At 56.0% G+C, this 115,343-nt stretch carries 100 protein-coding genes, 1 tRNA gene and 1 pseudogene (1 of these 102 running past the window's edge); 62 read left to right on the top strand and 40 right to left on the bottom strand.

The genetic code is table 11. The features are described from left to right. A protein-coding gene (gene tkt / locus ALB80_RS07730) for a transketolase (protein WP_050603664.1) crosses the window boundary here: on the bottom strand, window positions 1–435 show its 5' end (the start). The gene continues 1,590 nt to the left of window position 1, outside the view; 435 of the gene's 2,025 nt are visible here — the first part of the coding sequence; it begins with the start codon at window positions 433–435; its stop codon lies beyond the left edge, outside the window. A 236-nt stretch (window positions 436–671) separates the two neighbouring features. Here tkt and ALB80_RS07725 point away from each other — a divergent pair, with 236 nt between their 5' ends. The 3 genes from ALB80_RS07725 to ALB80_RS07715 are packed head-to-tail and all read left to right on the top strand — an operon-like array spanning window position 672 to window position 2,265. Further along, window positions 672–1,526: a hypothetical protein gene (locus tag ALB80_RS07725; RefSeq protein ID WP_050603477.1), complete on the top strand. Its 855-nt coding sequence runs from the start codon at window positions 672–674 to the stop codon at window positions 1,524–1,526. After that, window positions 1,526–1,918, top strand: a complete 393-nt coding sequence (locus ALB80_RS07720; RefSeq protein WP_050603476.1) for a cell division protein ZapA — start codon at window positions 1,526–1,528, stop codon at window positions 1,916–1,918. Before ALB80_RS07725 ends, ALB80_RS07720 begins: the two co-directional genes overlap by 1 nt. A 5-nt stretch (window positions 1,919–1,923) precedes the next feature. Then, window positions 1,924–2,265 carry an MliC family protein gene (locus ALB80_RS07715; RefSeq protein ID WP_050603475.1) on the top strand — a complete coding sequence of 114 codons (342 nt, stop codon included), beginning with the start codon at window positions 1,924–1,926 and terminating at the stop codon, window positions 2,263–2,265. Window positions 2,266–2,271: 6 nt separating this feature from the next. On the opposite strand, the gene grxD is transcribed toward ALB80_RS07715, so the two are convergent. The 6 genes from grxD to ALB80_RS07680 all read right to left on the bottom strand — a co-directional run bounded on the left by grxD (window position 2,272) and on the right by ALB80_RS07680 (window position 9,287). Further along, window positions 2,272–2,634, bottom strand: a complete 363-nt coding sequence (gene grxD / locus ALB80_RS07710) for a Grx4 family monothiol glutaredoxin (RefSeq protein WP_050603474.1) — start codon at window positions 2,632–2,634, stop codon at window positions 2,272–2,274. Next, complete coding sequence (locus tag ALB80_RS07705; RefSeq protein WP_050603473.1) at window positions 2,621–2,914, bottom strand: hypothetical protein; 294 nt, start codon at window positions 2,912–2,914, stop codon at window positions 2,621–2,623. The genes grxD and ALB80_RS07705 overlap by 14 nt, the downstream gene beginning before the upstream one ends. Before the next feature lie 235 nt (window positions 2,915–3,149). After that, window positions 3,150–3,386, bottom strand: a complete 237-nt coding sequence (locus ALB80_RS07695) for a BolA/IbaG family iron-sulfur metabolism protein (RefSeq protein ID WP_050603471.1) — start codon at window positions 3,384–3,386, stop codon at window positions 3,150–3,152. Between the two features lie 135 nt (window positions 3,387–3,521). Continuing rightward, on the bottom strand, window positions 3,522–5,681 hold the full coding sequence (gene purL / locus ALB80_RS07690) for a phosphoribosylformylglycinamidine synthase subunit PurL (protein ID WP_050603470.1): 2,160 nt from the start codon (window positions 5,679–5,681) through the stop codon (window positions 3,522–3,524). A 180-nt stretch (window positions 5,682–5,861) separates the two neighbouring features. Further along, window positions 5,862–8,108: a mechanosensitive ion channel family protein gene (locus tag ALB80_RS07685; protein WP_050603663.1), complete on the bottom strand. Its 2,247-nt coding sequence runs from the start codon at window positions 8,106–8,108 to the stop codon at window positions 5,862–5,864. A 270-nt stretch (window positions 8,109–8,378) separates the two neighbouring features. Then, window positions 8,379–9,287: a LysR family transcriptional regulator gene (locus ALB80_RS07680; protein WP_050603469.1), complete on the bottom strand. Its 909-nt coding sequence runs from the start codon at window positions 9,285–9,287 to the stop codon at window positions 8,379–8,381. 169 nt (window positions 9,288–9,456) lie between these two features. Here ALB80_RS07680 and ALB80_RS07675 point away from each other — a divergent pair, with 169 nt between their 5' ends. From ALB80_RS07675 to ALB80_RS07630, 10 genes are all read left to right on the top strand, one after another. After that, window positions 9,457–12,876 (top strand): indolepyruvate ferredoxin oxidoreductase family protein, encoded by a 3,420-nt coding sequence (locus ALB80_RS07675; RefSeq protein ID WP_050603468.1) that lies wholly within the window; start codon window positions 9,457–9,459, stop codon window positions 12,874–12,876. Between the two features lie 78 nt (window positions 12,877–12,954). After that, entirely contained in the window at window positions 12,955–13,833 is an 879-nt protein-coding gene (locus ALB80_RS07670) for a lysophospholipid acyltransferase family protein (protein WP_050603467.1), read from the top strand. Window positions 13,834–13,841: 8 nt separating this feature from the next. Then, window positions 13,842–14,651, top strand: a complete 810-nt coding sequence (locus ALB80_RS07665; RefSeq protein WP_050603466.1) for a glutamate racemase — start codon at window positions 13,842–13,844, stop codon at window positions 14,649–14,651. Between the two features lie 94 nt (window positions 14,652–14,745). Beyond that, a complete protein-coding gene (argC, locus tag ALB80_RS07660; protein WP_050603465.1) occupies window positions 14,746–15,774 on the top strand; it encodes an N-acetyl-gamma-glutamyl-phosphate reductase in 1,029 nt (342 codons plus the stop codon). A gap of 7 nt (window positions 15,775–15,781) precedes the next feature. Continuing rightward, on the top strand, window positions 15,782–16,228 hold the full coding sequence (gene ccmE / locus ALB80_RS07655) for a cytochrome c maturation protein CcmE (protein ID WP_050603464.1): 447 nt from the start codon (window positions 15,782–15,784) through the stop codon (window positions 16,226–16,228). Between the two features lie 150 nt (window positions 16,229–16,378). Then, on the top strand, window positions 16,379–16,990 hold the full coding sequence (locus tag ALB80_RS07650) for a holin-associated N-acetylmuramidase (protein WP_050603463.1): 612 nt from the start codon (window positions 16,379–16,381) through the stop codon (window positions 16,988–16,990). Beyond that, window positions 16,981–17,559, top strand: a complete 579-nt coding sequence (locus ALB80_RS07645) for a holin family protein (RefSeq protein WP_050603462.1) — start codon at window positions 16,981–16,983, stop codon at window positions 17,557–17,559. The genes ALB80_RS07650 and ALB80_RS07645 overlap by 10 nt, the downstream gene beginning before the upstream one ends. A gap of 75 nt (window positions 17,560–17,634) precedes the next feature. Next, window positions 17,635–19,599 (top strand): heme lyase CcmF/NrfE family subunit, encoded by a 1,965-nt coding sequence (locus ALB80_RS07640; RefSeq protein ID WP_050603461.1) that lies wholly within the window; start codon window positions 17,635–17,637, stop codon window positions 19,597–19,599. After that, window positions 19,596–20,051, top strand: coding sequence for a cytochrome c-type biogenesis protein (locus ALB80_RS07635; protein ID WP_050603460.1), 456 nt, complete (start codon window positions 19,596–19,598; stop codon window positions 20,049–20,051). Before ALB80_RS07640 ends, ALB80_RS07635 begins: the two co-directional genes overlap by 4 nt. A gap of 75 nt (window positions 20,052–20,126) precedes the next feature. After that, window positions 20,127–20,903: an enoyl-CoA hydratase-related protein gene (locus ALB80_RS07630; RefSeq protein ID WP_050603459.1), complete on the top strand. Its 777-nt coding sequence runs from the start codon at window positions 20,127–20,129 to the stop codon at window positions 20,901–20,903. Window positions 20,904–20,914: 11 nt separating this feature from the next. On the opposite strand, the gene bmt is transcribed toward ALB80_RS07630, so the two are convergent. Beyond that, window positions 20,915–21,928 (bottom strand): betaine--homocysteine S-methyltransferase, encoded by a 1,014-nt coding sequence (gene bmt, locus ALB80_RS07625; protein WP_050603458.1) that lies wholly within the window; start codon window positions 21,926–21,928, stop codon window positions 20,915–20,917. Between the two features lie 121 nt (window positions 21,929–22,049). After that, a complete protein-coding gene (locus tag ALB80_RS07620) occupies window positions 22,050–22,367 on the bottom strand; it encodes a DUF1476 domain-containing protein (RefSeq protein ID WP_050603457.1) in 318 nt (105 codons plus the stop codon). A gap of 188 nt (window positions 22,368–22,555) precedes the next feature. Between ALB80_RS07620 and purC the strand changes: the two genes are divergently transcribed. The 8 genes from purC (at window position 22,556) to ALB80_RS07575 (ending at window position 32,785) form a co-directional block, all read left to right on the top strand. Next, on the top strand, window positions 22,556–23,311 hold the full coding sequence (gene purC / locus ALB80_RS07615; protein ID WP_050603456.1) for a phosphoribosylaminoimidazolesuccinocarboxamide synthase: 756 nt from the start codon (window positions 22,556–22,558) through the stop codon (window positions 23,309–23,311). Window positions 23,312–23,453: 142 nt separating this feature from the next. After that, the gene (locus ALB80_RS07610) at window positions 23,454–24,119 is read left to right on the top strand and encodes a MarC family protein (RefSeq protein WP_172677871.1); all 666 of its coding nucleotides are present in this window, start codon (window positions 23,454–23,456) and stop codon (window positions 24,117–24,119) included. 113 nt (window positions 24,120–24,232) lie between these two features. Continuing rightward, a complete protein-coding gene (gene purS, locus ALB80_RS07605) occupies window positions 24,233–24,463 on the top strand; it encodes a phosphoribosylformylglycinamidine synthase subunit PurS (protein ID WP_050603662.1) in 231 nt (76 codons plus the stop codon). A 3-nt stretch (window positions 24,464–24,466) separates the two neighbouring features. Continuing rightward, window positions 24,467–25,510, top strand: coding sequence for a zinc-dependent alcohol dehydrogenase family protein (locus ALB80_RS07600; RefSeq protein WP_050603454.1), 1,044 nt, complete (start codon window positions 24,467–24,469; stop codon window positions 25,508–25,510). An 11-nt stretch (window positions 25,511–25,521) separates the two neighbouring features. Further along, window positions 25,522–26,190 (top strand): phosphoribosylformylglycinamidine synthase subunit PurQ, encoded by a 669-nt coding sequence (purQ, locus tag ALB80_RS07595; protein ID WP_050603453.1) that lies wholly within the window; start codon window positions 25,522–25,524, stop codon window positions 26,188–26,190. Between the two features lie 69 nt (window positions 26,191–26,259). Next, window positions 26,260–28,005 (top strand): ATP-binding protein, encoded by a 1,746-nt coding sequence (locus tag ALB80_RS07590; RefSeq protein WP_050603661.1) that lies wholly within the window; start codon window positions 26,260–26,262, stop codon window positions 28,003–28,005. 12 nt (window positions 28,006–28,017) lie between these two features. Then, entirely contained in the window at window positions 28,018–29,352 is a 1,335-nt protein-coding gene (locus tag ALB80_RS07585; protein WP_050603452.1) for a sigma-54 dependent transcriptional regulator, read from the top strand. A gap of 505 nt (window positions 29,353–29,857) precedes the next feature. Next, window positions 29,858–32,785, top strand: coding sequence for a ribonuclease E/G (locus ALB80_RS07575; protein ID WP_050603450.1), 2,928 nt, complete (start codon window positions 29,858–29,860; stop codon window positions 32,783–32,785). Between the two features lie 48 nt (window positions 32,786–32,833). Here ALB80_RS07575 and ALB80_RS07570 read toward each other — a convergent pair whose 3' ends face one another. Next, on the bottom strand, window positions 32,834–33,067 hold the full coding sequence (locus ALB80_RS07570; protein ID WP_050603449.1) for a sulfurtransferase TusA family protein: 234 nt from the start codon (window positions 33,065–33,067) through the stop codon (window positions 32,834–32,836). Between the two features lie 106 nt (window positions 33,068–33,173). Between ALB80_RS07570 and ALB80_RS07565 the strand changes: the two genes are divergently transcribed. From ALB80_RS07565 to ALB80_RS07550, 4 genes are all read left to right on the top strand, one after another. Further along, entirely contained in the window at window positions 33,174–33,926 is a 753-nt protein-coding gene (locus ALB80_RS07565; RefSeq protein WP_050603448.1) for a cytochrome c biogenesis CcdA family protein, read from the top strand. 62 nt (window positions 33,927–33,988) lie between these two features. Continuing rightward, window positions 33,989–35,203 carry a hypothetical protein gene (locus ALB80_RS07560; protein ID WP_050603447.1) on the top strand — a complete coding sequence of 405 codons (1,215 nt, stop codon included), beginning with the start codon at window positions 33,989–33,991 and terminating at the stop codon, window positions 35,201–35,203. Continuing rightward, a complete protein-coding gene (locus ALB80_RS07555; protein WP_050603446.1) occupies window positions 35,200–36,549 on the top strand; it encodes a cytochrome P450 in 1,350 nt (449 codons plus the stop codon). Before ALB80_RS07560 ends, ALB80_RS07555 begins: the two co-directional genes overlap by 4 nt. Window positions 36,550–36,622: 73 nt before the next feature. Continuing rightward, complete coding sequence (locus tag ALB80_RS07550; RefSeq protein WP_050603660.1) at window positions 36,623–37,504, top strand: fructose bisphosphate aldolase; 882 nt, start codon at window positions 36,623–36,625, stop codon at window positions 37,502–37,504. Between the two features lie 175 nt (window positions 37,505–37,679). Here ALB80_RS07550 and ALB80_RS07545 read toward each other — a convergent pair whose 3' ends face one another. After that, on the bottom strand, window positions 37,680–38,039 hold the full coding sequence (locus ALB80_RS07545) for a hypothetical protein (protein WP_157054163.1): 360 nt from the start codon (window positions 38,037–38,039) through the stop codon (window positions 37,680–37,682). 382 nt (window positions 38,040–38,421) lie between these two features. Here ALB80_RS07545 and ALB80_RS07540 point away from each other — a divergent pair, with 382 nt between their 5' ends. The 3 genes from ALB80_RS07540 to ALB80_RS07530 all read left to right on the top strand — a co-directional run bounded on the left by ALB80_RS07540 (window position 38,422) and on the right by ALB80_RS07530 (window position 42,526). Beyond that, on the top strand, window positions 38,422–39,390 hold the full coding sequence (locus tag ALB80_RS07540) for a TAXI family TRAP transporter solute-binding subunit (RefSeq protein WP_050603444.1): 969 nt from the start codon (window positions 38,422–38,424) through the stop codon (window positions 39,388–39,390). Between the two features lie 98 nt (window positions 39,391–39,488). Further along, window positions 39,489–42,098 (top strand): TRAP transporter permease, encoded by a 2,610-nt coding sequence (locus ALB80_RS07535; protein ID WP_050603443.1) that lies wholly within the window; start codon window positions 39,489–39,491, stop codon window positions 42,096–42,098. Continuing rightward, window positions 42,095–42,526: a universal stress protein gene (locus ALB80_RS07530; protein WP_050603442.1), complete on the top strand. Its 432-nt coding sequence runs from the start codon at window positions 42,095–42,097 to the stop codon at window positions 42,524–42,526. Before ALB80_RS07535 ends, ALB80_RS07530 begins: the two co-directional genes overlap by 4 nt. Here ALB80_RS07530 and ALB80_RS22475 read toward each other — a convergent pair whose 3' ends face one another. The 4 genes from ALB80_RS22475 to ALB80_RS07505 form a co-directional block, all read right to left on the bottom strand. Beyond that, window positions 42,527–42,748 carry a TIM barrel protein gene (locus ALB80_RS22475; RefSeq protein WP_216597667.1) on the bottom strand — a complete coding sequence of 74 codons (222 nt, stop codon included), beginning with the start codon at window positions 42,746–42,748 and terminating at the stop codon, window positions 42,527–42,529. It abuts the gene before it with no gap. A 222-nt stretch (window positions 42,749–42,970) separates the two neighbouring features. Next, window positions 42,971–44,011, bottom strand: a complete 1,041-nt coding sequence (locus tag ALB80_RS07515) for a lipocalin-like domain-containing protein (protein ID WP_050603439.1) — start codon at window positions 44,009–44,011, stop codon at window positions 42,971–42,973. Then, window positions 44,001–46,415 (bottom strand): ABC transporter permease, encoded by a 2,415-nt coding sequence (locus tag ALB80_RS07510; protein ID WP_050603438.1) that lies wholly within the window; start codon window positions 46,413–46,415, stop codon window positions 44,001–44,003. Before ALB80_RS07510 ends, ALB80_RS07515 begins: the two co-directional genes overlap by 11 nt. Next, complete coding sequence (locus ALB80_RS07505; protein WP_050603437.1) at window positions 46,412–47,059, bottom strand: ABC transporter ATP-binding protein; 648 nt, start codon at window positions 47,057–47,059, stop codon at window positions 46,412–46,414. The genes ALB80_RS07510 and ALB80_RS07505 overlap by 4 nt, the downstream gene beginning before the upstream one ends. 172 nt (window positions 47,060–47,231) lie before the next feature. On the opposite strand from ALB80_RS07505, the gene ALB80_RS07500 reads away from it, so the two are divergent. Then, entirely contained in the window at window positions 47,232–47,666 is a 435-nt protein-coding gene (locus ALB80_RS07500; protein WP_050603436.1) for an ion channel, read from the top strand. Here ALB80_RS07500 and cls read toward each other — a convergent pair. The 3 genes from cls to ALB80_RS07485 form a co-directional block, all read right to left on the bottom strand. Beyond that, window positions 47,663–49,075 (bottom strand): cardiolipin synthase, encoded by a 1,413-nt coding sequence (cls, locus tag ALB80_RS07495; RefSeq protein ID WP_050603435.1) that lies wholly within the window; start codon window positions 49,073–49,075, stop codon window positions 47,663–47,665. The genes ALB80_RS07500 and cls overlap by 4 nt on opposite strands. A 24-nt stretch (window positions 49,076–49,099) precedes the next feature. Then, on the bottom strand, window positions 49,100–50,089 hold the full coding sequence (locus ALB80_RS07490; RefSeq protein WP_050603434.1) for an HAD family phosphatase: 990 nt from the start codon (window positions 50,087–50,089) through the stop codon (window positions 49,100–49,102). 99 nt (window positions 50,090–50,188) lie between these two features. Then, on the bottom strand, window positions 50,189–51,790 hold the full coding sequence (locus ALB80_RS07485; protein WP_050603433.1) for an arylsulfatase: 1,602 nt from the start codon (window positions 51,788–51,790) through the stop codon (window positions 50,189–50,191). Between the two features lie 209 nt (window positions 51,791–51,999). On the opposite strand from ALB80_RS07485, the gene ALB80_RS07480 reads away from it, so the two are divergent. Next, entirely contained in the window at window positions 52,000–52,668 is a 669-nt protein-coding gene (locus tag ALB80_RS07480) for a Crp/Fnr family transcriptional regulator (RefSeq protein ID WP_050603432.1), read from the top strand. Between the two features lie 13 nt (window positions 52,669–52,681). Here the strand turns inward: ALB80_RS07480 and ALB80_RS07475 are convergent, their stop codons facing one another. Together ALB80_RS07475 and ALB80_RS07470 are read right to left on the bottom strand one after the other, a co-directional pair. After that, window positions 52,682–53,791: an acetoin utilization protein AcuC gene (locus ALB80_RS07475; RefSeq protein ID WP_050603431.1), complete on the bottom strand. Its 1,110-nt coding sequence runs from the start codon at window positions 53,789–53,791 to the stop codon at window positions 52,682–52,684. A 3-nt stretch (window positions 53,792–53,794) separates the two neighbouring features. Next, window positions 53,795–54,880, bottom strand: a complete 1,086-nt coding sequence (locus ALB80_RS07470) for an AI-2E family transporter (protein ID WP_050603430.1) — start codon at window positions 54,878–54,880, stop codon at window positions 53,795–53,797. 169 nt (window positions 54,881–55,049) lie between these two features. Here ALB80_RS07470 and ALB80_RS07465 point away from each other — a divergent pair, with 169 nt between their 5' ends. From ALB80_RS07465 to ALB80_RS07455, 3 genes are all read left to right on the top strand, one after another. Beyond that, window positions 55,050–55,916, top strand: a complete 867-nt coding sequence (locus ALB80_RS07465; protein ID WP_050603429.1) for a YihY/virulence factor BrkB family protein — start codon at window positions 55,050–55,052, stop codon at window positions 55,914–55,916. Further along, window positions 55,913–57,808, top strand: coding sequence for a cytochrome c3 family protein (locus tag ALB80_RS07460; protein ID WP_050603428.1), 1,896 nt, complete (start codon window positions 55,913–55,915; stop codon window positions 57,806–57,808). Before ALB80_RS07465 ends, ALB80_RS07460 begins: the two co-directional genes overlap by 4 nt. 86 nt (window positions 57,809–57,894) lie before the next feature. Next, the gene (locus ALB80_RS07455; RefSeq protein WP_050603427.1) at window positions 57,895–58,086 is read left to right on the top strand and encodes a hypothetical protein; all 192 of its coding nucleotides are present in this window, start codon (window positions 57,895–57,897) and stop codon (window positions 58,084–58,086) included. Here ALB80_RS07455 and ALB80_RS07450 read toward each other — a convergent pair. After that, window positions 58,083–58,805: an RlmE family RNA methyltransferase gene (locus ALB80_RS07450; protein WP_050603426.1), complete on the bottom strand. Its 723-nt coding sequence runs from the start codon at window positions 58,803–58,805 to the stop codon at window positions 58,083–58,085. The genes ALB80_RS07455 and ALB80_RS07450 overlap by 4 nt on opposite strands. Next, window positions 58,805–59,917, bottom strand: coding sequence for a Ppx/GppA phosphatase family protein (locus ALB80_RS07445; protein ID WP_050603425.1), 1,113 nt, complete (start codon window positions 59,915–59,917; stop codon window positions 58,805–58,807). Before ALB80_RS07445 ends, ALB80_RS07450 begins: the two co-directional genes overlap by 1 nt. A gap of 180 nt (window positions 59,918–60,097) precedes the next feature. Between ALB80_RS07445 and ALB80_RS07440 the strand changes: the two genes are divergently transcribed. From ALB80_RS07440 to ALB80_RS07415, 6 genes are all read left to right on the top strand, one after another. After that, window positions 60,098–61,984, top strand: a complete 1,887-nt coding sequence (locus ALB80_RS07440; protein ID WP_050603424.1) for a PhoX family phosphatase — start codon at window positions 60,098–60,100, stop codon at window positions 61,982–61,984. A gap of 247 nt (window positions 61,985–62,231) precedes the next feature. Next, a complete protein-coding gene (locus tag ALB80_RS07435; RefSeq protein WP_050603423.1) occupies window positions 62,232–62,528 on the top strand; it encodes a virulence factor in 297 nt (98 codons plus the stop codon). A 25-nt stretch (window positions 62,529–62,553) separates the two neighbouring features. Next, window positions 62,554–63,480 carry a methylenetetrahydrofolate reductase gene (locus ALB80_RS07430; RefSeq protein WP_050603422.1) on the top strand — a complete coding sequence of 309 codons (927 nt, stop codon included), beginning with the start codon at window positions 62,554–62,556 and terminating at the stop codon, window positions 63,478–63,480. A gap of 9 nt (window positions 63,481–63,489) precedes the next feature. Next, a complete protein-coding gene (locus tag ALB80_RS07425) occupies window positions 63,490–64,542 on the top strand; it encodes a methyltetrahydrofolate cobalamin methyltransferase (RefSeq protein ID WP_050603421.1) in 1,053 nt (350 codons plus the stop codon). Window positions 64,543–64,671: 129 nt separating this feature from the next. Then, window positions 64,672–65,499: a polyphosphate kinase 2 family protein gene (locus ALB80_RS07420; RefSeq protein ID WP_050603659.1), complete on the top strand. Its 828-nt coding sequence runs from the start codon at window positions 64,672–64,674 to the stop codon at window positions 65,497–65,499. Between the two features lie 70 nt (window positions 65,500–65,569). Further along, a tRNA-Gly gene (locus tag ALB80_RS07415) sits at window positions 65,570–65,643 on the top strand. A 228-nt stretch (window positions 65,644–65,871) separates the two neighbouring features. Here the strand turns inward: ALB80_RS07415 and ALB80_RS07410 are convergent. Next, the gene (locus ALB80_RS07410) at window positions 65,872–66,183 is read right to left on the bottom strand and encodes a helix-turn-helix domain-containing protein (protein WP_172677870.1); all 312 of its coding nucleotides are present in this window, start codon (window positions 66,181–66,183) and stop codon (window positions 65,872–65,874) included. Between the two features lie 579 nt (window positions 66,184–66,762). Here ALB80_RS07410 and ALB80_RS07405 point away from each other — a divergent pair. Next, window positions 66,763–67,617: pseudogene (locus ALB80_RS07405) on the top strand (terminase small subunit). Between the two features lie 392 nt (window positions 67,618–68,009). On the opposite strand, the gene ALB80_RS07400 reads toward ALB80_RS07405, so the two are convergent. Continuing rightward, the gene (locus ALB80_RS07400) at window positions 68,010–69,635 is read right to left on the bottom strand and encodes a hypothetical protein (protein WP_172677869.1); all 1,626 of its coding nucleotides are present in this window, start codon (window positions 69,633–69,635) and stop codon (window positions 68,010–68,012) included. Window positions 69,636–69,968: 333 nt separating this feature from the next. Here ALB80_RS07400 and ALB80_RS22885 point away from each other — a divergent pair, with 333 nt between their 5' ends. Beyond that, a complete protein-coding gene (locus ALB80_RS22885; RefSeq protein ID WP_172677868.1) occupies window positions 69,969–70,091 on the top strand; it encodes a helix-turn-helix domain-containing protein in 123 nt (40 codons plus the stop codon). A gap of 152 nt (window positions 70,092–70,243) precedes the next feature. Here ALB80_RS22885 and ALB80_RS07395 read toward each other — a convergent pair whose 3' ends face one another. The 4 genes from ALB80_RS07395 to ALB80_RS07380 form a co-directional block, all read right to left on the bottom strand. Next, the gene (locus ALB80_RS07395) at window positions 70,244–70,798 is read right to left on the bottom strand and encodes a hypothetical protein (RefSeq protein WP_157054161.1); all 555 of its coding nucleotides are present in this window, start codon (window positions 70,796–70,798) and stop codon (window positions 70,244–70,246) included. Between the two features lie 68 nt (window positions 70,799–70,866). After that, complete coding sequence (locus ALB80_RS07390; RefSeq protein WP_253276840.1) at window positions 70,867–71,577, bottom strand: AraC family transcriptional regulator; 711 nt, start codon at window positions 71,575–71,577, stop codon at window positions 70,867–70,869. 1,115 nt (window positions 71,578–72,692) lie between these two features. Beyond that, the gene (locus ALB80_RS07385) at window positions 72,693–73,790 is read right to left on the bottom strand and encodes a Gfo/Idh/MocA family protein (protein ID WP_050603415.1); all 1,098 of its coding nucleotides are present in this window, start codon (window positions 73,788–73,790) and stop codon (window positions 72,693–72,695) included. 12 nt (window positions 73,791–73,802) lie between these two features. Further along, complete coding sequence (locus tag ALB80_RS07380) at window positions 73,803–74,513, bottom strand: GntR family transcriptional regulator (RefSeq protein WP_050603414.1); 711 nt, start codon at window positions 74,511–74,513, stop codon at window positions 73,803–73,805. A gap of 105 nt (window positions 74,514–74,618) precedes the next feature. Here ALB80_RS07380 and ALB80_RS07375 point away from each other — a divergent pair, with 105 nt between their 5' ends. From ALB80_RS07375 to dctP, 6 genes are read left to right on the top strand one after another with little or no spacing between them, the layout of a single operon-like run. Next, the gene (locus ALB80_RS07375; RefSeq protein ID WP_050603413.1) at window positions 74,619–75,773 is read left to right on the top strand and encodes an LLM class flavin-dependent oxidoreductase; all 1,155 of its coding nucleotides are present in this window, start codon (window positions 74,619–74,621) and stop codon (window positions 75,771–75,773) included. Continuing rightward, on the top strand, window positions 75,773–76,663 hold the full coding sequence (locus ALB80_RS07370) for an aldo/keto reductase family oxidoreductase (RefSeq protein ID WP_050603412.1): 891 nt from the start codon (window positions 75,773–75,775) through the stop codon (window positions 76,661–76,663). Before ALB80_RS07375 ends, ALB80_RS07370 begins: the two co-directional genes overlap by 1 nt. After that, complete coding sequence (locus ALB80_RS07365) at window positions 76,660–77,178, top strand: flavin reductase family protein (RefSeq protein WP_083445227.1); 519 nt, start codon at window positions 76,660–76,662, stop codon at window positions 77,176–77,178. Before ALB80_RS07370 ends, ALB80_RS07365 begins: the two co-directional genes overlap by 4 nt. A gap of 53 nt (window positions 77,179–77,231) precedes the next feature. Then, window positions 77,232–77,819, top strand: a complete 588-nt coding sequence (locus ALB80_RS07360; RefSeq protein ID WP_050603411.1) for a TRAP transporter small permease — start codon at window positions 77,232–77,234, stop codon at window positions 77,817–77,819. Continuing rightward, entirely contained in the window at window positions 77,820–79,109 is a 1,290-nt protein-coding gene (locus tag ALB80_RS07355) for a TRAP transporter large permease (protein ID WP_050603410.1), read from the top strand. Window positions 79,110–79,133: 24 nt separating this feature from the next. Then, window positions 79,134–80,195, top strand: coding sequence for a TRAP transporter substrate-binding protein DctP (gene dctP / locus ALB80_RS07350; RefSeq protein WP_050603409.1), 1,062 nt, complete (start codon window positions 79,134–79,136; stop codon window positions 80,193–80,195). A 30-nt stretch (window positions 80,196–80,225) separates the two neighbouring features. On the opposite strand, the gene ALB80_RS07345 is transcribed toward dctP, so the two are convergent. Then, window positions 80,226–80,696, bottom strand: a complete 471-nt coding sequence (locus tag ALB80_RS07345; protein ID WP_050603408.1) for a tetratricopeptide repeat protein — start codon at window positions 80,694–80,696, stop codon at window positions 80,226–80,228. 15 nt (window positions 80,697–80,711) lie between these two features. Here ALB80_RS07345 and ALB80_RS07340 point away from each other — a divergent pair, with 15 nt between their 5' ends. Next, the gene (locus ALB80_RS07340) at window positions 80,712–81,983 is read left to right on the top strand and encodes a cytochrome-c peroxidase (protein WP_253276833.1); all 1,272 of its coding nucleotides are present in this window, start codon (window positions 80,712–80,714) and stop codon (window positions 81,981–81,983) included. 596 nt (window positions 81,984–82,579) lie between these two features. Here the strand turns inward: ALB80_RS07340 and ALB80_RS07330 are convergent. The 4 genes from ALB80_RS07330 to ALB80_RS07315 form a co-directional block, all read right to left on the bottom strand. Continuing rightward, window positions 82,580–83,413 carry a cytochrome c gene (locus ALB80_RS07330; RefSeq protein ID WP_050603406.1) on the bottom strand — a complete coding sequence of 278 codons (834 nt, stop codon included), beginning with the start codon at window positions 83,411–83,413 and terminating at the stop codon, window positions 82,580–82,582. A gap of 258 nt (window positions 83,414–83,671) precedes the next feature. Next, entirely contained in the window at window positions 83,672–84,502 is an 831-nt protein-coding gene (locus tag ALB80_RS07325; RefSeq protein WP_050603405.1) for a glutathione S-transferase family protein, read from the bottom strand. 167 nt (window positions 84,503–84,669) lie between these two features. Then, window positions 84,670–86,433 carry an adenylate/guanylate cyclase domain-containing protein gene (locus ALB80_RS07320; protein ID WP_050603404.1) on the bottom strand — a complete coding sequence of 588 codons (1,764 nt, stop codon included), beginning with the start codon at window positions 86,431–86,433 and terminating at the stop codon, window positions 84,670–84,672. Between the two features lie 276 nt (window positions 86,434–86,709). Continuing rightward, complete coding sequence (locus ALB80_RS07315) at window positions 86,710–87,489, bottom strand: 2OG-Fe(II) oxygenase (RefSeq protein ID WP_050603403.1); 780 nt, start codon at window positions 87,487–87,489, stop codon at window positions 86,710–86,712. A 107-nt stretch (window positions 87,490–87,596) separates the two neighbouring features. On the opposite strand from ALB80_RS07315, the gene ALB80_RS07310 reads away from it, so the two are divergent. Next, window positions 87,597–88,511, top strand: a complete 915-nt coding sequence (locus ALB80_RS07310; RefSeq protein WP_050603402.1) for a LysR family transcriptional regulator — start codon at window positions 87,597–87,599, stop codon at window positions 88,509–88,511. Between the two features lie 371 nt (window positions 88,512–88,882). Continuing rightward, complete coding sequence (locus ALB80_RS07305) at window positions 88,883–91,408, top strand: cation:proton antiporter (RefSeq protein WP_050603401.1); 2,526 nt, start codon at window positions 88,883–88,885, stop codon at window positions 91,406–91,408. Window positions 91,409–91,608: 200 nt separating this feature from the next. Here ALB80_RS07305 and ALB80_RS07300 read toward each other — a convergent pair whose 3' ends face one another. Next, window positions 91,609–93,531, bottom strand: coding sequence for a DUF3604 domain-containing protein (locus ALB80_RS07300; protein ID WP_050603400.1), 1,923 nt, complete (start codon window positions 93,529–93,531; stop codon window positions 91,609–91,611). Between the two features lie 181 nt (window positions 93,532–93,712). Then, complete coding sequence (locus ALB80_RS07295; protein ID WP_050603399.1) at window positions 93,713–95,035, bottom strand: tetratricopeptide repeat protein; 1,323 nt, start codon at window positions 95,033–95,035, stop codon at window positions 93,713–93,715. A 184-nt stretch (window positions 95,036–95,219) separates the two neighbouring features. Here ALB80_RS07295 and ALB80_RS07290 point away from each other — a divergent pair, with 184 nt between their 5' ends. From ALB80_RS07290 to ALB80_RS07280, 3 genes are all read left to right on the top strand, one after another. Further along, window positions 95,220–95,435 carry a hypothetical protein gene (locus ALB80_RS07290; RefSeq protein WP_157054158.1) on the top strand — a complete coding sequence of 72 codons (216 nt, stop codon included), beginning with the start codon at window positions 95,220–95,222 and terminating at the stop codon, window positions 95,433–95,435. Window positions 95,436–95,538: 103 nt separating this feature from the next. Continuing rightward, the gene (locus ALB80_RS07285; protein WP_050603397.1) at window positions 95,539–97,233 is read left to right on the top strand and encodes a sulfatase-like hydrolase/transferase; all 1,695 of its coding nucleotides are present in this window, start codon (window positions 95,539–95,541) and stop codon (window positions 97,231–97,233) included. 80 nt (window positions 97,234–97,313) lie between these two features. After that, complete coding sequence (locus ALB80_RS07280) at window positions 97,314–98,129, top strand: hypothetical protein (RefSeq protein WP_050603396.1); 816 nt, start codon at window positions 97,314–97,316, stop codon at window positions 98,127–98,129. Window positions 98,130–98,342: 213 nt separating this feature from the next. Here ALB80_RS07280 and ALB80_RS22145 read toward each other — a convergent pair whose 3' ends face one another. The 4 genes from ALB80_RS22145 to ALB80_RS07260 all read right to left on the bottom strand — a co-directional run bounded on the left by ALB80_RS22145 (window position 98,343) and on the right by ALB80_RS07260 (window position 102,455). After that, window positions 98,343–98,765, bottom strand: coding sequence for an HlyU family transcriptional regulator (locus ALB80_RS22145; protein WP_157054157.1), 423 nt, complete (start codon window positions 98,763–98,765; stop codon window positions 98,343–98,345). A gap of 205 nt (window positions 98,766–98,970) precedes the next feature. Continuing rightward, the gene (locus ALB80_RS07270; protein WP_253276839.1) at window positions 98,971–100,239 is read right to left on the bottom strand and encodes an O-antigen ligase domain-containing protein; all 1,269 of its coding nucleotides are present in this window, start codon (window positions 100,237–100,239) and stop codon (window positions 98,971–98,973) included. Between the two features lie 5 nt (window positions 100,240–100,244). Next, a complete protein-coding gene (locus ALB80_RS07265) occupies window positions 100,245–101,726 on the bottom strand; it encodes a hypothetical protein (protein ID WP_050603656.1) in 1,482 nt (493 codons plus the stop codon). A gap of 114 nt (window positions 101,727–101,840) precedes the next feature. Then, window positions 101,841–102,455, bottom strand: coding sequence for a response regulator transcription factor (locus ALB80_RS07260; protein WP_050603394.1), 615 nt, complete (start codon window positions 102,453–102,455; stop codon window positions 101,841–101,843). A gap of 252 nt (window positions 102,456–102,707) precedes the next feature. Here ALB80_RS07260 and ALB80_RS07255 point away from each other — a divergent pair, with 252 nt between their 5' ends. The 4 genes from ALB80_RS07255 to ALB80_RS07240 all read left to right on the top strand — a co-directional run bounded on the left by ALB80_RS07255 (window position 102,708) and on the right by ALB80_RS07240 (window position 108,174). Continuing rightward, window positions 102,708–104,081, top strand: coding sequence for a WecB/TagA/CpsF family glycosyltransferase (locus tag ALB80_RS07255; protein ID WP_050603393.1), 1,374 nt, complete (start codon window positions 102,708–102,710; stop codon window positions 104,079–104,081). Window positions 104,082–104,101: 20 nt separating this feature from the next. Beyond that, complete coding sequence (locus ALB80_RS07250) at window positions 104,102–104,983, top strand: UTP--glucose-1-phosphate uridylyltransferase (RefSeq protein ID WP_050603392.1); 882 nt, start codon at window positions 104,102–104,104, stop codon at window positions 104,981–104,983. Window positions 104,984–105,084: 101 nt separating this feature from the next. Further along, window positions 105,085–105,591, top strand: coding sequence for a molybdopterin-dependent oxidoreductase (locus ALB80_RS07245; protein ID WP_050603391.1), 507 nt, complete (start codon window positions 105,085–105,087; stop codon window positions 105,589–105,591). 111 nt (window positions 105,592–105,702) lie between these two features. Then, window positions 105,703–108,174, top strand: coding sequence for a PAS domain-containing hybrid sensor histidine kinase/response regulator (locus tag ALB80_RS07240; RefSeq protein WP_050603390.1), 2,472 nt, complete (start codon window positions 105,703–105,705; stop codon window positions 108,172–108,174). Window position 108,175: 1 nt separating this feature from the next. Here ALB80_RS07240 and ALB80_RS07235 read toward each other — a convergent pair whose 3' ends face one another. Beyond that, entirely contained in the window at window positions 108,176–109,405 is a 1,230-nt protein-coding gene (locus ALB80_RS07235) for a polysaccharide biosynthesis/export family protein (RefSeq protein ID WP_050603389.1), read from the bottom strand. Between the two features lie 195 nt (window positions 109,406–109,600). On the opposite strand from ALB80_RS07235, the gene ALB80_RS07230 reads away from it, so the two are divergent. The 5 genes from ALB80_RS07230 (at window position 109,601) to ALB80_RS07205 (ending at window position 115,187) form a co-directional block, all read left to right on the top strand. Beyond that, window positions 109,601–110,839, top strand: a complete 1,239-nt coding sequence (locus ALB80_RS07230) for an oligosaccharide flippase family protein (RefSeq protein WP_050603388.1) — start codon at window positions 109,601–109,603, stop codon at window positions 110,837–110,839. After that, entirely contained in the window at window positions 110,836–111,750 is a 915-nt protein-coding gene (locus ALB80_RS07225) for a glycosyltransferase family 2 protein (RefSeq protein WP_050603387.1), read from the top strand. Before ALB80_RS07230 ends, ALB80_RS07225 begins: the two co-directional genes overlap by 4 nt. Before the next feature lie 20 nt (window positions 111,751–111,770). Then, window positions 111,771–112,757, top strand: coding sequence for a glycosyltransferase family 2 protein (locus ALB80_RS07220; RefSeq protein WP_050603386.1), 987 nt, complete (start codon window positions 111,771–111,773; stop codon window positions 112,755–112,757). 13 nt (window positions 112,758–112,770) lie between these two features. After that, window positions 112,771–113,682: a glycosyltransferase family 4 protein gene (locus tag ALB80_RS07215; RefSeq protein ID WP_050603385.1), complete on the top strand. Its 912-nt coding sequence runs from the start codon at window positions 112,771–112,773 to the stop codon at window positions 113,680–113,682. Window positions 113,683–114,194: 512 nt separating this feature from the next. Beyond that, entirely contained in the window at window positions 114,195–115,187 is a 993-nt protein-coding gene (locus ALB80_RS07205) for a DMT family transporter (protein ID WP_253276832.1), read from the top strand. The last annotated feature ends 156 nt before the right edge of the window (window positions 115,188–115,343 follow it).

Genomic DNA, 115,343 nt, shown 5'->3' with positions numbered 1-115,343 from the left:
CGCGCGTTGGACTTCCTCGGCCATGGCAAAGCCCACAGCGTTCGAGATACCTTGGCCCAGCGGGCCGGTGGTGGTTTCAACACCGTTGATCAGGAAGTTTTCCGGGTGGCCCGCAGTTTTTGCGCCCAACTGACGGAAATTCTTGATCTCGTTCAGGGTCACGTCAGCGTGGCCGGTGAGATACAGCAGCGAATAGACCAACATCGAGCCGTGACCAGCGGACAGGATGAAGCGATCGCGATCGGGCCAGCTTGGGTTTGAGGCGTCGAATTTCAGGTGTTTTTCGAACAGCACGGTCGCGACATCGGCCATGCCCATCGGCATACCGGAATGGCCGGAATTTGCCGCCGCGACGGCATCAAGGGTCAGGGTGCGGATGGCCGCAGCTTTGTCCCAGTGTTCGGGGTTGGCTTTGCGCAGCGCAGTCAGGTCCACGGGCGTTGTTCCTTTGGGTTTGAAGCAGATTGCGGGCTCAATACCATCCAACACCCAAAGTGCAAGTAGAACTGGGGTGAATCGGGCCGCAATGCATGAAGAGCGGGGCTCAAGTGGTTGAAAGCAAACAGTGGGTATTTTCTGTCGCATTCCGTTAGACTGTCTGCAGGCGGGATTCGGTTTTGATTCGGATCGCATCGAAACAGAATGAACCTTGATAAAGAGGTGACAGGGGCATGAGCCAGATAGAAGAGTTACAGCACCGTATTATTTCCGCGATGGACCGCATTGGCGTGGGAGTCGAGGCATTGGGTGCTGCACCCGGGGACACCGGGCCGGATGAGGGGCTTCAGACTGCGCTTGAGGATGAACGCGTCGCCAACGCACAGCTTCAGGAACGGCTGAAATCCCTGAAACAGCAGCACGAACAGCAGATGGATGGCTTGCGTGCTGATCTTGAAGAGTTGCGAGCGGCTCCGTCTGACACCGAAGAAACTGACGCGCTACGCACCGAGCTAGAGGAAGCCCGTGTCAAGATCGCTTCGGTGGAAGCTGCACGTGCCGAACTGGCCGAAGCCAAGGCGGCGTTGGACAACAGCACCGAGCTTGAAACTTTGAAGGCCGAAAACGAACGGATGCGGGCGGACTTTGACGCGCTTGAAGATCCCGAACCGTTAAGGGCCGAACTGGAACAATTGCGCGGGATGCTGGATCAGGCGAAGGCCGTAGAAGCAGAAAACAACCGGCTCAAGGCCGAGTTGGAAGACACCGTGCGGGTCGACGACCTGAGCGCCGAGCTGGAGATGCTGCGGGCCGAACGCGCCAGCCATGGCGCTGCGATGTCGCGTCTGGATGACGATCTGCAACGTATGCGCAAGGCAAACGAACAGTTGCGCAATGCGGTTGACGAATTACGGGCGGCGGCAACTGACGGGGTGACAGATGCGGAACTTCTGAACCGGGCCACAGTCGCCGAGCTTGAGGCCACACGGGCCGCGCAAGCCTCGGACGCGGCCGAAGCGCAGGCCGTTCTTGCGCGCCTTGAGCCGCTGCTGTCGCAAGCGAAACTTGTAGAAGGTGAGGTGGAGTAATGCCCGAAGTGACCATTAATATCGGCGGTCGCGGCTTTGACGTCTCGTGTCAGGACGGTGAGGAGCCTTTTCTGCATTCCGCAGCCAAAATGCTGGACGATGAAGCCCAGGTGTTGTCCGATCAGATCGGTCGGATGCCTGAATCCCGTATGCTTTTGATGGCCGGCCTCATGCTAGCCGACAGGACGGCGGCAACGGAAGACAAAGTGAAATCGCTGGAGGCGAAGCTGGCCGAGGTTGAGGCGACACTACAGAGCCTTCGGAACGCTCCGGCACCGGAACCTGAACGGGTCGAAGTGGCGGTGGTGCCGCCCTCTGTCACAGATACATTGGCGGAACTGGCGGCGCGGGCAGAAGCCCTGGCCGCAGTTGTCGAAGAAAAGAAGGCATAACAACGATGGTGCGAAAGATCTTGTTTGCGGCCGCGCTGGCATTGCCTGCATCGTCCGCCTTGGCAGAGATCGACATATTGTCGGTCACGTTCACCTGTGAAAACGGAGTTCCATTGCCTGTGAGCTATTTCAATGCAACCGATGGCTCAGGCGCGGCGGCGACAATGGTGGACAACACTCTGGTCGCCATGCGCCAGGTGGAAAGCGGATCAGGTATCCGCTATCAATCCACCGGCGGTGAGGGAACGTATATCCTGCGTTCAAAAGGCTGGAACGCGTCGATCAGCTACTCGGCGGCAGGTGCCGCCAATGAGCAGGTGATCTATCAGAACTGTTCCAGCCGATAGGTTGGCTTAGGCGTTTGCTTCACGGATTTTGTCGGCTGCGTCTTTGTTGTAGCCGACACCGTTCTCGTCAAACAGAGTGTCCAGTTCACCCGACAGAGTCATCTCGGTGATGATGTCGCAACCACCGACGAACTCTCCTTTGACATAAAGCTGCGGCACGGTTGGCCAGTCAGAATAATCCTTGATGCCCTGACGGATGTCTTCGTCAGCGAGAACGTTCACATCGGCATATTCAACGCCCATGTAGTTCAGCACGCCGGCCACGCGCGACGAGAACCCGCACTGTGGCATCTCTTTGGTGCCTTTCATGTACAGTACCACGTCGTTGGCTTTGACGGTTTCGTCGATCTGAGTTTTAACGTCGCTCATCTTGCTTTTCCTCTTCACCCGCATTCGGGGCGGTCGTTTCGTTCCTTGATGGGTCGGGCACCCATCCTTCTTCTTCTTCCAGCCGCCGGTGCTCAGCCTGCGCCAAGGCCAGCGGATCAAGTCCATAGCGTTCGATACCGCCGACTTTGCTGAGTTTGTCTGGGTCGGGACGCATGTCGGCGAGTTTACGACTTCTGTTGCGCTTCACATAGGCTTCGATCAGAGCGGCGGCAACTATCAATGTTGCTATTCCGCCTACCCAGATGAGCCAGTTGTTCATGTCTTCAGAGCCATTGCTTTGGCGTATTCTTGTGGGTCTCGCGTGACCCTCGAAACGGTTACATGGCCGCCTCCGCCACCAAGCACAGTTCCATGATCTATTAACTGATCGCCCTGACCGGGTTTCACACCGCGTATTTTGTCAGTGTGTTTTGGATTTATAGCGGACTTAATTATGGCGAAGCAGCCAATCAGGGTTATCAACCCGCGAGTGCCATATATCCAGAAAGATGCGTTCATTCAGGCACTTTTGTCGTTAACGCCAGTGCGTGCAACTCTCCATCCGGGCCATCCATCTTGCCCTTTAACGCTGCATAAACCGCGCGTTGCTGTTGCACCCGGTTTTTGCCGCGAAAGCTCTCGTCCACCACCATGGCAGACATATGAACACCGTCCTGACCGCCGACCTGAATCTCAGCATCAGGAAAGGCTTCGCGCAGCAGGTGTTCGATTTCGTGGGTGCTCATCGGCATGTATGTAACTCCAGAAGGTCTTTCCCAAGATGTAGAGCGCATGAACCGGGCGCGCAAGAGCACGAGCACATTCAAAAACAACGAAACCCGCGTCGGAACAAGACGCGGGTTTCGATTGGCTTTTGTGTCGCGTTGTTAGGCGACGGCCTCGGCAAAGCTGCTGCGGAAAACCGCCGTCAGTTCATCCAGCGAAGCTTCCGAGCCGCCGATTTTCACCGCATCACCGGTGAAGCGACCAACCGAAAACAGCGGCACACCGGTCTGACCGGCGGCAATCATAAGTGCCTCTGCCTGATCAAAGTTGCAGGCGACCAGATAACGCGCCTGATCTTCGCCAAACAGGAATTCGGTCGGCGCGTCGTCGAGATGAACGCCAACACCAGCCGCTTCGGCCAATTCAAAGGCGGCCAATGCAAGACCACCATCGCCAAGGTCGGTGCAGGCTTTGATCATCTCGCGATTGGCGCGAATGAAGTCGCCGTTACGCTGTTCCGCGCTCAGATCGACATGCGGCGCATCACCGTCTTCGCGGTTGAACACCTCGGCCAGTAGGGCGGATTGACCTAGATGGCCCTTGGTTTCGCCGATGACCAGAGCCACGTGGCCCTCGCGGACTTCATTTCCGATAATCTCGTCCGCATGGTTCAGCAGGCCGACCGCGCCGATGGTCGGCGTGGGCAGTATCGCCTGACCATCCGTTTCATTATAAAGTGAGACGTTGCCCGATACGATGGGCATATCCAACGCGCCGACCGCCGCGCCAATGCCTTGAACGGCACCAACGAACTGGCCCATGATTTCAGGCTTTTCGGGGTTGCCGAAATTCAGGTTGTCGGTGGTGGCCAGCGGCTTGGCCCCAACAGCGGTCAGGTTGCGATAGGCTTCGGCCACGGCTTGTTTGCCACCTTCGACCGGGTTAGCGCGCACATAGCGTGGTGTCACGTCTGACGTGAAAGCCAGCACCTTGTCGGTGCCGTGGACGCGCACCATGCCAGCGCCCAGACCGGGCGTGCGGGCGCTGTCGGCCATCACCATGGTATCATACTGCTCGTACACCCACTGCTTGCCTGCGTAGTTGGGAGAAGAGAGCAGGGCGCGCAGCCCGTCGATCGGGTCGATTTGCGGCACTTCGGACAGCTCTTCCGCCGCGGGTGTCGGTTCCCACGGGCGGTCATATTCCGGCGCGGTGGAGGAGAGCTTGGACAGGACGAGGTCCGCTTTCACCTCTCCATTATGCATGATCAGAAAGCGGTCGTCGGCAATCGTCTCTCCAACGATGGCAAAGTCCAGATCCCATTTTTCAAAAACAGCGCGGGCCTCGGTTTCAAGTTCGGGCTTGAGGACCATCAGCATCCGTTCCTGAGATTCCGATAGCATCATCTCATAAGCTGTCATGTTTTCTTCGCGCTGAGGCACGTTTTCCAGATCGAGGCGTACGCCCAGACCACCCTTGTCGCCCATTTCCACGGCAGAACAGGTCAGGCCCGCCGCGCCCATGTCCTGGATCGAGATCACGGCGCCGGTCTGCATAAGCTCCAGCGTTGCTTCCATCAGGCGTTTTTCGGTGAAGGGGTCGCCAACCTGAACGGTTGGGCGCTTTTCTTCGATGGTGTCGTCGAATTCGGCAGACGCCATGGTTGCGCCGCCCACGCCGTCACGGCCGGTTTTGGCGCCCAGATAGACCACGGGCATCCCGACGCCGGACGCTGCCGAATAGAAAATCTTGTCACTGTCAGCCAGACCCGCTGCAAAAGCATTCACCAGGCAGTTGCCGTTATAGGCCGGATGGAACCGGACTTCGCCGCCAACGCACGGCACGCCAAAGCAGTTGCCGTAACCGCCGATGCCTTCGACCACACCGTTCACCAGCTGGCGGGTTTTGTGGTGACCGGGTTCACCGAAAGACAGCGCGTTCATGGACGCGATTGGGCGTGCGCCCATGGTGAAAACATCGCGAAGGATGCCGCCTACGCCGGTCGCCGCACCCTGATAAGGTTCGATGTAAGACGGGTGGTTGTGGCTTTCCATTTTGAAAACAACCGCTTGCCCGTCGCCAATGTCAACAACGCCTGCGTTTTCGCCGGGGCCACAAATCACCTGAGGGCCGGATGTTGGCAGAGTGCGCAGCCATTTCTTGGACGATTTGTACGAGCAATGCTCGTTCCACATGGCCGAGAAGATGCCCAGTTCAGTGAAGGTCGGTTCACGCCCGATGATCTCGAGGATCATGTCGTATTCCGCGGGCTTGAGCCCATGTGCAGCAATCAGATCGGGTGTGATGGCGGGCTCTTGCATCTTCTGTCCTGTGTCCAAGTGGGCCGAGATTGCGCGCGTTGTAGGGCAAGGGCGCGCCCGTGGAAAGGGTCAAGACGGCGCAGGTTGCTTCTTTCAAAGAAAAACGGAACCGGCATCACTGCCGGTTCCGAAGGAATGCACCGCAGTACTGGCGCAAATTGAAGGCGTAAACCGCGTAGGTTACGCTGACCCCTGATCTTTGTTGAGTTGAGCTGCGGCTGCGGCACCTACAGCGGCCTTCTGTTCCGGGCTCAGGTTTTCGGCTTCTTCCTGCCCCGGCATCGCAACACGCACCTCACGGCGGGCAAAGTCGATGCCGTTTTCCTTGAAGGCTGCCTTGACCCGGTTGAAGATTTCCTTGCGCAGTGTGAATTGCTTTCCGGGCTTGGCCATGAACTTGCCGCGGATGATCATGCCGACATCGTCGAAGTCGAACACGCCCTGCGATTTGAAGGGTTGCAGAAAGCCATCCTTGTGGGTCTCGTCGGCCATCATCTCGGCACCGATCTTCTTGAAGATCTTCTTGACCTTGTTAGGGTCGGTATCAAACGGCACGGTGAATTTCAGCTTCATGATAACCCAGTCACGGCTGAAGTTTGTCAGCTTCTGAATCTCACCATACGGGATCGTATGCACAGCACCTCGATGGTGACGCAGCTGCATCGAGCGAACCGAGATCTTCTCGACCGTTCCCATCGTGCCGCCGACGTCGACATATTCTCCAACGCGGAAGGCATCGTCGATCAGGAAGAATACCCCGCCCACGATATCAGCGACCAGCTTCTGCGCGCCAAAGCCGATAGCCAGACCCAGAACACCGGCACCGGCCAGCAGCGGCGTGATGTTGATGCCTAATGCACCCAGTGCCAGCAGGCCAAAAATCACGGCAATTGTGATCTGGGCCGTTATCCGCATCAGGGGCAAAACAGTCGCCAGACGAGACCCACCGGCACCGCCGCCTTCACCGCCTGCTTCTTCGTCCAGCTCCTCGGCCGCAGTTTGTTCCCTTGCCAATCGACGGTTGATCCACAACGAGACGACCTCGTTCAAGATATAGCCAACGGCGATGATCAGCAGGAATTCGATGACAGCACCGCCAACTTCGGCACTGACACCAGCCGAAGCAACGTTACGCAGATCAAGTTGCCAGGTGCGCGCGATCATGAACACCACGATCAGTCCCGCGATAACGCGGCCAATCCGAATGTAACTGCGTTTCGCAGAACGGTAGGCGCGTTCAGCCAGAGGGCCTTCGCCAGACATAGGGGGCTGCAAATGGCGCACCAATCCACGGATCAGTGTGTCGAGCGCGGGGGCTATCAACAACCAGAACATGGTTGTGAAATGCGCGCCGCTGGTTAGCAACCTCAATGTCGATGGATCGCGCTGTGCAACCAGAAACTCGACCAGAAGCCAGATTGCCACCGAAACGCCGATGGCAAAATAGGGGTAATAGTGCGCGACTTCCTTGTCGAACTTCGTATGATCCGGGTCCGTACCCAGCATCATCTGAGACAGTCCTTCGCGGGCGGTCCATGCGATAACCGCGATGTAGATGTGGATTGCTGCGTTCAGCCAGAAGCCAATACGGGTATCATCACCCGTGACACCATTGAGCGCGTTGAAGCGAACGACAAACAGCGTGAAGCCGATCAGTATCAACAGGCCGATGAGGTTGCGGTACAGGTATTTCGCCCAATGGTCGTCAATGTTGACCAGCCGGAGTTGCGGTTTCTCCGGTGCCAAAACAAAGCGTGACGCTGCTGCTCCCAAGCGCGGAATCCATATCAGGTAGAAGACAAACGGAGCGGCATAGGTGATTTGTTCAGGCGTCAGTAAACCACGGCCAACTGCCCTTATGACAACATAGAAAACGATCAACCCGGCGATTTCGCGGCAAAACCGGCGGAATAGATAACTGACTGCGCCCCAAAGGTCGCCCTCATCCGAGACTTCCGTCGCTTCATGCCAACGACGGGTCAGGAATATGAACAGCTTTTCAGCTATGAAACCCACAATCAGCACCGAGAGGATAAGCCCGAACAGTGTAAACACGCCGGTCGTTCCGAACGTGTCACTAAAGTTGCTGAACGCGGTAATCTGCGCTGTGACGATGTTGGGAAGCGTGGTCAGAACATGTGTCCAGGACGAGACCATCTCGGTCCAGATCTCGCTTATTTCGGTCAGCGGGTCTTCCACGTCCGCTTTTTCAGCCGCATGTTCTTCTGCAACTGCATCCAGCCGTTCCAAAAGAATCGCGCGCACCTGGTCATCGGACATGCGCGCAACCAGATCGTCGACCTGTTCGGGTGTCAGGTCTTCTGGAATGGTCACTGTAGACGTTGTGCCGGTGTCTTGCGCATATAGCGGTACCGCTAAAAATAAAGCGGAGACAATCGCCAACAAGAGGCGGAGTGGTTGGAGCATGGATTTTCCCTCGAACACGAAATTGTTTCGTTTTTTTGGGATCATATGCTTATGCGTGTATTTTTCCCAGAACTTTCGCTGACTTAATGCGGAGCCTTGGGCAAAAAAAAGGCCGAGCAATAAGCTCGGCCGTAGTCCAACAGGGAGGTATGAAGATGATGAGCGTTTCGGCATCATCGCCTTCGATTGCTGATTTAGGGGGCAGTTTGTGTACGTTCAAGGAATTTAACGCTGCTAAGACCTCATGCCCGATATGCTATGGGTGCATAGCTAAAGTTTTCCCATTTTTTTCAATTGTTTACGTTGGGCAATGATCTCGTCCTGAACGAAGTCACGGAAGGCGCCAACGCGTTTTGAATGTCGCAGCTCTTCGGGATAAGCCAAATAGACCGGGACGTCTGCGGTTTCGATGTCTGAAAGTATGGGTACGAGGTGCGGAAAGTCTTGTGTGACGTAATCCGGCAAAACCCCAATGCCCAAATTGTGCAGGACGCCTTGGAGCACACCAAAATAGTTGTTCACTGTCAGCAGTGACCCGGGATTGTAGGTCATCAAATGACGTACCATGGCCGCACTGGCGCCAACCTGTGGTGCGGCGGGGGTTTGGCAGATCAGGCGGTGGTCCTTAATCTCGTCCAAAGATTGCAGCATTCCGCCATGCGTTTCGATGTAATCCTGTGTCGCATAAAGCATCATATGAACAGTCATCAGGCGTTTGCGCACCAGATCCGCTTGGCTGGGTTCTTTCATCCGAATGGCGACATCGGCTTCGCGCATCGGAAGGTCCAGAACACGCTCTTCCAGCATCAGGTCGATGTTCAGATCGGGGTATTGCTCGTACAGTTTAGGCAGGCGCGGGGCCAGCCAAAGCGTGCCGAAGCCAAATGTCGTCGTAACCCGCAGGACGCCAAAGACCTCTTCTTCGCTGTCGCGAATGCGCGCGGCTGCGGCGTCCAGTCTTTTTGACATGGCGGATGTGGCGTCGAACAGCAGTTCACCCTGTTCGGTGAGAATCAGCCCCCGCGCATGACGGTGAAAAAGGGTGGCATCCAGCGATTCTTCCAACGCTCGGATCTGTCGGCTCACGGCGGATTGAGACAAGTTGAGCTTGTCCCCGGCGTGTGTGAGGCTGCCTGCATCGGCCACTGCGTGAAATATTCTAAGCTTGTCCCAATCCATCGCCGCAACTTTCGTTATCCATTTGAACGCCTATATGAAAGGGGTGACAAGTTCTACATTCAAAGGGTGAAATCGTTACTTATCAGTGGATAAATCCTATACAGGTCAGAAATTATGACCTAAAATGAATTGAGATGAAGCACACTGATCTGACGAGGGGAGACGTCTGATGAGTCAGGCACAGATAACGCTAAACGACCGGTTCGATCTTGAGAAAAACCCCGTTCTTTTGAACGGAACTCAGGCGCTGGTCCGGTTAATGCTGATGCAAAAGGCCAGAGATCGACAGGCGGGCCTGAACACAGCAGGCCTTGTTACCGGGTATCGGGGATCACCCCTTGGGGCTGTTGACCAGCAGATGATGCGGGCCCAAAAGCCACTTACCGAAAACGATGTCACGTTTCAGTTCGGGTTGAACGAAGATCTGGCTGCCACTGCGCTTTGGGGCAGTCAGCAGGCTGGATTGCGCAGGGATGGCAAGTTCGACGGGGTTTTCGGGCTTTGGTACGGAAAAGGTCCAGGGGTTGACCGGTCCGGCGACGTCTTGCGCCACGCAAACATGGCGGGTACGGCCCAGCATGGTGGCGTTCTTATGGCAATGGGCGATGACCATACTGGCGAAAGCTCGACCGTTCTGCATCAATCCGAATGGTCGCTGGTCGACATGTATATGCCTATCGTCAGCCCCGCTGGCGTTCAGGAAATCCTGGATTACGGCATTTATGGCTTCGCGCTCAGCCGTTTTGCCGGCGTCTGGGTCGGTTTGAAGACGATGAAAGACACGATCGAGGTCACTTCGGTCGTGGATGGCAGCCCGGACCGGATGCGCGTTGTTGTGCCTGAATTTGATATGCCGGAAGGCGGATTGAACATTCGTTTGGGCGATACACCACATCTGCAAGAAACGCGCGTCATCGACTACAAACGGTTCGCGGCTGAGACGTTTTCACATGCCAATAAGCTCGACAAACGGATGTGGGGCAAATCCGGTGCCAAGATCGGCTTTGTCGCAGCAGGCAAGAACTGGCTGGATCTGATACATGGTCTGTCCCTTCTGAACATCGATGAATCCGAGGCCGAAAGGCTGGGGATCACCACATACAAGGTAGGGCAGACTTTCCCCTTGGATATGGCGGGGTTCCACGATTGGGCTGAAGGGCTGGACCTGATCGTGATCGTCGAGGAAAAGCGCAAGTTGATCGAGGTTCAGGTTAAGGAGGCAATCTTTGACGACCGGCGCGGCCGTCGGGTCTATGGTTGGTACAAGGGTGGGGCCGGGACTTTGCACAGGGAAGAACTGTTCCCGACGCGCGGCGCGCTGGATCCGATCATGATCGCCGAAAAGCTCGGCGAGATCCTGATTGAAGAGGGGCGCGAAACCGATGGTATTCGGGCCGGGCTGGCATCGTTGTCCGAGGCACGCAGGGCTGACAACGCACAGGAAATCGCAACGCGACTTCCGTATTTCTGCTCGGGCTGTCCGCACAACAGCTCAACCAAGGTGCCCGACGGCAGCCGCGCCTATGCCGGTATCGGCTGTCACTACATGGTTCAGTGGATGGATCGCGAGACGACCGGATTCACGCAAATGGGTGGGGAAGGCGCGAACTGGATCGGCGAGGCACCGTTTTCGACAACCAAGCACGTGTTCCAGAACCTTGGCGATGGCACGTACAACCATTCGGGCGTTCAGGCGATCCGGGCGGCGTTGTCCGCAGGTACCAACATCACCTTCAAGATCCTGTTCAACGACGCTGTCGCCATGACCGGCGGGCAGGACAATGAAGGTGACCTGACTGCCGAACGGATCGTTGCCGAGGTCAAGGCAATGGGTGTCCGAGAGGTGGCTCTGGTTTATGACGAAAAGGAAGACGTCAACTTTAAGGCTTTGCCCGCCAGCGTTCAGACATTCGAGCGAGCCGACCTAATGCAGGTGCAGGAGAAGTTTCGCGAGATCGAGGGTGTTTCGGTCATCGTTTATGTTCAAACCTGCGCCGCCGAAAAGCGCCGCCGCCGCAAGCGCGGTACATTCCCCGATCCCGACAAGCGGGTGTTCATCAACACCGATGTATGCGAAGGCTGTGGCGATTGCGGTGTGCAGTCCAACTGTGTGTCGATCGTGCCGAAACAAACCGAGCTGGGCCGTAAGCGGGCCATCGATCAGTCAAGCTGCAACAAGGATTTTTCGTGCCTGAACGGCTTTTGCCCTTCTTTTGTAACCCTTGAGGGCGCGAAAATCCGTAAAGAGGCGACGACCGAAATCGACCTGCCTGATCTGCCAATGCCCGATCTGCCCGAGATCCGTGGAACCCATAACGTCGTGATTACGGGTGTAGGTGGTACGGGTGTTGTAACCCTGGGTGCAATCCTTGCGCAGGCCGCCCAGATTGACGGCAAAGGCGCGGGTATGATGGAAATGGCGGGCTTGGCGCAAAAGGGTGGCGCAGTCCACATTCATTGCCGTCTGGCCAACAGCCCCGATGATATCAGTGCCATCCGTGTCGCGACTGGCGAAGCCCATGCGCTGATCGGCGGTGATTTGGTGGTTTCAGCCGGAGCCAAGACCTTGGGTTTGACGCGCAGCGGACGTACCGGCGCCGTCGTGAACAGCCATGAAACGGTCACCGGTGATTTCACGCGTGATACCGAATTCCGCATTCCTGCCGATCAGTTGGAACTGGCGTTGCAGGCGCGAATGAAAGAAGGCGTCTCTTTGTTCGATGCCACCGATCTGGCGCGCGCTGTGATGGGGGATTCGATCTATTCCAACATGATGATCTTTGGCGCGACGTGGCAGCGCGGGTTGTTGCCCGTCAGCTATCAGGCGATCTTTGATGCCATCGAGTTGAACGGAACCGCTGTCGAACGAAACAAGCGTGCGTTTGATATCGGTCGTTGGGCGATACTGCATCCAGAAGAAGTACAGTCCATTCTGTCCCCAGCCGTGGCAGAGATGCCCAAAACGCTGGACCAGATTATCGATTTCCGTGCTCAGCATCTGACTGAATACCAAAGCGCCCGGCTGGCTAAGCGCTATCGCAAACTGGTGGACAGTGTAGAGGATGCCGAGGTACGTGAAGCGGTAGCAAAGGGCTATCACAAGTTGTTGTCCTACAAGGATGAATACGAAGTTGCGCGCCTTCTGCTGACCAGTCGGGAAAAGGCGGCTGCCGAGTTTGATGGCAACTTCAAGATGACCTTCCACCTTGCCCCGCCGGTTTTCGGAGGATCGGCCAGTAATGGCAGGCCCCAAAAGCGCGCGTTCGGCGAATCCGTCTTGGGCCCGTTGAAACTGCTGACAAAATTGAAGGCGCTTCGTGGCACCCCGCTGGACATCTTCGGGTATTCATCTGAACGCAGGATGGAGCGTGCTTTGATCCGGCAGTATGAAAAGGACATGCGCGACGTGTTGCCCATGGTGTCGCAGGACACACGTGACGCGATTTCGGCCTTGGCCCGTTTGCCACTGGACATCCGCGGATTTGGCCCTGTTTTGCAGGAAAACGAAGCCAAAGCTGCGAAAAGGCGCGAAGAATTGCTGGCGACTATCCGTAGCGGCGGACCTGAAATGCAGGCCGCAGCAGAGTAAATCGTCACAAGGGTGTCACGATAGCTAGGCAAAATTGTTACTTACACCTATTTTGCAGGCAGAAAACCGGAGACCCAAATGCCTTCTCGCCGTCATGTCGTTCGTGACATCTCGTATGCTCATTCCGCCGAAACCAAAAGCGGGCGGATGGTCATCAAGTTGATGGAGAATACCACAGGCCGCATGCGCCTGATCAAACGCGCGGATGGGTACGAAAGAGAAGTCGCCAATGGGCGAGACTTTTGGACCGTTATGGTCGAACGCTATGGACTGACGCTGGATGTGGTGGGAGGATCGCTGGCGAACATCCCGAAAGACGGTCCCTTGATCCTGATTGCCAACCATCCCTACGGGATTCTGGATGGCATGATGATGGGTCACATGCTGTCGCAGACCCGGGGCGATTTCCGCATTCTGGCGCATCGGGTGTTCCGCAAGGCTGAGGAGTTGAACCGGATCATCTTGCCCATTTCGTTTGATGAGACGAAAGAGGCGATGAAACTGAACCTTGAGACGCGCAAAACCGCGTTGAACTACCTCGACAACGGTGGTTCGATCGGGATTTTTCCGGGGGGAACAGTCAGCACCGCTGTCAAGCCGTTTTCGCATCCAATGGACCCGGGCTGGCGCGGCTTTACCGCCCGGATGGTGGCCAAATCAAATGCCACGGTCGTGCCGGTTTTCTTCGACGGGCACACTTCGCGCCTGTTCCAGATCGCAAGCCATCTGCACAATACGTTGCGTATGGGCCTGCTGATTAAAGAGTTCAAGAAACGGGTGGATACGCCTGTCAAAGTGGTGATCGGCGAGCCGATCGGCCGCGACATTCTGGACCCTTTGGGCAAGGATACGCGCAAGATGATGGATTTCTTGCGCAAAGCCACGTATGAGCTGTCTCCGACACCGCTGAAGTCTTATGACTACGGCTATGAATTTGAGGAACGGCATCGCGCCTGAAGGGGCAAATGGCAGTAGGCATCTTTGATTCCGGTTTGGGCGGTCTGACCGTCCTCAACGCCGCGCAGCAACGGCTGCCCGACGTGGATTTCCTGTATTATGCGGACAGTACAAATGCACCTTACGGTGTGCGCGATGCCGAGGATATCTATCAGCTGACCCGCAATGCGGTGCACGATCTTTGGGGCCGGGGCTGCAATCTGGTGATTCTGGCCTGCAATACAGCCAGCGCTGCCGCGTTACGGCGGATGCAGGAAGAAGGCGTGCCCGAGGGCAAGCGGGTGCTGGGCGTCTTTGTTCCCTTGATCGAAGCACTGACTGAGCGGCAGTGGGGCGATAATTCGCCGCCGCGCGAAGTGGCCGTCAAGCATGTGGCCTTGTTTGCGACACCTGCCACCGTGTCCAGCCGGGCGTTTCAGCGGGAACTGGCATTCCGGGCAATCGGCGTGGATGTCGAGGCTCAGGCCTGTGGCGGTGTGGTCGATGCCATTGAAGATGGTGACATGATCCTGGCCGAGGCGCTGGTGCGCAGCCATGTGGATGCTTTGAAACGCAAAATGCCAGAACCCCAGGCGGCTATTCTGGGCTGCACGCATTACCCGTTGATGGCAGAGGCCTTTCAGGCGGCGTTGGGACCGGATGTTCAGGTTTTCAGCCAGGGCGATCTGGTTGCTGAAAGCCTTGCTGATTATCTACAGCGTCATCCGAACATGCAGGGCGAAGGCGCGGGTGGGCACCTGACCACGGGCAAGCCGGGTTTTGTCAGCGATCGGGCAACGCAGTTCCTCCGACGAAAGATTTCGTTCGAGGCGGCCTGATTTAGGTCAAGGACGCACCCCTTCCGATTTTCTAATTCAAAGACCGTCACATCGGCGGTCGTGATATGTGACACACGTAAAGAAGAGGTCTGACATGACCCATAATATCGCAATTCTGGGCGCTTCCGGCTATACCGGCGCGGAACTGGTGCGGCTGATCGCCGAGCACCCGAATATGGACATCGTTGCTTTGGCTGCCGAGCGGAAGGCCGGCATGAGCATGGCACAGGTCTTCCCGCATCTGCGCCACATGAACTTGCCGGATCTGTGCAAGATTTCCGAGATCGACTTTTCCAATGTTGATTTGTGTTTCTGTGCTTTGCCGCACAAGACCAGTCAGGAAGTCATTCGGGCGCTGCCAAAAGATCTGAAAATTATCGACCTGTCAGCGGATTTCCGGCTGCAGGACGCGGATGAATACGAGAAGTGGTATGGAAACCCACATAGCGCGCTGGAGCAGCAGGACGAAGCCGTCTATGGCCTGACTGAATTTTATCGTGATGAGATCCGCTCGGCGCGCCTTGTGGCGGGGACTGGATGTAACGCAGCAACCGGGCAATATGTTCTGCGGCCGTTGATCTCGGCGGGGGTCATCGATCTGGACGATATTATTCTGGACTTGAAATGCGCAGTGTCCGGGGCCGGGCGGTCGCTCAAGGAAAATCTGCTGCACGCTGAACTGAGTGAAGGATACAACGCCTACGCGGTCGGCGGCACGCACCGGCATCTGGGAGAGTTCGATCAGGAGTTTTCGAAGCTGGCTGGTCGGACAGTACATGTGCAATTCACACCGCATCTGATCCCTGCGAACCGCGGTATTTTGGCGACCACCTATGTGAAAGGCGACCCGCAGAGCGTCTATGAAACACTGGCAAAAGCCTATGTGGACGAGCCTTTCATACAGATGCTGCCGATGGGTGAAGCGCCTTCGACACATCATGTGCGGGGGTCGAACTTCTGCCATATCGGCGTCGTCGCAGACCGGATCGAGCGGCGCGTGATTGTGGTTGCTGCGCTGGATAACCTGACAAAAGGTAGCAGTGGCCAAGCCTTGCAGAACGCCAACCTGATGTTAGGTGAAGATGAAACCCGGGGTCTGATGATGGCCCCACTTTTCCCGTGAGGACGGTATGAAAACGCTCAAGAAACGTCGTCGAGTACAAGTCATTCTGGTAGCGGCCGTTGCCTTGGTGGCATCGACGGCTTTGATTGGGTGGGCCTTGCAGGATGGCATCAACTTCTTCCGCTCGCCCAGTGAAGTGATTGCAGAGCCGCCGAAACCGACCGAGGTGTTCCGCATTGGTGGGCTGGTTGAAGAAGGCTCGATCATTCGCGGCCAGGGTGAAACTGTGCATTTTGTGGTCACGGATGGGGGCGAGAGTGTTCCGGTATCATTCACGGGTGTTCTGCCAGATTTGTTTACCGAGAACCAAGGTATGGTTGGCACTGGAAGTTACGTGAACGGCGTGTTTGAAGCCACGGAAATCCTTGCAAAACATGACGAGACGTACATGCCGAAAGAGGTCGTCGACGCACTCAAGGAGCAAGGCGTTTACCAAGAAGCAGAGGGAAGCTGAACGCAGCTGCGCTGCGTGCCTCTGGCAGAGGTATTTTTGAGCATAAGAAGTGGGGCGTTGCGCGTGTAAGGCGGGCAGCGCCCTTTGTTTTTTGCTAACTTTAATGAATTTGCAGGACCGTTTCCCCGATCGGTGAATTAGGGGGACGTCATGCAGTCGGTTCAACAGATCGCAGAAGAAATCGTGGCGCGGGAGGGCGGGTTCGTGGATGATCCGGATGATCCCGGTGGCTCTACAAAACATGGCGTGACCATTCACACCCTGCGACGCCTGGGGTTGGACCTCAACGGTGATGGCGTGGTCGATGTAAGCGATGTAAGGGATTTATCCCGGCGGCAAGCAGTCGATATTTTTTTGCGTCACTACTATGAGAAACCGGGGATTGCGCGCCTGCCCGATGTCCTGCAGGCGTCGGTCTTTGACATGCACGTCAATGCCGGGACGCAGGCGGTCAAAATTTTGCAGCGGCTTTTGAATGATATGGGGTTCGATGTGGTGGCAGACAGTGTGATCGGCCCGAAGACGGCAGCGGCCTGCGCAAGCGCTGCGCAACCGGATCCGACCTCTTTGCGAGATGCCTATGGGGTTGCGCGGCGAAACTATTACTTCCGCCTTGCAGATCGGCGGCCTGCCTCCAGAAAATACGCGCGTTCCCGGTCTGGCGGCAAAGGCGGCTGGATCAAACGCGCCGAAGAATTTCTGTCAGAGCGGTACCATCTGACGGACGCAGAGTTTCAAAGAAGGGTTGCGGCATGGGATTGATCTCGGGTGTTTTGGCGCTGTTGTTTGGGAATGGGCGGAATGCGGTGCAGGAAACCGTCGAGCTTTATCGTGAAAATACGGAGGCGCGGGCGCGACGAAGCACTGAGCTGCAAACCCAGGCCATGTCGCAATTTGGCGGGGAATTTCAAATCCCTCAAAAGGGGGCGTTCGATCGCTTCATGGATGGTGTGAATCGATTGCCCCGCCCGGCTTTGGCGTTGGGAACGCTCGGGCTGTTCATTGCGGCCATGGTAGACCCGCTGTGGTTTGCCGCAAGGATGCAAGGCATCGCTTTGGTTCCTGAGCCTTTATGGTGGTTGTTGGGTGTGGTCGTATCCTTCTATTTTGGCGCGCGACATCAGATGAAAATGCAGGAATTTCAGCGTGATATCGGCGCGACGATGCTGCGCTTGCCGACGGTGCTGAACAACATCGAACAAGTGCGCGCGATGCGAGGTGACAGCCCGGGTGGTGCGGATCCGGGTCCGGATGCTGCTTTGCTTCTGGATGTCAAACACCCGGATGCCAACCTGGCGCTTGAGGATTGGCGCAAGCGTCGCGGGACCTGACCCGCGACACTATGTGCCCTCTGATCGGGCGAAAGTTATTGGCCCCCGGTTTAGCCTCGGAGTATATTCCGGGGTATGATTACAGAACTCGGCCACTTCGCCCTTATCCTCGCCTTCTTTGTCGCCATTGTACAAAGTGTAGTGCCCCTGATCGGGGCTTCGAAACGCTGGGCCGGATGGATGGCGTTTGCGGAACCTTCGGCCATCGTTCAGTTCCTGCTGACGGCTTTTTCCTTCGGTGCTTTGATCTGGGCTTTCGTCGTATCCGACTTTTCCCTGAGGATCGTGGTTGAGAACAGCCATTCTGCCAAGCCGATGATCTACAAAATCAGTGGAACATGGGGCAACCACGAAGGATCCATGTTGCTTTGGGTGTTGATCGTCACTTTGTTTGGCGCATTGGCTGCGTTCTTTGGGGGCGGGTTGCCGCCGTCGCTCAAGGCGCGTGTGCTGGCAGTGCAGTCGGCAATTGCTGTCGCGTTCTTCGCCTTCATTTTGTTCACCTCGAACCCGTTCGACCGGCTTGCAATTGCACCGTTTGACGGGCGCGATCTGAACCCGTTGCTGCAAGACCCCGGGTTGGCCTTTCATCCGCCATTTCTGTATCTCGGTTACGTGGGGCTGAGCATGGCATTCAGCTTTGCCATCGCGGCCCTGATCGAAGGGCGCGTTGATGCGGCCTGGGGGCGCTGGGTGCGCCCCTGGACATTGGCGGCCTGGATCTTTCTGACCATAGGTATCGCGCTGGGGTCGTGGTGGGCCTATTACGAATTGGGTTGGGGGGGATTCTGGTTCTGGGATCCGGTCGAGAATGCCTCGTTCATGCCCTGGCTTCTGGCGGCAGCCCTTTTGCACTCTGCCATTGTTGTGGAAAAGCGCGAGGCGCTAAAAAGCTGGACCATTCTACTGGCGATCATCGCATTCGGATTTTCACTGATCGGCACGTTCATTGTGCGATCTGGCCTTCTGACGTCGGTTCATGCCTTTGCAACCGATCCTGAACGGGGCGTGTTTATTCTGCTGATCTTGGTGTTCTTTATCGGTGGCGCGCTGACCCTGTTTGCCGCGCGTGCGCAAACGATGGAGGCAAAGGGCGTCTTTGGCATGGTCAGCCGGGAAAGCGCTTTGATTGTAAACAACGTCCTGCTAGCGGTCAGCTGTTTCGTCGTGTTCGTTGGAACCATGTGGCCGATGGTGGCCGAGATGATGTTCGACCGAAAGCTCTCGGTCGGGGCTCCGTTTTTCAATGCAGCGTTCTCTCCGTTCATGGTGCTGCTTGGGCTGGTTCTGCCGATTGGGGCGATGTTACCCTGGAAGCGGGGAAGGATTGGCAAGACCGCGTGGTCGTTGCGCTATGCCTTTGGGCTTGCGTTGGCGATTGCCCTGCTGGTCTGGGCGATGCAAACCGGGCGCAGCGCGCTGGGTCCGGTGGGTCTTTTCCTTGGGGCCTGGATCACCTTTGGGGCGGCTATCGATTTGTGGAACCGCACGGGCCGCAATGGTAGTCTGAAACGCCTTTTCCGCCTGCCGGGTGCGGATTGGGGGAAGGCGGTTGCCCATACGGGTCTGGGTGTCACCATTTTCGCCGTCGCTGGCCTGACTGCGTGGGAGGACGAGGATATCCGCGTGGCGCAACCCAACCAACCGTTCGAAGTGGGGCAGTTCACGCTGACGCTGAAAGACGTGCGACAGGTCGAGGGGCCGAACTATTTCTCGACCACGGCAGATGTTCTGGTTGAAAGGAATGGGCGCCTGATGGGTACATTGCACCCTGAAAAACGCGACTATCCGGTGGCGCGTATGCCCACGACTGAAGCTGCGATAGACTATCGTTTCCTGGGTGACCTTTACGTCGTGATCGGTGATCAGCAGGCAGATGGGGGGTGGGTCATGCGCACCTATATCAAGCCGCTCGCAAACTGGATCTGGGGCGGCTGCATTCTGATGTCGCTTGGGGGTATCCTAAGCCTGTGTGACAGGCGGTTCCGTGTCGCCGCAGGGGCCAGAAAAACCCCGGTTGGTGGAGTGCCGGCAGAATGAAACGTCTTGTACTGATCCTGATGCTGCTGGCGTCGCCCGTGTTTTCGGTGCAGCCGGATGAGGTGCTGGATGATCCGGTGCTCGAACAAAGGGCCCGCGATCTCAGCACCGGGTTGCGTTGCCTTGTTTGCCGGAACGAGAGCATCGACGAAAGCAACGCTGATCTGGCGCGAGATTTGCGTCTATTGCTGCGTGAGCGTCTGGTGGCCGGTGACAGCGATGAAGAGGCGATTGCCTTTATCGTGGATCGTTATGGCGAATATGTTCTTCTGAAGCCGACCACCAGCGGTTCGAACCTGTTTCTTTGGCTCGCCGGGCCGATCATGTTGTTGATTGCGGCGGGCGTTGGCCTCAATTTCCTACGCAATCGCTCGAAAGCCCATGCATCGGTTGCGGACACTTCGCTGAGTGAGGATGAAAAAGAACGTCTGCGCCGAATTCTTGAAGACTGACGTATGGTTCTGCTTTTCCCATCTCGCTTGGGCCAGTAAGTGTGCAGAAAAGCGAGGCGCGACGGGAGGGTTTTCATGAAGTACGAAACGGTTGTTCTGGACATTACGGGCGGTCTGGCGGTTCTGACATTGAACAGACCAGACAAGATGAACGCTCTGACAACTCAGATGCGCGCTGAAATCACCCATGCAATGAAAGATGCGGCAACCAGAGCCCGGTGCATCGTGATCACCGGTGCTGGTCCTGCCTTTTGTTCCGGTCAGGATCTGGGCGATGCATCGTCAACCGGCAAGATTGATCTGGAGCGGTCGCTGCGGGACGAATATGAACCGATGCTGGAGATGATCCACAGCTGTCCGGTGCCGACCATTGCTGCCGTAAATGGACCTGCGGCCGGGGCAGGGGCCAACCTTGCCCTTTGCGCGGACGTGGTGATTGCAGCTGAAAGTGCCTACTTCCTGCAAGCCTTTGCGCGGATCGGGTTGTTGCCCGATGCCGGAGGAACCTGGTTCATGCCGCGTCAGATGGGGCTGGCCAAGGCGATGGGGGCCGCTCTGTTTGCCGATAAGATCACCGCGCGGCAAGCGGATGAATGGGGCATGATCTGGGAAGCCGTACCCGATAAAGACTTCGCTGCACATTGGCGTAAACGGGCGGAATATCTGGCCAATGGTCCTACGGCAGCTTATGGCGCGATCAAGCAGGCCATTCGTGGAACATACGAAAACACCCTGCCACAACAGCTAGCAAAAGAGGCGCATCTGCAAGGCGAATGTGGTCGTTCGCGCGATTTCGCCGAAGGTGTGGTGGCTTTCATGGAAAAACGCCCCCCGAAATTCGAAGGGCGCTGATTAAGGCTGTTTTAGGCGCGGCGACGGCGGCGCGTGCGGCGCTCGGGTGTTGCATCGTCGCCTGTTCCGTCAGAGGCCGACGTGAACGGCCCCAACGCATCGGTGATCTGGTCTAGGGTCGGACGTTCACCACGCGACGTGGTATCCAGCGCTTCGCGCATACTGCGCAGGTGATCGGGCATGGTACCGCAGCACCCGCCAATGATCGTGGCACCAGCATCGCGTGCCATTACCGCATATTGGCCCATCAACGCGGGTGTGCCGTCATAATGGATGTGACCATCCACATATTTCGGAATGCCCGCATTGCCCTTTGAAATCAAAGGGCGCTCAGTTCCCTGCGCGGCAAAGCCCAGAACAGTGCGCAGAATATCCGACGCGCCGGTTCCGCAGTTTGCGCCAAAGGCGATGGGCGGGTTGGCCAGTGTTTCAACCAGTTGCGCCAGATCGGCCGAGGTCACGCCCATCATCGTGCGCCCAGCGGTGTCAAAGCTCATCGTGCCACACCAGGGCATGTCAACCAGGGCAAAGGCTTCGGCTGCTGCGCGGAATTCTTCGGGTGCGCTTATGGTCTCAACCCAGAGAACATCCACACCACCTTCTTTCAGTGCGGCAGCTTGTTCGTGGAACATTTCCACGGCCTCGGAATGTGACAGGCTTCCCACAGGTTTCATGATCTCGCCGGTCGGGCCAACGGATCCAGCGACCACAACGGGGCGCCCGGCCTTGTCGGCGACTTCGCGTCCCAGTTCTGCACCGATGCGGTTCAGTTCGCCCACACGGTTTTGGGCGTCATGCAGCTTGAGCCGCGCCGACGTGCCGCCAAACGTGTTGGTCAGGAACAGGTCGCTGCCCGCATCTACCGAACCTTGATACAGGGCTTTGATCTTTTCGGGTGCGTCAACGTTCCAAAGTTCGGGGGCGTCACCGGATTGCAGGCCCATGTTAAACAGGTTGGTCCCGGTCGCACCATCCGCCAGAATTGCGTCATTGGTGTCCATAAGTTTGCTCAGAGCATTTGTCATTGGGTCAATCCAGGCAAAGGTGCAAGTCGCCGTTAAAAATAGAGACGCCCCATCTCACATGACCGGGGCGTCAAATCAAATTCATAAAACTCATGAAGATCATGAGTCGTCTAAGAGTGCTTTAGTCGGATTCACTCATGACCTGAGCTTTGGCTTCAGGCAGAATCTCAGCCATCTTGGCGCGAATTTCTTCGGCCGATGACAGATTACCCAGATCACCGGCGACCTTGCGTATAACGTCTTCGTGTCCGGCTTCTTCGAAATCAGCGACTACAACGGTTTTGGCGTATTCTTCGGCTTCTTGACCTGATTTGCCCAGCTTTTCTGCGGCCCACAAGCCCAGCAGTTTGTTGCAGCGGGCCTGCGCCTTGAACTGCATTTCTTCATCATGGGCAAATTTGGCTTCAAATGCGTTTTCGCGTTCGTCGAACGTGGTCATTGGGTGAGGACCTCTTGGGTTACATCTTCTTTCCTGATGATATGACCATACGATGTCCGGTGCGCAAGGTATTTGCGCTGCGTCAAACCCTCTCGGGCACATGAACTTGCGGGAAAAGGGGGCTTGCACTATGAGGACGCCTAACGAGGGGGGACTCAATCCCTCTGCTCTGATCGGAAAGGTCGCTTATGGCGCGTCGCAAGAAAATCTACGAAGGCAAAGCCAAGATTTTGTATGAAGGCCCAGAACCGGGCACCATCGTGCAGTATTTCAAGGATGACGCCACCGCGTTTAACGCGGAAAAGAAGGATGTGATTGACGGCAAGGGCGTGCTGAATAATCGCCTTTCCGAGTTCTTCATGACCGGCCTGACCCAGATTGGCATCCCGAACCACTTCATCCGCCGCTTGAACATGCGTGAGCAACTTGTTCGCAACTGTGAAATCGTGCCTCTGGAAGTGATCGTGCGCAACTATGCCGCCGGATCGATGTCGAAACGTCTGGGTATTGCCGAAGGTACCCAACTGCCACGTCCGATTGTCGAGTATTGCTACAAAGACGACTCTCTGGGTGATCCGCTTGTCACGGAAGAGCACATCGCTGCTTTTGGCTGGGCCAGCCAGCAGGACATGGAAGATATTCTCAGCCTGGCGCTGCGTGTGAACGATTTCATGAGCGGTGTCATGCTGGCGGTGGGTATCCGACTGGTAGACTTCAAGATTGAGATCGGACGCGTGTACGAAGGTGATTATCAGCGCCTGATCGTTGCTGATGAAATCAGTCCCGACAGCTGCCGTTTGTGGGATATCGAAACTGGTCAGAAGCTGGACAAAGACGTGTTCCGTCGTGATCTTGGCAGCCTGACCGATGCGTATTCCGAAGTCGCGCGGCGACTGGGTGTTCTGCCCGGTAACAACGTGACCAAACCGACTTTAATCAACTGATCAAGTTTGCCTCTGAGTTTAAAAAAGGCGCCGCTCATTCAGTAGCGGCGTTTTTTCGTTCTTGTTGAATTTGACAGCTACTCGTTTCCTGAGCATGTTTGCCTCGTGCAGCCGTGAAGGGCGCGATAAGGATGGTTTTCGAATGGCTGAACTGTTTGATCAGACGATCTTTCTGAAGTTTCTGGCAGCCGTGCTTGCGATCTTCAATCCGCTATACAACATCCCGATCTTTCTGAGCATGACCAAGAACTGCTCGGCGGCTGAACGCCGCCACGTTGCGATCGTCGTGATGATTTCGGTTACCGTTATCGCCTTGATTGCCGTCGTGATCGGCGAAGAAGTGCTTGGGATTTTCGGCATAGACGTCTCGTCCTTTCGAATAGCCGGCGGCATCATCATCTTCGGAATTGGCATGTCTATGTTGAAAGCCGAAGACCGCCCTCCGGGTGATCAGGCCGCGGTGGCGGACGGGCATGAACGCAAACTGAATTTCGCAGTTGTTCCCTTGGCCATTCCTCTGACCATCGGGCCGGGCACGATTGCCATCACTGTTGTCTTTTCCCACCAGCTGTCGGACGGGGCAGAAATCGTGACACTGGGTTCAGCGATCCTGATTGCCTGTGCAATTGTGGGGGTGGGGCTTTTGTTTGCAGATCAGATCTCGCGCTTTTTGGGCGAGACAATGATCAACGTGCTGACCCGGATCATGGCGATTCTGTTGGTTGCCGTCGCTGTCGAGATGGTTTTGACCGGATCATTCGATGCAATAGATGCGCATTACCCGGGATTATCCAAGGAGGCAGGGTAGGCCGCACACTGCGTCAAACTGCGTAGCAAACAGGGTTGTCCAAAAGCATTTGGCACGTTATCCCCCGCGCAATGAAAATGGCCCGGATGTGGCCCTCAGGTGGAGTTGCCAAGATGAAAGCACGGGTTCACGTGATGCTCAAAAACGGGGTGCTGGACCCGCAGGGCGAAGCAGTTCGGCACGCATTGGGCGCAATGGGATTTGATCAGGTCGAAGGTGTCCGTCAGGGCAAAGTGATCGACCTTGAGCTGGCCGACGGTGCGACCGAAGCGGATGTCACGAAGATGTGCGAAAAGCTGTTGGCCAACACAGTCATCGAACGCTACGAGATCGAACTGGTCTAATTGATGCGGGCCGCGCGTCTGATCACCTATCGTCAACCGCTTGAAGTTATGACGGTACCGGATCCCGAACCCGCCGAAGACGGTGTTGTGGTGCGGGTATTGGCCTGTGGTGTGTGTCGGTCCGACTGGCACGCGTGGGGGGGCGCAGACCCGGACGTTGTTTTGCCGATCACACCCGGCCACGAATATTGTGGCGAAGTTGTCTCGGTTGGCGCCCGCGTCACGCGTTGGCGTGTTGGCGACAAGGTGATCGCACCCTTCATTCTGGCCTGCGGACATTGCACGGACTGTTCCCAGGGTCATCAGACAATCTGCAGCGACCAGATTGTGCCCGGGTTCACCTGTGATGGCGCTTTTGCGGAATACATTGCTGTTTCCCATGCGGACGCGAACCTTACATCGTTGCCCGAAAGCATCGCGCCCGAAGTGGCAGCCGCCCTGGGGTGCCGAGTTACGACGGCCTGGCAGGCTTTGGTCGGACGGGCGCACGTTCAGGGTGGTGAATGGATCGCCGTCTTTGGCGGCGGTGGAGTTGGGATCTCGACCCTATTGTTGGGCAAGGCGCTTGGCGCGCGGGTTGTTGTTGTAGATGTTGTAGATGACAAACTGCGCTATGCCACGTCTTTGGGGGCGGATGCGGTGGTCAACGGGGCCACCTGTGATGCTCCGCAAGCAGTGAAAGACATCACCGGCGGCGGTGCGCATGTGGCGATTGAAGCCCTGGGTATCGAAGTGACGACCGTGTCCGCGATGCGGTCCCTGCGCAAAATGGGGCGCATGGTGCAAATCGGGATGCCTGCTGGGGATCACACCCAGATGGCGTTGCCGATGGATGTGCTCTATTCCGGTCAACTTTCCGTCTTTGGAACGCGCGGGATGCCAAGCTGGCGCTATCCTTCGCTCTTGTCGTTGATCGCGGGGGGCGGAATCGACCTGACGCCACTGGTCACACGAAAAATATCTCTCAACCAGGTGAGCGAAGAGCTTGCCGCCTTTGATCATCCAACCCCTCCGGGTGTTGCGGTGGTCACTGATTTTGTCTCGTAGGAGGGCCCGCCATGCGCGCAGCTGTAATCGTATTCCCCGGATCCAACTGTGACCGAGACCTCGCCGTCGCTTTCGAGCAGGCCGGTTTCAAGGTCGATATGGTCTGGCACAAAGACGCGGCACTGCCCGAAGGTGTTGATATCGTGGGCGTTCCGGGTGGCTTTTCTTATGGTGACTATCTGCGCTGCGGCGCAATTGCCGCGCAATCTCCGATCTGCAAGGCGGTCATCGAGCATACCGAACGCGGTGGATATGCGGTGGGCATTTGCAACGGGTTTCAGGTTCTGACCGAAACCGGCATCCTGCCGGGCGCGCTGTTGCGCAATGCAGGGCTAAAATACATTTGCAAAACCGTGGGCCTGAAGGTCGAAACCAGCGATAGCGTGTTTACTGGGGGCTATAATGCGGGTGACGTGATCGGTATCCCGATTGCGCATCATGATGGCAACTACTTTGCGGATGACGAAACGCTGTCGGCGCTGAAAGATCAGGACCGGATCGCATTCACCTATGCCGAGAATCCGAACGGTTCGGTCGGTGACATTGCAGGCATTCTGTCGGAAAACCGTCGTGTGTTGGGGATGATGCCTCACCCCGAGCGGGCCGCTGACGAAGGTCATGGCGGCACCGACGGGGTGGCGCTGTTCCGCGCATTGTCAGGAGTGTTTGAAGTCGCGTGACTTGAGGTCATGCGCGCCCGCGCGTAACGTTTGGACATGAACTCGGACGTGCGATCAGCCTGGTCAGATATGTTGAAACCGCTTCGCGGCGCCCCGCTGGGCTGGCGTTTGCGTTTTGCTGTGCTTGTTCTGCTTGTCGCGACTATCGCGACAGTCTGGATCACCAACCGGCTGCTAACCGACAGATTCACGGAATCCACCCGAAATCGAGCCGAGCTGCGCCTGGCCCTGTATTCCGGCAACCTGCTGAGTGAGCTGCGTCGAAACTCGATCGTGCCGCAGTTGCTGGCGCGGGACCCGACCCTCATATCAGCGCTGCAATCCAGTGATTATACACTGTCGACGCAGCGCCTGATTTCCTTCGTTGAAGAAATTGGCGCGGCGTCACTGATGCTTTTGGACAGTGATGGGCGAACCGTCGCTGCAACAGATCGCAACAAGCTGGGCGAAGGGCATAGAAACACCGCTTATTTTGTGGATGCGATCCGGTCCAATGCGACGATCTTTTCGGTCATTCCCAAGGAATCCGGCGGGTACAGCTTTGTTTACTCCCGGCGACTGGAAAGTGGATCGGAAATTCTGGGCGTCATCGTTGTTGAGGTCGATCTGCAGAAATTCGAACGCGCCTGGGCTGGTATCTCGGACGCAGTGATGGTCACGGACAGCACCGGAACGATCATCCTGTCCACCGAGCCCCGTTGGCGTGGGTTGGAAGAAAGCACGGCGATGCTGCGCCAGCCGCCGCAGGGCGCGATTCAGCGCGCTATAAGGGCCACAACCGATTGGACCGCTTTACCGCCGGATGCCTACCTGCAGGGCGAGGCGGTCATGCGGTTGGAAACGCGTATTCCGTTCCGGGGTTGGCAAATGACGTCGTTCACCACCTTTGCCTCGATCCGCGAAAAGGTGAACAGCGTTCTAGCGCTGGAAATCATGGGCTTTGCGATTCTTCTGGCGCTGACGTTTTATGCGCTCAGCCGCCGGGCCACCTTGCGCATGGCGCTGTTTCAGCGCGAGTCGGCAGAGCTTCGCGCATTGAACGCGCGGCTACAGCGAGAAATTGCTGAGCGGGAACGGGTTGAAAAGACGCTGGATTTGGCGGAACAGACCCTCGCGCAAAGCTCGAAACTTGCCGCCTTGGGCGAGATGTCCGCAGCAGTCAGTCACGAGCTTAATCAACCTCTGGCTGCAATGAAAACCTATCTCGCCGGGGCGCGTCTGTTGTTGCGGCGTAACCGTCCGGAAGAGGCACTTGCCAGCTTTGGACGCATCGATGGTCTCATCGAACGGATGGGGGCGATCACGCGTCAGCTCAAGTCTTATGCACGCAAGGGGGCGGATGCGCTTTCGCCAGTAAACCTTGGCGAAGCGCTGGCCTCGGCCTTGTCGATGATGGAACCGCAGCTGCGTCAACGCCATGTGAAGATCACTCAAATACTTCCCGAAGAACCCGTGATGGCCATGGGGGACCGGATGCGGATCGAGCAAGTGATGGTCAACCTCTTGCGGAATGCGTTGGATGCCACCAAATCAGTGGCAGAGCCGGATGTGGAAATCATCCTGGCGGCGGGCGATATGGCGGTTCTGACCGTACGTGACAACGGTCACGGTATCGAGGACATCGAGAACCTGTTCGAACCGTTCTATACCACCAAACAACCCGGTGACGGGGTCGGTCTTGGGCTTGCTATCTCGTCGGGGATCGTGAACGACCATGGGGGACGGCTGACTGCGCGCAACGGCCAATACGGCGGCGCGGTGTTTGAAATGCAGTTGCCAGCACTGGGAAGCGACGGCCTTGAGGCCGCGGAATAACGAGGAATGACTATGGCACAGGCCATGAAAATTGCCATTGTGGATGACGAACAGGACATGCGCCAGTCTATCAGCCAATGGCTAGCTTTGTCCGGATATGACACCGAGACCTTTGCCAGCGCGGAAGATGCGCTCAAGGTTCTGGGGCCGGATTATCCAGGGATCGTGATCTCGGACATCAAAATGCCGGGGATGGATGGCATTCAGCTTTTGAAAAAGCTGATGGGGGCTGACAGCACCTTGCCTGTGATCATGATCACCGGTCACGGCGATGTTCCTATGGCGGTCGAGGCGATGCGTGTTGGTGCGTTTGATTTCCTTGAAAAACCTTTCAATCCAGACCGCATGTCCGAATTGGCCAAACGCGCCAGCAATGCACGCCGCCTGACTTTGGACAACCGTGCGCTTAGGCGCGAACTGTCCGGCGGAACGCAGATCATGAACAAGCTGATCGGTGCCAGCCCGGTGATGGAGCGGCTGCGTGAAGATATTCTGGATCTTGGGCAAGCTGATGGCCATGTGCTGATCGACGGCGAGACCGGAACCGGTAAAACCCTGGTGGCTCATGCGCTGCACGCGGTGGGCAGCCGTGCCGGCAAGAAGTTTGTCCTTGTGTCCTGTGCAGCACTTGAAGAAGACGCCTTGGCCAAGCGTCTGTTTGGTCCGATGATGCCAGAGGATGCGCAACTGCCCGCCATCGAAGAAGCGCGCGGTGGCACGCTGGTGCTGGAAGACGTTGAGGCACTGAGTGATACGTTGCAGGCCAAGCTGTTGAGCGTGATGAACGAGCAGGGCACCCCTGCGGAAACGCGGATTGTTGCGATTTCGAACCTGCAGGAAGCGGGCAAAACATCCGAGGATGTTCTGCGCCCGGATCTGTTTTATCGATTGGCCGCGTTGCGTATCACCATGCCGCCGCTGCGCCAGCGCGGGGAGGATATCCTGACCCTGTTCACCCGTCTCAGCGAGCAATTTGCCGAGGAATACGGGTGTGACGCGCCTCAGGTCAGTGCGCAGGAGGCAGCGCAATTGTTGCAAGCCCCGTGGCCGGGCAACGTACGTCAACTGATCAATATTGCCGAGCGTGCCGTGCTGCAGTCGCGCCGTGGGTCGGGCACAATTGCGTCGCTGTTGATGTCAGATCATGAAGAAATGCAGCCGGTGATGACCACCGAGGGTAAGCCGTTGAAAGAATATGTCGAGGCGTTCGAACGGATGCTGATCGACAACACGATGCGGCGTCACAAGGGCTCGATTGCATCCGTTATGGATGAGCTGTGTCTGCCGCGCCGGACGCTGAATGAAAAAATGGCCAAATATGGCCTCCAGCGTTCGGACTATCTGTAAGCTTTGCGGTTGGGGGCTCTGCCCCCATCGCCAATGGCGACTCCCCCGAGATATTTTTGGCCAGATGAAGGGGATCCGTCGCGCGGGAAGACTGACGGAATGCAGTTTGCCCATTGTCTTTTCCACAGGGTTGCTTTTATTGTATCCGGACGGGCCGGGCGAATTCGACGCCCATAAGCCCCGAATCTTTGAGTTTCGCTGCTGATCCGTTGATGAGGATCAACCCCTCACGGTTCAGCAGACCGATTGTGCCCCGATAGGGGCAGTAGAATACCTGAGCCCAGGAGATCTGGGCGAAAGGAATAAATGGGCAGGCAGCGACCAGCGCCTGTCGGAGAAGAACCGCGATGACGCGCGCGCAACGATTGAGAGAACGGGCAGGGGGCCACAGCGCCAGACCCTGCCGCGCGCCGTCTGATATCGCCCTGACAAGACACCTCCCCAAAAGCGCCTGTCCGCCTGGACAGGTCAGGACAACGCGTTTGGCGCGGTGCACCAAGGAAACATGGCTAAGAAAATGCTTATCGATGCCACCCACGCGGAGGAAACTCGCGTTGTGGTGGTCGACGGAAATAAGGTCGAGGAGTTCGACTTTGAATCCGAAAACAAACGCCAGCTTGCTGGCAACATCTATCTTGCAAAAGTAACACGGGTTGAGCCGTCGCTGCAGGCGGCATTTGTCGACTACGGTGGGAACCGTCACGGTTTCCTCGCGTTTTCGGAAATTCATCCGGATTATTATCAGATCCCCGTCGCCGACCGTGAGGCGCTGATGGAGGAAGAGCGCGCCTATGCCGAGGCGATGAAGGCGCGTGACGAAGCTGAAGAAGCCAAGCCCAAAAAGCGGCGGTCCCGGACGCGATCCAAGGCCGCTGATGTGAAGTCGGACGATCCGGTTGAAACGATGGAGGTTTCAGCCGAGCCGACCGGTATGGAAACCATCGATCTGGCCGACGGCGAAGAAACAGATGCAGAGGTGCCTGAGGGGACCTCACCCATGGAGATTGTGGCTGAAACGCCGGTGGAAGAGCCGGAAGCCAATGATGCAACCCCATCGGAAGCTGGTTCTGAAGACGCTGAGCAGGCGACTGTTGTCGAGGGCGATGACACATTTGATGCGGTCGAAGCAACCAGCGACGATGCCCGTGAATCTGTTGAAGATGCCGGTGAAACCTCTGATGAGGTATCTGAAGACGTTGCAGATGCACTCAGCGAACCTTCGGACGAGGCGAATGTGGTAGAGGCTGAAAAGTCTGCCGCTGGCGACGCCGACGCCTTGGACGAAAACCCTTCGGAGTCCGAGGTCGACCAGGACGCGAATGGTGAAGGTGCTGAAAGCAAGGGGGCCGATGCGTCTTCGAAGGACGATTCGATTGAATCGGTGGCCGACGAGGATGACAGCGAAGACATCCGTCCGCCTCGCAAACCACGCCCGCGTCGCTACAAGATCCAGGAAGTCATCAAAGTACGTCAGGTTCTGCTGGTGCAGGTCGTCAAGGAAGAACGCGGCAACAAGGGTGCTGCACTGACAACCTATCTGTCGCTTGCGGGTCGGTATTGCGTATTGATGCCGAACACCGCACGTGGCGGCGGCATCAGCCGCAAGATTACCAATGCACCCGACCGCAAGAAACTGAAAGAAATTGCCTCGGACATTGATGTGCCGACCGGGGCGGGTTTGATCATCCGAACGGCAGGGGCCAAGCGAACAAAATCCGAAATCAAGCGCGATTATGAATATCTGCAACGGTTGTGGGAACAGATCCGCGCGCTGACGCTGGAGTCGATTGCGCCTGCAAAGATCTATGAGGAAGGCGACCTGATCAAGCGCTCGATTCGGGATCTTTATAACCGCGAAATCGACGAAGTTCTGGTCGAAGGTGAGGGCGGCTATCGCATCGCCAAAGACTTCATGAAAATGATCATGCCGTCCCACGCCAAGAACGTGAAACGGTATGAAGATGCGCTGCCTCTGTTTGCGCGCTATCAGGTGGAAAGCTATCTGGCGGGCATGTTCAACCCGACAGTTCAGCTGAGATCCGGCGGTTATATCGTGATCGGTGTCACTGAGGCTCTGGTGGCGATCGACGTGAACTCAGGTCGAGCAACCAAGGAAGGCTCGATCGAGGAAACCGCGCTGAAAACCAACCTGGAGGCCGCCGAAGAAGTGGCGCGTCAGTTGCGTCTGCGGGATTTGGCTGGTCTGATCGTTATCGATTTCATCGATATGGACGAGCGCAAGAACAATGCGGCGGTCGAAAAACGTCTGAAGGACAAGCTGAAAACCGACCGTGCGCGCATTCAAGTGGGCCGGATTTCGGGCTTTGGTCTGTTGGAGATGAGCCGTCAGCGTCTGCGCCCCGGTATGATCGAGGCCACCACGCAGCCATGCCCGGCCTGTCATGGAACCGGTCTGATCCGCTCGGACGACAATATGGCCCTGTCGATTCTGCGTCAGATCGAAGAGGAAGGCACCCGCCGTCGCTCGCGTGAGGTTCTGGTGCGCTGCCCGGTCAGCATCGCCAACTTCCTTATGAACCAGAAACGGGAGCACATTGCGCAGATAGAAGCGCGCTATGGTCTGTCAGTGCGGATCGAAGGCGATATTCATTTGGTCAGCCCTGATTTCTCGATGGAGAAATTCAAGACCGCCAGCCGAATCGTACCTGAAGCCACAGCACCTGTTGTATCCGTCGATGCCTCATTGATGGATTTGGTGGATTCGTCCGATGAGGAAGAGGTCGAAGACGAAATTGCTCAGACCGAGGAAGAAACTAAACCCAAGCGCAAACGCCGCCGTCGTCGGCGCAAGAAGGGCGGGGTCAATGGTGACGCGACAGAGCAATCCAGCGAAGGTACTGACGCCGAGACGCAGGAAAGCACGTCGATAGACAAAGCCGATGAAGAGGGTGCGGCTGAGGTCGTCGTAGAAGAAGTTACCGAAGAAGAAGTTGCTGACGAAGAAAAACCCGCCAAGCCCAAGCGCAAACGCGCACCGCGTCGTCGGAAGAAAGACGTAGTCGCGGAAGAAACGACCGAACAGGTTGAAACGGCAGTTGCCGAAGCTGAAATCGTTACGGATACGCCTGCGGCAGATGAGGTTGTTGAGAGCCCACAGGTCGAAACACCAGAAGTTGCTGAAGACCTTGGCGAGGGTGTTAAAGCGGAAGCTGAGACCGTTGAAACCACGCCTGAGGCACCCGCGATTGCCGAAGAGGCCACCGTTGAGGATTCACCAGCCGAAGAAACTTCTGCTGTTGTGGAAGAACTTGCAACGGAAGCGGCGGAAGACTCCAACTCAGATGATGTCGAGCCTGCCGCAGAAGCCCCTGAGGAGAAGACGCCCGAACCCGTTTTGGAAACTGTGGCGGAAGAACCGGAACCTGGCCCTGCCAAGCCGAAGCGACGCGGGTGGTGGTCGCTGGGCAACTAAAGAAAAGGCGGGCCGATGGGCCCGCCTTTTTCGTAAGCGCAGGGTTATTCAGACAGATTTTTGGATCAGATACACCTGATGTGCCCCATCAAGATCTTGTGACAACAGCGTATGCCCTACCTCAGCGCAAAAATGCGGAACATCGACGATAGCGGCCGGATCATCGGCCAGCACGCGCAGGACGGCCCCTGCGGGCATGGATTTCAGCCGTTTACGGGCTTTGAGAACGGGCAGAGGGCACAACAGCCCCAGAGCGTCCAGCGTTTCTGTAATCTCGGTCATGCAAATCGGGATAGGGCCAAGTTGAAATATTGTCCAGATTCCAACCACGAGGATGTGACCGAATGGCCCCGTGACGGATCGCCAATCATCACTTATGTGCAGAGACATGTTCGGAATTGAAATCATAGACGCGGGACTGCTGCCCGCCATGTTCGTCGCCCTCCTGGGTGGTTTGATCAGCTTTCTGTCGCCTTGCGTGCTGCCCATCGTGCCACCCTATTTGGCGTATATGAGTGGTGTCACAATCAACGAGATGCAGGACGAAGCCCGCGCGCGGCGCAAGGCAACCCTGTCGGCTTTGTTCTTTGTGATGGGACTGTCGACCGTCTTTCTGCTTTTGGGCTTCACCGCGTCGGCCTTTGGGGTGTTTGTTCTGCAAAATCAGGTGCTTTTCGCCAAGCTTTCCGGCGCTGTGGTGATCGTGTTTGGCCTGCATTTCCTGAACGTTTTCCGCATCCCGTTTCTGGACCGTGAGGCTCGGATAGACACCGGCGAATCCGGCGGTTCGGTCTTTGGTGCGTATATCCTGGGTTTGGCGTTTGCTTTCGGCTGGACGCCCTGCATCGGACCTCAGCTGGGCGCGATCCTCTCGCTGGCGGCGAATGAGGCGTCTGTTGCGCGGGGAACAGTATTGCTGGGTGTCTATGCGGCAGGGCTTGGCATTCCATTCCTGCTGGCCGCAATGTTCCTGAACCGCTCGATGACAGTGATGAACCGCATCAAGCCCTATATGGGTACAATCGAAAAGGTTATGGGCGGCTTGCTGTTGTTTGTGGGGATCATGCTGATCACCGGCCTCTTTACCCGGTTCAGCTGGTGGTTGCTGGAAACCTTCCCGGCTTTGGCAAACTTCGGATAAACCGCTGACCCCCTTACCTTGACCTCAAGCCTGCGTTAACCTGCACGGAAGAAGGTAAGGGCATGAGCAGTCAGATAAATAGGCCTCGGGTGCGCAAACGCAGGGTGTTCTACATACCCGGCTATGATCCGTTTCCTCCCAGACGATACCGCGAGTTGTATCGGTCCGAAGCACAGGTCCAGGCCGCGATTTCCGGCTACGAGATTTCTGTGTCAGCCAAGCCGCGGTCCGAGGTCTTTGGCTGGCACGTCATGTCGGTTCAAGATGATGACCGGGTAAACACGGAGATCGACGTACTGGTCTGGTCGGATATCGTGCGCGACAGCATGACGGGGTCGATCTTGTCGACCTATCTGCAACTGGTTCGAACCGCTTGGATTTACATCTCAACAGGAACCCTGCGCCGGTTGATGGGGCTGCGTAAAGGGCCGGTAATTGCCGCGCTATATCCGGTTGGGATGCTGTTGTTGCAATTGCTGGTCGCGATTCTGGTTGCCTGGGCGATGACGAAACTGTTGAACCCGATGGTGGGGCTGTGGGCTTTGGTTCCGGCAGGTGTCCTGGCCTATTTCGTGCTTCATTGGTTTCGCACAATCGATAACCGCTTGTTCGCGTATTACCTCATGTATGACTACGCATACTCTGCGCAATTGAATGGGGAAACACCGCCGCAGTTGCAGGCAAGACTGAACACGTTCCAAGACCTGATCAAACAGGCTTTGACCGACGACGTGGATGAGGTTCTGGTGATCGGCCACAGCTCGGGCGCGCATCTTGGTGTGTCGGTGTTGGCTGATCTGATCCGCAACCAAGGAGGGCACGAAAGTGGCCCGATATTGTCGTTTCTGACTTTGGGGCAGGTGGTTCCGATGGTGTCTTTCCTACCAAGCGCATACCGTTTGCGCGCGGATTTGCAGTTTTTGTCCACGCAACCCAATGTGGCATGGGTCGACGTTACCGCCCCCGGCGACGGCTGTGCTTTTGCGCTGTGCGACCCGGTTGCGGTCAGTGGAGTGGGCAGCCCTGACAAGAAGTGGCCATTGGTCCTGTCAGCAGCGTTCACTCAAACTCTGTCGCCTGAGCGTTGGAAGGCGGAGCGTTGGCGGTTCTTCAAACTGCATTTTCAGTATCTCTGCGCTTTTGACCGTCCGGGTGCATACGATTATTTTCGCATCACGGCGGGCCCGCAAACACTGGCCTCGCGATTTGCAGGGCGCGCACCTTCGCCGACATGTATTGATCGTCCCGTGTCAAAATACACCACGGTCCACACATGATCCCGCCAAAGCCAACCCCGCGTCCTGACAAGGTATCGCTTTGGCAGTATCTTAGGCTGTTTCGAAAGGATCTGCTTTCGGCACAACCGCAACGGCTCTATCGCGCCTGGATGGCCGAGTTTCGAACGCCGTTCTTTAGATCCTACATGATAAATCAGCCGGAACTTGTTGATCTTGTTCTGAAAAAAAGACCAGCTGACTTCCCGAAATCCAACCGGATCAGTGAAGGATTGCGGCCTCTTCTGGGGGAATCGGTGTTTTTGGCCAATGGCGAGGCTTGGAAACGGCAACGTCGCATCATTGATCCGGCATTCGAAGGCGGGCGGTTGAAGGACACGTTTCCAGCTATGCTTGCTGCCTCGCAGGCCTGCGCAAGTCGGCTGCGTGCCAGAGTTGGGGATGAGATCGAAGTAGAAGAAGTCACCAGCCATGTCGCTGCTGATGTCATTTTCAGGACGCTGTTCTCGGTGCCTATCGAACATGAAATCGCGGCGGAAGTGTTCCAAAAGTTTCGCGCCTATCAGCGGCAGCAACCGCTTTTGAACCTTGCTGCCTTTGTACCTCTTCCGCGTTGGGCCCCCCGGTTTCATTCTGATAGCGCATGGAATAGTGCAAACGATATCAGGAAGTTGATCGAACAACTTACAGTGAAACGTGCGGCGGACATAGCCGAAGGGCGGGCACCTGACGATCTGGCGACCAAGATCATGACAACACCAGATCCGGAAACCGGGAAGTGTTTTGAGACCAACGAGATGATCGACCAAGTGGCGATATTCTTTCTGGCTGGGCATGAGACCAGCGCGTCTGCTTTGGCCTGGGCACTTTACCTTCTGGCGCTTTACCCCGACTGGCAGGAAAAAGTCGCGCATGAGGCTCAGGCACTGCGCGATCCGTCCTTTTCGACCATGTCCAGACTAAAGATCAGCCGGGATGTGTTTCGCGAAGCTTTGCGGCTTTATCCTCCAGTGCCGATGATGGTGCGCGAATCCCAGTGTCCTGAACGGTTCCGGGACAGGGACATTTCCAAGGGAGCACAAATCGTCATCAGCCCGTGGCACCTGCATCGACAGGAACGGTTATGGGACAATCCGGATGGGTTCGATCCCTCGCGTTGGAGTACCGCGAACGGCAAGGCGTGCCAGCGCAATGCCTACATTCCGTTCTCTGCCGGACCAAGGGTCTGCACCGGGGCCGGATTTGCGATGGTTGAGGGGCCTTTGATCCTGTCGATGCTGTTGCGCCATTTCAAATTCGAAACAATCCCAAGCAAAACGCCGGTTCCAGTGGCGCATCTGACTGTTCGATCCAAAGACGGGATATGGTTAAGGTTGGTTGAGCGCTAACAAACTACCATCGTCCATCACCGTGCTGTATGCGATGGATGAAATCGGAATCATTCTTGAACGGGAAAGCATTATGTCCAAAGCAGAACAGCGCGCGCAGATGTCCAACGGAGCAGGCTTTATTGCTGCACTGGATCAAAGCGGCGGATCGACCCCCAAGGCGCTGGCGCTGTATGGGGTGGACGCGTCGGATTACGCCTCGGAAGAAGAGATGTTTGGCGAAATCCAGAACATGCGTGCGCGGATTATTCTGGCGGACGACTTCACCAAGGACAAAGTCATCGGCGCAATCCTGTTCGAACGCACGCTGGGCGAACAGATCGAAGGCCGCAAAGTTGCGGATTACCTTTGGTCGGCCAAAGGTATCGTTCCTTTCCTTAAAATCGATAAAGGTCTGGAAGAGACAGCCAATGGCGTTCAGATGATGAAACCGATTCCAGGTCTGGCAGAAACACTTGCAAAGGCAGAGGGTGTGTTCGGCACCAAGGAGCGTTCGGTGATCCACGAAGCCAACGCAGAGGGCATTGCCGCCGTTGTGGCGCAGCAATTCGACGTCGCGCGCGAAGTTGTTGCCGCAGGGATGGTTCCGATTGTCGAGCCCGAGGTGAATATCAACTCGGAAACCAAAGCCGAAGCGGAAGAGATCCTGAAGGCTGAAATCCTGAAAAACCTCGACCAGCTGGGCGAAGGGCAGGATATCATGCTGAAACTGACGATCCCGAGCGCGGCAAACCTTTATGACGACTTGGCCGATCACCCCCGTGTGGTGCGTGTGGTCGCTTTGTCAGGTGGATATTCAACGGAACAAGCGTGTGATCTGCTGGCCCGGAACGGCAAGATGATCGCATCTTTTTCGCGCGCGCTGACCGAAGGTCTGTCAAAACAGCAATCGGATGCCGAGTTCAATGCAGCCCTGGGTGGAAACATCGACAAGATTTTCAAAGCGTCAGTTTGAGCTTTGAAACAAAATATAAAAGCGGCGCAGTTGCGCCGCTTTTTGTGTTCTAACCGCAGGCCAGATATCTACAGATATAGTTTCTTTAGATGTCAATACGCGCGTGAAGGATGAACACACTTGCGCCGTATCATGTCTTTCTCAATGCGGTGCAGAAGTTATCCTTGCATGGTTTTCAGGATGCGGGGCAGGTGCCTCGATCAAACTTCTGGACCGTGCCTTTGACCATCATATCGTATTTCAAGCTGTCGTAGTTCACCACAAACGTGACGACCTGTTCGTCTTGCATCAACAGAATCGTCATTGATTCTCCGACAGGATAAATTGTGGCCTGGCCCTGCAGATCACCTGTGGCAAGATAGCCTTTGTCCGAACCGTCCGACCGCTTCACAGTAACGCTGCTGCCATCGACATCCGACACACATTCAACTGTAAAATCATCTTGTTGTAAAACGTTCTTAGCCAAAACCGGGGTGGCCGCCGTCGTTGCAACAGCCAGCACGAAGAGGTATTTTTTTACCATTTTGAGTTCCAAGATTGGGAGTTTTCTGTTCGCTGGGTCCGGCGAAATGGGCAATCATTCCGCCCGAACCTGGCGAGCAGGTGCCTGTCATTTGCGCCAGGAATGAGGCGTATGTTTGAACTTTAAATGTCGCTCGAAAAGTGGGATGGCCTCTGGCGTTCTGAAGGGGAAACTTCGGGATTTCAGGTCATATATGCGATTTGGCGGGATCAATCTTGGCGCTGACCTTGACAATCAGTGTCTCTGAATGAAACCTCTTAAGGGTTGGGAGACACTGGAAAATTCAAATGGTTAGACCTGTTGCAGGACGGGCCGATTTTCAGTATCGGCACGCTTCCCTGAGCAGAGAGACCCATTTGGTTCCAACTGCCAGAAAAAAATTGGGAGTTAACACATGAAAAACAGTAGCAAACTGAGCCTTGGCGCGTTTGTGACGGCAGCCATGATGGCGCCTGCCGCATATGCCGAAGAATTCATCACCATCGGCACAGGTGGCGTGACCGGCGTATACTATCCGACAGGGGGCGCGATCTGCCGTCTGGTGAACAAAGGCCGTAAAGAACATGGCGTGCGCTGTTCGGTCGAATCGACCGGTGGTTCGGTCTACAACATCAACACCATTCGCGAAGGCGAGCTGGAATTTGGTGTGGCGCAGTCCGACTGGCAGTACCATGCGTATAACGGCAGCTCGAAATTCGAAGAGGCTGGCCCGTTTGAAAATCTGCGTGCGGTTTTCTCGGTCCACCCCGAGCCCTTCACCGTTGTGGCGCGTGCCGATTCCGGCATCACCAACTTTGAGGACCTGAAAGGCAAGCGCGTCAACATCGGTAACCCCGGTTCCGGTCAGCGCGGCACCATGGAGGTTCTGCTGGGTGAAATGGGCTGGACCACCGGTGATTTCGAACTGGCGACCGAGCTGAAAGCGGCTGAGCAATCGGCGGCTCTGTGTGACAACCAGATCGACGCGATGGTCTACACCGTGGGTCACCCCTCGGGTTCGATCCAGGAAGCCACCACCGCGTGTGATTCAGTTTTGGTAAATGTCAGCGGCGACGCTGTGGACAAGCTGGTGGGCGACAACTCGTTCTACCGCACGGCAACCATCCCAGGTGGCATGTACCGTGGGTCCGATGGCGACACTGCGACTTTCGGTGTGGGCGCAACTTTTGTGACCTCGGCGGACGTGTCGGATGACGCGGTTTACGCGGTTGTCAGCTCGGTGTTTGAGAACTTCGATGACTTCAAGAAGCTGCACCCTGCATTTGCCAACCTGAAGCCGGAAGAGATGATCGCGGATGGCCTGTCGGCACCGCTGCATCCGGGCGCCGAGAAGTACTACAAAGAAAAAGGCTGGATTCAATAAACCAGACCTGACGCAGGGCGCTCACGGGCGCCCTGCACACAACCCGTGTGAAACGGGGTTCCAAAAGGCCAAAAAAGGCCGTGACGGGGAGACATTGCATGAGTTCCGACACACAATCCAATCGCCCGCTATCCGAAGAAGAACTTCAGGATCTGGTCGCATCTTCCGACGCCGGAGGGCGTAACCCGGTCGGGAACGTAGGGATTTTTCTGGCCATCGTGGCCGCGATCTGGTCGATTTTTCAGGTTGTTCTGGCCTCACCAATCTCGAACTATGTTCTGCCCGGAAGCGTTGTGAACAACGCGCGGCAGTTCCATCTGGCCTTTGCGATGTTCCTGGCGTTTGCGGCTTATCCGGCGCTGAAATCCAGCCCGCGCGGCTATATCCCGATCCAGGATTGGATCATGGGACTATTGGGCGCGTTTGTCGCGCTGTACGGTTATTTCTTCTATGACAAGATCGTCAATGCGGGCGGTCTGGCCGATAACACGGATAAGTGGATCGCTTTGGGCGGTCTGCTGTTGCTGTTCGAGGCCGCGCGCCGTGCGCTTGGCCCGGCCATGGCAATCATCGCAACGATTTTTCTGGCTTATGTTTTCTTTGGCTCATCTGAATACGTTCCCGAAGTTATCCGCTGGAAGGGTGCGAGCCTGAAAAAGGCAATGAGCCATATGTGGATCACGTCCGAAGGCGTCTTTGGTATCGCGTTGGGTGTTTCCACGAAATTCGTGTTCCTCTTCGTTCTGTTCGGGGCCTTGTTGGATAAGGCCGGGGCAGGGAACTATTTCATCAAAATGGCCTTCGGGGCGCTTGGCCACCTGCGTGGCGGTCCCGCCAAGGCGGCTGTTGTGGGCTCTGCTGCGACCGGGCTGATCTCGGGCTCGTCGATTGCAAATGTTGTTACCACCGGGACCTTCACCATACCGCTGATGAAACGCGTGGGCTTTTCCAGCGAACAGGCGGGTTCGGTTGAGGTTGCAAGCTCGGTCAACGGGCAGATCATGCCGCCTGTGATGGGCGCTGCGGCCTTCCTGATGGTGGAATATGTTGGCATCTCATATGTTGAGGTCATCACCCACGCATTTTTGCCCGCCGCGATTTCTTACATCGCGCTGGTCTACATCGTGCATCTTGAAGCGGTGAAGCGGAACATGCCGACCTTGGGCGACCGGGAAGTGCATCTGGCGAGAACCGTTGTCGGAATGTTGTCGTTCTTCCTTGTGTTTGCCGGCCTTTGCTACAGTTCACAATTCCCGGTGGAGGCGGTGACAAGCTGGGCACCTTCTGCCGCAGGATTGATCCTTAGCCTGATTGTCTGTGCGATCTATGTCGTGCTGCTCTATCTGGCTTCTAAAGTGCCGGATCTTGAGCCCGACGATCCAAACGCCAAAGAGGTCACGCTGCCGGTCATCGCCGACATCTACAAGGCCGGTTTGCATTACCTTCTGCCGATCATCGTGCTGGTCTACTTCCTGATGATCGAACAGAAATCGCCCGGCCTTTCGGCCTTCTGGGCCACCGCTTTGCTTTTCGTGATCTTGCTGACCCAGAAACCGCTTAAGGCGATCTTCCGGGGTGAAAGCGATGTCTATAACCGCTTTATCGACGGCATTGCCGACCTGTGGCAGGGCCTGATCGACGGGGCGCGCAACATGATCGGGATCGCTCTGGCTACGGCCACGGCGGGCGTAATCGTCGGCACAGTAACCCTGACTGGTGTAGGGCAAGTGATGGCCGATCTGGTCGAGTTTCTTTCAGGCGGCAACCTGATCCTGATGCTGATCATGGTCGGTATCCTCAGCCTGATCCTGGGCATGGGTCTGCCTACCACGGCGAACTATATCGTTGTCAGCTCGTTGATGGCCGGTGTGGTTGTCGAACTGGGTGCACAGAGCGGCCTGATCGTGCCGCTGATCGCCGTCCATCTGTTCGTGTTCTACTTCGGGATCATGGCGGACGTCACGCCTCCGGTCGGTCTGGCCAGCTTCGCTGCGGCCGCTGTTTCTGGTGGTGACGCGATCAAGACCGGCTTCACGGCGTTTTTCTACAGCTTGCGCACTGTAGCGTTGCCCTTCGTTTTCATCTTCAACACAGACTTGCTGTTGATCGATGTGACTTGGGTCGAAGGTATCATAGTCGCCATATTTGCGACCATAGCCATTCTGGTCTTCACAGCTGGCACCATGGGGTACTTCCTGACCCACAGCCGTATCTATGAAAGCATTGCCCTGATATTTGTGGCCTTTGCCCTGTTCAGGCCGGACTTTTTCATGGATCGCATTTCGCCCCCGTTCCAGTTGGTTGAGCCTGCTGCATTCGAAGAGACAATCGGTCAGGCACTTCCGGGTTCAGAAGTTCGGCTGGTTGTGTCCGGACCCGATTTCGACACGCTTGAAATGGTGGATACAACTGTTGTTGTCACCGTGGGCGAAGAAGAAGGCGGCGCCGCACGGGTCGAGGCAATGGGCCTGCTGCTGATCCCCGAAGACGGACTGGTTAAGTTGGAAGAGCCCTTATTCGGCACACCAGTAGCCGATGATCTTGGCAACTTCGACTATTATGGGGATGAGGCCGTGCGTCTGACCTCGGTCAGCCTGCCGTCCAGCCAGCCACCGAAGCAGCTGATTTATATTCCTGCGATGATCCTTCTGGGTTTCATCGCCTTCCTGCAACGCGGCCGGGCCGCCAGAGAAGAGGTGCTCGCATGACTGGTTCGGTACTGTGCGCCATTGATATCAGCAATGGCGAAATTGATGCGCCCGTCCTGCAAAAGGCGGCCGCTCTGGCGGATTTGGAAGGGGCGCAGTTGGATGTGGTGACCGTGCTGCCGGATTTCGGTGAAAGCTGGGTGTCCGGTTTCTTTGAATCCGATTTCCACGAAAAAGCGCTGGAGGAGGCTCAGGCCAAACTAACGGCGCTGTGCGTTTCGGCTTTGGGGGCAGAGCGTAATGAAAGCATCCGCCATGTTGTTGCGACGGGAACAGCCTATCAGGAGATTCTGAAAACCGCAGAAGGGGCCGGATCCGATCTGATCGTGATCGGCGCGCATAAGCCGGATCTCAAGGACTACCTGCTTGGCCCGAATGCCGCGCGCGTGGTGCGGCATTCTACTGTTTCGGTCTACGTGGTCCGCTGATTATTCGGCCAGCCCCAACGCGCAGAGGTGTGGAAATCCCGGCGGCACATCGCTGCTGTTGCGTAGCTCCAATACCAAACGCGCGTCCGGGGCGCTTTTTGTCAGTGCTTCAAAGACGGCCTGCCAATTGACTGTCCCCTTGCCGGGCGCCCAGTGGCGGTCGGCATATCCGTCGGTGTCCTGCAGATGCACATGGGCCAACCGCGTGCCCGCCGTCCGCACATAATAATCTACCGGAGGGGCGCCGGTCGCCCCAAGGGCGGCTGCAGCGTCCAGCCCCTGAGGCAGGCGTTTTTACACAATTGCGCGCACATCAGGGTCGCGGCAATCCAAAGGCAGGCTATAAAACAGTCCGTGGATACCCAACCGCCCGGTATGACCCTGTAACGTTTCCTTGGCCGGGCGTTTATAAGGACCTGGTGTGACAGCGTGGCGACACAAAGATCAGTAGCCGGTCATTTCCAGATAACCGATACCATCATGGCTGCCTGTCACAGTGACAGGGCCTTCCCAATACTCAAAGCGGGTGCCCATCCATGCCTCGGGTGTCAGGGCCAAAACTTCGACATCCACATCTCGGTCCGGCAATGCGATGCGCCAATGCGTCGGCACTGCACGCCCGGCGACCTGATCGGTGCGCAGTGGCGTCATTTGAATGGAACCGTCAGGGATCGTCTCGGTGCTGCCGTCGGCATTGATCCATGTGGCTGAGGTGAAATCGCCCCGCGCCCCACGCAACCGAAAGGCCATCATCTTGTCTCCGCCCTCGAAACTCAGCGAAAACCAATCCCACCCGCTTTGATCCGCAGCCAGAGGTTGCGATGACCATTCGCGGTCCAGCCAGCCTTGACCGGTTACGCGCATATCTCCGTCTGGCAGGCGCAAAGTGCCTTCAACCGCATAGAACGGTTGAGAGTAATAGTAGCTGGCCTGCCCATCAGCGGATTTGACCGAATAGCCTGCATCGCCGTGAAACACCAATGGCCCTTGAGCGGTCAGCGACAGATCATATCCAAAATCTTCTCCGTTAGCCGAAAGGGTCAGTGTGTCGAAATCCGGTCCGGCCATGCGCCATTCGTCGATCCATGCCTCAAAGGGTTGAGCAGTCACACCCGCCTGACCAATCCCACCGCGCGAAAGACGCTCGGCAAAGAAGTGCGCGTCAGGCGTTGTTGTGGCCGCGTGGCCCATCCAGATTTGCGGGCTTTGCCAGCCTTCTGTTTCAAAAGGTTTCAGTGCCGATCGGAACAGGGTCCATTGAATTCCATAGTCGCGCCCATCCTCACCCCTGAGGTTGGCTGTCAGATACCACCATTCGATCCTATAGGCAGGGTGGGGACCATGATCTTTGGGGAAATCAAACGCATACCCTGATTGAGGCTCGTTAAAACCTTCGGCTGATCCGCCCAGACCTGCATATCCCTGTGCCCACAGTGGCAGCGGGAAAGAGATGAATAGGTAGAGCAATAGGGTCTTAACGTTCATTTGCGAACACTTTCAGCAATTCAGCAGGCGGCAGTCGCAGCATACGAAACGCGGGCACCGTCGCGGCGATCAGAGCGGCCAATAGTGTCAGCAGGAACAACCACAGCCAATCCCATGGGAAGATGAACATCGGCAGACGCCAACCGAAGGCTTGCACATTGATAACCGCCAGAAGAACCCAAGCCAGAACCAAGCCCAGCGGCAGGGCCAGACACGCGGTCAGCGCTGCCAGCAACACGCTGCGCAAAAGCTCCAGCCGGGCCAATTGCGTGCGGTTCAGACCCAATGCCCAAACGGGGGCGATCTGTGGCAGGCGTTGGGTCCATAAGGTCAATAGACTGGTCAGGATAGCAAAGCCTGCCACGCCAAGGGTCAGAACGTTGAGTGCCGAGGTCACGACAAAAGTTTTTTCAAAGATCGCAAGCGATTGCGCCTTCATCGCGGCTTGCTGCACGACCGTACCTGGCGACAAGTCAAACTGGTCCCGCACGGTTTGTGCCATGGCGGTCGCGTCTTCAGGCGGCATTCTGACGCCAAACCGCCGCGTTTCGGTTCCCGGTGTGATATGGTCCAACTGTGCCATTGAAACGATCGCTTGCCCGGTTGGGTTGCCGTAATCGGAATAGACGCCAGCGATGGGCAGAATGCGTTCAGATGACAGTTTCAGTTCATCGCCGGGCCAAAGAGTTGCGCGTCGCGCCAGTTGTTCGTTGATAAGCACCGCGTCTCCAGCCATCACATCATCCCAAACGGTGGGGGTTGAGGCAATCAATGGCCAGTGCTGCCGATACACGGGATCATCCACCACGCCATACAGGAACAGCGGGCCGGTTTCATGGGACAGTTCCACGTTGCGGATCGGCAGGATGGCATCGACTTGTGGGCGTAACCAGGCGGTGATCGCGTGCGCCTGGTCCGCATCACGCGCGGTCACGTACAGCTCGGAGGTCAGTCGTTGATCCAGCCAGCCGACAAAGGTTAACCGGAAGCTGGACACCATTGTGCCCACGCCGATATTTGCCGCCAGTGCCAGCAAAAGCGCCATCAGGGCCAGAGACAAACCAGGCAATTGCGCCCGCATGTCGGCCCAGACCCATTGGGCAATCGGACCACGCGCCGTGCGTGCCAAGGCAGACAGCGCCATGGCCAAAAGGGCAGGTAACAACAGCGCGGCACCTGTCAGTAGCCCGGCCAGCAAAATAAAACCTGCAACCAGCCCTCCGATACTGACATAAGCCAGCGACCCGCCGACGATCAGGACCAGACCTGTTGCTCCGACGATGCGGCGTGCGCGGGAATTGCTTTGCCACGCCTGTACGCCGGGCCCTTCCAGCAAAGGCATGTTGGACAAACGCCACAGCGCATGACCGCTGGCCAGTAAGGTTCCGAATACCGCCATGGCGAGCCCTGCCAAAACCCACTGCGGTTGCAACGTCAGCTGTCCGGTTACGGGCGCACCATAGAGGCCGCGTAACGTGGCGGCGACGTCAGGCAGCAACGCCCCGGCAAGAAAGAAACCCAGCAGCAATCCAAACCCGCCACCGACTAGCGCCAATACGGTCAGTTCGGTCAGGACCAGCCAAACCAGCCTCTGCATCGACACACCCAACGCACGCAGAGTGCGGATCATGCCGCGCCGCTGCGCAAAGGCCAGACCAACGGTGCCGTTTACAATGAACAGGCCAACGGCAAAGGACAACAGACCAAAGGCCGACAGGTTCAGGTGAAAGCTGTCGGTCAACCGCGCGGTGTCGACTTGTGAGGACGGGCTCACACGTTCAAGTTCCGGCGCGATTTGAGATAACGGCGGCAGGTCGCGCGGTTGGATTGGCAGCAAAACAAGCCTCGAGATGACGCCCGGTTGATTCAGAAGCCGCTCGGCCACGCCGATGTCAGTCAGGATAACGTCGGTGGGTAGGGCCGAGGTGGTCAGAATAGGGGGCAGGTTGATCTGATCCTGCAGCAGTGGCTCCAATTCCGGAGATGCAAGTACACGACCCGGAGCGGTCAGCATGTCGGCAGGCTCAGGCGGTGCCGTGCTTTGTTCCGCTTCGGTCACGCCCGGCAAGGCCGGGTAGGCAACCATGTCCACGCCCATCAGGCGCAAGGTCCGCCCGCTGACCCGGTAAGGACCTTCCAGAACCGCAGCGACCTGCCAACCCGCGCGACGCAGGTCGACATAGCGAGAGATCGGAATCGGGCCCGACGGGTCACGCAGCTCGTCAAATTGCCCAATTGCCAGTTGAGCATTGGCACGTGCATAGCTGGCGCGCGCCTCGGCGTTGATGGCTTGCACAGCCGACCATAATCCGGTGGCCAAAGCGATGCCGATCAGCAGGGTCGCCAGTTGTAATCGATGCGCCCGCCAATGGGACAGAAGCGCCTGAATGACGGCCCGTGTCATTGAATGCGCCCGCCGGTCAGTCTGACCTGGCGGTCCAAACGCGCGGCGATCTGCTGTGAATGCGTCACCAGCAATAACGCCGCCCCGGTATCGGCCACAAGCGTCAACATCAGGTCGAGCACAGTTGCGCTGGCGGTTTCATCCAGATTGCCTGTCGGCTCGTCCGCCAATAATAGCTTGGGGCGTGCGGCCATGGCCCGCCCGATGGCAACCCTTTGTTGTTGACCGCCCGACAGGTTCTCGGGGTAGCGATCGCGTAACTCCGACAGGCCCAGACGTTCAGCCAAATGGGTGTTCCATGCAGGATCTTCGACACCGGCAAGACGGGCGTGAAACGACAGGTTCTGCGCGACGGTCAGGGATGGGATCAGGTTGAATTGTTGAAACACCAGCGACACCTGCTTGCGCCTCAACTCGGCCCGCCCTGCATCGTCCAAAGGAGATAAGGCCGTGCCGTCGAGCGTGATCTCTCCACCATCAAAACTGTCCAGGGCTGCAGCGAGGTTCAGTAAGGTGCTCTTCCCGCTGCCGCTTTCCCCGGTCAGCGCCAGCGTTTGCCCCTGATCCAGAACCAGCGATACATCGCGCAGAACAGGCCGTCCGCCGCGGTAGGTTTTCTGAACACGGTCGATGGTTAACAACATGGTCTGCCCTTTTTCTTCACAGGATGTGCGTCAGACTTCCAGACTGTCCAGTGTGGACCAACGCCCGGTTCCATTCGCCGCAGGTTAAATCGCTTCGGGCCGGGCTTGTGCCTTCCTGCCCAAGCCGTCATTCTGCGCCGATGATCCACTGCCGTAAATCAGGACGAAAAACATGACGTTGCTGCATCAGATCATTTGGGGCAGTACCTTTTTGGGTATCTGCTTTGTGATCGAGATCCTTCTGCTGACCTGGTGTACCGTCACGATCATAAAATGGGATAAAAAATGGTCCAATAAAGGGGTGTTTTTCGCAACCGCCGCACCCATTGCCGTGTCTTTGGCGTTCATCATTGCGACACATACGATTCAAGTCTGGATATGGGCCATCGTGTGGGTGCTGCTTGAGGTTTTGCCGGATTGGAACACGGCCATCTATTTCTCGCTGGTGACATTCACAACACTGGGCTACGGCGACATCGTTTTGGGTGAAGGTTTGCGCATCTTCGGTTCATTTGCCTCGGTTGCCGGTCTGTTGGCCTTTGGTCTGTCGACCGCATATCTGGTGGCCATGATGACCCGCGTCTTTCAAGAGAAGTTCTTTACCTAGAGAATCGGAGCAAACAACCGCGCCAGTGGGGCACCAAACCGGATATGCGCCGGTTGTTGTGCCAACCTGCGGGTCAGCTCATAGCTGGCTTCGAAATCCTTTCTTAGCATTTGATCGACGGCCAAAGTTGCGCGCGCATCGAAGAACAAGGCCATGGCTTCGAAATTCAGGCGGAAGGATCGGTTGTCCAGATTAGTGGTGCCAACGGCCGCCAAAGTGTCGTCCACGACAAACACCTTTTGATGCATGAACCCGTCTGTGTACCGATACACCCGCACGCCGCAATCGCGAATTTCGTCGAAATAGGCAAAAGCGGCCAGCCAGGGCAGGCGGTGGTCGATGACATCCGGGACAAGAATACGCACATCCACGCCCCGCATCGCCGCGTGTTGCAGGGCTGTCATGATGTCGATGTCTGGCACAAAATAGGGGGAGGCGATCCAAAGCCGCTCTTTCGCCTCGGCGATGGCTGAAAAGAACAACATCGCGCCGGTTTCGGTGTCATCTCCGGGTCCGGTTGCGACCAGCAACGCGTTCATGTTCTGCTCTGACTCGCTCCCGGCCCAGTCGAGATCGTCGATCAGATCCTCGTCGCGGGCCCAGTGCCAATCTTCCGTAAAGATAAGCTGCAATTGCCGGACAATGTGTCCGGTCATCTTGATATGCGTGTCCCGCCAATGGCCGAAATGCGGGTCTTGCCCCAGATACTCGACTCCGATGTTGTGACCACCGATGAAACCGGTTTCCCCGTCGATGATCACAGTCTTGCGGTGGTTGCGGTAGTTCAGTTGAAACCGGAAGTTCGGCCCGCGCTGCTGTCGCGGGTCCGCCACGTCAATTCCCGCATCCCGCATGGAGTCCAAGTACGTACTGGGCAAACCATAACTGCCCACGGCGTCGGTCATGAAACGGACGTGAACACCCCGTTTGGCTGCCTCCATAAGTTTGGATTGAAGCTCTTGGCCCAGAGTGTCGTCGCGGACGATGTAGAACTGAATGAGAATATAATTCTGGGCGCTGTCGATAGCTTGAAAAATCGCATCGAATGTGGCCTGACCATCGACCAGAAGCTGAGCGCCGTTACCGCTGGAGACCGGTAGATGTGCCAAATACTCAAACGGACGCGGATTAAGCGACATCGTGTCCGGATCAGGTCGCGAGTAGTCGGCAAAGGTTTTGATCCCCTCGACAACCCGCTCGCTTTGCTGGCGTGCAATACGATAGCCGCGAAACCTGTGATGTCCCAGAAACAGATACAATGGCACCGCAAAAAACGGGGCAGAGATCAGAAAGACAACCCATCCAACTGCACCTTGTGGTGTGCGCGCGGTTTGTGCCGCGCGGACTGAAAACACAAAAGCAGTGGCGTAAAGCGCAAAAACAAAGACGGAAACAAGCACTGTCCACATGAGGTCTTAAGCCTTTCTGGCCGTTCAGTTTCCTCCAGTGTAGACCCGTGACCAGTCATTCGCCATATCGACTATGACCCAGCCTTTGTTTGGCCCCTGATCCAGACCGTCAACCAGTTTTCCAACCGGGCTTTCGCGGTCATAGGCCCATTCACGCTTGTCGTCTGTGTGGTGGATCAGGATGCCCAGACGTGGCCCATCACCCGAGGTGGTCCAGTCAAGCATCGCGAAATCCCCGTCCGAGTTGCCTCCGGCCAGAATGGGGCGCTTGCCGATGGTGCGTTCGATGTTGATCGGTTTGCCGTCCTTGTCATCGATAAAAGCAATGCCCGGGGCCTTGATCACAGTCGGGACACCATCGACATCTTCGAAAGTCGAATTTCCGTAGGTGCCCAGAATCTGCTCTGGCGGAATGCCATAAGCCTGTTCAGCGAAGACTCGCATGAAATGAATGCCGCCGCCTGAGACAATGTAGGTTTTGAACTCTTCATCCCGTAGATAGCGCAACAGTTCGACCATGGGTTGATAGGTCATCTGATCATAAGGCAAACCGGTGTCCGGGTGTCGGGTCGATGCCAACCATTCGGCGACTTGCGTCTGAAACTCCTCGACGCTGGTTCCGGAATGGGATGCGTTGACGACTTCGATCAACGCATCGTGACCGCCTTGAAGAATGGTCGCAAGATCACCTTCGGCAGCGGCTTTCAAAGCAGGTGTGGACAGGATCGAAGGATCCTGTTCCGCCAACTCAGACAGCCTGTCCATGGCGAAAATGAACTGGAAATACACCGGCTGTTCAGCCCAGAGTGTTCCGTCATTGTCGAATACTGCGATCCGGGCTGCCGGGGTTACATAGCTTGCGTTTTCAGGGTCCGTCACCGCCTCGACAAATTCAACGATACGGTCCCGCGTTTCCGAGTTCGCCCATGAGGGCAGCGGATCTGCGAATGCCGTGACGCTTGCAAATCCACTCAGTAAGGCTGCAACAGCCAAGGCTAGGGGCGCTCTTGTCATTGCTTGTTTCCTTTGACGCATGTTTTGGCAAAAAATACCGTGGTTAAAACAAGAAACCCGCAGCGCCGTTCAGGTGCTGCGGGTTCAGGTGTCGCGAATTTACTTGGAGCCGACCTGACTGAAGATCTTGTCCTTGGCGTCGCCAATCGTGAAGCTGCCCGGCTTCTGACGCGGCGGGAACTCTTCGAAGGTTTCCAGGAACTGGCCCACATATTCTGCCGCAGGCAGCAGCAGATAAACACGGTCTATGTACCAATCCCAATAGGTGTTGGAAGTGATATTGGCCCGCTCGTACGGATCGCGGCGAAGGTTGAAGAGCAACGGAATACGCAGTTCGGTCCAGGGCTCAGCCCAAGCGCGCAAAGTCTGCGGATAGCGGTGCTCCAGAAACACTGCTTTCCAGTCATCATAACGCAACGCAGTCAGGTCACCATCGTCAGAGAAGTAGAAAATCTCGTGACGTGGGCCTTCATTTGTTTCACCGGTCAAGTACGGCAGGAAGTTGTATCCATCCAAATGCACTTTGTAGTCTCGTCCGCCGCCAACTTCGGCCACGGTGATCCCTTCAAGCAGCTGTTCCTTGATGTCTGGATTTCCCGCAACCGCCAAATAGGTCGGCAACCAGTCCATGTGATGCATGATCTCGTTGCTGACTGTGCCGGCGTCGATTTTGCCGGGCCAGCGTACCATTGACGGCACACGCCAACCGCCTTCGTAGTTGGTGTTCTTTTCACCACGGAACGGTGTCATTGCCGCATCCGGCCAAGTGTTCATGTGCGGGCCGTTGTCGGTGGAATAATGTACGATCGTGTTGTCCGCGATCCCCAGTTCATCCAGCAGGGCAAGGAACTGGCCGATATGCATGTCATGCTCGATCATCCCTGCTTGGTACTCATCCATATGCTTGCCGGCGATTTCGTCGGCTTTTGCGCGCATCTCGTCTTTGACATGAGTGCGGAAGTGCATTCTGGTGCCGGACCACCATACAAACCACGGAACACCTTCTTCCGTCTTGCGCGCAATGAACTCGAGCGCGGCCGCAACCGTTTCGTCATCCACCGTTTCCATGCGCTTTTTGGTCAATGGGCCGGTGTCTTCGATCATTCCGTCAGCACTGGATTTTATGACCCCGCGCGGACCGAACCGTTCGCGGAATTCCGGGTTTTGGGGGTAGTCTTCGTTTTCAGGCTCTTCCTCGGCGTTCAGGTGGTAGAGATTTCCGAAAAACTCATCAAACCCATGATTGGTCGGCAACATCTCGTCCCGATCGCCCAAGTGGTTCTTACCAAACTGACCGGTTGCATAGCCTTGAGCTTTTAGTAGGCCGGCAATCGTTGGATCTGCAACCTGCATGCCCTCTTTCGCGCCCGGCAAGCCAACTTTGGACAGTCCGGTACGGAACACAGACTGGCCCATAATGAACGAGGACCTGCCAGCCGTACAGGATTGTTCACCGTAGTAGTCGGTGAAGATCATGCCTTCCTTTGCAACCCTGTCGATATTGGGTGTCTGATATCCCATCAGACCCATGGTATAGGCAGAGATGTTGGATTGACCGATATCGTCGCCCCAAATCACAAGAATATTGGGTTTCTGGTCCTGCGCCCACGCGGGCAGAGCCAGCGCCAACGCAACGGATGCCACGGCAAACCGGCGCAACCCGATGCGCCACGTATCGGTTAAGGAACGGGGTGGTGACATGATGTGCTCCTGATCTGAGCGAGCCACGAGGCTCGGAGTACGAAAGAAAAAGCCAACCTTCGAAATATTTGAAGAACGCGGCTGTAAATTATTGATTCCCATCTGAAATAAACGGAAGACGACAGGAATCAAACACGCTTAGTCTAAGTCAGTTCTGATGCTATAAACTCATCATATGATTATATTGCGAAATACTTATGTGAGGATGAATGGAGATTCTGAAGCAGTTGCAAGACACAGGGTGGTTCCGCGAGCGTTCGGCGGTTTTTCAGACCGATTTGGCGGCGTGCGGGATAGCAAAATCCGTCGAAGCATTTGAAACCCTTTATCATTTTGGCGATCCGGCAAACGGTGTCTATGCGATCCTCAGCGGTGGTGTTCAGATCACCGCCCCGGCAGATGACGGCCATGAATTTGTGCTGCATCGCGAAGGCGCGGGGTTCTGGATTGGCGACTTGGCTCTGTTTGCAGGTGCGTTAAGACTGGTCAGTGTGATCACCACGCAGGCGACGCAGGCGGTGTTCTTTCCAAACGCGCGCATCATGCGGATGGTGCAGAACAACCCCGAATATATCCGCGATTTCTATGCGCTGACCCACGACAACATGCAAACCGCCTTGCGGATCATGGCCAACCTTGCAGTCACAGGCACCGAGAAACGGTTGGTTCTGCGCTTACTGCATCTGGATGAGGGGACCGCGAAGAACGAGGATTGGATTGTCGTGTCGCAAGACGAACTGGCAGCCATGATTGCTGTGTCGCAGCCGACTTTGCACAGAAACCTGCACCGGCTGGTGGATCTGGGCCTGATCGAGCTAGGCTATGGCCGTGTACGACTGCTGGACCGGCGCGCGTTGATCGCCAGTTGTCAGACCTGATTACTGCGGTCCTTTACGAAATTCGCTTCGACAAATAGGTCAGATCTCTTTTCAACTCAGGTCTGATTTCACCCCAATTCGGGCTGTCTTTGAGTGTTTCGATCCAATGGCGCGGAGGGTTTTTTCCGGCAGAACGCGACCACGTCAGAGATTCAAGAATGGTCTGTGCCTCTGCGCTCAAAACTTCTGGAACATCATATCCGTTCAGTGTTGCCCAGACGCCGGACCACAAGCGCGCAACAGACCAGGGGTTGTAACCGCCGCCGCCCAAAACCAGAAAACGGGGTGCCATGTCTCGCAAACTGGCAACGGCGTGCCAATGCGCGTTGTTTGACAGGGCCAACCGTGACAGGGGGTCCTCGGCCACCGCATCCGCGCCGCATTGCAGGACGATGGCTTGGGGCTTGAACACTTCGGTGGCGGGAAGGATCAACTGTTCCAGGATCATGCGGAATTCGTCGTCGTTCAAATTCCGATCAACTGGCAGATTGAATGCGGCCCCGCCTGCGTCATCGTCGAGAGTTCCGGTAAAGGGCCATCGCCGCGCTTCGTGCAGGGAAATCATGCGCAGTTTTGTTGAGCCGTGAAAGGCGGCTTCGACCCCGTCACAGTGATGGGCATCAATGTCGATATAGACCACGCGATCCAGCCCCGCATTCAACAGCGTTTGGATCGCGAGCACCGGATCGTTGAGATAGCAGAACCCGTTGGCCCGACCTGCCAGACCATGATGCGTGCCGCCAGCCGGGTTGAAAGCGATTCCGCCGTCGCGGATCAGTTCCGCCGCCAGCATCGAACCGCCAGCCGCCGTGGCCGGGCGTCGGTACATTTCCGCAAACACCGGGTTAGACAATGTCCCCAGACCGTATTGCTCCCGAGTTTTGTCCGTAACGTACTGCTCCTGTTCCGCCTTTTGCAGCGCGGCTATGTAGTCCGGGGTATGAAACGTCTCTAACGCGCTGGGTTTCGCGCAGGGGCTGACCCGGTAGTTCTGGGGCGTCACCCAGCCCAGCGCGCGGCAGAGGTCAATTGCGGTTGAAACCCTTGGAATGGCCAGCGGGTGTTTCGAGCCGTAGGTGGAGTTGCGGTAGATTTCCGATCCGATGAACAGGGGCTTCTGCATGGTTCAGCGGGCAGGGGCCTGACGGTTGTCTTCGCCCAACCTGCCATCCAGCGACATCAGTATCGCAACCGGGCGCAACGCGGGAATGTGACTGAATACGATGAGAATACACACGGTCAGAGGGACACTCAGGAAAGCTCCGATCAGGCCCCAGACAGTGGTCCAGAACGTCAAGGCCAGAATAACCAGAAAGGTCGACATGTTCAGCGACCGGCCCAGCATCGCCGGATCAAGGAAGTTGCCGATCAGAAACTGCAATGTTCCGCAGCCGAAGATGATGATTAGAAACGGGGCAATCGAGTCGAACTGAACCAGCGAAATCATGGCTGGAAAGAACACGGCGATGATTGATCCGATGGACGGGATGAAGTTCAGCGCAAAGGTAAGAACGGCCCAGGTTTCCGCATACTCCAGCCCCAGAGTGCGAAATACAGTATAGCTGATGGCTGCGGTAATCAGGCTGATCAGTGTTTTGACACCGACATAGCGCTGAAGGCTGACCGAGATTGCGTCCAACATCGTCGAAAACTCGGCTCCGGTTTTGGGGTCTCCGGCGGCCAGTTGTATCTTATTGCGAAAGGCCAAGCGCTCGGCCATCAGGAAGGCGACATAGAGGCTGATCAGAAAGAACTGGTTCAGCAGCGACGTGGCGCTGCCCAGAAGCAGGCGACCGACAAAGTTCATGTCGATATTGACCAGATTGTCCCGAATGAACCTGGTCACGTCATTGCCAACCAAGCCGGTAACGCGTTCAACCGCTCCGTCGAACTGGTTTTCATAGGTGCTGATCGACCGCGCAAACTGCGTGGCCTGACTGCCCAGCACGTACATGATCATAAACAAACCCACCAGAACCACTGTGACACCGGCGATATTGGCCAGCCAGACCGGTGCACGGGTCAGGGCCACAACACGGTCGCTCAGCGCGATGATCAGGACATTGATCAAAAGCGCCATGGCCAGCGGGATCAAAAAGGCCGCCCCGGCATAAAGGCCCAGCACAATCAGTGTTGCGATGATGCATGTGTCGCGAACAACGGACAATCGCAACCTGGGTCGAACATCGGTGTCACTCTGATCCGGGGTCATTTGCCCTCCTGTGTGTTCGACGAGGCTTGGGCCGCTACGGCCCTGAGTTGCCCAATCCTGCACGTGCGGCTGGTTGGATGCAACGTGTTCGCCGCCCCATCGGCCGCTTTTGTCACTTTGGTACCGATGACGGGTTCTGTGTTTTATTTCGGCGGGTTAGGGTTGCAGGATGACCGAAATTGCGAATCCCCTGTTTGGCCGGCTTGTTCAGGCCCTGTGGCTGGCTCTGCACCGGTTCGGCAGAAAGAACGGAGCCGTCATGAGCAGCCATGTCGCCATGTCCCTGATGATGGCGTTGTTTCCTTTTGTGCTGTTCACTGTCGCGTTGGCCGGCGCACTGTCGCAGGGCTATATGACCGATGAGTTGATCGAGTTGCTTTTTGGCGCTTGGCCCAAAGATGTCGCCGATCCCATTGTGGCTGAACTGCGCGCGGTTCTGGCCGGATCGGGCACGGGGGTCATCACTTTGGGCGGTCTGCTCGCGATCTATTTTGCCTCAAACGGAGTGGCGGCAGTACGTGCAGCCATGAACCAAGCGTATCACGATCAGGATAGCTGGCCGTTTTGGAAAACGCGGCTTCTGTGTCTGGTGCTGGTTATCCTAGGGGGTGCCGCCATCCTAATCATCGCCACGGTAGAGGTGATCTTGCCGGTCTACACCAATCTTGTGGCAGAGCATACGGACGTGGCCGTAACACAATGGCTGTCGGTGGATCGCCTGCGCTGGACATTTACCGTGGCTGTTCCGGTGGGTACGGTCCTGCTGGCGCATCTGATTCTGCCGACGCGCCGGCACAGCCTGCCGCAAATTCTGCCAGGGGTGATACTCACCTTGACTTTGTGGGCGGCAGGAGGATGGGCGTTTTCGATCTATATCAGCCAATTTGCCACCTATAGCGCCACGTATGCAGGACTGGCTGGTGCTATGGCGGCGCTGATCTTTCTATATCTGTGTTCGGCGATGCTGATCCTTGGGGCGGAATACAATGGTGCGTTGATCGACCTGAAAAACGCAGCAGACGGGAGCAAGTCATGAGAAATGTAGCTCTTTCTTTCTGCCTGATGCTGGCAGGCGGGGCACAGGCCCAAAATTATGTCGGTTCGGAACAATGCACAGACTGCCATCAGGAAGAAGCCGAGGCCTGGGCCACCTCACACCACGCGCTGGCCTGGACGGATGTAGATGACGGCGCGCTGGTCGCAGATTTTGACGGCACCCAGTTTTCCCTTGAGGGGATGAAAGTTGAGTTCGGCGAAGACGCAGGTAAATACACGGCACGTGTCACCGAACTGGACGGTGTGACAACAGACTACGATGTGCATTCCGTCGTCGGGATTGAACCATTGCAGCAATACCTTTTCGAAACCGAACCGGGGCGTCTGCAAAGCTTTGACGTGGTCTGGGATACCGAGCGCAAGCAATGGTATCATCTCTATCCCGATCAGGACTTGCCACCGGATGACGGGTTGCATTGGACGGGTCCTTACAAGAATTGGAACAGCCGCTGCGCCGAATGCCATGCCACAGGGTTTGAAAAGAGCTATTTTCCTCAATCCAGAACCTATTCGTCGCAACAGGTTGAGATCGGCGTCGGGTGCGAAGCCTGTCACGGTCCGGGCTCCGCGCATATCGATTGGGTAAACGGGCAGGGCACTTCTGAAAATCTTGGACCGGCAGGTTTTCTGATGAACTGGGGCAAAGGCCAGACTGAGGCAGAAATTCAGCAATGTGCCGGGTGCCATTCCCGACGTGAGGCGCATGGCGACGGAAACCCGGTGCCCGGCACCCCGTTTCACGACGCTTACAACCTGGCTCTGTTGCGCCCTGGATCCTACCACCCGGACGGGCAGATATTGGATGAGGTGTATGTCTATGGCTCGTTCCTGCAATCCAAGATGTATGCGCAGGGCGTCGGGTGCATGAACTGTCATGAGGCCCACAGCGCCGGGTTGAAGGCGGAAGGGAACGGTGTTTGCACTCAGTGTCATTCCCCAGCAGGGAACCCGGACTTTCCGACGCTTACAGCAAAAGAATACGACACACCCGCGCATCACCAACATCCAGAAGGCAGTGACGGCGCGCAGTGCAAAAGCTGCCACATGATCGAGCGGGTCTATATGGGCGTAGATGGGCGTCGCGATCATAGCTTCCGCATCCCAAGGCCCGATCTGGGGTTGGGCGTCGATGCTTGCACCGATTGTCATGAAGATCAGGATCAGGACTGGGCAGCAAATCAGATCGAAGGGTGGTTCCCGGACGCCTCACACCGAGACCCGCATTTTGGTACGGTCTTCAAAGCCGCGTTTGAGGGCAGGCTGGACTCGCCCGAAGGTTTGCTTGCCGTTGCGATGGACACGTCAAATGCGGGGATTGTGCGGGCAACGGCCGCCTATTTGCTGCAACCCTTCGCTTCTCCGGATTTGGCTCAGGCGACTGCCTCATTGTTGCAAGATGATGATCCCCTGATCCGCGCAAATGCAGCGGCCTTGCAGCGTCAGGCCAGCCCTTCCGAACAGGTGCAGCGATTGGAACCATTGTTGTCCGACCCGCTGCGCAATGTGCGCATCGCTGCCGCGAAAGAATTCCTGACGATACCGCCGCAAGCTCTTTCACCCCAGCAACAAACGCTGGCCGGACAGGGCATGTCAGAGTGGCAGCAGGCGATTGCGAACAGATTGGATTTCCCGGAAACCCATCTTGTTTTGGGGGGCATGGCTTTGACGCTACGCAATGCGCCTGCTGCAGAGCAGGCCTTTCGAGAAGTCGTAACTTTAGACCCGCAAAGAGGCGAAGCGTGGCCCATGTTGGTGCAACTGGCGCAAATAAATCGCGGTCCTGATGCTGCGCGTATGGTGCTGAGTGAGGCTTTGAATCTGTTGCCAAATGACCCGAACCTGCAGCAGTTATCGCAACAGCTTGGCCCCTGATCCGGCACATCCCCGCCCGAATTGCTCCATCTTCACGGCAGAATTTCACGCTACAGACATTACAAATGTGTGTTCAGAGGTGAATTATGTCCAAAGAAACCAAGCAACAGAGGATGCAGGGTTTAAGTTCGGTTTCGCTTGCCCAGCGGATTGAAGAGCTACGTGGGCGGGCGGCACTTTACGTGTCTCATGGCGATACGCTGATGTTGCAGGGTATGGCTGCAGCGTCTTTACGCGAGCAATGCCTGACCCAGGATCGCATTACGCTCGAAGATTAACTTCGCCCTCGAAATCCAGTTGCTACAACAAATTTTTCCGAACTGTCTGAGCGCGATGCAGGCGGTTTGACATGAGCGACCTTCTGGAACTTCTGCTTAAGGAGTTTTTGAAGATCACCTTCCGCACCCCCGGCCAGAACCTTGGCGACGAACGTGCCGCCTTCTTCCAGCACGTCAAAAGCGAAATAGGCGGCGGTTTCGCACAGCGCCATGATTCGCATGTGATCTGTCTGTTTGTGCCCCGATGATGCGGCAGCCATGTCCGACATTACCACATCCGCCTTATCGCCCAACCAATCCTTGACCTTCTGGTCGGCGTCATCCTCCATGAAGTCCAACACATGGATATCGGCCCCGGCGACCGGTTCAACTTCTTGCAGGTCAATGCCCAGCACAGTACCGATCCGCTTGCCCGACTTCTCGCCCAGCGCGTTCACGCGTTTGACAGCCACCTGACACCAGCCGCCGGGTGCACAGCCCAGATCAACCACGCGCGCTCCGGGTACGAGAAAACGGAATTTGTCGTCCAACTCCAGAATCTTATACGCGGCACGTCCACGATAGCCCTCGGATTGAGCACGCTTGACATAAGGATCGTTCAACTGCCGTTCGAGCCAACGGGTCGAGCTGAGCTTGCGCCCGCGCGCCGTCTTGACCTTGACCTTCAGGTCGCGCTGCCCGCGGCCCGAGTTGTTTTTTCCAGTCGGTGTCTTCGCCATCAGAACGGTCCGTCTTCCAATACCCCGTCCGCGCTCATCTGCGCATAAAGCAGGCCTTCGCGCAGCCCACGATCCGCCACGGAAAGGCGGTCGGTGGGCCAGCAGCGTAGCAATGCCTGCAAAATGGCCGAGCCGGACATGATCAGGGCCTGTCGGTCATCCCCAATCCGAGGGTCCCGGCGCCGCCCATGAGGGCCGAGTTCTAAATACCCGCGTATGACTTTGTCAATCTGATCGCTGGTCATCCGCAGGCCGTCCACTTTGGTCCGGTCATACCGCTTGAGCCCCAGATGCGAGGCCGCAACCGTCGTGACCGTGCCGCTGGTGCCGACGATCTGAAACCCTTCGCGGGTTTGTTCGTCTTTGTAGGGCGCAAAATCGGCCAGGTTTTCTTCAAAAAACCAGCTCATCAGGGCGAAGCGGGCCGCATCATCTTCGACGTCGTGGAATTGATCGCGCAAGGTGGCGACACCCAGGGGAACGCTGATCCAGTCCACGACCTTCGCCGCCGGAAATGGGCTGTCGGCTGTGTGAAACCCATTGTGCAAGCGCATGATTGCTGCTGGACGGTCACGTCGCGCAATAGACGAAATGTCGATCCAAACCAACTCGGTCGAGCCGCCACCGATATCCACGACCAACAATTGCTCGGTCTTGGTCGAGACCAGCGGAGCACAGGAAATCACCGCCAAACGCGCTTCTTCCTCGGGCTGGATGATTTCAAGCGTCAGTCCGGTTTCCCGCTTCACCTGTCGGATGAATTCGCGCGAGTTCTTGGCTCGACGGCAGGCTTCGGTTGCGATCAAACGCATCCGTTTGACCTTGTTCCGCTTAAGCTTTTGCTGGCAGATTCGCAGCGCCTGAATGGTGCGCGCCATCGATGACCGCGACAAACGTCCGGTCCGTTCAAGCCCGGCACCCAGTTGCACGGACTTGGAAAAACTGTCTACCACATGGAACCCGCTGCCCTTGGGCTGGGCTATCAACATGCGGCAGCTATTTGTCCCCAGATCCAGCGCCGCATACAACGCATCTGGATCGGGTCTTGCCGGCGCGGGGCTTTCGACCGCTTTCGGGAACGCGCCCGCACCTTTGGGACGCTTGGGCGCCATTATCACGCCCTCCGATTTTCGAGTTAGTTTGACCCTAGGCGGGGGATCGCCGAGGCGCAAGCAAATTCATTTTTGAAATTAACGTGAGTGTCACAAGCCGTTCATACAGAGGTGCGATGGGCATCCACAGAACCCTCTGCAGGATTCTTTAAAAACTTACTGCCAGATACGGAGGTTACCATGAAAGACGATCACACCCTTTCCTTTGATGAGTACGATGAAGTTGTAAATCCACGCCCTGAAGAATGCGAATTTGACCGCGTCGTCGAGCGTGCTTTGTCGCGTCGCGGCTTTATGGGTGGCGTCTTGGCGATGGGCAGTTTCGCTGCCGTTGGCGGCTCGATTCTGCCGACAAGTGCGCGCGCTGCGGCAGACCGTTTCTCGTTCGAAGCGATTCCGGTTTCGACGGCCGACGAAGTGATTGTGCCTTCGGGCTATAAAGCCGAGGTTATGGTACGCTGGGGTGATCCGCTGTGGTCGGATGTGCCTGAATTCGATCATGCCACCCGAGGCACGGCAGCCAGTCAGGAACGCGCCTTTGGCGACAACACGGATGGTCAGGATGTATTCTTCCATGACGGTCATGTTCTGTTGGTTGTGAACAATGAATACACCAACCGCGACATCCTTTGGGGCAACAATCCTGATGCCAAGGCGGCATCTGACGACGACGTTGCCAAAGGCATGATGGCGCATGGTGTTACGGTTGTTGAAATCGTCAACGCGGATGGCGGGTGGGGCATCGTGAAGGACAGTCAGTATAACCGCCGCGTTACACCTCAGACCGACATGACGATCACTGGCCCGGCAGCAGGTCACGACCTTATGAAAACAACCGCCGATCCGTCGGGCACAGCTTGCAAAGGGACCTGGAACAACTGCGGCAACGGCAAGACGCCGTGGGGTACCTATCTGGCCTGTGAAGAGAATTTCAACGGCTACTTCTCGGCTGAGGACGAAAACCACGAAGTGAGCCCGGAACTGAAGCGCTATGGCGTATCAGCCAGCGATTGGGGCTATGGCTGGGCCAGAATTGACGACCGTTTCGACGTTGCTAAAGACCCCAATGAGCCAAACCGCGCTGGTTATGTCGTTGAGATTGATCCGACCGATCCGAATTCGACCCCGCGCAAGCTGACCGCGCTGGGTCGCTTCAAGCATGAGAACGCGGATACTGTGGTCAACAACGACGGTCGCGTTGTGGTGTATATGGGTGATGACGAGCGTGGTGAATTCCTGTACCGCTTCGTTTCCGATGGCGTTTACGCAGCCGGAGTGGACACGAATGCGCTGTTTGAGAATGGCGCGCTTTCGGTGGCCAAGTTCAACGATGATGGCACAGGTGAGTGGCTGGCGCTGACGCCCGAAACCACCGGCCTTGCGTCACAGGCCGAGGTTTGCATCCACACGCGTCAAGGCGCCTCGGTGGTTGGTGCCACGACCATGGACCGTCCGGAATGGGTTGCGTCAAACCCGAACGCGCCAGAAGTCTATTGCTGCCTGACCAACAACAAGAACCGTGGAGTCAAGCCAAACGCCGGGGGCGATGACACTTCGGCCAATGGTCCGAACCCGCGGGACAAGAACAACTACGGTCAGATCGTTCGTTGGCGTCCGGATGGCGGCGACCATACTGCCGCTGGCTTTGGCTGGGATTTGTATGTGCTTGCGGGCAATCCCACTGTGCATGAAGATGCCTATGCCGGGTCCCAGAACGTGAACGCCGACAACATGTTTAACTCGCCCGACGGGTTGAAATTTGACAGCAATGGCCTGCTGTGGATCCAAACCGACGGCAATTATGGCAACGAAGGTGACTTCGCCGGTCAAGGCAACAACCAGATGCTGGCGGGTGATCCAGTCACCGGTGAAATCCGCCGCTTCCTCGTCGGTCCGAACGAATGTGAGATCACCGGCCTAAGCTGGTCGCCGGATCGCCGTGCAATGTTTGTCGGCGTTCAGCACCCGGGCGAAGACGGCAACAGCCACTGGCCCGAGGGCGGCGACTCGGTCCCGCGTTCGGCGATCATCGCCATTACCCGCGAAGATGGCGGTTTGGTTGGTTGAAGCGATCTGACCCCTGAAATCTTGCCTCGGACGGCATTTTCCGTCCGGGGTTTTTCGTTTTTATGCAGCACTTTCATAGAGACGATGAGAAATATGATATGCGCGTTTGCCTGGAAACTGGTTAAAAGCCCGGTACACCACCTTGGGCAAAAACGTCGCTGGAAAAGCGCCGTGTGTCGAAAATCGACCGACCCAAGCCTACATTGAAGTTTAGAACCGGCCCATTGGGTTAGGAGGAATCACAACAATGCCTGACGTCACCATCGTGTACTGGCGCGACATTCCCGCTCAGGTCATCGTCGGCAAAGGCCGTCGTGGCGCAAAGCGGCAGTTGGAAGAACGGTTCGAGCAAGCCATCGACCGTGCCGCAATGAAGGTGAACGCCAAGGACAGTGATGCCTATCTGGCTGAATGGCGCAAGGCCGCACCTTTTGCAGTCGACGGCGATCCGTCCGAGATTGCCGAAGCCGAAGCCGTGCGTCTGGAAACGGAATACGATCAGGACCGCATCAAAGCTCTGATCGCCAACGACGGTTGGGCGTGAGCCCAGACTTTTATGGGAGGCCGAAATGGCTTTGCTGAACTTCAAGAAACGTGATGCGGTCGAAACGGGCCCTGTGAACCCGACCGTCGAAGCCTTTTTGCAAGGCTATTCGATCGAGGTGATGCCGCGAACCGCTGAAAAGGTCGACGATTTCCGCGCTCTGCTGCCCGAGGGCACTCGCGTCTACATCGCCCATATCGAGGGCACGCCCATCGAGGATATGGTCAAGACCGCCAAACGTATTGCGGCGGAAGGCTACCCTGTCATGCCGCACTTCCCGGCGCGGATCATCAAGGATGTCGCGACGCTGGAAAACTGGATCTCGATGTATCAGGGTGAAGCGGGCGTTGATCAGGCACTGCTGCTGGCCGGCGGCGTCGCAAAACCGCACGGCGATTTCGACAGCTCGATGCAACTGTTGGAAACAGGTTTGTTTGACAAGGCGGGCTTCAAGCGTTTGCATGTTGCAGGCCACCCCGAGGGCAACAAGGACATCGACCCGGACGGTTCGACCAAGAACGTGGACGATGCGCTGCGTTGGAAGCAAAAGTTCAGCGAAACAACCGATGCCGAAATGGCGCTGGCCACCCAATTTGCCTTTGACGCCAAGCCGATCATCGCTTGGGCCGACAGCCTGAAAGAGGCGGGGATCGATCTGCCGATCCATATCGGCATCGCGGGTCCAGCCAAGCTGCAGACGCTGATCAAGTTCGCTATCGCTTGTGGCGTCGGTCCGTCGCTGAAGGTTCTGCAAAAGCGCGCCATGGACGTCTCCAAGCTGCTGCTGCCCTATGAGCCGACCGACGTTGTGACTGAACTGGCCGAGCACAAGGCGGCCAACCCGGACTTCAACATCACCAACGTACACTTCTTTCCGCTGGGCGGGATCAAGACCAACGCCAACTGGGCGATCAATAACGGCGGCGCTTCGGCAAAGCCTGTAAACTCCTAAGGAACGGACATGACCCGTACAGTCGTAGAATCAAAAACAAAAACTGCAGTTCTGGGCTTTGACGAACCGTTCTGCGTGATCGGCGAGCGGATCAACCCGACCGGCCGCAAGAAACTGGCGGCCGAGCTGGAAGCGGGCGATTTCTCGACCGTCGAGAAAGACGCGCTGGCGCAGGTGATGGCAGGCGCAACCGTTCTGGATATCAACGCTGGCGTTGTCTACAACTCGAACCCCAACCCGAACGAGACCGAGCCGCCGCTGATGCGCAAGATCGTCGAGATGGTGCAGGGTCTGGTCGAAGTGCCGCTGTGCATCGACTCGTCGGTTCCCGGTGCCCTGGAGGCCGGTCTTGAAGCCGCTGAAGGCCGTCCGCTGCTGAACTCGGTCACAGGCGAAGAAGAGCGTCTGGAACTGGTTCTGCCGCTGGTCAAGAAGTACAACGTGCCTGTTGTGGCGATCTCGAACGATGACACCGGTATCTCGGAAGATCCCAATGTGCGTTTCGAAGTGGCCAAGAAGATTGTCGAGCGCGCTGCTGATTTCGGCATCCCCGCGCATGACATCGTGGTCGATCCGCTGGTCATGCCCATCGGTGCAATGGCAACTGCGGGTCAGCAGGTGTTCGCTCTGGTCCGTCGCTTGCGCGAAGAGCTGGGCGTAAACACCACCTGTGGTGCGTCCAACGTGTCGTTTGGTCTGCCGAACCGTCATGGCATCAACAACGCTTTCCTTCCGATGGCGATGGGCGCGGGGATGACTTCGGCCATCATGAACCCCGTTGCACTGCCAACAGGGCCCAAGAAAATTGCCGAGAAGAGGGCCGAGATCGAAGCCAAAGGCGTAATTCTGCCTGCTGACATGGATGATGAAACTTTCTGCCAGCTGTTCGGGCTGGGTTCGACCAAGCCGCGCGCCGGTAAGGAAATGGAGGCCATCCGCGCCGCCAACCTTCTGACCAACAATGACCCCCACGGCGGTGAGTGGATCCGGTTCAACAAAGCGCCCGACGAGGCCGGTGCCGCCGGTGGCCGTCGCGGTGGTGGTCGTCGTCGCCGCGCCTGATCTGATCCAAACAAATTCCAAAGGCCGGGCCCAGCGCCCGGCCTTTTGTTGTTTTTGACCCTGATCAATGTCGATTGCGCAGAAGGTTTCACTATGGCCCGATCAAGCGAACAAGGATCAGGTGGCACCATGAGCAAACATCATCCCCCGAAACTCTCGGAGGCGGACCTGAGCAAGCGTCTGAACAAGAAAGATTATTTCGACCAGTTGATTGATTTGCAGGCCAAGCTTGCCAGAATTCAACAAGCCTATCTGTTTCACGGGCTCAAGGGTGTTTTGGTGTTTGAAGGCTGGGATGCAGCAGGCAAAGGGGGAACCATTCGCCGGGTCAGCCAGGCTCTGGACCCGCGCAGTTTCAAAGTCTGGCCGATCGGAGCCCCCCGAAACTACTATCTCAACCGGCATTATCTGCTGCGGTTCTGGGAACGTCTGCCGCCCTCGGGTGCGATCTCTGCCTTCGATCGCAGCTGGTACGGCCGGGTTCTGGTCGAGCGGATCGAAAAGCTGACGCCCGAAGAACGCTGGCGCGCGGCTTATCAGGAAATCAACGATTTTGAACGGATGCTGGTCGATGACGGCACGCGGATCGTGAAACTGTTCTTTCATATTTCGCAAGAGGAACAGATGCGCCGTTTCACGGAGAGGCTGACAAACCCATTGAAACGCTGGAAGCTGACCTACGAAGATTTCAGAAACCGTGAGAAATGGGACATTGCCGAAGTTGCGGTTGATGAAATGTTGGCGCGTACGTCGACCAAAGTGGCTCCGTGGCATGTCATTCCAGCGAACAACAAGAAATTCGCCCGGATCAATGCGATGCAAGCCATTGTTGATGCGTTCGCAGATGGTGTTGACCTGAACCCGCAACACTTGGACCAGCGGACAATAGAGGCTGCCGGCGAAGCCCTCGACGTCGACCAATCGCTGATCGACAGCTTGCGCGCGCGAACGGAATGACAAATTGCGTACGATCTACCCATAGTCGGGTTGAACCTGTCTCCTCACTGATGATATCTCAAGGAAAGCGGCGGGTATGATGTAATGGTAGCCTGTCAGCTTCCCAAGCTGAACGCGCGGGTTCGATTCCCGCTACCCGCTCCATAAAAACCCGATAAGCGCTAATAAAATAAAGAAATAAAAAAGGGGGAAGCTGAAGCTGCCCCACATCAGAGTTTTTTTACCCGCCGATTATGCGGCCTTTCCTTCGATCAGGTTTTCCAGATCTTCGACCTTCACCATCTTGCAGCCCGTGCCCCGGTGAATCTTCAATTTACGGTTTTTCTCGGTGCAAAAGATCGGTTGATCCGATTGGCATGGTGTATAGAGCTTTCACTCTTTTTCCAGGGCGGACCCCTTAGCTACTTTTGCCCATTCGAGCCAAGCTTTTCGCTGTTCGGGGGAAAGGGCACGGAACGCCTCGAGAAGAAGCGCCTCGTCGTCTTTGTCAGGTGCGCTGAAATCTACAAGCTCAGTTGGCTCCACATCAAGGGCTGCGGCAATAATAGCTTGCTTCTTGGTGGTGAGTGGACGTTTTCCCTTTTCTAATTGCGCCAAATAAGATCGAGATAAATCAACCTTCACTGAAAGTTCGTCCTGAGTAAGCCCTTTGGCTTGCCGGATTTCTTTAATGCGTATCTTCATGATCGATCTTTGGAGCCATTGTGGGGCCCGCATTGGCGGTTTCTATGGGGTTTGCTGTGCGGTGAACCGCATCTGCCTCGGAGTCTATCAATTGGGCTTTGTGGGAGGTTGCGTCGTATCGGTTGAGAACTGCAGGTTCGACGAACTTTATTGGGGGATGATCCGTTTGATGAGTGCCATTTCCACTCTTTGTTGCATTGGTGGATCACAAGCTCAGGGTTAGGCACTTTATCGACCCATGATCTTTTCCATGCGAGTTCTCCTTGGTCTCTTTTGTAAAGTAAACATGTTGCATTAAGCAACAACAAAGTGAACGTGTTGACAAAAAATCGGCACAACCCAAAAGGTCAGGCGCAAGGTCAATATAAGGTCAGATATGTTATAGATTTAAAACAATAAAATATAGTACGGAAGTCAAGATAAGGTCAGGTTCGAGGTCGGCGAAAGGTCACTAAAGTAACAAGTAAACAAATACATTGATGCTGATGATAGGGTTTTCGCGTTTACAGTTTGTTGCTTAATGCAGAGTTCGCGCCTATCCTGCGGTCGATCTTGAGGCGAAAGAGGCACCGCCCCGGAATGAGCAGCACAACCGACAATCCAGCCTTGGCAGACACAACCCGGCTCGATCAATTCGACCTGAACCCGCGTCAGCGGGCCTTTGTGCTTACCTACCTTGCTGATCCGAACGCGAAAAAGGCCGCAATCGACGCCGGATATGCAGAAGGATCAGCATAGGCCCAAGGTTCGCGATTGTTAAGCAATGTTAAGGTTGCCCGCGCCATCGCTGAGGGTCGCAAACAGGTCGAGAGCAAGACCATGCTGGATGCAGAGGGCATTGTGAACCTCTGGACGCAAATCGCCCTGTCAGACCCAAACGAACTGACACAGCACATCCACGCGCCTTGTCGCTACTGCTACGGCATCGACCATCAGTACCGGTGGAAGACAGAGCGGGAGTTCACCGAGCGCAAGGCTGAAAAGGTGTTCTTCCTGTTCCACGACGACAATGAGCGCGACGGCGCAATGTCAGGTGCAATCGTAGACCCGCGTATCCCAGACGATGCAAGCGGTTACGGTTATCGCCTCACAGACCCGCCAAACCCGGCCTGTCCTGAGTGTTCCGGCATGGGGATCGAAATCACCCGCATGGCAGACACCCGCAAACTCAGCCCCGCCGCGCGCCTCGTGTTCGATGGTGTGAAGGAAACCAAGCAGGGTGTCGAAATCAAGGTGCAGGACCGGACCAAGACCCTTGAGAACATAGCCAAAGACTTGGACATGTTCGCGGGCAAGGTCGATGCAGAAGAGGCCAGCCCGCTCGACCACCTTGTTCAGCGCATGATGGGCGCGGGCAACGCAGTGCCCGTCAATCCGGGCAACGAAAGTGACTACTTGGTTGGTGCGCCCTCCATCGCAGGCCGTTGCTGGTGATATGGATGGTACCGCTGAGAACCTTGCGGTCGTGGAGCCCAGCAACGCCGCGTGGTTTCGAGAAAATGTTCTTGATGCGGTTGAGACCCTCGTGGTCGAGCCAGAACAGATGCGATATGGATAATCCTCCTGTCGCCCTTGAATTACGATAACGCAGTTGACGGAATCTACTGAGTAATGACCGCTCAGCATGAGAACCCGTCATCCGATTGAAACCGTCTTATGACGGCAGAGAACCCAAATCGACCCTAAAAAATGGCGCAACCTATCGCCCGCGGTGAATGTAGATAGCGCGCTTTAGGTTGGGTCGCGATAGAATATCGAAAGCCGAGAATGTCTTACATGTCTGCCATTCGATTACTAGCCTATGCTCTAGTAACCCATCTAGGCCTCTATGCTTGGATCGGATCACCTGGCAACCCTATCGCCTCTCTGATGTGGTCAGGCAGATGAAGATTTTGTGCGAGGATATCCGCCTTTTCTGACAGCGCTTCCGCACGTTCTGCAGCAGTTTCCGCGTTGGAGAGCATTCCCGACTTCCTGAGTATCCACGACTTCACTAACCAGAAGTGTCTGCAGTAGGGACGCATTTCAGTCGCGTCTGAAATTGCTTCGATCGCGAGTTGGTTATCACCCGCCATCATGTGTGCAATCGAAAGGGGATAAAGCCGGTACGGCAAAAACGGATCCTCGGTGGAACGACTCACGGCCTTCGCTAAACTCTTCCGAGCAGCTTCCCAGTTGCCGGCAATGACTTCGGTGTAACCACTCGCCTCCATACCCAAAACGTAGCTGGGATTCAGTCGGAAAATCCTATCAATGTCCTTCCGGGCGCCATGCAGATCACCCGCGAGGCGCGCGCGTACCTGCGCCCGCGTATACCAGCAGTAGTCAGAGCGAGGCGCAGCTTGAACGGCCTTGTTCGAAGATTCAATGATCCGCACACGCAAATCAGGATCAGCCTCGCGATAGCATGCTTCTAGGGGGTAGAGTTTGGCTTCACACCACATTGCAAGCCCGGACCCGTTCTCGGGATCAAGTCCAAGCGCTCGCTCCAGTAATTTACCCGCATGACTATAGTCCTCGACGGTGGCACGGTAAAACAGCATTGCCGCTCGGGATCTCAACTCACTAGGGCTCAATTGATCGTCTGGAATATCATTAAGCCGGTCACCGTCAAACGCATTGATTTGCAGACGTAAATCGTCTGACAGCTGTTCTGCAGCCCGGTCGCTTAATTCAAACAAATCTTCAGACTCTCCGTTTAAGAAGCGCGACCAGGTTACCTGTCCATCTCCCAACCGGGTAAGGCTAGACGATATCCTTGCTTCGCTCTCCCGGCAGCGCAACCTGCACCTCAGGCTGTAAGTTGCTTCGGTCTCGGATGTTGAATCTGTTGCAATTACACGCACACCAGTGCGGCGCGAAAGACTGTGAACCAACTGCTCCTGCAGGTCAGCACAAACCTCAAGCGTCTCTCTCGTTTCGGGAGCACTTGTGACCGGCTCGACTGCAATGGAAGGCAATTCGGTGAGTTCAATTTCACGCTGTGTGGCGGGCCGCCATTGAAACCCATTCACAGGATTGGCAAGGTTCTTTAAATCGAATCTACCCGCATCGCTGAAGTCCGCTGAAAGCTTTTCGTCCAACTGCCGCTTAAGGTCTTCGGAGATCATCACACCACCGGGTGGAGCCTCAGTTTGCAAGCGTGCGGTGATGTTTATACCGGCACCATAAATGTCGGCCTCGTCTTGAACAATTTCCCCGAGATGCGCAGCCATCCTAAGCCTGATTTTCTCATGGTCGACCAAGGCCAACTGTACAAACTGAGCGGTTTCGATTGCCGCTGATACTGAAGGAAAGGCAATTATCCATCCATCACCCAAGCGCTTCAGTATCTCGCCGCCTCTTTGTACCGCCTCTGGTTCCAGTAGTTTATCCCGAAGTTCGCGGACCAGCCCGATTGCGAGCGACTGATCCGCCTCCATCGCGGACGTATAGCCGACCAGGTCAGCCATCAAGATCACAGCAAGGCGAGCTCTCATATAGCAAGGTTAAAACAACGTTCAGTTATTGTCATCTTTTGAAGCGGGCGAAGTGACCGCTGGGTATCATCAAAGCAATGCAGTGAATGGCGGCTTCGTCAGCGCAGCGGTCGTTGGGATGGGTCGCAGCGAATTAGCGGTTTGAGCCCAAAATACCGGATGATGCAAGTCGCACAAATGTCTGTTAATCAACCTGTGCGGCAAGCCATTTGGCTAGGATGCCGATCAGTATCACGGTTGGACGAATGACCTCGGGACTGCTTTTGAAGTACTTGACGGAGTTTGGTCTGGTCATCACGCGGTCTTGTGGCCAAGCAATCGCTGAGGTCTATAGCGCGCAGTCTTCACCGAGCGCCCTCAACCATCAGTCGTAAGCAGCGATGGCCGCAAGCCCAATCGCAAAGCCTGCCAATCGCAGCAGGGGATTAACTGGTACATGGCGGGAAGTTTCGGGTTTGTGGTTTCGGTTTGCACTGGATCAGTTCTCTTTTAGTTTGGCGCAGAAATGTGCGCAGCGTGAAACCCAGAAAACACACAATTTGTTTTCGTCCTTCGCTTCAGCTGCGCATACATGTTCTGGTCTATGGAAGGTTTGTAGAAAGGCTGGCGCAGTCCACGTCTGTCTTGCGAGAACCAAACATATCCGCCAACAGGTTTCGGCCTGGGTTGATAACAAATCCGGTATCCGCCGAAAGGCCTTTCGCAAGAAACAAGTCCGCCCCCTGATCCGTGGCATCGGATGAAACGCGCACCATGTCGCTGATCAGATCCCGCCCTGCCAGCAGTTCGCGCATCACATTGGGGTTCGTGATGACAATTCGGATCGATCCCGTTCGACCCACATCGATATGTTCACCAGTAAAGTCACCTGCCACAAAACGGACAGGCATCGTGCGACAAGCACTGTTGATGCGAAACGAGGCGGTGCCTTTGCCGGCAATCCCGCGCAGCATCAAAAGATTCCCTTCCTTTGGGTGCGGAATATTGATGACGGCGATGTCGCTTTCCGGCTTGGTGATCGCTTCGGCGTTTGCAACATCGGTTGTTGCGACGGAGATCAAAATCAGGCTGACCGCCAATCCAATGGTCGCCAGATAACCTTTTGGCGTTCTGAGTTTCATGACAATTCCTTTCATGGTTGCTGTCCCAAGCTTGTGGGTAGTGCAAACAAGAAAGTTGAAAGGTGCGAAACCCGCGCCCGGATCTACGTTTCCGAACGTTTGAAATCGCGATTGAGAACGTATTTGTCGCCGCTCCCCTGGCGTTTATAGGCAGAAGGAGTTTGGCCGGTCAGGCGACGAAACTCCGTGTTGAAGCTGGACTTGCTTTGGAATCCGGCCTCTAACATGATGTCTGTCACGGGCAGATCAGTGGTTGTTAGCAGCATTGCTGCATGTCGCACGCGAAAGCCGTTGATATAGCGAGAAATATTCTCTCCGTGAACGCGATTGACCGCTTTTGATACGCTTCGTGCGGGGCAGTGAAGCCGCCGGCCCAACCGCGCGAGCGTCAGATCCGGGTCCTTGAAGATATGCTGTTCTGCCATCAGCTGATCTAGCTTGCGCAACAGGTCCTGATCTTCTTCCAGAGGAGGCTCTGCCGCGGGAGCGCCTGAAGCGTGCCGCGTCTGGCCCCCAAGGACAATTGGCACACCAACAAGCGCACAGAGCAAGACGGCCGTAACAATCACACCTGATATGCCTGTCAGCAGCTGGATGACCCCTGCATTGCCTGCAGAAAGCACCGCAACAAAGATCATATCAGCCGCAACGATCAGGGCGATGAAGAGGAGTGCAAAGAGCAACGCAAGCCTGGTCATGCGAAATTTGTTGGGGGCGACCTGAACAAATGCTTCCGGCGGCTGGCGCAACATCCTCGCCAGCAAAATCGCACAGATGGCATTGGTGCCGATCACGACCAAATCAGCGGACCAGGCCGTTGGTAGAAAAAGCGCAAGTTGCCCAATCACAATACCAATGGCGGCCATCAGAAGCCTCTCTCGGGTTGGGAACCCGGTCGTTGACGCAAGTGATTGAAAACCAAGCCATAGCGTGGGAGCTATCAGAATCGCAATATGAGGCTGTATCCGGCTCAGCCCATCAATCCCATATTCCGATCTCAATCCCACAAAGACGGTGACCACTGCAACAAGGCCAAGTGCAAGGCTAAAAAGTACGCGCGCAGCAACGGGCAGCAGCGGTCTGCTGACAACTGCTACTGCGACGAAAACCGCGAGAATCGAAATGAGCCAAGAAGTGGGAACCGTGCTCACGGTGGTATTCCTCAAATCAGGTTCTCAAGTGCAATGGCTTAGATGCCCAAAGCATTTCAGGCGCTGTTCATCCGAGCTGTTTGACACGCAAGACTACAATGCCATCGAATTTAACACCACATGCATTGGAGCTTGCTAGTAGTCTCCGGTACAAGATCGCGTTTTAGAACTTTGTTCAGGTCAAACGGCGGCATAGGGCATTCGTGATGTTTCGTGGATGCTGCAAGCGGCTCACTCTCAATGGAGTGAAAGACCTCTGACCATCGGTAGCAGACATCGCTCCACCGGACACGGACAACGGCTTTGTCCCGCAACTAGGAAGTAGTTCCCGTTCAAACCAACGTCCGGTTCCAGTTCAAGCGGTCAGTGGCGCTCCAAAGCAGACGTTGTCGCGGAGCCGACCGGTATTGAGAGTCCGGTTTCAATCGCTTTGTGGACATCCGACAAAAATGCTCAGATGACCACATCGAGCCCAAAGGTGACCTCTATACACGTTGCAGTAATCGGCAAAATGGGCGGAAAGCGGGCATTCGCTGCAACCGAAAGAGCATCTCACTCGATCATGAAAAGTGGCCTTTCCCAGCCGGAAAGGCAGGACAAATAGTGTAGGGTGGGCATCCCAGCGGGAATGCGGAAAAGTAGGCTTCTACAGTCGCTATAAATGGCCCTTTGCCAACTCGAGTGGCGATATATGACATAAGTTCACGCAATATGGGGCTATTTAGCGGCTACAAAACGCACCCGCGTTTTTAATCTATTCAATCGACCATGAATACTGTTTCGCTGGTGTCAATTGCCTGTTGCGCCGCTTGCCCCATCCTAACGGCCCAGAGGCCGTCATTCAAACTCACATCCGGCTTTGCTTTTTCGCCACGAAGCACAGCCAAGAATCCTTCATGCTGGTAGTAGGTCGACCCATTGTGATCCCCAGCCGCCAACAGATTTGGGTCCACTGGAACGTCCATTGATACGGGACCTTTGGGAATGCGCGGACTAATGATTACACGCGGAGGCGGGGGGGCGCCCAAGTGATCCTGCCAAAAGCGTCCGGGTCCTGGAACCAGCGCCTCGATTTTAACATCTGGTCCGACGGCCGAAATTTCTTCCTGATAGCGAGAGCCTTCGGCAAACATGCAAAGTTCCAACATCGCGCGCGCGCCCGAAGCAAAGTCGACAAGAACATAGCCGTGATCCAGAATATCTGGGGTTTGGCCGTCGTAACTCTCGTCCAAATGGTTCACCGCCTGCCCACCACTTGCCGTTATCCGTACCGGGTCGGATTGCAATATCAGGCGCATTAGGTCGAAGAAGTGGCAGCATTTTTCAACAAAAGTACCGCCCGTATTGCGGTTGAAACGGTTCCAGTGGCCGACCTTTTCCAGGAATGGAAATCGATGCTCGCGGATCGATAACATTTTTACACCACCTGTCGCCTGAGTCTTCTCGATCAGAGCAGCAATAGGGGGCATGTACCGGTATTCCATCGCGACCCAAACCGGGCAGGGGTAGTCGCGCTGCAACTGCTCGAGTCGGGTCACGTCTTGCGGGTCGGTGAACAATGGCTTTTCTACCAAAAGCGGTAGTGGACGTGTTTCAGCGATTTCGCAAATCTGGTCTACATGAAAATGGTTTGGGCTAACAATGACGACGCAGTCCAGTTCTTCAACCGCCAGAAGCTCTTGCACGGAACCAACCATGGCTGCAGTTGGCGCAAGTGCCTTGGCGACTTTTGTCATCTCTGGATCGGGCTCAAAGATCGCTGACACATTAGTACCTTCCAGCAATCCGATATTGTGCAGGTGCTCTTGCCCCATCATTCCGCATCCAATCAGCCCGTAATTGATGGTCCGGGTCATGTGCGATTCCTTTTACTTCAAACGTTGTACGTAGTTGGCCCGATCTGGGTCGAACCATGTTTTTGAGAATTCAACGGCTTCGGCGTTTTCCGACCAGCTGAACCGCTCGATGTAACCTACCGCTTGGCCCGCTGGTTTGGTAAATTCAGGAGGGGTCCAGTCCGGTAGCGGCCGGACCGATACTCTGTCTTCGGCTCTTGCGATCCAAAATCCCAATTGCCGCTGATAATAGCGATAGAGTGAGTCGGACAGTAGGCTCTGGTCGACCAGACCAGCTGATTCGTCTAGCCAGATTTCTTCGACAGCGATGATTGTATCATTCAGGTAGCGCATCCGCCGCACGCGCGAACCGGCATCAGAATCACCGAATTTAGGCAGATCGATTGGCTTTTTTTGATGGTCAACTGACAGGATATCCGCACGTGGCAGGCCACCCCCTTCAGGTAGTTCCAGCCGGAACATTGCATAGACGCTATTTTGTGTGCCGGTCTCGCGGATGTAGTTTCCTGAGCCTTGGATACGCTCCAACATCCCTTTTTTTTCTAGCTCAGAGAGCGATTTTCGTAGCGTTCCAACCGAGACATTCAACTCCGCGGCCATCTCGCGCTCGGGTGGCAAGCGCTCACCTTCAATAAGGCGACCAGCCGAGATGTCACGGATCAGAAGTTCCGCGATCTGAATAAATACCGGCAGGGCATTTGGGTTTCGGTTGGACACAGGCACAGTAGACGCTTCACTCGGCCGCAGGAAAAATTGATACACTATTGATCTACATCAAAGCGATTGCTACGCAAGAGGAAAGTCAAAGATGTACGGAGCGTAAATCAAATGAGCATCGTCCCCATCACATCCCCCGATCTGGATGCGGCCGAAGTTTCGTGGTTTGCCGCGCTGTGTTCCGATGATTACCAGTTCCTTGGCGTTCCCGATGGCGACCTGCGGTCGAGTTGGGAGCATTGTTCGAACATTGTGAAGGAGGCCGAAGCGCAGGGTTTTCGCAACATCCTATGCCCGTCCTCCTATCAGGTCGGTCAAGACACGCTGAGCTTTGTCGCCGGCTGCGCTCCGATCACCGAACGGATCAACCTGCTGGCCGCCGTACGCTGTGGTGAGATGCAACCGATCATGCTGGCCCGCACCATCGCAACGCTGGATCACATGCTGAAGGGGCGGTTGACGGTTAACATCATCTCATCCGACTTTCCCGGTGAGAAAGCCGACAGCGCGTTCCGCTACCAACGCTCGCGCGAAGTGGTGGAGATTCTGAAACAGGCCTGGACCCAGGATGAGATCAATCATGCAGGCGAAGTCTATAACTTCTCGGGCCTGACCACTGACCCAGTCAAGCCATACCAGGCTGGAGGGCCGCTACTCTATTTCGGCGGCTATTCTCCCTCCGCTTTGGATCTGTGTGGTGAGCATTGCGATGTCTATCTGATGTGGCCTGAAACCAAGGACCAACTGGCTGAACGGATGAAGGCTGTTCACGCCGTCGCGGAAAACTACGACCGCACGCTGGATTACGGCCTGCGTGTCCATATGATCGTTCGCGATACCGAGGCTGAGGCGCAGGAATACGCGGACTACATCGTCTCGAAGCTGGACGACGAATACGGTCGCGCCATCCGCGAACGGGCGCTGGATTCGACTTCGCTGGGTGTGGCGCATCAGGCCAGGAACCGCGACCTGGCGGATGAGTACGGCTATGTTGAACCCGGTCTCTGGACCGGTGTTGGCCGGGCGCGGTCTGGCTGCGGTGCCGCTCTGGTCGGATCCACCGATCAGGTTATGTCGAAGATCGAGGAATACCAGAAGATGGGCATCCGCGCTTTCATCTTCTCGGGCTACCCGCATCTGGACGAAGCCCGTCATTTCGGCGCCCGCGTATTGCCGAACCTGAAAATCTGTTCCCTTCCCGAAGCTTACGGAAGGATTCCAAATACGACCCCGGCCACACCGCTGGGCAACGGAGAACGCCGCTGATGCAACGTGTGAAACTATCTGACTCGCTTGAAATGAGCCGCCTTGTCTATGGCATGTGGCGGTTGGGCGATGACAGTGACACGTCCGCGGGCCATGTCGAGGCCAAGATTCAGGCCTGTCTGGATCAGGGCATCACCACCTTCGATCAGGCCGACATCTATGGCGGCTACCAGGCCGAGGCTGTGCTGGGCACGGCCCTGCGCGCCAATCCAAGCCTGCGTCAGAAGATGGAATTTGTCACCAAATGTGACATCGTCGCGCCGGTTGGCCGTTACGCGGATGCGAAAGTAAAATACTACGACACCTCGCGCGCTCACATTCTGAAATCGGTCGACACGTCGCTGTCCGAAATGGCGATTGACCACATCGATCTGCTGCTGATCCACCGCCCAGATCCCATGATGGACCACCATGAAACTGGAGCAGCTCTGGATGAGGTTGTTGCCAGTGGCAAGGTCGGCGCCGTCGGTGTGTCCAACTTCCGCCCGTGGGATTGGTCGTTGCTGCAATCGGCGATGAAAACGCAGTTGGTCACTAACCAGATTGAAATTTCTCTGGGTGAGATCAGCCCCTTCACCAACGGAGACCTGGCGTTTCACCAACAGCATGGCCATCCGTTGATGGCATGGTCGCCGCTAGGTGGAGGCCTGTTGATGGCCGGAAACCCACCGGTTGGGGTTGTCGCTGATGAAATCGCAGCCGAGTTCGGCGTGGATCGCGCCGCCGTCGCCGTGGCGTTCCTGCTGGCCCATCCGGCCAGCATCCTGCCGGTTCTAGGCACCAACAGTCTGGACCGGATCAAACGCGCCTCGGACGCATTGAAAGTCAAACTGGATCGGGAAAGCTGGTTCCGCCTGTACGAGGCGGCACTGGGGAACGAGGTTCCATGATGAACGCAATCTCAAAGGACATGACCCACACCTTCGTTCCGCAAAAGGAGGACACCCGCACCTTGCGCGATGCCTTCGGCCGTTTTGCGACCGGTGTCACCATCGTCACTTGTGATAGCGCGGACGGGCCGGTCTGCATCACCGCGAACAGCTTTTCGTCCCTATCGCTCGACCCACCGCTGATCATGTGGGCCGGAGACCGCAACTCGCGCCGCTTCCCCTATTTCCACAAAGCCCGTCATTTCAGCGTCCACGTGCTGTCCTCGGAACAGGCCGAGCTGTGTTTCGGCTGCTCGAAAGACGCCTTTGCACTGCGGGACATCAACCACGAGCGCTGTAAGAATGGGACACCGGTGTTGGCGGACTGCCTTGCTCGGTTCGAATGCGAACAGCACGCGTATCATGATGCAGGCGATCACGTTATTGTAGTTGGAAAGGTTCTCAAGGCCAGCATGTCGGATGGAGACGCGCTGACCTTTTATGCTGGGAAACTCGGCCAATTCGCGAAAGCCTAAGCGCGATTTGACGACCGTGGGACATACCCGCGGCTGAACAAGGGAGGATCCGCATGAGCGGACTGGCATCGGTGCTTGCGCCGATTGCATTCGTGAACGAAACCGTGCTGCGTCTGGGCCGCGCGGTTGGTATTGTTGCGATTGCGCTCATGGTGATCGCAATTCTGATCCAGGTGTTCTTCCGATACGTTCTGGGCAACGCGCTGCCCTGGCCGGATGAGGCCGCGCGGTTCTGTATGTTGTGGATGACCGGTCTTATGGCGCCCACTGCCTTTCGGCGCGGCGGCTTTGTGGCCATAGACATGCTGGAACGCTTCCTTCCCCGCGTCGTCGGCCAAACGTTGAATCTGTTCCTGCTTTTGATCGCGCTCTCCGTCTTGGTGGTCGCAGTCAACATCGGCTGGTCCGAGGTTACCGGCTTTGGCGGCAAATTCGCCACTGCCGCGCTGTATCTGCCCACCTCTTTCGGGTTCGACGAATGGTATCGCATTCCACGCAGTTGGATGATGGCATCGCTGCTGGTGGGGATCATCCTGCTGATCTCGGTGAATATCGAGCTGATCCTGCGATCCTTCATCACTCTGCTGGGCGGCGGCCACCTGTTGCCCGAAATTCCCGATGCGGCAGTGGGGGCCGAATAAATGCTGATCTGGTTCCTGCCCATCTTCCTGATTTTCCTGCTGATCGGCCTACCGGTCTTATTTGCCCTTTTGGCCGCGCCCGGTATCTTGCTGTGGCTCAACGGTCAGGCCAATGACATCACGCTGCTCTATCGCAATGTCTATAACGGCATGGACAGCTTCCCGCTGATGGCGATTCCCTTCTTCATGCTGGCCGGAGAGTTGATGAATCGCGGTGGCATCACTATCCGCTTGGTCGAGTTCAGCCAAGCCTTGATGGGCCACCTGCGCGGTGGTCTGGCGCATGTGAACGTGCTGAGCTCGATCCTCTTCGCGGGCCTCTCGGGGTCCGCCGTGGCGGACACCTCGGCGCTTGGGTCGATGCTGATCCCGGCGATGGAGAAACAGGGCTATACCCGCAAATTCGCTGCCGCGATCACAGCAGCCAGTTCAGTCATTGGTCCAATCATCCCGCCCTCAGGCATCATGATCATTTACGCCTATGTGATGGGCGAAAGCGTGGCCGCTCTGTTTTTGGCGGGTATCGTCCCCGGCGTGATGGTCGGCGTTGGTCTGATGCTGATGATCAAACTCATGGCAGACCGATATAACTTCCCCGTTGCCAGCCGAAAATACACTTGGCCCGAACGGCGTCAGGCCAGCCTGAAAGCCTTTTTCCCATTGATGACCCCGGTGATCATTCTAGGCGGCATTCTGGGCGGCATTTTCACACCAACCGAGGCCGCCGCCGTCGCCGTGGGTTACGCCTTCATCATCGGCTTCTTCGTCTTGCGCACGCTGACTTGGAAAGAAGTGCCAGAAGTTCTCAGCAACGCAGGCATGACCTCCGCCGTCGTCCTGCTGCTGGTCGGCGCGGCGATGGCGTTCAAGACGGTTGTCAGCCTCAGCCATGCGCCGGAACAACTGGCCTCGCTGATCCTCAGCCTTTCGGAAAACCCGCTTATCTTGCTGTTCCTGATCAACCTGCTGCTATTCATCGTCGGCATGTTTCTAGATGCAGGCCCCGCGATCATCATCCTTGGCCCGATCCTTGGACCCATCTTCACCAGCCTTGGTGTAGACCCGATCCATTTCGCCATCATCATGAGCGTCAACCTGACCGTCGGCCTCGCCACTCCGCCGATGGGCTTGGTCCTGTTTGTCGCCGCCGCCGTATCCCGCGAACGGGTCGAAACAATCGCCAAGGCGATCCTGCCGTTCCTGGCTGTCGAAATCATAGTGATATTCCTAATCACCTATATCCCCGCACTATCTATGACTATCCCTAGGATAACGGGATTTGCCAACTAACTGAGTTCCACAGGGAGGAAACGCATGCTCAGAAACTTCATCAAAACCGCAGCGGTGGCCACATCGCTTGTGGCCGTGTCCGCTATGGCCGCCACAGCTGCCGACTACACACTGCGCGCTACTGCCAACTCGAACGAAAATGACGAAGATTATGACGGCCTGATCGTCTTCAAGAACTATGTCGAGGCAGCCTCGAACGGTGCGATTGAGGTCGAGCTGTTCATCGGCACCCAACTGTGTTCGAACGGCGCGGAATGCCTGCAAGGCGTGGCCGATGGCACCATCGACATCTACATCTCCACCTCGGGCGGGGCCTCGGGCATCTTTCCTTACGTGCAGGTTCTGGACCTGCCCTACCTGATGGCCGATGACCGCATTGCCGAGCATGTTCTGTCCGGCGACTTCACCCGCACCATGCGCGACATGGCATTGGAAGATTCTGGCGGTGCGATACGTCTTATGACCATTGGCAACACCGGCGGCTGGCGCAACTTCGCCAACACCCAGCGCCGCATTGCCGAGCCTGCCGACATGGAAGGTCTGAAAATCCGCACCGTGGTCGCCGACCTGCCGCAGGAACTTGTCAAAGCTCTGGGAGCTTCGCCGACACCGATCCCATGGCCGGAACTGTTCACTAGCTTCCAGACCGGCGTGGTCGAGGGATCCAAGAACGGCATCACCGACATTATGGGCATGAAATTCCCTGACGCGGGTCTGCAATATGTCACGCTGGACGGCCATGCCTATATGGGAGCGCTGTGGTGGATGAACAACGCCAAGTTCCAGGAGATGCCCGAGGAAATGCGCCGCGTCGTTGTCGACGGTTTCTATGCGCTGCAACAGGCCACCTTTGCCTCGCCCAAGCGAAAGTCGATTCAGGCCTATGAGGATTTTGTCGCCGGTGGTGGGGACCTCTATGTCCTAACGCCAGATCAGAAGGCTGCGTTCAAAGAGGCCGCTACCCCGGTTTATGACTGGTTCCAGTCCAACGTCGCCCGCGGGGATGAAATCTTTGGCGCGTTGACCGAAGCGGTTACTGCGGCTGAGGCCGATGTGAACGCCTCACGCGCAGCAGACCTTAACTAAATGCAAGGGCCGGGCTTTGCGGCCCGGCCATCACCGAAACGGGTACATCCACCCTTTGTAGTCGTTGACAAGCACATGCGCCCTTTCGATCTGCTCCGGCGACATTTTCTTAACCACTTCCTCAAGGCTGATCGCCGCGTCGGGGTCGCCGCCAATGGCGCTGAGCGTGTACCACAAGTAGGCTCGCACAAGATCGGGCGCGGGCATGCCCAGACCCAATTCATAATACCAACCAACGCCCGACTGAGCCCCCGGATGCCCCTTCATCGAGGCGCGCAGATACCATTCAAAGGCCCGTTCGTAATCCTGCTCGACCCCGAGACCCAGCCCGTACATCACGCCAATCAACTCCTCGGCCTCGGCGTTGCCCGAGCGAGCGGCTGGAAGAAGTTCCTCGCGCGCGGCTTCAAACTGACCGGCTTCCATCAGATCGCGTGCTTGCTCCAGTTCAGCCAGGGCCGGAGACGCAAATACGCAAAGGGCGAAAACAAGCTGGCGCATGGGATAGTTGCTCTCTTGTGGGTTGGGGCCGCGGCGGCACAGGATTTGCCGCGCCCGCTAACCAATGATGACTTTGTTCCTTTTGATATGGAACAGGCCGCCGTCGGTCATCAACTGTTTTACGACCCGATCCTGTCAGGCAACCGCAACATCACCTGCGCCCATTGTCACCACCCGGATTTCGGCACCTCGGACGGGTTGTCACTGGGTATAGGAGAAGGCGGGCAGGGGTTGGGGCCGGACCGCACACCCGGCACTGGGGCAGACAGAATACGCAAACGCATCCCTCGCAACTCTCCGGGCCTATGGAACCTTGGGGCCAAGGAAATTCATACCGTATTTCACGACGGCCGGTTGAGCATTTCCAACGTCTACGGCAATGCCTTCAATTCCCCAGCGCAGGAGTGGCTGCCTGAGGGTCTGAATTCCCTGCTGGCGGCCCAGGCTCTGTTTCCCCTGACTTCACAATTTGAGATGGCGGGCAATGTGGCCGAGAATGAGGTTACAGGCGCGGTGCATGATCGTATTGACAAGGGCTGGCCGATTCTGGCGAAACGCGTCCGCACCGATCCACGCTATGGTCCGGCCATCGTCGCCGCCTTTGATGAGGTCGAGACGACCGAAGACATCACTATCACGCAAGTCGCCAACGCTCTGGCCGCATTCATGGCGATCGAGTGGCGTAGTACCGACAGCCAGTTTGACCACTACCTCGCAGGTGACGCAAATGCCCTTTCACCGGCCCAATTGGATGGGGTGAAGCTTTTCTACGGCAAAGCCCGCTGCTCCACCTGCCACACCGGACCGCTCATGTCAGATCAGAAGTTCCATGCCTTGGGATTACCGCCCTTTGGGCCGGGCCGCACCCGTCAGTGGGATCCCGTTGTCCGGGATGTTGGCCGCATGGGTGAAAGCAACCGCCTTGAGGATGCTTATAGGTTTCGCACCCCTATGTTGCGCAACGTTGCCCTGACTGCGCCTTACGGTCACAATGGCGCCTTCCCCGATCTTGAAAGCGTCGTTCGCCATCATTTAGACCCGCAGGCAAGCCTAGAAAAGTGGAGTCCCAAAATGGCTGCATTGCCCGAGGTGCCATGGTTGCAAAAAACTGATTTCTTAGTTTGGGAGGACTACTATGAGATGGAGCGGCAACGCAAAAAAAATGACATTGTTCCGATCCAACTCACGGAGTTAGAAATTCAAAACCTGATTGCATTTTTACATTCGTTGACAGGTGTCAGCGCAGGTTCATTGAAGTTTGGGGTACCGAAAGGATTTATTCCTTAGCTATCCCTCAGGAAGATATTGTTGCGGAATGCTATTGTCGTACTTCGCCTATATCTCAATCACGTACACCATTTGCAGCGGGGCAAATCTCGGCAGTTAGCTGTTGTGGGACCAACGCATCGGGTTGGGCGGTTGTGTCCGAATGGGCCTCGGACGCGTGGAATTCCACCTTGCTGAGCGCAGGTTTCAAATGCCGGTTTTGTGTGAGATCATCTACGCTTTGGCTTCGCAGCTGCGGCTAAAGTCCGGTTTGACGGGCCGCATCGCAGCATCGATGGTTATCGCCGGAGGTCGGCTTTGGGCCGTTTTTGAGTCCCACGGCTCTAAATGCAACCGACCGATTTGTCCGCAAGTCTGCCGTTCAGAAGATCTCAGCGAACGTCCGCTGCCGTTCAACGCAGAACTTCAGGCGAAACTTCTCGAAATGACCACCAGCAATGACCGCCATCTGTTTCAGAGCCGTCATCTGACGAAAAGACTCAGATGACCGGATCGAGCCCAAAGCGGAAACGAATATAACTCGCTCAGTGGCCCCACAAGCCGAACGCAAAGCTGAGTTCGGGTGTGCTAGTCCTAGCGGTTTTCCATAAGAAAAGTTAAGGATCAGGTAGAGGTGGAATGGTGCGTAGATACATCACGATAGCCTCAAGGTCTTCGGGCGCCATTGTCGCATAGTAGGCGTAACCCATCGGCGGTTGCATTTGTGTCCCGTCTGGGCGTTCACCCGAAACGATCATGGTTTTCAGCTCTTCTTCCGTATATCCGACCAACCCATCTTCGTGGCTCGTGATATTGGAAGCGACGGATACCCCCCACGGTCCATGGAACTCGAACCCACCTGCGCCAAGATGAGTTTCGAACATAGGACCCTTGGGGCCGAATGTCGTATGGCATTCCGTGCAATGCGCGACTGGCCCTGCGAGATATGCGCCATATTCGACAGTTGCGCCTTGCGGCGGCGATGAAACGGTATCAATCGGCGGACCGTAGTCTGGAGGAAGTGGAAAGCCATACGTTGAACCGGGCGTCTCATTACCACTCGCAGGCATTGTTCTGAGAAACATAACCATCGACATGACGTCGTCGTCACTCAGACCGCGATATAAGCCGATCGGCATAGGCGGCCCTATGACCGTACCATCTGGACGAACACCTTCGCGTATCGCTCGGGCAAGCTCTTCGTCACTCCAATCCGCAACCCGGCTACCGGGTGTTATGTTGACAGCCCAGGCCTCCATCAAGTCGCTCTTTTCAACCATCATACCACCCAACTCGTTGGACATATCAGGCCCATTTGGTCCTTGAGGTGTATGGCAGTTTCCGCACGCCGCAGGACCACGGACGAGGTATTCACCACGTGCCAAACTCGGTTCGGCCATTGCCGCAAACGGAAAAGAAATAGCTGAAATAGCTATGATTAGTTTATGCATGTTTTGTCCCCCCAACGTTGGGTGTGAACCGGTCAACAATAAAACACTCGTTTAAAGTCCCAACAATTTGAGATCATACATTACTTTGAGAAAATCCAAAAAACTTTGCCGCTCCACGTTCGCTTCATTAACGAAACTTCCGTTTGATCTGCAGGCAAAAAGTGATTTGTAGAGTTCTTCCCAACCTCCTCAAGCCGATTGCATAGGGCGAGCGTTCACCCATGATGAATGCTATCAGGAGGTTGGATTTAGGTAAGCCTAATTTGTGGGGGCTGGTCCTAGTCCCGCATTGGCGACAACCAAACCAAGTTCTTCGTCTGAAACCGATCCAGAGTACTTGTCCCGCGGAGGCATAGGTCTGGTTTTCCAATGTGGTTCAAACGTGAAGCTGGACATATTTCGACCGTCCACCAAGGCACCGTTCCCAGCGCCCAGTGCGTAATCATAATAAAGTTTGAGAATCTCTTCTTCCGTCACCTGTTCAGTCGCTGCATGTTTCAAACAGGCAGCCCTCCATTTTTTGACACGGGCATAATCGTCGCCAATCGGCAATTCGAAATCCTCATAGTAGTCAAGAAACCAAAAACGCTTGAATACTGGCGTAAAAACCGCCTCTGCTAATCCGAAATCATCAAACAAGAATACGCCGTCCGGATTGTGGGTAAGCAGGAAGTCGTTAAGATCGCGGTACAGTGCAAGCAGCTTTTCGTTGTGCACATCTTTCTGCCCTTGGTCTTGGTTCATGACATAGACATAGCCTGCCATTGTGAATGGACCCTCCTTGGCAATCAACATAGACTCCACTGCGTGTTCGCCAGGGTTAGAGCGCCGCAGTTTTGGCCCTTCAAGTACTTCGTCAAGGTAACGAAGAATAACCAGACTTTCCTTTAAAATCTGACCTTCCACGGTTTCGAGAACTGGAAGCGCCGTTGTTCCTCGTGTTTTCCTTAGAAGCTCTGGGTCGCGAGGCTTCGTGATGTCCACAACGCGGAATTCAACTGCATCTTGCAGACCTCGAAGTGCCAACAGAATCTCAAGGCGCTGAGAAAAGGGGCATACAGGGATATGATAGACGGTATGCTTTGCCATATTGCTTAATCCAGTGGAGAGCCGATGAAAGTCATATCGTGTTGCTGCTACATTAGTCTAAGGATTGTTTGTCACAAAGAAAAAGTCTGCAATGTCTTCAAAGTGGACATCTGCCACGATTTGGAAAATGACCGCATCGAGCCTCGAGCGGGCTTCTTTCCGTCTCATTAGTCCGGCAATCCTGCGGCTTTTAGGCCCGCCACAATCTTTAGTCTGTGCTCTTCCTTTGCGTAGGGCAATTGGGAATTCAGTGTGGATACCGTAGCTACAGGGATCAATTCGAGAAGCCTCGAACCGGCTTCCTCTGCTTCTTGTAATTTGCCCTGCGCCGTTTTTACCGCCGACAAAAATATATAGTTCATAGGAAACTGAGGCGCGTTTCGTATTGCTGCCTGCAAGTATTCGATAGCTTCTTCATAGCGGTCAAGCTGCAACATTAGGTGACCATAATTCAGAAGGTAAATGGGCGGAGTATGTGGTTCTAGCCGCATAGCCCGGTCCATTGGCGCAATTGCCAACTCCGGTGTTCCCGCGTAGATAAGTGAAGAAGCCTGCCACAGATGTCCATCAGAGGAATTAGGGTCCAGTGATAAGGCTGTTTCATGCTCAGAAAGAGCTCTTTTGAACCCGTCGCCCCACATATGCATCCAACCCAGAAACGCGTGAGCGGCAGCAAGGTTAGGGTCTATCTTGGCGGCACGTTCGGCCTCAGCCAATGCTTCGTCGAACGCGTTGTGGTGGCTGTTCCACTTGAAGAACCAAGCATGGAATTTTAAGTAGCTTCTAACTGCCATAGCATAGGCGAAATTTGGGTCAGCTTCTAACGCTTTGGTGAATATTACCTGCGCTTCGGCGTTGGCTTGCGGACCCGGTTCACGATAGCGCAGTCGGCCTTTAAGAAACCAGTCACGCGCTTCAGTATTCTCTGTGTATTGACTGCCAAGACGATTTTCCTCACCTTCCCGCAACTGTATAGACAGCGCGTCGACAACTTCTCTTGTAATCTCGTCTTGCAGGTCAAAAACGTCTTCCAGCGTTCCGTCTCTGCGATTGGCCCAGACGTGACTTCCATTCGCGGTTTCAATTAGCTGAGCGTTCATGCGAACCCGGTTGCCTGCCTTGCGGATACTGCCCTCAAGAACATAGTGCACCCCCAACTCCTTGCCGACGCGTCGCAGATCTACTGCCTTGCCTTTGTAAACAAAGGAAGAGTTGCGACCGATGACTAACAAGCCAGACAATTTTGAGAGGTCGGTGATCAAGTCCTCTGTCATGCCGTCTGCGAAGTACTCTTGCTCTGCATCACCTGACATATTGTCGAACGGCAAAACCGCTATAGACGGAATTTTTGGCAAGCTCGGGGTTGAAATCAACCCTGAATCTGGGGTGGACTTTTTAGTATTTGCGTCATCATTTGCCGAGTTCGTCCATTTCCAGATGCGGATTGGCTCTACAATGTTTTTTACCTGCTGAGCTCCCGCGTCTTGAAAAGGCACATCCAAGCGGTGCTTGATCTGTTCATGGACCGAGGCCGAAATGCAGATTCCGCCAGGATCGGACAGCGTTTCCAATCTTGAAGCCACATTTACACCATCGCCATGAATGTCGTCACCTTCCACCACAACGTCGCCGATATTTATGCCGACACGAAAAGTAATCTCGTGATCGCCTGGTGCTTCTCCGTTGCGTGAATGGATAGATTTTTGAATATCATAGGCGCATGAAACTGCGTCGACGGCGCTGGCGAACTCCGTCAAAACTCCGTCTCCCATCCATTTGACTACTCGACCTTCGTGTTTTGCAACGGAGGGCTCTACAACATTTTCCCGAAGTTCACGCAATTTCAGCAATGTTCGTTCTTCATTGGTGCGGACAAGGCGCGAGTAACCAACGACATCTGCCGCAAGTATTGCGGCCAGTCTTCGTTTCATAAACACACCCTCCTAAAGTTGGGAGACTAAACTCACGCAAAACTGAAATCCAGTTTTGAATTACATCTAGCGCTCAACAAGACTGGGGTGGTGAAAGGGGCACGTAAGCTGGTTTCACGGTGGCTGCTTTCTCCGCATTGCGGTCGCTCGCGATATTTGGGCGCACGTCTGAACCGAGCCCAAACTACTTGATGCTGCGCGTCGCAGCAATGTCAGCTTTCAGGTTGCTCTCGTATTTTCTACATTGCGGGGCGAGGCAATCGCGGTGAGCTACTTTTAGCTCAATCGACCATAAAAGGTCATTCGGGCGGCTTCAGAAAGTTCGACACCGTGTTCGGCATTATAAGCAAGCACTGCGAGAATGCGCGTTAGATCGCCTTCATTCGGTGCCACCCGGTGAATCGAGTTGCGGCCCCGGAAGAAGACCAGTGTACCGGCATCGGCCTCGACAATTTCCACTGGCGCCCTTCCGTCCAAAATTTCATTAACTTTCTCAAATCCCATTTCGCCTAAATCTGCATCGCGAACGGCGTTAACGTATTCGAACTGCCCACCCTTTTCAGGCGCTTGCACCATCAAGGTGATGGCAAAGGACGAGTTGTCAAAATGCCAGCCAAGCTCCTCTCCCTTTTCAGCAAAATGCAGGTTGATGGAAGATAGTGGGTCTGCGTATTGGTGCATCGCGTCTTCGCCAAGGACATCGCACAAGAAGCTCCGGAAAACCGGGGCGTCGTAGAGTTGGCGCAATGGTGAACCCTGCGGCATCAAATCATCGGTAATGCATCCTTTGGATGAGGTGACGAGGCGATTGCGTGCATGGTCGTCAGCAAACCTTTCGTCTTTTGGGGTCAGGTAGACGTTGTGTTGCTTTGTTGACTTAAAGACCTTGTCTTTGTTGGCGATGCCCTCGTCACGGATTGTATCAATCGCTCCCTTTTGAACAAATCCCGGCATCACGAAGACACCCGTTTCGTTAAACTCTTTCTTACAAGCTGCGCGGAAATCCGCATTGCCGATCGGAAAGGCTTTTAAGTCGATAATGTCTTTCAGCTCCATTGGTCTCTCCTGCCGTCAAGTTGCGTTGTTGACGTGATACAGAGGCACAAAGAACAAATAAAATTGTTTTTTGTTGCCTTTAAAGTGGAAAAAGTTATCCAAGTGTCATGGTCGAAATAACACTCAAACAATGCCGCTACTTCCGAGCAGTGGCGCAGACTGGTGGGGTCGCTTCAGCAGCGCAGCTCGTTAGCATCTCGCAGCCCGCCGTTGCCCAAGCTATCGCCAAACTGGAAACTCAAACGGGACTTGTGTTGTTTCGACGCTTGCACGCGCGCGGAATGGAGCTGACGGCACAAGGTGTCGAGTTCCTTCGATATGCTGAACAAATGCTGGTTTACGCCGACAAAATGGACGTCGCAGTGGCAGATATTGCTGCTCACAGAATGGGAACATTACGCCTAGGCTGCTTTCAGTCGATTGCGCCGTTCTACCTGTCGCACATCCTCAGCGTCTTCCCGAGACACATGCCTGGTGTAGTTTTGGATGTCGACGAACTTCTGCAAGAAGACCTGATCGTAGCCCTGGGCCGAAACAAAATCGACCTAGCGATCCTTTATGATCTGGGCATTGATGACACCTTGTTCCGCATACGTCCTCTTGCAACGGCAGACCTCTATCTGATCGTCCCACCAAACCACAGGCTTTCAAAAAGGGTGTCCGTGTCAATTCGTGAGATCGACGGAGAGGAGTTCGTGCTTTTCGATGCGCCTCAAAGCCGGGACTATTTTCTTAGCATTTTTTCCGAGTTCGATATTGCACCGAATATCACGTTTCGATCGTCGTCGATTGAATCGGTTCGCTGTAACGTGGCAAACGGGCTGGGTGTTTCGCTTCTCTCGATGAAACCTGCCGACAACAAAACCTACGACGGCGGTCGGGTTGTCCCGATCAAACTCTCCGATGCAATACCGCCGATGCGAATTGTCATCGCGTCACATATGGCAGCCCCAGAGAATCTGCTGGCTGACAGGTTTACCGGCATTTGTCGGAGCCTGTTCCAGGACCGGAAAATGCCATAGGACGTTGCGAGGCCGGAAGCTAAATTACGTGGAGAGCGGTCATTTATTGGACGCAGGGAAACGCCTGCTTTGTCCCGCAAAGTAGACGTTCACGCAAGTTGCAGCGAAAGACCGCACCGAGCCCAAATTGACCGTTGCTGCGCGCAGCTCCAATGAAAGCAATGCGCAGGAAGCGGACTTTGCAAAGCGGGGTGGTCGACATGTTCCAGCAGTTCACTTACGGAGCTAGTGTCAAAGAGCGGTCCGCCATTGCAAACACGCCTTGCAAGTGCGCAATCTGGATGTTTGTGAGCCAACACGTTGATCCCACAAAGCAGATCCTGTTTTAGGGGCGAATTCCCTTAGTTCGAGTTCTCAGATAATACGTACTGATGGATATTGTCGTCATCACGACCATCATCACTTCTTTTTTTGTTGTAATCGGCGTGGCAGAACCATTGGCTGCACGTATGCGCCTGCCTTACAGCGTTATCCTAGCGGTCCTAGGGATAGTGATCGGACTTGGCGCAACGTTCTTTCTCAACACTGACTTGACGGATGCACTGAACCCGGGAGCGCAGGCGATAATTGATTTGCCGATCCGGTCAGACGTCTTCCTCTATGTTTTCCTGCCGACGTTGCTCTTCCAGGCGACACTCGGCATGAACCTGCGCAGGATGCTGGATGACTGGATGCCCATCCTGATGATGGCCGTTGTGGCGGTGATTGTGGCGACACTTTCCATAGGCTATGCGCTCAGTTGGGTAAGTGCGCTACCGCTGGTCGCCTGCCTGTTGATTGGCGCTATCGTATCGACAACTGATCCTTCGGCGGTTGTCAGCATTTTTAGGTCAATATCCGCACCACGCAGGTTGTCGCGAATAATCGAGGGTGAAAGCCTCCTGAACGATGCTGCCGCGATTGCTCTTTTCGGGCTATTCATGAGCTTTGTGATGCTCGGCAGACCTGATCCATCACTAAGTGAAGCCGTGGGGCAGTTTCCGCTGTTGATCGCCGGTGGCGCACTCACCGGTTGGCTTATGGCGCGTATGGCGGTTTGGATGATGGCTTTCGTAGACCGTTGGGAGAAGGCGCAGATTTCAATTTCTGTCGCGATGCCGTACCTCGCCTATATCGTTGCGGAACAAAGCGTCGGGGCTTCTGGTGTTATCGCAGTGGTGGTCACAGGACTAACGCTCAACCTCACCGGCCCCGGTCGTTTGTCACCGATCGCTTGGACAAATCTGCAAGAAGTATGGGATCTCCTGGCACATTGGGCCGGAGCGCTGATCTTTATTCTTGCAGCATTGTTGATCCCGAGACTGTTGGAAGGAGTTCAACCGTCTGACTTTGGCCTGTTGGCAGTAGTGGTTCTTGCCGCAACACTGGCGCGGGCAGCGGTTCTTTTCGGTTTGTTGCCATTGCTAACGACAATCGGTCTTTCGCCAGCTGTGGAACGCCCCTATCGCACCGCAATGCTTTGGGGTGGGCTGCGGGGCGCCGTGACTTTGGCGTTGGCACTGGCGGTCACCGAAAGCACTCATGTACCGCTCGAAACCAAGCGTCTGGTCGGCATTTTGGCCACTGGCTTTACGCTGTTTACACTGATTGTCCAAGGAACAACCTTGCGAACGGTGATCACAAAGCTAGGGCTCGACAAACTTACTCCGCTTGATACGGCGTTGTCGCGCCAGGTGGTCGCGGTCGCCTTGCAATCGGTCCGCGAGGATGTGTCCCGCACCGCAGAAAACTACAACCTGACCCACCAAATTGTAAGAAACGAAGCCAAACAATTTAGCGAACGTCTCGACGAGGCTGTAAAGGCCGCCGAAGACAGCGCAGAGATCCTTGATCGTGACCGGATTACACTTGGCCTTATTGCGTTGGCCGGTGCAGAGCGGGATTCTGTTTTGGCCCGAATGCGAGAGCGCACCATGTCATCTGTTCTCAGCGAAAAAATTCTGTCAGACGCGGATCGGCTCATTGAAGGCGCAAGGACCGGTGGGCGGATCGGCTATCAGCGCGCGTCCAATCGATCCGTCGTCTATGGAAAATCTTTTCGGATCGCCGTGTTCCTGCAAAACCGCCTACGAATCTCGTTTCCGCTCACTCGTATAACAGCGGACCGGTTCGAAAGGCTGCTCATGCAACGTCTGATCCTTCGGGATCTCGATGGGTTTGTCCGTGGTCGCATACGCCGGATACACGGTCGCCGGGTTGCGGAGTTGCTAGACGACCTGTTGGAGCGCCGATCCGAGGCGGTTGAGACAGCGCTTGAAGGATTGCGGCTCCAATATCCAGGCTATGCGGAAAAGCTGGAGCGGCGGTTCATCCGAAGGACAGCATTGCGACTGGAGGAGCGAGAATACGCCGTCATGCGAGAGGATGGCCTGGTAGGCGAAGAGCTATATTCAGTGTTGATACAGGAAGTGGCGGCACGACGTGCTTTATCTGAAGGGCGTCCGGTACTGGACATCGCCCTAAAGGGGCGGGATCTGGTCAGGCAATTTCCACTATTCTCTGATCTCGACAAAGCTTCACTGCGAAAACTCAGTAGAGCGCTGCGTACCCGCTACGCCAACGCGGGCGACACGATCCTTTCCAAAGATGAATTGACTCGGGGTGTGTTTTTCATCGCTTCTGGGGCAGTCGAAGTGGAATTCGGCAGACACACCACACGGTTAGGTCGTGGCGAAATGTTTGGGCAATTGGCCATGCTAATGAAACGGCCCCGTCGTGTGAACGTGCGGGTGTTGGCACCCTCGACATTGCTTGAGCTAGACGAAGCGCGATTCCGGCGACTACTTCGGCGAAGCGAAGCCATGCGGAACTCCGTCAAGATGAGCGCCAGCAAACGCATGATCGACCCTGCGGGGTTGGACCTGGAAGAGCATGAAGGTTCTGCTGATCAAGGATAGTTGTAAAGAAAGCTCATCAATTGGAACGGAACCGCTACAACTGTTTTTTCATTTCGCGGAAGCGCGATGTCCGCTTTGAGCCGGGCGCGGGCACTGTCTTGCGCTGAGTGGACGGCGGCTTTGTCCGCTCAGCGGTCATTCAGACGGAACGCAGCGAACGGCTGCTCTGAGACCATACCGGATCGACACTGTTAATCGAACTACCGTTGTGGCGAATACCAAATCGGCGAAGTGTAGGCGCGTTCCTGCGTTGTTAATTGGACGCCACCCGGCATGTCTATTCCGAACTTCACTGCATCATACGCCGTCCAGCGAGGGGTCGGAATTTCTATAACTCGGGCATAATAAAATGCGCTTTCCGAGGGATCGAAATCTGGGTCTTCCCACACGGTTCCCAACTCAGAGGCTCCGATTGTGTTGGTCCACGAGGGGATAGAAAGGTCCACTGTGGTGCCTACTGACGGCAACTTACCAGCGGCATCTGGTTCGCGAGAACCAGACCAGGCCACGTCGTAGACTTTTTCCCGTTGCTCTCCATCTGCATCTAACCAGCCCTTTATGATCTGGATTCGATCCAGGTTTGCTCCCATCGGATCACGAAGCGCATATACCAGAAAGGAAGGTGCGCTTTCACCAGGGTCAAGCTCGCCACCCATCGGCACACCTTTGATGTATCCCACAAGCGCCAAGTCGCGCCGTAAGGCATCTTCTTCGGTAAAAGAAAATCCTCCGAACATACGGACGCGCATTCTGGGCCCTGTTGTTGCGTAGGTCTCACGCCGATGCATCGCATCCCAAATGGCTTCTCGGGAATTCTCCTGCGCCCATACTGCGGTCAGACCGCCAGTAATGTATTGCGACGAAAGCAGCGCAACAGTCCCGTCAGCATAGGTCTTACTGACATGTTGGCTGCGCTCTTCGCTGGGCTCGTAACCAGTGAACTTCCCGAAGAAATTGTCGTTATCTGGAGCCGTTAAACCTGTGTGTGTGTCACTGGCCCCACCCAGGCCAAACTTGAAAGGGTTTACTCCCAAAGCCTTTTCCAAAGATAAGCCTCGAAGTAACCCGGATCGAGCGTATTCACCGGACAACATTTCTGGCTCTTTCGGAACCGAAGCATCCAGATTGCCGTAATCCCATGTTTCGAAGTCAGCAAATTCATCGTCAGGTGATAGGAACGGGTGGGCCTCACCATCTCCCTTAATCTGAGTTGGTTCGTACAGTCTTTCCCATTTGTTTCGCGCTTCTGCGTATGCGGGATCTAACGGCACCCCATCCGCGAAGCTATCGACTAACGGGAACATCCAACCGTTAGACAAGTTCCCATTATGTGGAATAGCAAAAACACGCCCGCCTGTCGTTTGCTCATAGTTCTCCAACCACTTCCAAAGATCACGCGGGTTAGGTGAGCCCACAGGTGCCGTTGTTGTATAAGGCAGTATCTGTCTTGTGAGCTCAGGGCCGTCGCGAAAGATCACATTTCGGTGCAAATTGTTCCCTGCAACAAGAGATGTCCATTCATAGGCGATAAAGGTGCTGAACACGCCTGGATCATTGAACTCTTCCGCGGCATCGATAATTTCGTCCCAAACACGGGCATACGCGGGGTTGCCCGGTTGATAGTTCAGCGCAGGTGATACCTGTCCTTGGGCAAAAGCCGCTGTAAGCTCGAGCGCAGCCGCTAGAGCGGCTTCTCCACCCTTGTTGAATTCTTCATGGAAATATCTGCCTTGCTCATCTGCCAAGATGTTGGGAGCACCTCCGATGATGTCGGTGATAGCACCCATCGCATCCGAATGATCTGTAATCATGAAGAAATCGAGAGGCATCGACAACTTTACAGGTTGTCCCGTGTTCGACACAACTTCTTCGCCACGCGCAAACCGATAGGCATCACGCGGCATGAGGCGCGTACCGCCTCCACCAGCATCCCCGGAAAGACCAGTATGAACGTGAGTGTCACCAAAATAGACGTGAGTTGGATATGCGCGTTTGGCGTAAGGTGAATAAGGTCGACCGGAAGGACCGGAAAGGCCTGACGGATTTATTGCATCCTGAGCTAAGACTGGGCTCCCCAGAATGAGAGCTGCTGGCAAAACATAGCGAAACAATTTTTCCTCCATAATTGAAGGCACGATAGCATAACTCTGCTCCGGAAGTTATTTCGACTGAGTTCGAAGGATTGCCAAGTCCGCGTGGCAGACGCTCACGATAATAATGCGAATGACCGCGTCGAGCCCAAAGCGGCCATTTGTCCAACCCTTACTTTCTACTCCGCGGCTACGGCTTCTCTGAGCCTAAAGCTCACCTTTGAGGTATGGTACTTAAGTGATCAGCTAGGGCGCGAACCTGCTCTGGACTCACATAAAGGCGATCCAAAAGAGCAATAGTGTCAATTGTTGGCCAGTTTTGCTTCAAGTCTGCCTCCAAGGCCAAGGCCTCTGCTTGATTTCCGAGTGCCGCATTCGCTGCTGCGAGGTAGACCAAAGTGGGAGCCGAAATCGGGTCTCCGGCGCGGGTGGCGGCATTGAGAGCGTCGATGGCTTGCTCGTATTTTCCCGCGTGAAAGCTAGCAGCGCCATAGATACTCTTGTTTGCAAATCGTCCTAAGCCCGATGTCCGCGGACGGTCGCTCGTCGACGCGGCGAGTGCTGCGTCAAAGTCGCCAGTCGCCAGCATGACCATTGCATAGAAGTCTAGAACGTTGCCGTCCTTAGGGGCGAGATCCAAGGCAATGTCTGCGTGCTCCACGGCTCGCTTTGTATCACCTTCGGCAAGGTCAACCCAGGACAGTGCCGATTGCGTCCATGAGTTGGCAGGTGATAGAAGTTCGGCTTGGTTGGCCAAATGGCGTGCTTCCTTTAGCAGAGCAGAACGCTCAGGACCGTCTGGCGCAAAAATCGCAAAAGCAGCCAAACACTGGGATGCTCCTGCATATCCGCCAAAGTAGGATTCGTCCTTCTCGATTGCATGACGGAACATAGCCAAAGCTAGTTCCAGCTGTGCCCGCTCAATCATGGGAAAAATCAAATTTCGCGCCTGATCTGAGAGCGTCACAGCTTGAAGGCTAGACGGCGACTTCGCCAGATGTGCGCGCCTTTCTGCCTCTAGCGTGGGATCATTTGAGGTCTCGAATTGTCCGGACACGTCGGTCGTGTTTTCTCCGGTAGAACTGATCGTGATCCCCAAGCCCAAGCCGACACTAAGCGCCGCGAAGATGCTTACGCCAATCTGAAATGGCCTGCTCTTCCATCTGCTATGGAGTTCTAAATCTGTCGCAACGTCCTCAGTTTGGGCGTCCGAAGAATACTTGAGTTCGAAACGAGGTACATACCCGCCGGGATCGATATGAATATGGATAGGGTCGTCTCGTCCCGGGCCGGCAAAATACTGTGCAAGCCGGCGCCTGAGACGCCCAGCGTCAACCCGAACGATGTTATGGCTGTCACCATTTTGATCCGGAGATCTGTCGTAGACATCCTCGGCGATTGTTTTGGCGAGTGGCTTTCGTGTGGGATCAAGAAGGTTTTGTTCTACGATGTAGTCCAGCAATTCAGAGAGCCGACTCGCGCCTGTGAAAAGCTCACTGGACTTCACACGATTGAGCTCTTCACGAACTTCTTCCAACTCCAGATGCCCCGACCAATGCGGGTGCTTTTTGCCTGTAGTTTCCCTGGGACCCATGCCAGCAGACTACTGATAAACGGTCAAATTGAAAGGATTTTCACCCCTTTCTCACCGTGTGAAACTTCCACTGGTTTCAGCGATAGTTAGTGTGATCCTAGCGGGAGCTATTGGGTTCGATAAGCACATGCGGGAATTCGAGAGGCATTTTGGTGGACTTGCAGAAAAGATTCAGGAGCGCCGAAAAACGGACGCTGAGCTTGACGAGATTTGCAACGATTTCGAACTTTTGATGACGAGCCAGCAATGCGAATTCGCTCCAGAGGATGCTTGGAACGATGCCTTCAAGAGTAGCCTTGCAGGGTTGAAGAAGGAAATTTTGGCAAAGCTCAAACCCGACTGAGCAAAGCGGGTCAATTGGAACAACAAAAAGAGAGTTTGGAGCGCTTGGGTGATTTTCATGCACCACGAACACCGTTTCACAATACAAAAAATGAGGAACCAAAATGCGAAGTCTATGTCAATTCCTAGCACCGATTTGCGGGATCGCTCTTGTCCTGTCGCCAACCATAGCTCGGGCTCAAGACGCACCGATTGTTCGCGACGCCGAGTATAGAATACTGGAACGACAGCACGGGGAACGCTGGACGGTCGAAGACAAGGGCATCGACGTCAAGTTGGCCGAATTCCGAGAAAAGAACGGCGGCAACCCCCCCAACATACTTTACATACTGCTGGATGACATCGGGTTTGGCGAAGTCGGAATGCCGGATCTGGACGTGGTACGTGGATACTCGACGCCAAACATTACGGACTTCGCCGAACAGGGTATGTCCATGATGCGGATGTATACCGAACCATCCTGCACACCAACGCGGGTTGCCATGCTTACCGGTCGCCACCCAGTCCGTACCGGTTTTGATGAAGCAAAAGCAGTGCCCGAAGGCGAAGGCCTGGCGGATCGCGAAGTGACCCTTGCCGAAGTGCTGAGCGAAAACGGCTACGCAACAGCCCATATAGGTAAGTGGCACATGGGTGACATCGAACAGAGCTACGCAATCAACCAGGGTTTCGATTATGCCGAACACCCGATCCACCAGCAGGCGCAACTCGCCTTGATGAGCTCGACGGCCCTGAACGAGGGGCATGTTGACGGTGTCGATTTACGGCTTCGCACCACCGAACTGATGCTGGATGACACATTCCGCATCGACCCATACGCAATGGTTTACGGAACCGCCGGTGAAAAAGGTGGGACGATCAGAGAAGTCCATATGGAGTCGGGGCAGAAGTTCTCGCAGGACGATTATGTTGCCATGGGACAGCGCTACAAGCGAAGCACCCTGGAGCAGCTGGAAAAGCTTGCAGCAGGCGATAAGCCGTTCTTTTTGCAATACTGGCCGTTGTTTCCGATCAGCTTCACGAGGACGGACATCGAACAGGCACAAACCCTGAATGGTGGGCCTATCCCAGAGGCAATTGTTAAGGTTGATGGCTATATCGGTGAAATCCTGGACCGAGTCGAAGAACTGGGGATCGCGGACAGCACGATCATTGTGATCATGGGCGACAACGGCCCATTCATGGAATTCGTCGACAAAAGTGGCCAGTCCGACCGGATCTATCGCGGCGGCAAGACAGAACACTTGGAAGGTGGTGTTCGCGTCAATGCCTATGTCCGCTGGCCTGGGATGATAGAGGAAGGGTCTCGGGTAAAAGACATCACCCATGTCTCGGATTTGTTCAGCACCTTTGCGCGACTGGGCGACGGTGAGGCGAGTATCCCGCGCGACCGGATCATCGACGGTGTCGATCAGACCGCTCTGTGGCTTCTTGGGGAAACGCATGGGCGTCGAGATTATGTATTTGTCTACGAAGGGTTTGTGCTGAGATCTCTGGTCAAGCAGCAATACAAGATGCATTTGCCACCTCCTGGCGGAAACCCCATCCTTGCTGCCATGTACGACCTATACAAGAACCCGCGTGAGGATCGCCCGCAGGATTCCATTCGTATTGGAGTAGGTTTCGGCGCCAATTTCAGTCTGATGGCCCAACGCCATCTTGCCATGAAAGAGCTTTATCCTGACATGCCTCCAGGGCATGGGCCACTATATGGCGGAATTGAAAACCTTCGACCTGAAACAAAGGAACTCGTGGACAACATCCTATTTGCTCAAGGTCTCACTAGAAAGTCGGATTAAACGGCCCCCGATCAAGTGTCCTGACCGGCACAGTCCGGTCAGGTTTATTTAGAACTTGCGCGATTGAAGGACCGAACGCGATGAAACTTGCTTTCTTTTTCTCACCGAAAACTCTGGCTCTTATCACTGCTGCTTTCGGCATAATGTTACCCTCGGTCACAAAGGCCGAACCCGTGGCCCTCTCATTTTCTGAAGACTGGCGACATGGCGTGACTGTCTACGGTTTTCTACCACAATCGCTGACGGGGACGTCGACTATTGCTAATACCAGCGTTGATCTTGATTTGGATTTTCAAGACGCGCTGGAACTCTTGGACTTCGGTATCTCGGCACAATACGAAGGTTGGACGGGGAACTGGGGCTTCATAGTCGACGCAAACTACGCAAAGCTAGGGGCCGATCAATCCATCCCACTTCCGGCCGGGAACATTGACGTTGACCTCAATGTTAAGCAATCGTGGATCGGATTTTTGGGCGGTTACAAAGTTGCAAATGGGGTTTATGGCAAGAACGATCACCGGTATTCCGTAGATCTGCAAGCTGGGCTTCGCTACAACGAGCTGAAGCAGGAGGCTGACGTTTCCACTATGGGGCCTAGCGTTACCCTTGGCGGGACTGAAACGTGGACCGAGGTGGTTGTTGGCGCTCGTGGCGCGTGGGAGCTCTCGGACCGTTGGTTCTTGGTTGCTGCGGCTGACGCAGGCCTTGGTGGCGAAAATGTCAACTCCCACTGGCGTGTTTCGCTGGGCCTCGCCTATCAAGCTTGGGAAAATACCTCTATTCGTTTCGGATGGCGGCACTACGAAATCGACTATGGGACTGAACGGTCCGATGGGACATTCGCCTATGACGTCATGCAAACAGGACCACTGGTTGGTGTAACATTCTCTTTCTGACTACGAGCGTGTCGTAGAGGAAAAACAAAGTCCTGGTGATTGTCATTCGCGGTCTTCGTTCCTTGGAAACGCCGAACTTGCGTTCAGTGGCTGCTTGGTCCGCATAGCGGTCGCTCATGCCAAGTGCAGCGAATGACCGCAATGAGCCCACCTTGATCAATGCTGCACGGTGCCCCAATGACCGAAATGCGGACAAACCTGCCGTCCAGTGTTTTACGCGAACGTCCGCTTTCCGCGCTTTCTGCGCTTTGCGGCAGCCGCTAACAAACCAACAGGGCGGATAAACTGTTGCACGAAGTCTCCTTTGCCCAACAAATGGTTGACCAATGATAACCTAAGCCGTCCGTTCAATCTTGAATGTAGAAGCATGCCCAGCGGGCGCGCAAGGTGCCGCTCATATAGTGTCCCCGATCGTAGATCGAGCTTCAAGCTACCGGCTTGCCGAGACAAAAACGCTTTCGCGCTGATCAAAGTATGGGTCTTTCGATCTCCGTCGATGGTCTTCTCTATACGGGCCAACAAACGGTATTTGCTGCCTTCGGCCATAAGGTCGGGGAAGATCTCGAACCCTTTGAAAGAGAGTGGGTCCGGCTTGGACTTCTCAATGCCGCCGAAGAGTTTTGAGTAGAGGGACATCGGGCGGCTCCTTTCAGCCGGCTCTAGTCAGCGACTAGCGCCGCTGAATGCCGTGGTGAAGAGCGTTTCACGGTCAATTCGTTGCTTGCCCGATGTGAAAGTACTCACTTTACATGGTCAAAATGTCCCTAGCAGCAGTGAAGGACCCGACCCAAAAGAGTGACGTCTGACACTACGCTGGTGCCGCAACAATCCTAGCGGCGCATCAGCTTCCCAGACACACTGATTTGACCTCTCGCAAATGCAATCCGAGCATCAGTAGGGTCGGCCAGAGTAGATAGGTTTGGATTTCAACGTTCTCTCCAAAGGTCAGCAGGAGAACTGTGAGCAACAGCCCGAGCGGCAGCCTCCCGCGTTCTGACTTTATGGCGTCCAGCGTGACGATTGCTAAATGAACGAGGAAAGGAACGAGAAACGCGGCAAATCCGGTCAGCCCTTTCACGAATAGCAACCCGTACCAGGTGTGATGGCTGCCGATAGGCATGTACTCAACAAGATGCGCTCCGGGTCTGACTGTGCCGTGCCCGAAAACCATCGCATCCGATTGCCAGCGCTCATACGCAATACGCTGCAGAGTTTCGCGTACGCGGGTACTGTCGGCGCGCGCGGATTTGAAGCTGTAAAGGGCTCGGTTGCCGAACTCGACAAAGACTGCGCCCCGAACGGCTACGGCGGTGGTGACTGCAGACAAAAGAATCCACCCCAAGCTGCGGGCTACAAGTGGCAACAGGCGGGGTGACAGCGAGCAGATCACCAATCCAACCATGCCCATTCGGGACTTGGACATCAAGATCATCAGAACTCCGGCAGCCAAGCCGATGACCTTCCAGCTGCGGTGCTTTTCTTCTAGGGCAAATAGGACCATGCAGACGCCCAACAAGGCTGCGAATGGCGACCAGGGCGCAAAGAACTGCCACCGCGGCGTGCCGCTGGCGGGGTCGATTGTATACAGGTAGACCGAGAAATATTCAGGTCCCGGGCCGCCCACTGCTTTAAGGGGAGATGTAAACAGCAGATGCGGCAGACCGGCATAGGGGGCGGCAATGAGCAACGGCAGAAGGCACAAGGTCCAAAGGCCCACCACGCATTGCCCTCTGACCAAAACCTCGCGCCGTATTGGCAAAACCGCCCCTGCTAGGATAAACAACGGGATCAGCGCCCAACCCTTTGCCCATCCGATACCCGATTTGATCGTTTTGGTGGTGCCGAGGTTCCAATCCGCGTGGCCTGCCCAAAGTGAGACCAGCATCACCAGCATGCCAACGCTCCAGATCCAGACCAGAGCAGGTACAGGGCCCGTTGCACGCATATCCAAACGGATCGCCGGGCCGAGATAAAGTGACACCCCGGCTATCGCAGCCAACATCCAACCTAGCACCGGACCGACAACATACAGCGCGCCAAGCCCGTAGAACGGCCATGTCCAGATCAGCGTACACCAGACGATCTTTTCGGCTGGCGTTTGAGGGGCCACACGCGTCAAACTGCGGCCTCTTTCTGGTCTTTCAGCAGCTTTGAGATCAGCGGGTTTCGGATCCATGCCAGAACCAAACCCATCAGCAGCATAAGGCTTGCAGCGATCCCGGCGGCAATCGAGATCTTCTTGTTCGGCGAAGACGGGCGAGTCGGCAGAGACGGGTTCTCCAGCACTTGGATCAAGGGATAGGAGGCATAGACATCGGTCTTTTTCGACTCGGACCGCGCGATGGCAGAGGCGAACACGGCTTCTGCCACGGCGAAATCTCTCTGCCGGTCCTCCAATTCAGCGGCGATGGGGGCGAGGTCTGACAGGCGCAGGGTTTCCAGACGAACTTGTGCGCGCTGTGTCGCGACATGCTCTTCCAATCCGGCGCGCAAGGCATCTTCGCGCACCAATTCGCTGAGTAACTGCGCCCGTTGCCCTTCCGGCGCGCGATCCAGTCCACCGAGCTGCTCGACCTCAAGACCAGTCACCTGCGTCGCGCGTTTTAAAGCAACCGATCGCGCCCCTTCATATTCGTTTTGGGCATTCACATAGATTGGGTGGCGCGCTCCGTAGGTCGCATCGGCTTGTGCTAGCTTTGCAGCCCCAACCGACACGTCCTTAAGCAACGATAGGTACTGAGCATCGGCATAGAGCTTCAGCGTTGCCGCCGCTCCATCAGAGGGCAGATCCAACGCGACCTGAAGTGCGGCGACACGTTCCGTTTGGCGTGCCAACTCACTCTCCTGCGTACGCAATTCTTGTTTTGCACGGTCATTTGCGGCGACCTGTTCTTGGTATTGCGCGACCGAAATCAACCCGCTTTCTGACTGCAGCTCCTTGATTTCGGCCCGCGTGGCCTGAATTGCGCGGGTGTAGTCCTCGATCGCGCCCGTATTACTGGCCTCGCGCGTGGCAATTTCATCGGCCCGCAGGGCGTCAATCTCAGCGAAAAAAGCGGCCACCAAGGCGTCACCATATTGCTGAGCGTCTGCCGGAGAGGCAGCTTGAAGCTCGATATGTATCAGGCTGGTTTGATCGACCAGTTGCACCCGCGGCTTTCCAAACGCGTCCCGGTCAGCCTCTACCGCCTTGGATGCCGCGTCGAGTATACGGTCGGCCGACAACAAACGTTTATACGTCTCGGTCGGGCTGATTGACCCGTTGGCAAAGGCGGAATTCGCGTATGAGGATGCCTGACCGATATTGGCCAGATTGACCGATGCCGAAGCGCCAGATCCTGGCAGTATCAATGATGCGTGAGAGGTGTATTTGACAGGCGCGGTTGCCAAATATCCGCTGATCGGGGCCCAGATGCAGCTCGCTCCCAGAAGGTACAGCGCCACATACCGGGGCAGGCGGCCTACATCGCTAAGGCGCCCGCCCTTTACGATGCGGCGCCACCCGAGTGTTCTGAAATTGGATCGGGAAATGTGCGCCCACCACAGAAATTGCGTGTCACGCGTGGATGCAGAGGAATTCGAAATCTGTTGCGGCATGGAAAAACCCTTTCTTTCAAGGGTGATATACCGCATCTGGTCGCTGATCATTCGCTCAGCAGGTTAGGCTGAATGGGGATTGGGAGGACGCCCTATCCCTTTGGATAGTCACGCTTAGAACAATCCAGCCTCGCGCGCAGCCAAGGCGGCTTGTGTTCGATTGCTGACACCGACTTTGCGATAGAGCGTCTTCATATGCAGTTTGATCGTCGGCTCGGACAGGTCCAGATCACGGGCGATTTCCTTGTTGGATTTGCCCTCGGTAAGCCCTTTCAGAACCTGCCGCTCACGCTCAGTCAGTTTTTGAGCCATGGGGTGGGAATCTTCGGGTTGCTCTGCGTTCATAAAGCCCGCAGGAAGATATTGCTCCCCCATCGCCATAAAGCGGATCGCGTTGACCAGGGATTTTGCCGGTAAAGTCTTTGGGACGAAACCGGCGGCCCCAAGTTCTAGCGCTCGTTGCGCCAGATCGCGCGAGGTGTCGCCGGTAAACAGGGCCACGTTCTGGGCGCCGTCCAAAGCGATGCAGGTTTCAAGCCCGCTCAACCCGTTCATGCCGGGCATGTTCAAGTCCAGCAGGACCAGATCAAAGGCACCGTCGTTTTCAATCAGAGATTTTGCGGCGGGGAAATCCGGCGCGGTCTCCACCTCGATCCCGCCTGCGGCATCTATGAAGGCAACGAGCGTGTCCAAAATAAGCTCGTGGTCGTCAGCAATAAGAACTTTCATTTCAAATCTCCGTCTGCCCCCAACCACACCCAATCGCATTAATAAATCATTGAACGCATGGCATGAAGCCTGCCTTAAGGACAGGTGAATATCCGATCGGATAGGTAATCGGGCCGTTTCCGCCACGCTATGTGCTGCTGGGTCGTTTGAATAGACCTATTCTCCGATCTCTCTCCGGATGCTCTCCTATTGGTTGCAGGATCACATTGGCAGTCTGTGGCCACAGATTGTCATCGTTGATCGGAGAGTTTCATGCAGTTCCTGTCAGACCAAGATATGTATAAAGGCGCGCAGCCAACATCCATACCAACCTTGGAAAAGACCGATATTTTGGGTTTGTCAGTTGTGAATGCATATTCCGGACAGGTGATATTAAAACTGCTGGATGGGGCACGCAGGACGGTGTTTTTCCTGAATGCACATTGCGCAAACATGCGGGCTCGCAACCATACCTATCGAGCGGCATTGGCGCGGGCAGATATGATCCTACCTGACGGAATTGGGGTAGAGGTAGCGGCAAAGTTGCAAGGCGTCCAGTTGGCCGAGAACCTGAACGGCACCGACTTTGTTCCCAAACTGCTGAAACGCGCTGCGCGTCTTGGCCAGTCGGTCTACCTGTTGGGGGGACGTCCCGGAACAGCACAGGCAGCGGCGGCCCGGTTGCAGCACATGATCCCCGATTTGGTCGTGGCTGGTACGCGCGATGGCTACGCGGGGGCCGCGCGGGTTGATGAGGCGATCGACGATATCAACCAGTCCGGCGCGGACATTCTGTTGGTTGCAATGGGCGTCCCACTGCAGGAGCTGTGGATCACGCAAAACCGCCACCGGCTTGACCCTCGCATCGCGCTTGGCGTAGGGGCTTTGTTCGACTTTCTGGCAGGCAAGGTGCGCCGGGCACCGGGCATCTTTCGGCGTTCTCGGATGGAATGGGCATGGCGGCTGGCGATGGAGCCCCGCCGCATGGCCCGCAGATATCTAATAGGCAATTTCGAATTCCTCAGGCGTGCCACGCACTATTCTGTTCCCAAGGTCTCAGCATGTCGCTTGCTGGACCTCACTTTGGCGGCGGTCGTGCTGTCTCTTCTGGCCCTGCCCATGGCCGCAATCGCCGCATTGGTGCGATTGGACAGTTGCGGCCCCGCCTTTTTTCGGCAGACACGTATTGGTCGAAACGGCGTTCCCTTTACCATCTACAAATTTCGCTCGATGTCGCAAGACGCCGAAACGCGTCGTGCGGAACTGCTGACCCAGTCGGATCGTGAGGGCGTGTGTTTCAAAGCCAAAAACGACCCACGCATCACCCGTGTAGGGAAGGTTCTGCGACGGTTCTCGTTGGATGAACTGCCGCAGGTCTTCAACGTGCTGAAAGGGGATATGTCGCTGGTCGGCCCGCGCCCGGCCTTGCCTGAAGAAGTGGCCGCATATCCAGAACAAGCGCTGGAGCGCCTACAGGTGCTTCCCGGTATCACTGGCCTTTGGCAGGTTTCGGGCCGAGCCAGCATCGGCTTTGACCGCATGATCGAGCTGGATACGGCCTATGTCCGCTCCCGCTCGCCCCTTCTGAACCTCATCCTTATCGCAATGACCGCACGTTCCGTCGTGTCGGGCAGAGGCGCTTACTGATCAAACCTAGGAGCATTGAAATGACACGTATTCGTAAAGCTGTTTTTCCGGTCGCGGGTCTGGGCACAAGGTTTCTGCCTGCAACCAAATCGGTGACCAAGGAAATGTTGCCGCTGATCGACCGCCCCTTGATCCAATATGCGGTGGACGAGGCCCGCGCCGCCGGGATTGACGAGTTCATCTTCATCACATCAACCGGCCAATCCGCGCTTGAGGCGTATTTTGGGCGTAACTCGGGGTTGGAGCGCAAACTGAAAGATGGCGGCAAAACCACCCTGCTGAACCGCTTGCGTCGCACGAACCTTGAGGATGAGACATACAGCTTTATCCAGCAAAATAGCCCTCGCGGTCTGGGCCATGCAGTATCACTAACTCGTGACTTAGTCGGTGATGAACCCTTTGCAGTGATCCTGCCGGATGATGTGATCCACGCGAAGCGCGCGGTCCTGGCGCAAATGGCGCAAAGCTTCGAAGGCAGCCACATGATCGCGACCGAAGCCGTTCATTCCGACCGGATCAGTGCCTATGGCGTGGTCGATATCGAGCATAGGGCAGGGCGGGTACAGCACCTGCGCGGTTTGGTCGAAAAGCCTTCTGTCGATCAGGCTCCGTCAGAGTTCGGCATTGTAGGGCGGTATTTGCTACACCCTTCTATCTTCGATCAACTGGAAGGTTTGGCACCCGGCGCGGGCAATGAAATCCAACTGACCGATGCGATTGCGGCGGATATTGAAGGGCCCGGATGCCACGGGTTCGCCTTTCAGGGAGAACGCTTCGATTGCGGGTCGGTCGCTGGGTATCTTGAGGCAACCACCGTCTTTGCATTGGAACGTGCCGAGCTGCGTGACGGGTTCAAAACCATGTTGCGTCAGCGCATGAATCTGCTGTCTACCGCCGCATGAGACCGAAGCACCTATCCGTTCGGATAGGTGCATATCCTCATGCCCATCTGTCGCTCCGGACCTCTTTCTGGTTTCTTAAGGTCACAGAAGTGGAGACCAAGATGCGTCTGTTTTTTGCTATTCTCACAGCGGCGTTCACCATTTGCCTGACGCCTGCGCAAGCCGAAGACTTGGGAACTCCGACAGGAGAAGTCGTCCTGACCGTTTCGGGCAACATCGCACAGACTGGCTCCGACGGGACGGCGCAGTTCGATATGGAAATGTTGCATGCGCTACCGCGGCGCAGCTTTGAAACCTCGACGATCTGGACTGAAGGCGAGACCAGCTTTGTCGGCGTTCCCCTCTCTGTGTTGCTGGAACAGATCGGAGCAGAGGGTGCTACGATCCGGGCAACGGCGATCAACGACTACGCGGTTGAGATACCTTCGGGCTCAATTTCGGCGCAGGACCCGATTGTCGCCTATGAGATGGACGGCGCGGCGATGTCCCGGCGGCAGAAAGGTCCGCTATGGATCGTATATCCCTATGACAGTGATACCAAGTACCAGACCGAGGTGATTTACTCTCGCAGCATTTGGCAACTCGACAGGTTGGAAATCGTTAAATAGCGTGGGGTTACAATACAGTATAAAGTGGGTGATACGGGTTAAACTTTGACAAGAAATTTCCAACACCACTCGCGGCGCCGGTGGGCTTTCGGGCTCCTCGGTATCGCTGTTTTGGTTGCCCTTGCTTTGGTCGTGTTGCTTTCCGTCAAGGTGATATCCGACCTGCGCGACCGGCAGTCAGCCCGAACAGATAACGTGCAATGGACGCTGACGCAGGTCGAGGTCGAGTTCCTTTTCTACCTCAACGCGCTTGAGGCGGGTGTATCGGACGCAGAGCCAAGCACAGAAAACCTGGACCTTGTCCGGCGCCGTTTCGATCTTTTTTACAGCCGTATCGATATTCTAGACTCCTCGCGTCTATTTGAAACGCTGCGAAGTGACCCGAAATTCGCTGAACCTCTGAACGACGTTTCCGCATATCTGGAGGTCTCGGTGCCTACAATCGATGCTGAGGATCCTAGGTTGAAGGCGGGGCTGCCGGTTCTCTATGACGGCGCGCAGGGGATCGCTCAAAAAGTGCGAGAGCTTTCGGTCTCGGCGATCTCGTACTTTGCAAGCCAGTCGGATCAGCGCCGTGAAGAAACCGCGCTCAGCCTGTTTCAACTGGCCGTTTTGTCCGGGGGATTGTTTCTGACGCTAACCGCGGTCAGCGCCTATCTCTTGGTGGTCAATCGCAAGGCAGATCGACGCGGTGGGGCAATCCAGCAGGCCAACCAGCGCATGAATACGATCCTTTCTACCTCATTGGATGCCGTGATCGTGGTGAGCGCCGCCGGCGAAGTGCTGGAGTTCAACCCAGCTGCACAGGCGATTTTCGGGTATTCCGAAGATGAGGCCAAAGGGCATTCGATCGGCGACTTGATTGTGCCTGCGCATCTACGCGCGGCGCATGATGCAGGCATGGAGCGGATGCAGAGCGGGGGCGACCGCCACGTGGTTGGCAAGGGTCGCGTTCAGCTTGAGGCGTTGCGCAAGAATGGCGATGTCTTTCCCGTCGAACTCGCTTTGCAATCCGCTCAGGCCGGGGACGAGGAAATTGTTATCGGTTTCGTCCGCGATATCTCGCAAAGCGTTGCGGATCAGAAAGAGCTTGTCTCGGCCCGCGACCGTGCCCTTGCCGGGGAAAAGGTCAAGTCGGATTTTCTGACTGTTATGAGTCATGAGATCAGAACCCCGTTGAACGGATTGCTGGGCAACCTCACCCTTCTCAAGAATACACGCACGACCAAACAGCAGTCTCAGTTTGTCCGCAACATGGAGATCTCGGGCCAGGTTCTGCAAAATCATGTGGATGCGGTGCTGGATATTGCTCGGTTCGAGGCCGGCAAGCTGTCTGTCGCGCTCGAGCCAACCGACCTGAACGCGATGCTACAGGACCTTGTGGATGGTCAAAGCGGCAATGCGGCCTCACGCGGCAATTCAATCTCGTGGCAATGGGTGGGCGGAGCCTATCCGCATGTCGCGACTGACGCGCAAAGGTTGCGGCAAATTCTGCTGAATCTTGTGGGTAATGCGATCAAGTTTACCGAAAATGGCCGTGTGTCGATCGAGGTCGAAAGATGTGAACCTTCCGGTCAGGGTAAGGCACATGTCTACAAAGTGCGTGTGATCGACAGCGGGGCTGGCATCGCCGAGGATGAGATCGACGCCATTTTTGATGACTTCTACACCAGCGATCCCTCTATCGGTCGCACGGTCGGAGGGACCGGGCTTGGCCTGGGAATTGCCCGCAGGTTCGCGCAGGCCATGGGTGGTGAGGTGGGGGCGGAAAGCACATTGGGCGAAGGAAGTGTTTTTTGGCTGCGGATACCGTTACAGCCGTCAGCGCGCGACCAACTGCTAGAAGCTGCTCAGATCAATACCGAGACCGCTATCCCGCTGAACTTGTTGGTGGTCGAAGACAACGAGATCAACCTCGAGGTCATCTGCAACATGCTGGCGCTGGACGGTCACCGTGTAACCACGGCGGAGAACGGGCAGGTTGGCGTCGACAAGGCCAGCAGTCAGAGGTTCGATGCGATCCTGATGGATATCAGCATGCCAGTGATGGATGGGCCAACCGCTGCGCGCCATATTCGTAGCGGTCGGGGGCAGTCGACCGATGTGCCGATTATCGCTGTTTCGGCCAATGTCCTGCCAGATGCGGTTGAGACCTTTCGCGCCGCCGGTATGACGGCTTTCATTTGCAAACCGATCTCGCTGAATGCCCTGCGCAGGGCGCTTTCGGTGGTCACGCGCACCGACGGGCAGATTTCGGAGCATGTGCAGCCGGATCCGTTAGCGGAGTTGAAAGACAGCCTCGGCCCTGAAGTCTTTGCCCGCCTGCATGCCAAGTTCATTGCCGAAGGGGATGAATTGGTTGAACAGCTAGAAACCGGGGCATTTGACCAGACAGAATTAAATCAAATCGCTCAGGTCTGTCACAAACTGGCTGGGAGTGCAGCAACCTTCGGCGTGGAAGAGTTTCGAGAGGCGTTAGTTGCGGTAGAGACTGCAGCCAAAGAACACAGAGACATCACTGACAAACTCGCTGCAGTCTCCACTGCTTGGGAGCGGGCGAAATCATCGCCCGCTAGGGATTGACTTAGGGCGCCAGCAGCGCCGCTGCGCCGACGATGCCAACCGCGCGGGCGACCTCGGTCAGGCCGGTCACCTTACTGTCGTAGCATGAAATCGCATCTCCTGGCAGAACATAGGGGTCATAGTCATCGCGATCCCCACGTCGCAGCAGCTTTTCGATATTGCGTTCAATGACGATCGAGTTCCCGGTCATCGGGTTGCGGGTGAACAGGACCGCGCTGCGATTGGCATTGGTGGTCTTGGCCCCACCGACGCAATTGGTATCGACTACGGCCTGCAGGTAGCGCGTGCCATAGGGTACCTCACGCACGTCTCGTCCAATGGCCGACTCTGCGTTGCCGGTGGCAGGTTGCGTGAGGTTGGACATATAAAGTGTTACGCCGGGCGGGCTGATCGGGCTGGGACGCATCAAATCATCCTGGAAACACCCTCGGCTGTTGACCACGATCTGATCCCCGGTCAGCAGCATGATGTCGGTCGGATCCGAGCCTTCGAACACCCCGCGCAGGTCCATCCGGTAGATCGTGCCCTGCCGGTGCAGCTCAACTGCTGACAGATCCGCATCCGGGCGCACACCTCCGGACGCGCGAATGGCGACCGAGAGGTTGCGCGCCTCGGTCGAGGCACCCAGCACGCCCTGACGCCCTCGATCCAGCGCGTCGCCGGGGATGCCTCCGATCTCGACCGAATGGGGTTCAAACACCGCGCCTTTCACGCCAACAGTGACCGAGGCGAAATCGCTGATGCGCGCCGTGACGCGCGGGGTACTGTCGTAGAACTGTGCGGCTACCAGAACCCGGGCCACGTCCCGCTCGACCTGCTCGGTCGTTCTGCCCTGCGCGCGCACCGGCGGCAGGTAGGGCAGCTTCAGGTCGCCATCGCGGGACACAACATAGGTGTCGCTGAGTAGCTCATCCCGGTCGATGGTGATCTGCACCATGTCATTGCGCGAAAGCTTCTCGCCCAGCAGAGGGCTAAGCGCGGGTTTAGACCATTTGGCAAAGGCGTTTGTGCCCTGATCCCCGGTCTGAGGCAAACAGGCGCGCCCGTTCAAATGTTCCGCTTGCAGCAAGGGCGCATTTGCCCGGTGCCGCGATGGGGCACGGTACTGCGCCTGATAGCTTTCGCCTTTTGCGACGGGTTCGATGTTGCGCGGGGTCTTCATGCTGCTGCAACCCGACAAAGCAATCACGCTGACGGCCCCTAAAACCAAAACTTTGAAATGTCGTGTCATTTTGAACTCTCCTGAACTGCATCCAAAGCTACAGCAGTGTCTTGATGTGCGTCAGACCGGCATCGGGATTGCCGTTTATCCTATTCGGATAGGTCGCTCGCCCGATGGTTCGTCTGGCTGTCCGCCCGCGTCTGGGACAGGGATGTCGCTGCCAATTAGAACTGATCCCAACACTGTTTTTGGACATTTGGCGACATGACTCAGCGATTTGCACATTCCGGTTTCCTGCGGCACCTGCTGGCCTATGCGGCGTCCGAAGTGGCGGCAAAAGCCTCACGTCTTGCGGTGGTCGTGGTTGTGGCCCGCACCCTCAGCCCTGAGGGTATAGGGCTGGCTGCTGCTGCCCTCGCGTCAGGGGATATCCTAAAGGCGCTGACTGAGAACGGCGTGGGGCAGAGGATCATCCAAGCCCCGCAGTCCGAGCTGGAACAGCGCTGCAACACCGCGCATCGTATCTTCTGGGTCTGGTGCGGGGCGTTGTTTTTGCTGCAGGTGACCATCGCCATTGCCCTCTATGCGATAGGGCACCAGACCCTGGCGCTGCTGCTCGCTGTTCTGGCCGGAGAATACCTGTTCATGCCCGCCGGTCTGGTGCAGGCCGCGCTTGCGATGCGTGAGGGCAAGCTACAAAAGACAGCCGCCGTTGCCGGAGGGCAGGTGGTTGTCGCAAATGCTATGGCCGCGCTACTGGCGCTGCTCTGGGCCTCGCCGCTGGCTTTGGTGCTGCCCCGATTGCTGGCCGCTCCGATCTGGCTGGTCCTGATGCGCCGTCTACGCCCCTGGGCATCAAACGCGAAGTGCGGGTTTGCCGCCCTTCGCCCCTTTGTTGGCTTCGGCTGGGCCGTCCTGGGGGTTGAGGTTGTCAAAGTTCTGCGTTTGCAGGCCGACAAGCTTGTCGTCGGCGCGATGCTGGGGGCCGAGAGCCTTGGCATCTACTTCATGGCTTTCAACGCTGGGCTCGGCTTGGCGACATCGTTCACGCAGGCCTTTTCAGTCGTTCTTTTTCCACATCTTTGCGCAGCCCCGGACAAGACCAAGGCGTTGCGTCATGGGCTCGGCACGTCCCTCCTGGTGCTGTCCCCGCTGGTTTTGCTGCAAGCCGCCCTTGCACCGGTCTATGTGCCGCTGCTGCTGGGTGCTGAGTGGCAGCAAATTTCACCGGTGGTCTCGGTCTTGTGCCTTGCCGCATTGCCCTGCGTCATCTGGTCCGCCGTGGCCGGCTGGCTGCGGTTCGAGAACCGCGCGATCACCGAGCTAAGGGTCAGCACGGCCCTTGCATTCGCATTGATCCTCAACACCGCGATCATGGCACCGTTCGGGCTAATGCCAGTGGCGATGGGATACCTGATGACCAGTGCTGCCCTCATGTTGACCGCCTCTTGGGTGCTGCTGCCTAGGGATCACAAGACAACAGAGAGGTTCGGCTTCCAATGACCCGATTTACCATCATCGTGCCGTTTCACACCGATGCGGACACAATTGCTGACACGCTGACCAGCATTCGCGCGCAAAGCTTCACGGAATGGGAGGCGATCTGCGTCGGCGACCGTCCCTCGAAGGCGTGCCTGTTCATCGTGCTGGATCACATTGCGCAAGACCCCCGTATCCGGGTCGCAAGCAGCCCCTTCGATGGCCCAAGTGCCGCCCGCAACTATGGGGCCGAACTGGCCAAGGGAGACATGCTGGCGTTCTGTGATGCAGACGATCTGTGGCACAAGGACAAGCTGGCGCAGCTGAACGAAGCCTTCCAATCCTCTTCGACGGATGCGGTTTTTGGGCAGATCGGGTTCTTCGCCGATCAACTCGGAGATTCTCAGACATGCTCGACCGTTCCTAGCGCACCACTGACCATTCAGGACCTGATGGCTGAGAATCCCGTCTGCACCATGTCGAATCTTTCGATCCGTCGCGAGGTCTTTAACGCCATTGGCGGGTTGGACACGAGAACGGTGCATAACGAAGACTTGGAGCTGTTAATCCGCCTCGCAGGCAAGGGGTTTACTATCAAAGGGGTCAATCAGTTCCAGGTCTGGTATCGCACCAGCGTCGGGGGCTTGTCCTCGGACCTGAACGCAATGCGCGTTGGGCGGGCCTATGCGGTGAAAACGGCTGCGTCTTTTGGCGTGTTCCCGTTGCGGTCGTCCGAGGCCGTCTATTTGCGCTATCTTGCCCGACGGGCGCTGCGGTTGGGCCATCAGGGTCAGGCCCTGTCTTACACATGCAAAGGCTTGAGCTTGCATGCGCGCAGTTTCCTGCTGCCCCTGCGCCGAGGACTGCCTACCGCCGCAGGGGCCGCGCTGGCCCCGATCCTCCCGCAAGCGATCAAACGCGCGTTGTTTTCTTAAGAATTCTGAAGGAGATCACCATGCCCACAGCATCCATCGTCGTACCCGCCTACAATGCCGAAGCAACCTTGGTCGAAACGCTCGCCTCACTGCAGGCGCAAACCTATGACGATTTCGAAATCATCATCGTCGACGATGGATCGCAGGACGCGACCTCTGAGATTGCCCGCGCGCACCAAGGCGACCCGCGCGTACGACTTGTCGGGCAAGCCAATCGTGGGCTGGCGGGGGCCAGAAATACTGGCATCGCTGCCGCGCGGGGTACTTTCATCGGCTTTTGCGACGCCGACGATCTGTGGATGCCCGAGAAGCTGGCGGCTCATATTCACCATCTCAAGGCCGAACCGGATGTGGGAGTTAGTTTCTCCGGCAGTGCCTTGATCGACGAGGAGGGGTTCATGATGGGGATCAAACAGGCGCCCCGCCTGAAGGATGTGACCTCAGCCCATGTTCTGAACCGCAATCCAATCGGCAATGGATCGGCGGCCGTTATTCGAAAGGCGGTACTGGAGGCTCTGGCCTACCGCCCGAGTTTTGAGGTCGAGCGGGATTGGGTCTTCGATGAGACGTTCAGGCAGTCCGAAGATATAGAATGCTGGATGCGGCTGATGTTGACGACCGATTGGCAGATCGAAGGCGTTCCGGGGCTGTTAACCTATTACCGGATCAATGCAGGCGGGCTGTCAGCGGCTTTGGACCGCCAGTTGGAGGCGTGGGAGCGGTTGGTCGCGAAGTTGCGCCCGATTAACCCTGAGTTCTTTGCCCAGCACGAAAACTCAGCGCGGGCCTATCAGTTACGTTATCTGGCACGGCGGGCCATAACCAACCTCGAGCGGGACACAGCTTGGGAGTTGTTTGCGCGAAGCGTCCAGGAAAGCCTCCGACCGGTGCTTGAGGAACCTGTGAAGTCGTTCAGCACCTTCGCCGCGGCCCTTGTGTTGAAAACGATTGGACCCGGCCCGATCACCCGGCTGAGGCAAATGAAATTCAAACTGCAATCGATTTGAGAGAGGCATCATCATGGATCAGAAAAAGGTCCTCCATCTGGTGGACGACACGACAGCGGGCGGCGTGATGCGGATGCTCGACCATCTTTTGGCGCAGTCAGATCTGTCCGGCGCGGTCGAGCAAAAGGTGTTGAAGGTCAAACGGACCGCGTTTTCTTGGGGCAAACTGAATGCGGATGTCATCGTGTCCCACGTCGCACCAAGCTGGAGAAGCCTGCCCGCGTTCTCGGCCCTTCGCGCAATGCATGTTAATACTCGACTGGTCCATGTCGAACACAGTTACACCCGGGCATTCACCACCCTGAATGCCCCTCGCAAACGTCGGTTTTTTGCGATGCTACGGGTGATCTATTCCTTCTTCGATCAGTTGGTGGCGGTCAGCCATGCGCAGGCGGACTGGATGAAAGAACGACGCTTAGTTGCTTCAGAAAAACTGGCCGTCATTCCTCCGACCGTAGATCTTGCGCAGTTGTCACGAAAGACGATGCCTCCCAAGTCAAAGACCACAATTGGCGCCATCGGGCGGCTCGAACGGCAGAAAGGCTTCGACATCCTGATCCAAGGCTTTCGGTCAACCCGAACGCCGGGCGCGCGCTTGTTGATCTTTGGCGAAGGCAGTCAACGTTCATACCTTGAGGCGTTAGCAGAGGGTGACCCACGCATCGAATTTCGGGGTCACGCCAAAGATCCAGCAGAGGCTTATCAAGCAGTCGATATCATTGCGATTCCATCGCGTTGGGAGGCTTACGGACTTGTGCTAGACGAAGCGCTTGCCGCGAAGCGCAATGTGATCGCCAGTAAAGTTGATGGGTTACGTGACCGTGAAGGAGATACGAGAGTTTCATTCTGCAACCTTGACCCTTATGATTGGCGACATGCGATCAATAATTTTCTGCTTTCCGACACTATTGAGAAAAGCAGCTGAATCAAAATCTGACATTAGATTTTTTGCGTTTTTGCCGAGCCATTCGCTGCAAAATCAATTGTGATTTCAAAGAAATTGCCCAAGGTCAGCTTCGCGTTTTGTGCGCGAGCCTACTTAGCGCAATACATCTTGGTGTCCGCTTTGGACTGAGAGCGGTCATTGCCTTGTGCTAAGTGGACGGTGGCTCTGTCCGCAACTCGGACGCCCGAAGCGCACGCAGCGAACGTCCGTTTTCGGAAAAGGCCAAGTTCAACGCGTTCAATGTCCGTTTTCGGGAAAACGCGCTGCATTGCCGCGAAGTTCTCCGCGACGTGACGCGAGTTCGATCGCGAAGTTCGCCGCATCTGCATCAGGCTGCTAAGTCCGCATTGTAGACATTGGTCCAGATTAGTGGAACGGCGGATTCTGTGCCGAAGCGGTAAAGCCGAGACCGTTTTCTGCGGGCCTCCCCGGAACTCTATTTCACGTTATTTGTTCGCCGGAACGCAGCTACAGTCACAATAAAGATCGACGTGTCGTTGTCGCAAATGATGCAGAACGTACGCGCTGACACAACTAGGCTGGCTCTGGGTTTGGAGTTTATTGCAATTACGACTACTGACAACATACCGAGCTCTTTAGGCGCCCATCAACACGGTGTTCTGTTTGTTTTTGCCGCTGGCGTTCTTTGGTCAACGGTGGGTCTCGGCATTCGCCTGATAGAAGAGGCCGGCGTCTGGCAAATCCTGCTCTACCGCTCGATGGCGATGTCGCTGTTCCTCTATGTCGTTATTTGCTTTCGGTCTGGTGAAAACCCGTTCGTTCAGCTTCGTCGAACCGGCTTGCCCGCTGTTGTCGCTGCCTTGTCTTTGCTGGCTGCTTATTCTGGCGCGATTTACGCAATACAGAATACATCTGTTGCCAACGCGATGTTGCTCTTTGCTACAGCACCGTTTTTGACGGCTGTTCTAGCATGGATTGTCCTTCGAGAGCCTGTACGCAGAGCGACTTGGATTGCAATCGTGATCGCACTGGTTGGAATTGCGATCATGGTTGTCGATAAATCAGGAAACGTTGTTCTGAAAGGCAGCCTAGCCGCACTTGGGTCCGCGTTCGGTTTCGCTGTCTTTACAGTTGCGCTGCGCTGGGGTCGAACGTCAGAGATGCTGCCGTCCGTGTTTCTGTCTGGGCTCTTCGGAGTCATTATCACCCTTGCGATCTGCCAGCTTCAAGGTCTTTCGCTGATCACAAGCCTGAATGACGGCAGCGTAGCCTTTGCCATGGGGATCTTTCAGGTCGGGGCCGGTTTGATCCTCTACACCATTGGATCGAGAAGTCTGCCAGCGGCAGAACTCACTCTCCTATCGTTGGCTGAAGTACTACTGGGCCCGCTTTGGGTTTGGCTTTTCTTAGGAGAAACCGCGACGACCAACACGCTGATCGGAGGCGCGGTCCTGCTTGCCGCGATTGTCGGAAACGCAATGTCTGGACAACGCCGCAAGCCTCCTCCAATCACAGGTCCATAACTGAAGTTCGGTCCAAATTCGGGTGATTTGAGCACAACGACGAATGGCAGTTTCGTCCGCTCAGCGGCCACAGCCCGAATTTTTCAAATGTCTTCGGTTTACAATAGCTGCGATTGAGGTTGGGGCGTTTTAAAAGGTCCTGACCCTAGGCTCAGG

It is taken from the genome of Ruegeria sp. 6PALISEP08 (genome assembly GCF_001238295.1).
Classification (GTDB): Bacteria; Pseudomonadota; Alphaproteobacteria; order Rhodobacterales; family Rhodobacteraceae; genus Ruegeria.
The sequence above is the reverse complement of the archived record's forward strand: the minus strand, read 5'-3'. Positions and strand labels throughout refer to the sequence as shown.

Coding starts and splice junctions, on each gene's coding strand:
- ALB80_RS22145 (WP_157054157.1), bottom strand. CDS start 98,765: ATGTCCCTCTACTCAAAACTCTTCGGCGGCATTGAGAAGTCCAAGCCG.
- ALB80_RS07450 (WP_050603426.1), bottom strand. CDS start 58,805: ATGGCGAAGACACCGACTGGAAAAAACAACTCGGGCCGCGGGCAGCGC.
- ALB80_RS07475 (WP_050603431.1), bottom strand. CDS start 53,791: ATGCAGAAGCCCCTGTTCATCGGATCGGAAATCTACCGCAACTCCACC.
- ALB80_RS07265 (WP_050603656.1), bottom strand. CDS start 101,726: ATGCCGCAACAGATTTCGAATTCCTCTGCATCCACGCGTGACACGCAA.
- ALB80_RS07370 (WP_050603412.1), top strand. CDS start 75,773: ATGCAACGTGTGAAACTATCTGACTCGCTTGAAATGAGCCGCCTTGTC.
- ALB80_RS07565 (WP_050603448.1), top strand. CDS start 33,174: ATGTTCGGAATTGAAATCATAGACGCGGGACTGCTGCCCGCCATGTTC.
- ALB80_RS07685 (WP_050603663.1), bottom strand. CDS start 8,108: ATGCTCCAACCACTCCGCCTCTTGTTGGCGATTGTCTCCGCTTTATTT.
- ALB80_RS07505 (WP_050603437.1), bottom strand. CDS start 47,059: ATGTTGTTAACCATCGACCGTGTTCAGAAAACCTACCGCGGCGGACGG.
- ALB80_RS07345 (WP_050603408.1), bottom strand. CDS start 80,696: ATGCGCCAGCTTGTTTTCGCCCTTTGCGTATTTGCGTCTCCGGCCCTG.
- ALB80_RS07590 (WP_050603661.1), top strand. CDS start 26,260: ATGTTGAAACCGCTTCGCGGCGCCCCGCTGGGCTGGCGTTTGCGTTTT.
- ALB80_RS07305 (WP_050603401.1), top strand. CDS start 88,883: ATGGATATTGTCGTCATCACGACCATCATCACTTCTTTTTTTGTTGTA.
- ALB80_RS07515 (WP_050603439.1), bottom strand. CDS start 44,011: ATGAACGTTAAGACCCTATTGCTCTACCTATTCATCTCTTTCCCGCTG.
- ALB80_RS07400 (WP_172677869.1), bottom strand. CDS start 69,635: ATGGCTGACCTGGTCGGCTATACGTCCGCGATGGAGGCGGATCAGTCG.
- ALB80_RS07235 (WP_050603389.1), bottom strand. CDS start 109,405: ATGACACGACATTTCAAAGTTTTGGTTTTAGGGGCCGTCAGCGTGATT.
- ALB80_RS07470 (WP_050603430.1), bottom strand. CDS start 54,880: ATGACCCCGGATCAGAGTGACACCGATGTTCGACCCAGGTTGCGATTG.
- purL (WP_050603470.1), bottom strand. CDS start 5,681: ATGCAAGAGCCCGCCATCACACCCGATCTGATTGCTGCACATGGGCTC.
- ALB80_RS07250 (WP_050603392.1), top strand. CDS start 104,102: ATGACACGTATTCGTAAAGCTGTTTTTCCGGTCGCGGGTCTGGGCACA.
- ALB80_RS07555 (WP_050603446.1), top strand. CDS start 35,200: ATGATCCCGCCAAAGCCAACCCCGCGTCCTGACAAGGTATCGCTTTGG.
- ALB80_RS07355 (WP_050603410.1), top strand. CDS start 77,820: ATGCTGATCTGGTTCCTGCCCATCTTCCTGATTTTCCTGCTGATCGGC.
- ALB80_RS07725 (WP_050603477.1), top strand. CDS start 672: ATGAGCCAGATAGAAGAGTTACAGCACCGTATTATTTCCGCGATGGAC.
- ALB80_RS07375 (WP_050603413.1), top strand. CDS start 74,619: ATGAGCATCGTCCCCATCACATCCCCCGATCTGGATGCGGCCGAAGTT.
- ALB80_RS07600 (WP_050603454.1), top strand. CDS start 24,467: ATGCGGGCCGCGCGTCTGATCACCTATCGTCAACCGCTTGAAGTTATG.
- ALB80_RS07650 (WP_050603463.1), top strand. CDS start 16,379: ATGCAGTCGGTTCAACAGATCGCAGAAGAAATCGTGGCGCGGGAGGGC.
- ALB80_RS07575 (WP_050603450.1), top strand. CDS start 29,858: ATGGCTAAGAAAATGCTTATCGATGCCACCCACGCGGAGGAAACTCGC.
- ALB80_RS07425 (WP_050603421.1), top strand. CDS start 63,490: ATGACCCGTACAGTCGTAGAATCAAAAACAAAAACTGCAGTTCTGGGC.
- ALB80_RS07480 (WP_050603432.1), top strand. CDS start 52,000: ATGGAGATTCTGAAGCAGTTGCAAGACACAGGGTGGTTCCGCGAGCGT.
- ALB80_RS07500 (WP_050603436.1), top strand. CDS start 47,232: ATGACGTTGCTGCATCAGATCATTTGGGGCAGTACCTTTTTGGGTATC.
- ALB80_RS07230 (WP_050603388.1), top strand. CDS start 109,601: ATGACTCAGCGATTTGCACATTCCGGTTTCCTGCGGCACCTGCTGGCC.
- ALB80_RS07325 (WP_050603405.1), bottom strand. CDS start 84,502: ATGGCAAAGCATACCGTCTATCATATCCCTGTATGCCCCTTTTCTCAG.
- ALB80_RS07570 (WP_050603449.1), bottom strand. CDS start 33,067: ATGACCGAGATTACAGAAACGCTGGACGCTCTGGGGCTGTTGTGCCCT.
- ALB80_RS07285 (WP_050603397.1), top strand. CDS start 95,539: ATGCGAAGTCTATGTCAATTCCTAGCACCGATTTGCGGGATCGCTCTT.
- ALB80_RS07695 (WP_050603471.1), bottom strand. CDS start 3,386: ATGCCGATGAGCACCCACGAAATCGAACACCTGCTGCGCGAAGCCTTT.
- ALB80_RS07220 (WP_050603386.1), top strand. CDS start 111,771: ATGCCCACAGCATCCATCGTCGTACCCGCCTACAATGCCGAAGCAACC.
- ALB80_RS07245 (WP_050603391.1), top strand. CDS start 105,085: ATGCGTCTGTTTTTTGCTATTCTCACAGCGGCGTTCACCATTTGCCTG.
- argC (WP_050603465.1), top strand. CDS start 14,746: ATGACCCATAATATCGCAATTCTGGGCGCTTCCGGCTATACCGGCGCG.
- ALB80_RS07705 (WP_050603473.1), bottom strand. CDS start 2,914: ATGAACAACTGGCTCATCTGGGTAGGCGGAATAGCAACATTGATAGTT.
- ALB80_RS07670 (WP_050603467.1), top strand. CDS start 12,955: ATGCCTTCTCGCCGTCATGTCGTTCGTGACATCTCGTATGCTCATTCC.
- ALB80_RS07330 (WP_050603406.1), bottom strand. CDS start 83,413: ATGCATAAACTAATCATAGCTATTTCAGCTATTTCTTTTCCGTTTGCG.
- ALB80_RS07460 (WP_050603428.1), top strand. CDS start 55,913: ATGAGAAATGTAGCTCTTTCTTTCTGCCTGATGCTGGCAGGCGGGGCA.
- purS (WP_050603662.1), top strand. CDS start 24,233: ATGAAAGCACGGGTTCACGTGATGCTCAAAAACGGGGTGCTGGACCCG.
- ALB80_RS07300 (WP_050603400.1), bottom strand. CDS start 93,531: ATGGAGGAAAAATTGTTTCGCTATGTTTTGCCAGCAGCTCTCATTCTG.
- ALB80_RS07445 (WP_050603425.1), bottom strand. CDS start 59,917: ATGGCGCCCAAGCGTCCCAAAGGTGCGGGCGCGTTCCCGAAAGCGGTC.
- ALB80_RS07395 (WP_157054161.1), bottom strand. CDS start 70,798: ATGAAAGGAATTGTCATGAAACTCAGAACGCCAAAAGGTTATCTGGCG.
- ALB80_RS07585 (WP_050603452.1), top strand. CDS start 28,018: ATGGCACAGGCCATGAAAATTGCCATTGTGGATGACGAACAGGACATG.
- ALB80_RS07430 (WP_050603422.1), top strand. CDS start 62,554: ATGGCTTTGCTGAACTTCAAGAAACGTGATGCGGTCGAAACGGGCCCT.
- ALB80_RS07290 (WP_157054158.1), top strand. CDS start 95,220: ATGCGGGAATTCGAGAGGCATTTTGGTGGACTTGCAGAAAAGATTCAG.
- purC (WP_050603456.1), top strand. CDS start 22,556: ATGGCGCGTCGCAAGAAAATCTACGAAGGCAAAGCCAAGATTTTGTAT.
- grxD (WP_050603474.1), bottom strand. CDS start 2,634: ATGAGCGACGTTAAAACTCAGATCGACGAAACCGTCAAAGCCAACGAC.
- ALB80_RS07260 (WP_050603394.1), bottom strand. CDS start 102,455: ATGAAAGTTCTTATTGCTGACGACCACGAGCTTATTTTGGACACGCTC.
- ALB80_RS07665 (WP_050603466.1), top strand. CDS start 13,842: ATGGCAGTAGGCATCTTTGATTCCGGTTTGGGCGGTCTGACCGTCCTC.
- ALB80_RS07630 (WP_050603459.1), top strand. CDS start 20,127: ATGAAGTACGAAACGGTTGTTCTGGACATTACGGGCGGTCTGGCGGTT.
- ALB80_RS07280 (WP_050603396.1), top strand. CDS start 97,314: ATGAAACTTGCTTTCTTTTTCTCACCGAAAACTCTGGCTCTTATCACT.
- ALB80_RS07510 (WP_050603438.1), bottom strand. CDS start 46,415: ATGACACGGGCCGTCATTCAGGCGCTTCTGTCCCATTGGCGGGCGCAT.
- ALB80_RS07540 (WP_050603444.1), top strand. CDS start 38,422: ATGAAAAACAGTAGCAAACTGAGCCTTGGCGCGTTTGTGACGGCAGCC.
- ALB80_RS07410 (WP_172677870.1), bottom strand. CDS start 66,183: ATGAAGATACGCATTAAAGAAATCCGGCAAGCCAAAGGGCTTACTCAG.
- bmt (WP_050603458.1), bottom strand. CDS start 21,928: ATGACAAATGCTCTGAGCAAACTTATGGACACCAATGACGCAATTCTG.
- ALB80_RS07490 (WP_050603434.1), bottom strand. CDS start 50,089: ATGACAAGAGCGCCCCTAGCCTTGGCTGTTGCAGCCTTACTGAGTGGA.
- ALB80_RS07255 (WP_050603393.1), top strand. CDS start 102,708: ATGCAGTTCCTGTCAGACCAAGATATGTATAAAGGCGCGCAGCCAACA.
- ALB80_RS07530 (WP_050603442.1), top strand. CDS start 42,095: ATGACTGGTTCGGTACTGTGCGCCATTGATATCAGCAATGGCGAAATT.
- ALB80_RS07645 (WP_050603462.1), top strand. CDS start 16,981: ATGGGATTGATCTCGGGTGTTTTGGCGCTGTTGTTTGGGAATGGGCGG.
- ALB80_RS07310 (WP_050603402.1), top strand. CDS start 87,597: ATGGTCGAAATAACACTCAAACAATGCCGCTACTTCCGAGCAGTGGCG.
- ALB80_RS07315 (WP_050603403.1), bottom strand. CDS start 87,489: ATGGAGCTGAAAGACATTATCGACTTAAAAGCCTTTCCGATCGGCAAT.
- ALB80_RS07420 (WP_050603659.1), top strand. CDS start 64,672: ATGAGCAAACATCATCCCCCGAAACTCTCGGAGGCGGACCTGAGCAAG.
- ALB80_RS07680 (WP_050603469.1), bottom strand. CDS start 9,287: ATGGATTGGGACAAGCTTAGAATATTTCACGCAGTGGCCGATGCAGGC.
- purQ (WP_050603453.1), top strand. CDS start 25,522: ATGCGCGCAGCTGTAATCGTATTCCCCGGATCCAACTGTGACCGAGAC.
- ALB80_RS07365 (WP_083445227.1), top strand. CDS start 76,660: ATGATGAACGCAATCTCAAAGGACATGACCCACACCTTCGTTCCGCAA.
- ALB80_RS07485 (WP_050603433.1), bottom strand. CDS start 51,790: ATGTCACCACCCCGTTCCTTAACCGATACGTGGCGCATCGGGTTGCGC.
- ALB80_RS07455 (WP_050603427.1), top strand. CDS start 57,895: ATGTCCAAAGAAACCAAGCAACAGAGGATGCAGGGTTTAAGTTCGGTT.
- ALB80_RS07640 (WP_050603461.1), top strand. CDS start 17,635: ATGATTACAGAACTCGGCCACTTCGCCCTTATCCTCGCCTTCTTTGTC.
- ALB80_RS07550 (WP_050603660.1), top strand. CDS start 36,623: ATGTCCAAAGCAGAACAGCGCGCGCAGATGTCCAACGGAGCAGGCTTT.
- dctP (WP_050603409.1), top strand. CDS start 79,134: ATGCTCAGAAACTTCATCAAAACCGCAGCGGTGGCCACATCGCTTGTG.
- ALB80_RS07560 (WP_050603447.1), top strand. CDS start 33,989: ATGAGCAGTCAGATAAATAGGCCTCGGGTGCGCAAACGCAGGGTGTTC.
- ALB80_RS07535 (WP_050603443.1), top strand. CDS start 39,489: ATGAGTTCCGACACACAATCCAATCGCCCGCTATCCGAAGAAGAACTT.
- ALB80_RS07215 (WP_050603385.1), top strand. CDS start 112,771: ATGGATCAGAAAAAGGTCCTCCATCTGGTGGACGACACGACAGCGGGC.
- ALB80_RS07225 (WP_050603387.1), top strand. CDS start 110,836: ATGACCCGATTTACCATCATCGTGCCGTTTCACACCGATGCGGACACA.
- ALB80_RS07620 (WP_050603457.1), bottom strand. CDS start 22,367: ATGACCACGTTCGACGAACGCGAAAACGCATTTGAAGCCAAATTTGCC.
- ALB80_RS07360 (WP_050603411.1), top strand. CDS start 77,232: ATGAGCGGACTGGCATCGGTGCTTGCGCCGATTGCATTCGTGAACGAA.
- ccmE (WP_050603464.1), top strand. CDS start 15,782: ATGAAAACGCTCAAGAAACGTCGTCGAGTACAAGTCATTCTGGTAGCG.
- ALB80_RS07720 (WP_050603476.1), top strand. CDS start 1,526: ATGCCCGAAGTGACCATTAATATCGGCGGTCGCGGCTTTGACGTCTCG.
- ALB80_RS07440 (WP_050603424.1), top strand. CDS start 60,098: ATGAAAGACGATCACACCCTTTCCTTTGATGAGTACGATGAAGTTGTA.
- ALB80_RS07385 (WP_050603415.1), bottom strand. CDS start 73,790: ATGACCCGGACCATCAATTACGGGCTGATTGGATGCGGAATGATGGGG.
- ALB80_RS07320 (WP_050603404.1), bottom strand. CDS start 86,433: ATGAAACGAAGACTGGCCGCAATACTTGCGGCAGATGTCGTTGGTTAC.
- ALB80_RS07435 (WP_050603423.1), top strand. CDS start 62,232: ATGCCTGACGTCACCATCGTGTACTGGCGCGACATTCCCGCTCAGGTC.
- ALB80_RS07635 (WP_050603460.1), top strand. CDS start 19,596: ATGAAACGTCTTGTACTGATCCTGATGCTGCTGGCGTCGCCCGTGTTT.
- ALB80_RS07465 (WP_050603429.1), top strand. CDS start 55,050: ATGACCGAAATTGCGAATCCCCTGTTTGGCCGGCTTGTTCAGGCCCTG.
- cls (WP_050603435.1), bottom strand. CDS start 49,075: ATGTGGACAGTGCTTGTTTCCGTCTTTGTTTTTGCGCTTTACGCCACT.
- ALB80_RS07675 (WP_050603468.1), top strand. CDS start 9,457: ATGAGTCAGGCACAGATAACGCTAAACGACCGGTTCGATCTTGAGAAA.
- ALB80_RS07610 (WP_172677871.1), top strand. CDS start 23,454: ATGGCTGAACTGTTTGATCAGACGATCTTTCTGAAGTTTCTGGCAGCC.
- ALB80_RS07715 (WP_050603475.1), top strand. CDS start 1,924: ATGGTGCGAAAGATCTTGTTTGCGGCCGCGCTGGCATTGCCTGCATCG.